The sequence below is a fragment of the Roseateles sp. DB2 genome (assembly GCF_051857535.1).
In the GTDB taxonomy this organism is placed as follows: Bacteria; Pseudomonadota; Gammaproteobacteria; order Burkholderiales; family Burkholderiaceae_C; genus Roseateles_B.
In genome coordinates this window covers 56,721-170,772 of the sequence record NZ_JBPZGY010000002.1, presented here as the reverse complement: position 1 = coordinate 170,772, position 114,052 = coordinate 56,721, and the positions used below count along the sequence as shown (strand labels likewise).

The window sequence follows — 114,052 nt, the reverse complement described above, 5'->3', positions numbered from 1 at the left end:
TGCCGCGCTCGCTGCGCCGCAGCTGTCCACCGCTGCGCGCCACGGTCACCCATTCGTCCAGCGGGACCAGGGCGGTGGACTCCAGCTCGGTGCGCACCGACGGCTGGCCAGGGGCGGCTTCGTTAGGGGTCAGGTCTTGCGTGCGGAGGGTCACGCGCACAGCCTCGCGACCGCCAGGCCAGTGAGGCTCCAGGCTGAAGCCGCGCACCTGCTCGACATAGCCCTGGCGAAGCTGGGCCCGCCCGGCCTCACGGGAGGGCGCCTGGCCCGCCCCGCCTGCTGCCAGGGGCACACTGACATCCAGCCACTGCAGGGGCGTGAGCTCCCCCAGTTGCACCGAGGCGCGAAAACCGTTGAGCACCGTCAGCCGCTGCAGCAGCTGCCCCTGAGCGGCCTGCTGCTCGGTACTCAGCACGATGGCCCCGCGCGGTGACACCGCCCCACCCGTGCCCACCACCACAGCGCCGTCGCGCAGGCCGGCAATGGCCGCCTGGCTGACACGGCTGTCCACCCAGCGCAGCTCCACCCACAGGTTGACGCGGGGCTCGGCCGCGCGAACCGGCAGCGCCAGGGCGCCGGCAAGGTTCAGCAGACAACGTCGGGACAGCTTCATGGCCCCAGCATACGCCGCCGGGGCCGGCGGCCAAGTGCCGATCAGGCGGCCGCGGCAGGCTTGTTTCGCGCCCAGGGCCGCAGCGGCCACAGCAGGTTCAGGGCCAGGCCGCTGAGCACCAGGGCCGCCGCCGTGAGCTTCCAGGCAGGCAGGGGCTCATGCAGGTACCAGGCCGCCGTGCTCATGCCAAACACCGGCACCAGCAGGGCCATCGGCACGATCTGCGAGGCGGCATGGCGCGACAACAGCCAGCTCCAGAGGCCGTAGCCAAAGAGGGTGTTGGCAAAGGCCTGCCAGGCCACCGCGGCCCAGGCGCCCCAGCCGGCCTGGCTGAGCCCCTCGCCAATGCGGGCCGGGCCCTCGAAGACCAGGGACATCAGCAGCAGCGGCGGCGCAGCGAAGACGCTGCTCCAGACCACATAAGCCAGCATGTTCACCCGGCCTGCCTTCTTGCCGACGATGTTGCCGCTGGCCCAGCTGAAGGCCGCCAGCAGGACCATACCCAGGCCCAGCACCGTGGTGCTGCCATCGGTGTGGCTGGCGATGACCGCCAGACCACAGGCGGCCAGCCCGAGGGCCAGCCACTGGAACCCGCGCACCGGCTCGTGGGTGATGCGCATGGCCAGCAGCAGCGTGAAGAAGACCTGGGTCTGTATCACCAGGGAGGCCAGGCCCGGCGAGATCTGCGAGCCCATGGCCAGGTAGAGCAGGCCGAACTGCCCCACACCCACCAGGGCGCCATAGGCAGCCAGGTTGCGCCAGGACACGTCAGGCCGCGGCAGGAAGAAGATGGCCGGGACCACCGCCATGGAGAAGCGCAAGGCGGCGAACAGCAGCGGCGGGAAGGCATTGAGCCCCAGCCGTATCACCACGAAGTTGCTGCCCCAGATGGCCACCACGGCCAGGGCCAGCAGGAAATGCCGCAGGGGAAGGCTGCCTGGACTGCTCAAGATGCGCCTCGCGAGATCAGGTGGCTGGAGGCGGCAGCCTAGCAGGCCCTGACCGCCGGCTGCGCGCAGAGGGATCGAGCATCGCACGCGAGGTGCGCAGGGGTGCCAGCTGCGGGTTCATCCGGCGGGGCAGCACTCAGCTGGCGCGCTGCTCCAGCACGAAGTTGGCACCGTCATACTGGCCCAGGTGCTCCACCAGATAGGGCAGGCATTCCTGCAGCTCGTCATGCAGGGTGAAGGGCGGATTGGCCACGAACATGCCGCTGCCCAGCATGCCGAAGCCACGCTCGACCGGCTGAGCGACCGTCAGGCGCACATGCAGCCAACCCTTTTTGGCGGCAGCATCGGCCGCGGCCTTGAGGCGCGTGGCCAGCTGCGCCGACTCCAGCGTCTGCAGCTGCGGGTACCAGATCATGTAGACGCCATCGGCAAAGCGCTGCAGGCCTTCGCGCAGAGCGGTCAGCACCTTGCCGTAGTCCGTCTTGATCTCGTAGGGCGGATCCATCAACACCGCGCCGCGCCGCGAGGGCGGCGGCAGCTCGCCTTTGAGCGAGGCAAAGCCGTCCGTGTCGGCAACCTGGGTGTTGGGCCGCGTCTCGAGGTAGCTGGCCAGGATGCGGTGGTCGGTGGGGTGCAGCTCGTAGACGCGCAGGCGGTCGGCTTCGCGCATCAGCAGATTGGCGATGGCCGGAGAGCCCGGGTACTGGCGCAGCTGCCCGTCAGGATTGAAGTCCTTGACCAGCTTCACATAGGCCGCCAGCGCTTCGGGCAGGTCCTTGCGGTCCCAGAGCCGGGCGATGCCGCTGCCGTACTCGGCGTTCTTCTGGGCGTAGCGGCCCTCGACGGAATAGCCGCCGGCACCAGCGTGGGTGTCGACCAGGGTGTAGGGCTTGTCTTTTTCGCCCAGATAGCTCAGCACACGGGCGAGCACCAGATGTTTGAGAACGTCGGCATGGTTGCCGGCATGGAAAGCGTGTCGGTAGGCGAGCATGTGCGCACTGTAGCAAGCGGCCTGCGCAGCACCTAGCGACGGCGGCTAGCACAGGGACGCCGGACGTGCAGGGCGCCGCGCCATGCCCGGGCGCGCGAGGCACTGTCGCGGGGGTGGCAGGCCGTCTGGCGGCTTCTTGGCTACGCTTGGCGTCTTTGCGCTGTCCCCGCGGCCGACCGCCGCCACAAGACCATCATGCCCAATCTCTTCGACCCCCTTCGCGTCGGCGACATCGACCTCGCCAACCGCATCGTCATGGCCCCGCTCACCCGCAGCCGCTCCGTGGGCTTGAAGCCCGGCCCGCTGGCCGTCGAGTACTACCGCCAACGCGCCAGCGCCGGCCTCCTCATCACCGAGGGCGCCCAGGTCTGCCCCGAGGGCCAGGGCTACCTGGACACTCCGGGCATCCACAGCCCCGAGCAGGTCGAGGCCTGGCGAAAGGTCACCGACGCCGTGCATGCAGAGGGCGGCCGGATCGCCATCCAGCTGTGGCATGTGGGCCGGATCTCGCATGCCGACTTCCAGCCCGGCGGCGGCGCGCCCGTGTCGTCCACGGCCCGGCCCATCCAGGCCAAGACCTTCACCGCCCGCGGCCTGGAACCCGTCACGCCGGCCCGCGCCCTGCGAACCGACGAGATCCCCGGCGTCGTCGGCCAGTTTGCCCACGCCGCCCGTTGCGCCATGGAGGCCGGCTTCGACGCCGTGGAAGTGCATGGCGCCAACGGCTATCTGATCGACCAGTTCCTGCGCGACAGCATCAATGACCGGACCGATGCCTACGGCGGCTCGATCGAGAACCGCGCCCGCTTCCTCATCGAGATCATGACCGCCGTGAGCCAGGCGATAGGGTCCGGCCGCACCGGCCTGCGCCTGAGCCCTGTCACGCCCGTGAACGATGCTGGCCAGGACAGCCAGGCCCAGGCCCTCTTCAACCATGCCGTCGAGCAACTGGCACCGCTGAACCTGGCCTTCCTGCACGTGATCGAGGGCATGACGGGCGGCGCCCGTGACATCGCTCCCTTCGATTTCGAGGCCCTGCACCAGCGCTTCAAGGGTGCCTGGATGGTCAACAACGGTTACAGCCGCGAGATGGCCATGAAGGCGGTCGCCGAGGGACAGGCCGACCTGGTCGCCTTCGGCCGGGACTTCATCAGCAATCCGGACCTGGTGCGCCGCCTGCGCCTGAACGCTGAGCTGGCCAAGCCCGACCGCAGCACCTTCTATGGCGGCGGGGCGAAGGGCTATACCGACTACCCGGCGCTGGCCTGAGTGCCAGCCGGGGCGTCGGGCGGGACGCGGCTCAGCCGCGCCGCATCATGGCCTGGAACAGCTCGGCGATATTGACCTCGCGCGGGCCTGGCAGCAGCTCGAAGGCCTCGCCAGCCTGCAGGCTGCCAGGCTTGAGCACCCCCAGGTAGAAGCCGCACCAGCCGCTCTGGCTCATCAGCCGGGCGGCCTGCTTGAAGCCCATCACCGCGTTGAACTTGAAGCAGGGCTGACGCGGCTCGCTCACGGCCAACTCGCAGTCCGCGAAGCGCAGCACGTCACCCACCCAGACGTCCTTTTCCAGCAGGCCCTGCAGCGTGAGGTTCTCGCCCAGCGCGCCAGGAGCCAGGGCCTCACTCCAGCCCGCGACCCCCGCCTGTGCCCTCACCGTCTGCCAGAAGGCATAGTGCTCCTGCGGATAGGCATAGATGGCCTTGCTGAGGCCGCCATGCACGCTGAGGTCGCCCTGCTCGTCCCCGTCCAGGCCCAGCGACGCCACCGTCACCCGGCCCTCGCGTGGCGCCTTGCGGATGCCGCTGGCGTGAGACCGCCCATCAATCAGCAGAGCTTGGACGCGGCCGGTGTTGAGCGAATGGACATGCATGTCGGGCGAGGAGGTCGTGACGGTTGCCGCACTGTAAAGCCTGGATCTTGCACCCATCCGCTGCCGGGCGTCAGGACACATCCCCATGCAAACCAGATCCAGACCAGCACAAGAAGCCCCTGACAAATGTCGTCCGGACGATGCTGCGCGCCCCCGCAATGCCGGAAGCTGCGGTATCTATTCCCGAAACGCATAGATGCCGCAAGCGGGGGAGTTACGGCGTGATTACATTGCGGTGACAATCGATCCCCCACCCTGCCGCAACCCGGCGCTTGGGATCCCGCCGGGCTGAACATGAGGCTCGGCAAGTGCCTGACATCGAGATGCAGACCGGCGATCCGGCTGTCTTCCAGAGCGGCATTGGGCCAGGCCCGGCCCCCGCATCCCCACGCTTCCCAGCCTGGGGCCGCCGCCCGAGCCTGACCCAATTCTGCTTTTCAACATTGAAGGACTTGCCATGAACCAACCCATGATGGAAGGGCTGCGCCTGAACGTGCCCGCCTATGTCAAGCACCAGCGCCTGATCGCCTGGGTGGCGGAGATCGCCGCCCTGACCCAGGCCAAGGACGTGTACTGGTGCGACGGCAGCCAGGAAGAGTACGAGCGCCTCTGCCAGCAGCTGGTCGACGCCGGCACCTTCAAGAAACTCAATCCCGCCAAGCGCCCCAACAGCTTCCTGGCCTGCAGCGACCCCAGCGACGTCGCCCGCGTGGAAGACCGCACCTTCATCTGCTCGCAGAACAAGGAAGACGCCGGCCCCACCAACAACTGGATGGCCCCGGCCGAGATGCGTGTGCTGCTGCAGACCGGCGAGCAGGCGCTGTTCAAGGGCGCCATGAAGGGCCGCACGCTGTACGTGGTGCCCTTCAGCATGGGCCCCATCGGCTCCCCCATCGCCCACATCGGCGTGGAGCTCTCCGACAGCCCCTACGTGGCCGTGAACATGCGCATCATGACTCGCATGGGCAAGGCCGTGCTGGACGTGCTGGGCGACAACGGCCCCTTCGTGCCCTGCGTGCACACCGTGGGCGCGCCGCTGGAAGCCGGCCAGGCTGACGTCAAGTGGCCCTGCAACAAGACCAAGTACATCGTCCACTACCCCGAGACCCGCGAGATCTGGTCCTACGGTTCGGGCTACGGCGGCAATGCCCTGCTGGGCAAGAAGTGCTTCGCGCTGCGCATCGCCTCGACCATGGGCCGCGACCAGGGCTGGCTGGCCGAGCACATGCTGATCCTGGGCCTGACCTCCCCCGAGGGCAAGAAGTACCACTTCGCCGCCGCCTTCCCCAGCGCCTGCGGCAAGACCAACTTCTCCATGCTGATCCCGCCCAAGGCCCTCGATGGCTGGAAGGTGACGACCGTCGGTGACGACATCGCCTGGATCAAGCCCGGAGCCGATGGCCGCCTCTACGCCATCAACCCGGAAGCCGGCTACTTCGGCGTGGCCCCCGGCACCAACACGCTGACCAACTACAACTGCATGGCCAGCCTGAACCGGGACGTCATCTTCACCAACGTCGCGCTGACCGATGATGGCGACGTCTGGTGGGAGTCCATGACCGACACCCCGCCCGCCCACCTGATCGACTGGCAGGGCAAGGACTGGACGCCCGAGATCGCCAAGGAGACCGGCGCCAAGGCCGCCCACCCGAACGCCCGCTTCACCGTGGCTGCGACCAACAACCCGGCCCTGGACCCCGACTGGAACAATCCCGCCGGCGTGCCCATCGACGGCTTCATCTTCGGTGGCCGCCGCTCGACCACCGTGCCCCTGGTGACCGAGGCCCGCGACTGGGTGGAAGGCGTCTACATGGCCGCCACCATGGGTTCCGAGACCACCGCGGCGGCCGCCGGCCAGCAGGGTGTGGTGCGCCGCGACCCCTTCGCCATGCTGCCCTTCATGGGCTACAACATGGCCGACTACTTCCAGCACTGGCTGGACCTGGGCAAGAAGCTGGCCGACGGCGGCGCCACCCTGCCCAAGATCTTCTGCGTCAACTGGTTCCGCAAGGGTGCCGACGGCAAGTTCGTCTGGCCCGGCTATGGCGAGAACATGCGCGTGCTGAAGTGGATGCTGGACCGTGTAACCGGCAGCCAGTCCGGTGAGGAGCACGTCTTCGGCGTCACCCCGCGCTACGAGGATCTGAACTGGGACGGTCTGAACTTCACCAAGGAACAGTTCGAGGTCGCCACTCGCATCGACAAGGCCGACTGGGCCGCCGAGCTGAAGCTGCACGAAGAGCTCTTCACTCAGCTGGCCTACCACCTGCCCGCTGAACTGCCGGCTACCAAGGCCAGGATCGAACAGCGCCTGGCCGCCGAGTAAGCCGGTCTGCCTCCGCTCGCAAAGCCCGCCTCGTGCGGGCTTTTTCGTGCCTGAGCCGCATCGGTGGTCTGCCGGCGATCTCTCAGCAGCGAATGAGCCTGCTGCAGACGAAAAAAAACCTGCCGGCTTCATCAGCGGGCAGGCTACAGAGCAAGACGGCACGAAGGCCGTTGCAGGAGACTCAGTCCTTGCGGGCGTGGGCGGCGCGCAGTTCGGCAGCAAAGCTGGGCATGCTGTCTTCGTACTGGGCAGCCAGGGCCAGCAGTTCGCGCTCTTCGCGAGCCTTCTTGGCGGCAGCCAACTGGGCCTGGACCTTGGCGATCAGGCTCAGCCACAGGCGGGCGCCGATGGCAGCGAAGGAGCCCCCATGACGAACGGTGCGATGCAGGGGCAGACCGAAGGTTTGGGTGGCGACGCTCATGATTTCACTTCCTTGTGGGTGTTGCGGGCACCAGGGTGTGGTGCGATGGGGTGAATTCTGGGGTAAACCCTAGACATTCTCCAAATGAATTGTTTGCATTTGCTCTATAAACATCATTCATATGAGTTTCCGCAACCTGGACCTCAACCTGCTGCGCGTGTTTGACGCCGTCATGGCCGAGCGCAACCTCACCCGGGCCGCCGAGCGCCTGGCCATGACACAGCCGGCGGTGAGCCATGCGCTGAAGCGACTGCGGGAGTCGCTGGGCGAGGAGCTTTTCGTCCGCCAAGCCTTCGGCATGAAGCCGACTTCACGCGCCGAGGGCTTGTGGCCTGAGGTACGGCAGGCCCTGGACAGGCTGCGCGCCGTGCTGGATCCGCGCGAGTACGAGCCCGCCACCGAGGACGCTACCTTCCAGATCGCCATGGCCGACGCCACCGCCGCCCTGGTACTGCCTCCGCTGGTGGCTGACCTGGAGGCCCAGCAGGCCCGCGCCCGCGTCCATGTGCTGCCGCTGACCACGCGCGACCCGCGCAGCCTGCTGGAGCAGGGCGAGGCCGACTTCGCCTTGGGCTATTTCCCGCAGGCCGTCGCCGCCCTGCAGAGTCAGGGTCAGTTGGCCGCCATCCGCCAGCACCGCCTGTACGAGAGCCAGTACGTCTGCGTGATGCGACGCGACCACCCGCTGGCGCAGGCCCCGCTGGACCTGGAAACCTACTGCGCCGCCCACCACCTGCTGGTGAGTTTTTCCGGCCGCCCGCATGGCTTCGTCGACGAGTCCCTGGCAGCCGTCGGGCGCAGCCGGCGCATCGTGCTCACGGTCAACCAGTTCTTCACGGCCGGGCGCGTGGTGGCCCAGTCCGACCTGCTGACGGTGCTGCCCGCCCGCTTCGTCAGCGCCACGGGCTACAAGAGCGAGCTGATCGAGCGGCCCCTGCCCTTTGCCCTCGCGCCGGTGCATGTGGACATGCTCTGGCACATGCGCAATGAGGACCGTCCGCCCCAGCGCTGGCTCAGGGAGCGCCTGCTGCTGGCCGCAGCGCTGGCAGCCGCCTGAGCTTTCGGCGTCGACGATCAGCGACAATCGCCGGATGAGCAAGATCGCCGACCTGAACGACGCCGAGTTCGCCGAACTCGATGAACTGCTGGCCACCACGCCCGCGCCCCTGCAAGCCCTGGATGCCTCCATGCTGGACGGCTACCTCTGCGGCGTGCTGGTCCAGCCCCGCCTGATCGAGGTCGAGGAATGGCTGCCGCCCATCTTCGACTACGACGGAGGCGAGCTGCCTGCAGACACCGACCCGACCTGGCTGGCGCGCATCCAGGAGCTGGTGCTGCGCCGCCATGGCGCCCTGAACCGCAGCCTGGCCGAGCACGGCTGGTTCGACCCGGTCGTGCTGGACCTGGATGCCGAGGCCGCCGCCGCCGCTGAATCCGGCGAGCAGCCCGAAGCCGACGCAGCCGACGACGAGCAGCTCTCGCCCATCACCCGCACCCTGCTGCCCTGGGTCGCCGGCTTCCAGCATGCCGCCCTGTGCTTCCCCGAGCTGAGCGAACTGGACGACGAAGGCGTGATGAACGCCATGGCGCGCCTGTACCGCCACCTGCCGGCCGAGTCGGCGGAGGAGAAGGAAATCGTCGCCACCCTGGACCGGGAGCACCCGCTCAAGGACATCGACGACGCCATCGAGGACCTGGTGGTCAATGTGGCCGATCTCTACGACCTCACCACGGACCTGCGCTACAAGGTCGAGGCCGTGCGCCGCGACACGCCCAAGGTGGGACGCAACGATCCCTGCCCCTGCGGCTCGGGTCGCAAATACAAGCAGTGCCACGGCGCCAACTGAGCACCGAAAGCCGGCTCCGCCGCCGGCCGCCTTTGCTGTCATGAAACTGCAGATCCTCTCGGACCTTCACATGGAGACCGAGGCCTTCGACCCCCAACCGGCGTCCGGCGCCGAGCTGTTGGTCCTGGCCGGCGACGTCGACAGCAGTTGGCGCGGCCTGTCGGCCTTTGCGGGCTGGCCGGTGCCCGTGCTCTTCGTGCCAGGCAACCATGAGTACGACCAGCGCGAGATCCGCGACACCGGCCCGGCCCTGCGCCGCGAATGCGAACGCCTGGGCCTGCGCATGCTGGACGACGAGGTCTTCGTGCTGGACGACGCTGCAGGTCGCCGCATCCGCTTCCTGGGCTCCACGCGATGGAGCGACTTCGACGTCTTCGGCAGCGCCCAGCGCGAACGCGCCATGCGCGCCGCAGGCTATTTCCAGCGGGTCATGGCGGCCCGCCTGGACGGCCAGGCCTTCGACGCCGATGCCGTGCGCCGCCTGGGCCTGGAGAACCGCGCCTGGCTGGAGCGGACACTGCCCGTGACCGGCGGAGAGGCAATGGATGCAACCGTGGTCATCACCCACTTCGCCCCCAGCCTCAAGAGCGCTGATCCGCGCTACGGAAAGCAGCCCGGCACGGCCAGCTTCTGCAATGACGACGAGGCGCTGATGCCCGGTGTGCAACTTTGGATCCACGGACACCTGCATTGCCGCCACGACTACCGCGTGAGCCACGCCCTGGGCCAGACCCGCGTGATCTGCAATGCACGTGGGCATGGCCGCAAGGGCGAGGCGGCGGACTACGACCCGCTGCGCTGCGTCGAGGTCTGACCGCCCATGCCGCAAGCCGCGGCGCTTGAGATGTGTCAATCCGCGACCCCTGGTCTGTGCCAGACTGCGGCCTGTACCCCCATCCACATGACGCCTACGCAGGCGGGGAGATATGGCATGAAGATCCTGGTCGCCGTTGACGGCAGTTCCTTTACCAAGCGCATGCTGGCCTACCTGGTCGCGCACGATGAATGGCTGGGCAATGCCCACCAGTACACCGTGCTGCATGCCGTGCCAGCTGTGCCGCCGCGCGCTGCCGCCGTGCTGGACAAGGCTGTGCTCAAGTCCTACTACGACGATGAGGCCGAGAAAGTACTCAAGACCGTCCGCACCTTCTTCGACAAGCAGAAAGTGCGCGCCGAGTTCGTCAGCAAGGTCGGCCCGGCCGCGGAGGTCATCAGCGCTGCCGCCAACAAGGGCAAGTACGACCTGCTGCTGATGGGTTCCCACGGCCACGGCACCCTGGGCAACCTTGTGCTGGGATCGGTGGCCACCAAAGTCATGAGCCAGACCGAGGTGCCGGTCCTGCTGGTGCGCTGAGGGGCTTGGGACTGCAGCGCATGCCGGCTCCAGGCCGGCCCCACCTGACACTGGCGAGACTCACGCGACCGACACCAAGGCCTTCATCAAGGCCTGCATCAACGGAAGGCTTGGCCGAGGGCCGGCGCGGGTCCGGCTGGACGCTAGGCGCGGCGATGCAACCAAGCCAGTGGCGACTCCCCGCCATTCACCGCTGTGCTCTGGGATGACTCCAGCGTCTGGTAGTCGCTGGTGCGCCGAAATGAATCAGCCTCGTCTTCGAGGGTGACCTCGAGACCAAAGGCCGTGCCCATGTCCGCCGGGTCCTGGGCCGGGCGATTGCTGGGCTGACGGCGGAAGAATCGCAGTGCGGCGGCAGGGGCAAATCGCATGGTGGACCTCGTCTGGCAGCTGAGCGCAAAAGGCCGGAAGGCCCGATTCCATCGCACATTGCGCTGGATCACGCAGGGTTCCAGTGTGCGCGTCCCAGCGCCCGCAGATATCCCTAAATTGGGTGGAAAACGACAGGCAGTTGGCAAAAACTCACGCGCTTGCAAAGTGATGCAAACGCATGTCTTTGCGGCCATGGCCATCCGTGCAATCCCGGTGGGGCGTGCCGGGCTTTTCCATGAATGCCCGCACCCATCAGGCTTTGAGCCGCGGGCGGCACGGCGCACGCGTCCTCTGCGCACTGACGCTGCTGACGCAACGCTGGCACAGCCTCGCCCCTTGGGACCGCATGCCACCAGGCCCCCCCTGACCCAGGGATAGGCGGGGGGCCATCAGCCTGCGGGCTTAGGCCGTGGCCCGAGGTGCTGCACGCCGCCGCCCTTGCCGCAGTACCACCCCTCCTGGCTGCACGGAGCGCCTAGGCTGCGGCGCGGCGTCTGGCCGGCGATGCCTTGAGCGCGCCCTTGGCCCCCGCACTGAGCGCAAGGCCCACCTGGTCCAGCAAGGCCACCCGGCCAGGGGCCGGAGCGGCCTCGCTGACCAGCTTCCATTGGTGCCAGTAAAGGGTCAGGTCGACGCTCACTTCAGGCCGGAGCTGCTGCAACTGTCGTTTGCGCACCAGCTCCCGCACCTGCAACTCCGGCACCACCGCAATGCCCCAGCCCATGCAGGCCGCGCGCACGATGGCGTCACTGGAGGGCACATAGCGCTCCTTGAGCCGCGGATGCCGCACCCCGAAGGCCTGGCTGATCCACTGGACCTGGTTGTCGTCCTTGCGGTTGAAAACGAGGAAGGGCAACTGGGAGAAATTCGCCTCATTGAGCCCGCCAGGCAGCTGCCGGGCGACGAAATCCGGGCTTGCCACCGCCACATAGGACATCACCCCCAGCGGCTGGACCACACATCCCCGCAAGGCCTGCTTGACGGTGCTGACGCAGCCCAGCACCTCGCCCTGGCGCAGCCAGTCATGGGTGAAGTCCTGGTCGTCAACGATCAGCTCCAGGCCGAAGCCCTCGCGCAGGCCTTGCTGCACCAGGCCATCCAGGGCCGGCAGCACCCAGGTCGCCAGACTGTCGGCATTGACGGCAATGGGCAGGCGCTCATGCGGCGTCACCTGACTTCCGAGCTCGCGGGCGACGTCGGTGCGCAAGGCCTGGAGCTGGCGCGCGAAGCGCAGCAGCACCTTGCCCGGCTCGGTCAGCCGCAAAGGCCGGGAGCGCACCACCAGCAGTTGGCCGACTTGCGCCTCCAGGCTGCGCAGGCGTTGGGATACAGCGCTCTGGGTCACGCTCAGGCGCTGGGCGGCACGCTCGAAGCTGCGCTCGTCCGCCAGGGCGGCGAGGCAGTCCAATCCGGCGGAATCCAGGTCTTTCATAAGTGCAATTAATGTAGCGCGAGAAATATGAATGGCGCTTCTTGATCTCCGTCAGGCTGCCGACAATGCGCCAGCCGTGTCGGGCCTCACGCCCGCGCCGGTTTCCAGCCCTCTTCCCCCTTCAATTCGGTCGCACAAGCGTCGATCATTCGGGAATCCCGCCAAAGGGCTTCCCACGCAGGAGCAGTACAGATGAAAGTCGTCGTTCTGGGTGCAGGCATCATCGGCGTCGCCACCGCCTGGTATCTGCTGGAGGAGGGCCATGAGGTGGTGGTGGTCGACCGGCAGGACGACGCGTCCATGGAGACCAGCTTCGCCAACGGCGCCCAGATCTCCGTGAGCTTCTGCGAACCCTGGGCCAATGCCGGCGCCCCTTTCAAGGTCGCCAAGTGGCTGCTGCGCGATGATTCGCCTCTGCTGTTCCGCCCGCGCCTGGAAGTCGCCCAGTGGCGCTGGGGCCTGAGCTTCCTGACCCAGTGCACCAATGCCGCCTTCGAGCGCAATGTGGAACAGCTGGTGCGCCTGGGTCGCTACAGCCATGAGTCGCTGAAGTCCCTGGTCGCGCAGACGGGCATCGAGTACGAACGCCTGGAACGCGGCATCCTGCACTTCTTCTCCAGCCAGGCCGACTTCGATGCCGGCGCCGCCGCTGCCGAGGTGATGCGGACCCATGGCGTGGACCGTCGCGTGTTGAGCCGGGACGAGGTGCTCAAGGTCGAGCCCGCCCTGCGAGCCTTCGGCAACAACATCTTCGGCGGGACCTTCACGCCCAGCGACGAATCGGGCGACGCCCGTGTCTTCACCCAGAAGCTGGCCCAGGCCTGCGAGGCTCGTGGCGCCACCTTCCTGTATGGCCATGACATCCTGGCCCTGCAGCGCGAAGGCCACTCCATCAGCGGCGTGCAGATCGCGAATGTGCGCAGCGGCCAGAAGACCGTGCTCAAGGGCGACGCCTTCGTGGCCGCCATGGCCTCCTACACGCCGCAACTGCTCAAGCCGCTGGGCGAATTCCTCAACATCTATCCCGCCAAGGGCTACTCGGCCACCCTGCGCCTGAAGAAGCCCGAGCAGGCCAGCGTGGTCAGCCTGCTGGATGACACGCGCAAGATCGCCATCTCGCGGCTGGGCGACTACGTGCGCATCGCGGGTACGGCCGAGCTGGTCGGCATGGACACCAGCCTGGACACGCCCACCTCGCGCGTTCGCTGTGACGCCCTGGTCAAGCGCTACGAGGAGCTCTTCCCCGGCGTGGCCGACCTCGGCGAGCGCAACTACTGGACCGGCCTGCGGCCCAGCACCCCGACCAACATCCCCTACATCGGCCGATCAAAGAAGGCCTCCAATCTGTGGCTCAACGCTGGCCATGGCACGCTGGGCTGGACCCATGGCGCCGGCTCGGGCCGTGCGGTTGCCGAGCTGCTGAGCGGCAAGCGCCCTGCCCTGGACGGCTTCGGCTTCTACGGCGACGCCCTGCCGGCCGCCCCCGTGCGGCGTATGGCCACCGCCTGAGCGATGGCGCCGGCCTGGCCGCCGGCACAGCGCCGCCGCAGCGGCATGACTACAATCCGCGCCCCTCTTCTGCATTTCTGGGCGCTGCTGTCATGTCTGCTTCCCCCTGCGCCACCGGCTTTTGCGCCGTCGACTTCGGCACCTCCAACTCCGCCATCGCCGTCCCCGGGCCGGCGGGCGACATGCGACTGGTGGAACTCGAGCCCGGACGGCTCACCATGCCCACAGCCGTCTTCTACTTCGCCGAGGGTCGCCACGATGCCGACGGCCCGCCTCGCGCTTTCGGCCGGGCCGCGCTGGCCGCCTATGTGGAAGGGTCGGACGGGCGGCTGATGCGCTCCATGAAGAGCATCCTGGGTTCGCCCCTGATCGACCAGACCACGGACGTCGGGGGCGGTCGCGGTGTGAAGTACTTCGACATGCTGGCCGGTTACCTGAAGCGCCTCAAGCGCCAGGCCGAGCTCACCGCCGGCCACGCCATCGACCGCGTGGTGCTGGGCCGCCCGGTGTTCTTCGTCGACGGCGAGCCTGCGCGGGATGCTGCCGCCCAGGCCTCGCTGGAAGCTGCCGCCCGTGCCGTGGGTTTCACCGACATTCACTTCCAGTTCGAGCCCATCGCCGCGGCCTTCGACTACGAACGCCAGGCGCCCGCCGAGCAATTGGTCCTGGTGGCCGACATCGGCGGTGGCACCTCGGACTTCTCCGTGGTACGGGTCGGCCCCGAGCGCATGGCGCGCCTGGACCGTCGCGAGGACATCCTGGCCAACCACGGCGTCCACATCGCCGGCACCGACTTCGACCGCCACGTGGAACTGGCCGCCATCCTGCCGGAATTCGGCTATCGCAGCATGGGGCCGGCCAAGCCGGGCCAGACGCCTCGAGAGGTGCCCAGCGGCGTCTATTTCGACCTGGCCACCTGGCACCTGATCAACACCGTCTACAGCCCGCAGCGGGTGGCCGAGCTGCGCAGCATGCGAAGCTTCTACGGCGACACCCGCCACCACGACCGTCTCATGACCGTGCTGGAGGACCGCCTGGGCCACGAGCTGGCAGGGCGCGCGGAGGACGCCAAGATCGCCGTCGCAGCGGGCGGGGAGGTCGCGGTGGACCTGGGCCTGATCGAGTCCGGCCTGGCCGTCGGCTTCAGCGCCGAGGGCGCACAGCAGGCCCTGGGCCGGGACATCGAGCGCATCGCCGAGGCCGGCCGCGAGACGGTGGCCCTGGCGGGCCTGACGCTGGAGCAGATCGACGCGCTCTACTTCACCGGCGGCTCCACCGGCCTCCTGCCTCTGGCCGAGCGCATCACCGCCGACTACCCCCGCGCCCGGCGCATCCAGGGCGACGCCTTCGCGTCGGTGGCCAGTGGCCTGGGACTGCATGCCGCACGCCTGTTCAAGGCCCAGACCTGACCCCATGTCGGCCGGCGGTCGTCCCTGCTAGATTCCAGGGCTTTGCTGCCTCAGGCGCCCATGCAGACTGCCTTCCTACGTGATCTGGCCCCGTCCTGTCCCGACGAGATCGAGCGGGTCGCCGAAGGCATGCGCCAGACCCTGATTGAGGTAGAGGGCGAGGCCCGCGGCGCCGCGATGTACACCCAGGACTGGCTGCGCGCCCGGATACGCTGGCATCTGGACCCGGCGCAGACACAGGCTCGTGTCGTGCTGGCCGTGGGAGCGCAGGGGCAGATCCTGGGCCACACCATCTTCCGGATCGAAAGGCCCGACGAAACGCGCATCGGGCTCATCTCCACCACCTACATCTGGCCGGCATATCGCCGTGCAGGGCTGGCAAGCCGCCTGCTGGCCTGCGCCGAAGACTGGTTCCGCGAGCAGCGGCTCACGCGTTGCTGCACCTGGACCTCCGCCACCAACCGGCCGCTGATCGCACTGTATGGCCGCCATGGCTACCAGCAGACCGACCAGGGCCCCAACGACCTGACCGACACGCTGATGATCCAGCTGTCCAAGCCTCTCCTCCCCACGGACTCATCGACGCCATGACGCCTGAACACCGCCCTTCACTGGCTCCCCTGTACCTGGCCCCGTGCCTGACCCTCGGCCTGGCTATCGGCGCACTGCTTCCCCTGCCGGCCAACGCTGACGAGGCCTCGGGCACCGCAACGGCCAGCGCGGTGACCCGCTACCAGCAGCCCAGCCAGGCCATGCGAGCCGTGCTGGACGCGCCGGGACTGCCCGCCCACAGCCTCTCGCCCGACCAGAAGACTCTGGCCGTGCTGCGCAGCCAGCGCTACCGCCAGGTGGCCGACCTCGCACGGCCAGCGCTCAGGCTGGCCGGCATGCGTATCGACCCCGCGGCCCATGCGCCCCTGCTCAGCGTGCCCGCTCTGGAGTCCCTGGTCCTGCGTCCGCTGGAGGGAGGGGTCGAACGCGCCGTGCCCCTGCCGCCCGGCGGCGGCTTTCATCACCTGCGCTGGTCCCCCGACAGCCGGCACTTCCTGCTGAACCGCCGGACATCCGGCGGCGTGGAGCTGTGGCTGGGCCAGACCGCCACCGGGCAACTGAAGCAACTGCCAGGCCTGAAGCTCAACACCGTGCTGGAGCAGGATGTCGCCTGGCAGGGCCCGGACACGCTGCTGGTGCTGGCGGTGCCGCCCAAGCTGGGCCCGGCGCCGCGCTTCGAGGCCCCGGACGGCCCCACGGTGCAGGAGTCCCTGGGCCGGCAATCGCCCGAGCGCACGCTGCAGGACCTGCTGCGCAACGCTCAGGATGAGCTGGTGTTTGCCCACTACGCCCGCTCGCAGTTGACGCGGGTGAATCTCAGGACTGGTCAGCTGCAGGCCCTGGGCGAAGCCGGGCTGTTCGCTGCCATCCAGGCCGTGGGCACGCAGGGTCAGGTCTTGACCGAGCGCCTGCGCCAGCCCTTCAGCTACCAGGTCACCTGGCAGGACTTCGGCCGCGACGTCGAATTGCGTGATGCCGAGGGCCGCGTGCTGCGCGCACTGGCGCCGGTTTCGCTGAAGAAAGACGTGCCGGTGGACGGCGTGATCACCGGCCCGCGCCACTACACCAGCTCCCCTGGTACCGATGCCGCGCTGTACTGGACCGAGGCCCTGGACGGCGGCGATCCGCGCCGAAAGGCCGAACACCGGGATCGCCTGATGCGCCTGGCCGCGCCCTACACAGGCGAGCCGCAGGAGCTGCATCGCAGCGTGGGCCGGGTGTCGATGCTGGAGTTCCTCGAGGGTGGCAGACAGGCCTTGGTGGCCGATGTGGACCGCGAGCGCCAGTGGCTGCGCCTGAACCTGCTGGACCTCGGCGCCACGCCACCCCAGGCACGCCTGCTCAGCGAGCGCTCGCTGCGAGACCGCTACAAGGACATCGGCCAGCCCCTGCGCCGCGTGCAGGCCAATGGCCGTCAGGCCCTGCGCGTTGACGAGGGTGCGATGTGGCTGGTCGGTGCAGGCGCCAGCCCCGAGGGCGAGCGCCCCTTCCTGGACCGCATCCATCTGGCTGACGGCCGGCTGCAGCGGCTCTACCGCGCCGGTGGCAGCCATTACGAGCGGCCGATGGCAGTGCTGGACGCCAAGGCCGAGCGCGTGCTGTTCAGCCGTGAAAGCGCCACCGAAGTCCCGCAACTGGTGCTGCGCAGCGGTCCGGAGCTTGCGCAGATGCAGGCCATCACGCGCTACACCGATCCGGCCCCTCAACTGCGCGACATCCAGCGCGAGCTGGTGAAGTTCAAGCGTGCCGATGGCGTGGAGCTCTCCTTCTGGCTCTACAAGCCGCCCGGCTACCAGGCCGGCGAGCGGCGCCCGGCCTTTGTCTGGGCCTACCCGCTGGAATTCACGGATGCCTCCGTGGCGGGCCAGGTCAGCGGATCCGGCAATCGCTTCACCAGCTTCGGCGGAAGCAGCCCCCTGATGCTGCTCCTGGACGGCTACGTGGTACTGATGGACGCCACCATGCCCGTGGTGGGCGATCCCAAGACCGTCAACGACAGTTTCATCGCCCAGATCACCAGCAATGCGCAGGCCATCATCGACAAGGCCGCTGAGCTGGGCGTGAGTTCACGCTCGCACATGGTGGTGGGCGGCCACAGTTATGGCGCCTTCATGACCGCCAACCTGCTGGCACACACCGACCTCTTCAAGGCCGGCATTGCCCGCAGCGGGGCCTACAACCGCTCGTTGACGCCCTTCGGATTCCAGAGCGAGCAGCGCACCTACTGGGAGGCGCAGGACGTCTACCAGAAGCTCTCGCCCTTCAACTACGCCGACAAGCTCAAGGAACCGCTGCTGCTGATCCATGGCGACAGCGACGACAACCCCGGTACCTTCCCCATCCAGAGCCAACGCCTGTACCAGGCCCTCTCCGGCACGGGCGGCCACGTGCGCTTCGTGTCCCTGCCCCACGAGGGCCATGGCTACACTGCGCGCGAGTCCATCGGCCACACGCTTTGGGAAATGAGCCAGTGGATGAAGCGCCAGGTGGGCGAGGGCAAGGCGCTGGACTGAGCCCGGGCGTGCCGCTCAGTGGCGACGCGGCGGGCCCCCGCGACCACCGGGGCCGGGTCGGCGCGGCGCGGACGGGCGCCCCGCAGGCTGGGTGCTCTTGAGCGGGCGCGTCACGTCGGCCAGCAGCAGGCTGGCCCGCACGAGGCATTCCACGGCCTCGGCCACGTCAACGGGCGGCTCCAGGGATTCGATTTCCTCGATCAACTCGTCGGCGTCTTCCAGGTCATCCGGGTCGAGGTGCATGTAGAGCTGTGCGAGCGGCTCCAGCAGCTCGGAGGCCTCTTCCTCCATCAGCGCCGGGAAATGCTCCGAGGCCAGGGCGAAGCCGGCCACCCAGGCGTAGACGACCTCGGCGGGCTCGGCATCCTCGTCCAGTTCGAAGACCCAGGGATCGAACCACTGGCGTTCCGAGATGGCCGCATTGAGCTCGCGATGACGCCGCCGCACCAGGGCGAAGAGCGCCTCGCCATCGAAGCTGCGAGGAGGCTGGCGGCCATCCGCATCGAGCACAAAGGGCGCCCAGTCGGCAAAGGGCACCGGCCGGGGTTGCAGCAGCACGCCCACGAGGTAGCCGTCCAGCATGCTGATGTCCAGCGGCTCCAGCGGCGCGGGCACGGCGTCCAGCAGATCCTGCAGACGTTCCATGTCCTGCTCGGACAGCGGCTCATCGGGCCGGGCGCGGGCAGCGACGGCGGGACGCTTGACGGCTCCCTCCGGACTTGCCGGAGCCGCCCGTGCAGGGGCGCCTGGCTTGCGCCCCGCCTGGGCAGCTGAAGCGGAGGGCCCGCCTGCGCCCGCCGGGCGTCGCGGCCTCGGGCTGCCCGTGGCGGCGGGGTGGGAGGCAGAAGGCTTGCGCGGCTTGGAGGTACTCATCCGTTCATTATCCGGCGCATGTCAGCCCGCGAGGACTTTGCCCCCTGCGCCCACAGAAGCTCCCCCGGACACCGCACAATCGCAGCGCCGCTGCTGCGGCTGCCTACCTTCATCCACCCACTTCATCACGACCTGCACCATTCCATGAGCGCCACTGCCCAGCCCGCACGCCATTTCCTGTTCCTGACGGCCAGCACCCGCGTCGCCGGCGTCACCGGCAATACCGAGATCCTGGCCCGCGCCGCCGCCGCACATCTGCCCGCCGGGGCCGAGCAGCAATGGCTGCGACTGGCCGACCACGTACTGCCGCCCTTCGTCGACCACCGCCATGACATCGGCAGCTATCCCATGCCGGAAGGCGCCGGTCGCATCCTGCTGGACGCAACGCTGAAAGCCACAGACCTGGTGCTGGTCGCGCCGGTCTACTGGTACAGCCTGCCGGCCAATGTAAAGCTCTACCTGGACCACTTCAGCGCCTGGATGCGCGTGCCCGGCCTGGATTTCAAGGCCCGCATGGCCGGCCGCCGCCTGTGGCTGGTCACCACCAGCGGCGACCGCGCCAAGGCCCAGCCCATGATGGACAGCACGCGTCTGTGCGCCGAATTCCTGGGCATGCAGTGGATGGGCGCCCTGTGGGGCCTGGGTGGTGCCCCTGAGTCCATCCGCGCCGACGAAGCGGCGCTGGCGCAGGCCAAGCGCTGGTTTGAGGGGGTTTGAAACATCTACTTGCCAATAAAGGGGCTCATCCCACTAAGTAGGGATAGCGAGCCCTCAGGGCCAACCCTAGAGTTGCACCCATGCCGGCCCCAGGGCCAGCACGGATCCCAACGACGTCCTTACCCAAGGACTTATCCGCCCGAGCACGCAAGTGCTTGGGCGTTTTTTTTGCCCCCTCCGAGGCGTGCAACTCATTCGAAGCCAGGGAGAAGACGCTGCCGCAGATGCTCGACCAGCAGGCGCACCGGCTGTGCCGTGTGGCCGCTCCAGGGGTGGATGGCATAGATGGCATCGCCAAAGAAGTCCACGGGCCGCCAGGCTGGCAGCACCGGCTCCAACTGGCCCTGGCGCAGGGCGTCGCGGGCGCTGAAGTCCGGCAACAAGGCCAGCCCCAGGCCGGCCAGAGCGGCTTCGCGCAGCACCTCGCTGTTGCCGGCACGCAGGGGGCCCTGGACTGGCACGCGCACCCGCTCCACGGCCTCCCCCTTTCCTCGGGCGAAGAACCACTGCGCCGCCCCGGGCCGCAGATAGGGCAGGCAGGCATGGGCAGCCAGCTCTGCAGGATGCTGGGGCCGCCCGGCACGCGCCAGGTAGGCCGGACTGCCCACCAGCAACGCTTGCGAGGCGCAGAGCTTGAAAGCCACATGCGTATCCGGCGGCCGGCTGGTGTGGCGGATGGCGAGATCGAAGCCCTCCTGAGCGAGGGCGGCCAGGCGATCGGACAGGTCCAGCTCGATCCGGATCTCCGGATAGCGTTCGAAGAAGGACGGCAAGGCCGGCGCGATGTGCTGGCGGCCCAGGGCCATGGGTGCGGTGACCCGCAGCAGGCCGCGCGGCGTGCCGGCGGCCTCGCGGGCCTCACTGAGGCTGCGACTGAGCAGTTGCAGGCCGGGTTCGGCCTGCTCGACCAGGCGGCGGCCTGCCTCGCTGAGCCGCACCGAGCGCGTGCTGCGCTGGACCAGTTGCTGCCCCAGCTGCCGCTCCAGCTCAGCGATCCGCTGGCTCACCGCGGCCTTGGACAGGCCCAGGCGCTGGGCCGCCTGCGTGAAGCTGCCCAGCCGGGCCACGGCCACCAGGGCCTGGAGCTGCACCCACTGCTGCTCCTCGCGAACCGGGGCGCGGGCTGCGGGAGACGTGCGGGAGGAGTTCGTCATGGTGTGCCGGAAGGTGAAACGCTACAGCCCCTCGTGCGAGGCCTGATTGTTCATATTACTGAACAATGAAGTCAGTCCATTGGCCTAGGCAGTCAGGGGACCGCTCCCTAGACTGGCTGCATCCCTGCCGGTCCCTCGCCGGCTTCCCCATCGCCCTGGAGGCAAGCCTCATGAACCCCCCCGCCTACACCGACGCCCGCGAGCTGGGCCACTTCATCAACGGCCAGCGCGTGGCCGCCCGCGGCGACCGCCGACAGCCGGTCTACAACCCCGCCACCGGCGCCATTGCCCGGCAGCTGCAGCTGGGCACGGCCGAGGACGTGCAGACCGCGGTGGCCGCCGCGCAGGCCGCCTTTCCTGCCTGGGCCGATACGCCCCCGCTGCGCCGGGCCCGGGTGATGTTCAAGTTCCTGGATCTGCTGCACCGCCATCACGACACCCTGGCCGCCATGATCACCGCCGAGCACGGCAAGGTCTTCAGCGACGCACAGGGCGAGGTGGCCCGCGGCATCGACGTCGTCGAGTTCGCCTGCGGCATCCCGCAATTGCTCAAGGGCGACTACACCGAACAGGTCTCCAACGGCATAGACAACTGGACACTGCGCCAGCCCCTGGGCGTGGTCGCCGGCATCACGCCATTCAATTTCCCGTTCATGGTGCCCATGTGGATGGCCCCTGTCGCCCTGGCCTGCGGCAATGCCTTCATCCTCAAGCCCAGCGAGCGGGATCCCTCGCCCAGCCTGTTCGTGGGTGAACTGCTGAAGGAAGCCGGCCTGCCGGACGGACTCTTCAACGTGGTCCAGGGCGACAAGACGGTGGTGGATGCCCTGCTGCATCACCCGGACGTCAAGGCGCTGAGCTTCGTCGGCTCCACGCCCATCGCCCAGTACATCTACCAGACCGGCGCTTCGCAGGGCAAGCGCGTGCAGGCCCTGGGCGGCGCCAAAAACCACATGGTGGTGATGCCCGACGCCGACATCGACCAAGCCGTGGACGCCCTGGTGGGCGCGGCCTACGGCTCGGCGGGTGAACGCTGCATGGCCATCTCGGTGGCGGTGCTGGTGGGTGAGGCCGCCGACCGCCTCATGCCCCGCCTGGCCGAGCGCGCGCGCAGCCTGGTCATCCGCAATGGCATGGACCCGGCCGCAGAAATGGGCCCCATCGTGACCCGCGAGGCCCGCGAACGCATCGAGAACTACATCGCCCAGGGTGTCGCAGAGGGCGCTCAGCTGGTGGTGGACGGCCGCGGTCACCAAGTGGCCGGCCATGAAGGCGGCTTCTTTACCGGAGGCACCCTGTTCGACCATGTCACGCCCAGCATGCGCATCTACCGCGAGGAGATCTTCGGCCCCGTGCTGGCATGCGTGCGGGTGCCCGATTTCGCCACAGCCGTGGACCTGATCAATGCGCACGAGTTCGGCAACGGCGTCGCCTGCTTCACCAGTGACGGCAACGCGGCCCGGGAATTCGCGCGCCGCATCCAGGTGGGCATGGTGGGCATCAACGTCCCCATCCCGGTCCCCATGGCCTGGCATGGCTTCGGCGGCTGGAAGAAGAGCCTGTTCGGCGACATGCATGCCTACGGCGAGGAGGGCGTGCGCTTCTACACCAAGCAGAAGAGCGTCATGCAACGCTGGCCCGCCAGCACGCCCAAGGGTGCTGAATTCATGATGCCCACGCATCGCTGACACCTGCCGTCTCCTTGTGTCGGGCTGTCACGTGGGTGACAGAGCAGGGCAAGCATCTGCCGGCGGCACCGTAAACGTGATGTCAGCACGCGGGCATGGCGCCGGTTTCGGCTACGCTAGCCGGCTTCGCTTCATTGCTGTTGAAGCCGACGCCGAGATGCCCATCGCCCTCACCGACCGCCTGACCCAGTGCCTCAACGAGGCGCGCGACGCCCAGCACGAGGCCACGCTGGAGCTGGGCCTTGCACGCGCAGCCGAGGCCTGGTCCCACGCCCGACAGCTGGGCTTCCTGAGCGAGCAAATCGAGGCCGGGCGCCTGCGCGTGTACTTCCATTACCGGCGCGGCGAGCTGCAGGAAATGCTCGAGCTCTCGCAAGAGGTGCAGACACTCATGCGGCCTCTGGGGGCCTGCGCCCAGCTGTGCGAGCTGCTGCGCTGGACCAGCCTGGCCGCATCCGAGCTGGGCGATTTCGAGACCGGCCTCAATTGCGCCAACGAAGGCCATGAGCTGGCATGCGAACTGGGCGACAAGCGCGTGCTCGCCGCCGCGCTCAATGCCCTGGGAGCCTGCTTTGAACGCATGGGCGATCCCTGGCAGGCCGAGCGTCTGATGAACGAGGCGGCCGCACTGGTGCGGGACGAGGCCACGGCCTACGAACGCGTCATCACCCTCAACAACCTCTGCACCACGGCCCTGGGCGAGTACCACCTGATGCGCGACAGCGGCCATGAGAAGGCCTGCCTCGAAGCCCTGCAGCGCGCCCTGCATTACGGTCGCGAGGTGCGCCCCCATGCCCGGCAGCTGGGTGAGCTCTACGCCCTGGCCCTGACCGACAGCAATCTCGGCGAAGTCCTGCTGCTGATGGGCGAGTTGGGCGAGGCCGAGCCTTATCTGCGGGCAGCCCTCGCGCAGGCTCAGGCCCGGCAGTTCGATGCCCTGGCTGGCCGCGTGCATTGCAATCTGGCCGAGCTGGCCCTGGCGCAGGACGACCTCGGCCGAGCCTGGACCCATGTGCTGGCCGTGCAGGACGAGACCACCGTACTGTTCAACAGCTACCAGGCCCTTCGCCTGCACCGCGTGGCCTACCGTTGCGCCAAGGCGGAAGGCAATCTGGATGAAGCCCTGCATCACCTGGAGGCCTTCCAGCGCCTGGAGCGCAGACGCAGCGTGGCCCAGTTGATGGCACAGTCCCGCTTCTTCGTCAGCCGTCTCGAGGCCGAACAGGCCCGGGCTGCGGCCGATCAGGCGCACCGCAAGGTCGATGCCCTGACCGCCCGCACCCAGGAGCTGGAGGCCCATGTGCAGCGCGACCCCCTGACAGGCCTGGGCAACCGCCGCTTCCTGGAGGCGCGCATGCCGTCCCTGATCCAGGACTGCGAGCAGCAGCAGCGCCCGCTGACCCTGGCTCTGATCGACGCCGACCACTTCAAGCAGATCAACGACCAGCACGGTCACGCCGTCGGCGACGCCGTGCTGCAGCAGCTGGCCCAGTTGCTGCGCGAGAACACGCGCGGCAGCGACCTGCTGCTGCGCTACGGCGGCGAGGAGTTCCTGGCCGTGCTGCCGGACACCGTGGCAGATCGGGCCTTCGAGGTCTGCGAGCGGCTGCGCCAGAGCGTGGAAGCCCACGACTGGCAAGACCTGTCCCCTGGACTGATGGTGACGTTGAGCATTGGCCTGGCCAGCGCCCCACCCTACTCCACCGACCTGCTCATCAGCCGTGCCGACGCCGCCATGTACCGCGCCAAGCATCTGGGCCGCAACCGCGTCGCCTTGGCCTGATCGCCAGACCGGGCCGGCACCTCATTCGCGCGACTGCACCAGGTTGCGCCCCTGCTGCTTGGCTTGGTAGAGGCCTTGGTCGGCCCGCAGCAGCACGGCGTCGGGGCCTGCATCCCCCGGCATGACCTCGGCAATGCCGAAGCTGGCGGTCAGCCGGTGTTGGTCCAGGCCCCACAGCAGGGGCTGGGCTTCGAGATTGGCACGCATGCGCTCCGCCACCAGCGCCGCGCCGGCAAGGCCGGTGTCGCAGAGCAGGGCCAGAAACTCCTCGCCGCCCCAGCGGCCCAGGGCATCGGCATCGCGGACGCAGGGCTTGAGTGCTGCGACCAGGCCCTTGAGTGCCTGGTCCCCAGCACCATGGCCCAGGGAATCGTTGAGCGCCTTGAAATGATCCATGTCCAGCAGCACCAGGGCGTAGGGCTCGCCGCGTCGCCAGCGTGCATGGGCCTGCTCGAGGGCCCGCCCCATGGCGCGGCGGTTCAGCACATCGGTCAGGGGATCGAACATCGTCAGCTTGCGGATGCGCAGGATGAGCTGCACCAGCACCAGAAAGGCCACCACCGAGTTGACCACCATGCCCAGCACCAGGCCCGCCCACAGCCAGACCACGTTGAATCCGCTGCCGGCGCGAAGGTCCGGCGTGTTGCCGGGCCACAGCAGGGGTTCGACGGCACGGGCCGCCAGCAACAGAGCCAGCGTCCCCAGGGGCAGGCTCAGGGCCAGCGCGAAGGATGGGCGGGTGCGGCTGCGGACCAGACGGTAGGCCTGCCAGGTGGCCAGTCCCAGCAGAGGCGCCTGGAGGCAGTACAGCACCGGCGCGTGCCAGCCCATGGGCCATCCCATTGCGAAGCCCGGCATCAGCAGCAAGGCCAGCACGCCAAGGGCCAGCGACGGCCACCAGAGGGGGCGCTCGTCTCCCAGCCAGGCCGGCACCAGGCTCAGCAAGACGAAGGAGGCCGTGCCCGCGAGGTCGGCCGCGTAAACGGTCAGCCAGGGCCGTTCCAGCTCGCCGCGCAGGCCGCTGAGCAGCAGGGCGGCCGCGAGCAGCACATTGGCCGCCGCCATGCCCTTGGATGCCCGGGTCTGCAGCTTCAGGCCAAAGGCAAAGACCAGCCACAGCAGACTGGCGATCAGCAGAACCAGGACTGTGGCGGCCAGCAGGGTCTGCGCGCTGACGCTCAGCATGACGCGCCCTCCGCTGCCGGTGCCAGGCAGACACGGTTGCGGCCCTGAGCCTTGGCCTGGTACATGGCCCGATCCGCGGCTTCCACCAACGCATCACCAAGCCGACCAGGCGCTGACAACGCCAGGCCCAGGCTGGCGGTCAGCGGCCAATGGCGGCCCTGCCAACTCCAGACGCTGGAGGCCAGCGCAGCGCGCAGGCGCTCGGCCAGGGCCTGAGCGCCCGCCAGAGGGGTGTCCGGCAACAGCAGCGCGAACTCCTCGCCGCCGTAGCGTGCGGCGCAGTCCTGCTCGCGCAGCGAGGCCTGCAGCAGGCGCGCCACATGGCGCAGGGCGGCATCCCCCGCGGCGTGCCCCAGTTCATCATTGATGCGCTTGAAATGGTCCAGGTCCACCATCAACAGGGCATGGCTGCGGCCGCGCTGGGCGCGCACCTGCTGCCTGGCCAACTGCTCACTGAGTTCACGGCGGTTCCACAGCCCGGTCAGCGGGTCGTGCCGGGTCAGAGACTCGATGCGCTGGATCAGCCGGCTCAGCACCAGGGCGATCAGGCCAGCAGAGATGGACATGGCCAGCACCAGCCAGCCAGCCGCCAGCCCCGCATGCCGCCGCGGATCCTCCAGCAGCCAGCCACCGCCCAGCTCCGGCTGTGTCAGCGCGATGCTGCGCAGCATCAGGAAGCAGCTCATCACCGCGTAGGGAGCCACCAGACCCACGCGCAGCCAGGCGGCCAGGCCCAAGCTGCCTAGCAGCAGATCTCGCCCCGCCAGCAGGCACAGCCCGCCCATGCTCATCAGGGTCAGGCCCGTGGCCATGTCGGCCGGCAGCCCGGACAGCCGGGCGAGATCGGCGAACAAGCCCAAGGCCAGCAGTCCCAGCAGGTCCAGACGCTGCTGACGCAGGCGCAGCAACTGGCGCAGCCCCAGGCTCAGCAGGCCCAGGGCGATGAGGGTGCAGATGCCTGCCAGCGCCTGAAAGGGCCCGGGGCCGGCCAGCAGCGGCGGCAGCATGACGGCCTGCGCACCGGCCAGCATCACGCAGGCCTGGCGGGCGATCCGGAAGGGAAAGGCCAGCAGCATCCAGACGCCCACCGCCAGCGCGCCGAACAGGGCGTTGACCAGGAGCAGGGTGTTGGAGTCCAGTTCGATCATGCGTTGCAGGGCAGGCCGGGGACGAACGCAGGTCCAGTCCGCCCATCTTCCCAGAGATTGGCCCCGCTGATCCTATCCGTTTGAACCCACAATCAGCGCCATGCGCAGAACCATCCTGATCACCGGCGCCAGCCGTGGCATCGGCGCCGCAACGGCACGCCGATGTGCCCAGGCCGGCCATGACGTGGCCCTCAACTACCACCGGGATGGTCCCGCCGTCGCGCGCGTGGCCGAGCAGGTCCGCGCCCTGGGCGGTCAGGCCCTGGTGCTGCAGGCCGACGTGGCCGACCCGGCCCAGGTCCTGGCCATGTTCCAGCGCCTGGATCAGGCAGCCGGTCCGCTGTGGGGCCTGGTCAACAACGCCGGCGTGGTAGCCCCCAAGGCTAGGCTGGACGAGATGGAGCCCGAGCGCTGGCAGCGCGTCTTTGCCGTCAACGTGATGGGCAGCCTGCTGTGCGCCCGCGAGGCGGTGCGGCGCATGAGCCGCTCGCATGGCGGCGCTGGCGGCGCCATCGTCAACCTGTCTTCCCGCGCAGCGCTGCTGGGTTCACCGGGGCTCTATGTGGACTATGCCGCGAGCAAGGCGGCCATCGAGGCCTTCACCGTGGGCCTGGCCCGCGAGGTGGCGGCCGAAGGCGTGCGCGTCAACGGCGTGCGGCCCGGCATCATCGACACCGAGATCCACGCCGACAGCGGCATGAGCGAGGAACTGGCCATCGCTGCAAACGGCATCCCCATGCAGCGCCTGGGCCGCGCAGAGGAGGTGGCGGAAGCCATCGTCTGGCTGCTGTCAGAGGCCGCCAGCTACACCACGGGCACGATGCTGGACGTCACCGGCGGCCGCTGAAGCCCGCCACGCACGCCTTCAGCCTAGCCGGAAGGAACCCACGATGCCCGCCAGCGCCTGCGCCTGCTGGGCCAGGCTGGCCGCGGCCGCCGTGGATTCCTCGACCATGGCCGCGTTCTGCTGCGTGTTGTGATCCAACTGGGTGATGGCGAGATTGACCTGGGCGATGCCGGCACTCTGCTCACGCGTCGCGGTGGAGATGTTGCCCAGCATGGCGGTCACCTGCTGCACCTGATCGACCAGCTCGCTCATGGTTCGCCCTGCCTCGGCCGCCACGATGGCACCACTTTCGACCTGGGCGACGCTGTCCCCGATCAGGGTCTTGATCTCACGGGCCGCCTGCGCGCTGCGCTGGGCCAGGGTCCGCACCTCGCCGGCCACCACAGCAAAGCCGCGCCCCTGCTCGCCGGCCCGTGCCGCCTCCACCGCTGCGTTCAATGCCAGGATGTTGGTCTGAAAGGCGATGCCGTCAATGACGCCGATGATGTCGGCAATCTTCTTGGAACTGCTGTTGATCTGGTCCATGGTGCTGACCACGCGCCCCACGGCCTCCCCGCTGCGCTCTGCAGTGCCCGATGCTTCATGGGCCAGCGCATTGGCCTGCTCGGCGGAGGCGGCGTTGTTCTTCACCGCGGCGGCCATCTCGTCCATCGAAGCGGCCGTTTGCTCCAGGGCCGAGGCCTGCACCTCGGTGCGGGCGCTGAGGTCGTGGCTGGCCTGCGAGATCTCGCCGGAGGCGTCAGAGACCGTCCCGGCGCTGTGGTGGATCTGCTGCACCGTCTCGACAAGGCCGCGCTGCATCTCGCGCATGGCCTGCAGCAGCTGACCGATTTCGTTACGTTCCTGGAGGTCGGAGCGCTGGCTGAGGTCACGCTCGCGGATGGCGCCGGCCAAGCGCAAGGCCTCACCCAAGGGCCGCATGATGGCCGCCACGGTGCGCCATGCCATCACCAATGCGGCCGCCAGGGCCACGGCGAAGATCAGCAGCACGATCAGCACCGAGTGCCGGTAGGTCGCCTGGCTCTGCTGGTATTCCTGCTCGGCCACCTTGAGCTGCTCGTCCACCAGTTCCGACACAGCCCCGGTGAAGGGATCGATGGCGGGATACATCTCCTTGGTGGCGAAAGCCTCCAGCGCCTCGCGGTCCTGTTTGCCCAGCAAGCCACGCAGCTTCGCCGCCGCAAGCTCGGCTGCCCCCTTGAGGGGCTTGGCCTTGGCCAGCAGCACGGCCTCGTTGCCCTCGATCAGCGTGGCGTTGTAGTCGCCCCAGTACTTGGCGATGTCGCGCTCGGCCTCGTCCAGCAGGCGCAGGGCGACGGCCATCTCGACGGTGCCGGCGCGGACCTTGTGCGTGGTGTCCACGATGTTGACCGCGTAGGCATCGGAGACCACCTTGAGCTGCTTGAGCGGCACGACACGGTCCTGATAGACGGTACGCATGCTGTCGTTGACGCGCCCGAGCGCGTAGAGGCTCCAGACACCACTGATGCCCAGCAGGACGATCAGCAGGGCAGAGAACAGGATCAGTCGACCTTTGATGCTGCTGAACTGCATGACAACGCTCCGCGTGCAGTGGACCTGTACCAGCGAATGTAGCCGCAGGATCAGCGCCAGGCCAAGACTTGTCCTGGCCAGAAGGCGTCAGCGTCGCTCCACGATCACAGGCGTCAGCGCCAGGGCCTGGCGCATGCGCTCGGCGGCAGAGCGGGCGTCCTCTCGATTGGCGTAGGGCCCGGCCTGCAGGCGGTGGATCTGGGCCTCCTTGAAGATGGCCAGCAGGGGAGCCATCCAATCCAGCTCCTGGCTCAGCTTCTGACGGAAGGCCTCGGCGCCGTCCATGCGGCTGAAGGCCCCCAACTGGACCCAAAAGCCCTTGCTGGCAGCCTTGGGCGCCGCCCCGCCTTCGGCAATGGGCGGGCTGGCGGCCTCGGTCTGCGCTCGCCCGCTCACGGGAGGGGTCAGGTCTTGCGGCAAGGTGCTGCCCGCCAGGTCGCGCCCCCCAGCGGGCACGGCCGCAGCAGGCACGACCGCGGCAGGCACGGGCGCAAGCGGCGGATCCCTAGGAACGCTGGAGCGCCCCTCGGCGGCCTGAGCCAGGCGCTTGCCCTCGTCACGGCGTTGCCACGCGCCGGTGCGGATGTCCTCGTAGGTGATGCGTTGCACCTCCACAGGGCTGACGCCGCGCAGGATGTCCAGCTTCAGGGCGGCGGTATAGCTGAGGTCCACGACGCGGCCAGGATGGAAAGGGCCGCGGTCGTTGATGCGCACGATGACCTCCCGCCCGTTGGCCGGATTGCGCACCCGGGCGTAGCTCGGGATGGGCATGGTGGCGTGCGCCGCCGTCATCGCGTACATGTTGTAGAGCTCGCCGCTGGACGTGGGGCGCCCGTGGAACTTGCGGCCGTACCAGGAGGCCAGGCCGCGCTCGGTGAGCGGGGCGTCCTCTGTCATGGGCTCGTAGCGCTGGCCCAGGGCTTCGTATGGCTTGTTGGGCCCGCCCTTGCGTATGGCTTCCAGGCGCGGTTCCGCATCAGGTACCTGCATCAGGTTGGGCGGCACCTGGGCCTCGGCGCCGTCGCGATCGGAGGCGGGTGGCCTCATGGGCGGGCTGCTCGTCGAGGGCAAGGGGGCGCGGCTGGCGCAGCCGCCCAGAATGGCCAGGGTGGCCAGCAGCACGGGCCTGGCGCCGCGGCGAAGGGCGGGAAGTGCAGGGAGCATTCTTGACATGGCGCAACCCTAAACGATGCCGCGGGCGCCGCCAAGGCTTTCGCCGACCCGCGCCGCGCCCTTGTATGCTGCGGGCTTCATCGCAGAGGCCTTGCTTCATGAACAGTGCCTACATCTTCACCCCTCCGGAGCAGCCCAGCGCTGCGGTACGTGGCACCGATCGGCGCTATGCCGTCTCGCGCATCTTCTGCGTGGGCCGCAACTACGCCGCACATGCCCGCGAGATGGGCGGCGACCCCAGCCGCGAACCGCCCTTCTACTTCACCAAGCCCGCCTCGGCCCTGGTGCCCAGCGGCGCCACCGTGCCCTACCCCCCCGGCACCCATGACTATCACTACGAGATGGAACTGGTGATCGCCCTCGGCGCGCCGGTGTTCCGGGTGAGCCCCGAGGTCGCGCGCGCGGCCATCTGGGGCTTTGCGCCCGGCCTGGACATGACCCGCCGTGACCTGCAGGCCGAAGCCAAGAAGGCCGGCCGGCCCTGGGACGTGGCCAAGGGCTTCGAGCAATCCGCCGTGCTTGGCGAGCTGGTGCGCACGGCCGAGTGCGGGGCCATGGACAGCGGCGCCATCACGCTCTCGGTCAATGACGTGCAGAAGCAGCGCGGTGACCTCGCCGACATGATCTGGGACGTGGCCGAGATCGTCGCCAACCTCTCTCAGCTCTATCACCTGAAGCCGGGCGACCTCATCTATACCGGCACGCCCGACGGCGTGGGTCCCGTACTGCCAGGTGACCGCCTGCTGGGAGAGATCGCCGGCCTCGGCCCCATCGCCCTGACAATCGGCCCCGCCGAATGACGACGGGCGCTGCCACGCCCTGCCAGCCTCCCCTGCACTGCCATGTTTGACCACGACGAAACCCTGCAAGAAGCGCGTGAGCGCAATATCCGCGATGCCCTGTTCGAGGACATCGGCCGCTGCGACTGGACGGCCCGGCTGGTGCCGGCCGGGCGCCGTGTCAAGGCCCATGTGCGGGTCCGGGAAGACGCCGTGCTGTGCGGCCGCGACTGGTTCGAGGGTGTGTTCAAGACCCTGGACCCTGACAGCCGCATCGACTGGTGCTACGAGGAAGGCGCGCGCATGCAGGCCGACACCCTGGTGTGCCACATCGTGGCGGACGGCCGCGCCTTGCTCAGCGCCGAGCGCCCAGCCCTGAACTTCCTTCAGCTGCTCTCTGCCACGGCCACGCTGACCCGCCAGCACGTGGACGCCATCGCCGGTGCCAGCCCCCATGCCCGCGGCTGTGCGGTGCTGGACACCCGCAAGACCGTGCCGGGCCTGCGCCTGGCGCAGAAGTACGCGGTGCGGGTCGGCGGCGGGGCCAACCAGCGCCTGGCCCTCTACCACGGCATCCTGATCAAGGAGAACCACATCGCAGCCGCGGGTGGCGTGGACGCGGCGCTGCGAGCCGCCCAGGCCCTGCAGGCCGGCGTGGACATCCAGATTGAGGTCGAGTCCATCGCCGAGCTGCGCGAGGCCCTGGACGCCGGCGCCACCAGCGTGCTGCTGGACAACTTCAGCGAGGCCATGATGCGCGAGGCCGTGGCGCTGAACGCCGGGCGCGCCCTGCTGGAGGTCTCCGGCGGCGTGGCCCTGGATCAGCTGCGCTGGATCGCGGCAACGGGCGTGGACCGCATCTCCATCGGCCGCCTGACCAAAGACGTAAAAGCCGTGGACTATTCCATGCGTGTCGAGGGCCCCGTCGATACCCAGGCCTGACAAACCGGGGCCTGCGTACACTCCCGGGGCTGAACCGCCGGGCCCAGGAGCCTCGGCACCGAGGGAGTGACATGGATCCACGTTTCAAACCCAGGCCAAAACTGTGGCCCGCCGGACTGCTGGTCCGGGTGCAGGCCTTCTGCATCGACGCGCTGCTGCTGGTCCTGCTGGGAGCCCCCATCCTGTGGGTGAGCCAGCACCGCCTGGTCAGCCGGCTGGACGACCTCAGCCCGAGCGGCCTCTTCGTCAACTGGCTGATGCCGGCGCTGTACTTTGTCGGCTTCTGGACCTGGCAGGGCGCCAGCTTCGGCATGTTGTTCAGCGGCATCCGGGTGGTCGATTTCTATTCCGGCGAGACCCCCACGCTGAAGCAGACCCTGTTGCGCTGGGGCGGCGCCATCGTCTCCCTGCTGCCTCTGGGCCTGGGCCTGTGGTGGTCGGCCGTCGACGCCAGGGGCCAGAGCTGGCATGACCGCCTGGCCGGCACCCAGGTGGTCTGGCGGCGTGCACGCGCGCAGGGCGAGCCGGAGGAACTGGGCTATCTGCTGCGGCACTGGCGCGGCGAGCATGGCCTGGCGCAGAGCTTCTGGGTCAACAACGTGCTGCTGGCCACGCCGCTGGCCATGGTGATCACGGGGCTGATGAGCTGGATAGGCGCCAAGGGTGAGCACCTCCAGGCCAGCGCCATCGCCGTGATGATCGGCTGGCCCCTGATGCTGGCCATGGATACCTGGTGCATCGTGGGTGCCTGGCGCTCCGCAGGCAATTACCTGCACCACGGGGGATCGGCCCTGTGGGGCATTGGCGCCCGCCTGCTGATGGGCCTGGGGATGCTGCAGGTCGCCGCCTCACTGCTGGTGGGCTTCCTGCCCCAGGTGGGCGAGTACTGGCAGATGGCGCGCGGCATCGATCCCATCGGCCGTACCGAGTTCCACCTGGCCGAGGACGGCAGCAGCGTGCGCATGGAAGGTCCCATCGGCATGGGCGACGCCACGCGCCTGGACGCACTGATGAAAGCCCAACCCCGGCTGCAGCGCTTCGAACTGCAGTCCCCCGGAGGCCGGCTGCATGAGGCCGAGCGCATGGCCGAGATGATCGCGGGCCGCTCAGGCGCCAGCGCCTGGGTGGTCGAGCACTGCGAGAGCGCCTGCACCATTCTCTTCCTGGCCGCGCCCTCTCGGCAGCTGATGCCGGAGGCTCGCCTGGGCTTCCATCGCGCGTCCACCGGCACCTACAACCCGGTCTTCGACGAGCTGGCCAACCAGGAACTGGAGAAGACCTACCGCAAGCTCAACCTGCCGGACTACTTCATCACGCGCACCCTGAAGACGCCCTCACGCAGCATGTGGTACCCCAGCATGGACGAGCTGATCAGCCACGCGCTGATCCCCGAGCCGCCCAAGACCCTGGACATCTTCCTGCCGCCAGGCGCCGACAGCCCGCTGAAGGCCTATGTGGAGGCCCTGCGAGCCAACCCGGCCTGGTATGCGCTGGAGGGCCGCTTCAGCGGCAGCATCGATCTGGCTGCCCAGCGCATGCAGGCGGCCCGCCAGGCTCGCCTGCCCGACGATGCGGTGCAGGCTGCGGGCTTCATGGTGGCCGCCGAGCAGATGGGCGCCCTGGTCCATGAGTTGCAGCCCGTGCTGCGCCACCAGCTCGTCCGCCAGGTCGAAGCGCAGCTGAGGGCCGCCAAGGCCAAGAGCCCTGAGGCCTGCCAGGGACTGCTGGGCGGGCAGCTCATCCTGCGCCGCCTGCTGCCCCTGGAGCTGCATGTCAGTGACAGCCACTGGATGCAGGAGGCCGCAAATTCGCCCAGAGGCCGGCGCAGTTCGCCCGTCCCCACGCCTGTCGAGCTGGAGGTCGTGCGCCGCCGCCTGGGACCGCTGGCGCCGGGCATGCTGGCCCACTGGTGGGGAGCCCAGCCCGGCGTGCCGGCCGCACCGCGCTGCGATCAGGTGCTGCAGATCCTGGACCAGCTGGGGCGCCTGCCGGTGCAGCAGCGGGAGCTGGCAGAGCGACTGATGTTCCAGCGCCCCGCCTGAGCGGATCTGCAGGGGCCGGCGGCGCCGGCATCCTGGCCATGGCGCGCCTCACGCGGCACGGCTAGACTGGCCACCAGCCTTGCGCGTCACCGCTGCCGTGCGCCGCGCGCCTGGCCCGCTTTGCCAGGGAGAGCCGCATGCATTCGCTTTTGCAAGGGGACCCGCTGAACATCGCCATCGGCAGGTGCCGCCAGGCACGGTGGCCGTGCTGGCCGGGGAGCACCTGAGATGCAGGCCTCCGCCCCACAGGCCGGCGCGGGGGCGCTCTCCTTGAGCGACGCCGCCCTGGACCAGCTCTTCGCCAGTGACTTGCCCGTGGGCCTGGCGGTGCTCGATGGCGAGCTGCGCTATCGCCGCATCAACCACATGCTGTCCGCCTTCAACGGCGTGCCGCCGGAGCAGGCGCTGGGTCGCAGCGTGAGCGAGGTTCTGCCCGAGGCATGGCCGCAGCTGGAGCCCCTGTTGCGCCGCGTGCTGGAGGCCGGTGAGCCTTTGCTGGGCTTCGAGGTGTTGCTGGAAGTCCCGAGCCGCCCCGGCGAGCTTTCGCAATGGGAAGCCAGCTACCTGCCCATCCCCGACGGGGCTGGCAACGTGCAGGGCGTGCTCGTGCAGGCCGTCAACATGAGCCTCCAGCAGGATGCCGAGCGGCAGCTGCGTACCAGCGCAGCGCGGCTGCGGCGAGTGCTGGACAGCCTGTTCGCCTTCGTCGGCGTGCTGGACGTCAACGGCATCGTGCTCGAAGCCAACCGTGCGCCGCTGGAGGCGGCCGGCATCAGCTTCGAGGAGGTCCACGGCCGCCCCTTCTGGGAGGCCTACTGGTGGAGCTACGACCCCGCGATGCAGCACTGGCTGCGCGAGGCAGTGCGCATCGCCGCCCAGGGTCAGGTCGTGCGCCAGGACGTGGTGGTGCGCGTGCGGGACGATGCGCGGATCACCATCGATTTCATGCTGGCGCCCATGCTGGACGATGAGGGACGGGTGCAGCACCTCGTGCCCTCGGGCATCGACGTCTCCGACCGTGTGGCCGGGGAGCGTGCGCTGCGCGCGAGCGAGGCCCGCTTTCGCAGCGTCTTCGAGGCCGCCCCCGACGGCATGACCCTGGTCGACGAGCAGGGGCGCATGCTGCTGGCCAATCGCGCCATGGGCCGGCTGTTTGGCAGCGAGGCCGGCGAGCTGCTGGGCAGCCGCATCGACCGCCTGGTTCCCGCCGCCGACCGTCCGGCCCATGCCGATCACATCCGCTCCTACTTCGCCGACGCCCAGCCCCGCCTCATGGGCAAGCGCAAGCGCCTGCAGGGCCTGCGCGCCGACGGCAGCCTCTTCAACATCGAGGTGGGACTGAACCCCATCCCGGGCAGCGAGCCGCCTGAGGTGCTGGCCACTGTGGTCGACATCGACGACCGTCTGGCCGCCCAGGCACAGCTGGAGCGCGCCCTGAAGGAAAAGACTGCCCTGCTGAACGAGGTGCACCACCGCGTGAAGAACAATCTGCAGATCGTCTCCAGCCTGCTGCGCCTGCAGTCGCGTCATGTGGACGAGCCAGTGCGGGCCGTGCTGCGAGAGAGCCAGAGCCGGGTGAAGGCCATGGCCCTCACCCACCAGCTGCTGTATGAGCGCAGCGACTTCTCCGCGCTGGAACTGGGCCCCTACCTGCATCGCCTGGCCGCGCTGCTGCGCGAAGCCTATATGGAGCCCGGCAAAGACATCGCCATGCAGCTGGACCTGCCGGGCGAAGGGCTCAGCATCAGCCTGCAGGCGGCCGTGCCTTGTGGCCTCATCGTCAACGAGCTGGTCACCAATGCGCTCAAGCATGCCTTCACGCAGCGCAGCCAGGGCCTGATCCGCGTCCGGGCTGCGCGCGATGCGCAGGGCTGGTTCGAGATCGAAGTCGCCGACGACGGCCTCGGCATGAAGGCCCTGCCCGACCATGACCAATGCGCGACCCTGGGCTACCAGCTCATCCCCCTCCTGGCCGACCAGCTGGAAGCGCGCCTGGCCCTGGTGGAGGGCCCCGGGACCTGCATACGCATTCAGTTCAGACAACCAGGGAGCGCGGCATGAGCCCTGCCACAGAACACACCGACGTGCGCATCCAGATCGTCGAGGACGAGCGCATCGTGGCACTGGACCTCAAGCAGGACCTGGAAGCGATGGGCTACCGCGTCTGCGGGGTCGCGGCCTCGGAGAGCCATGCGCTGGAACTGGCCCGGCGCGAACCGCCGGATCTGGTGCTCATGGACATCAACCTGGGTGCCGGCGGCGACGGCACGCGGGCTGCCAAGCGCCTGATGGACGAGTACCGGGTGCCCGTGGTCTACCTGACCGCCTACGCGGAACCCGAAACCCTCAAGCGTGCCGGCCTGACCGCGCCCTACGGCTATCTGCTCAAGCCCTTCGAGCTGCGCGAGCTCAACGCCACCATCCACATGGCCCTGGCGCGGCGCAGGGTCGAGCGCCAGGCCGAACGCGCCGAGCAGCGCTACCGGCTCGCCCTGGATGCCGGCCAGTTGGGCGTGCTGGAGTTCGGCGCCAGTGGCAACGAGCTCGAGCTCCATGGCCACGCCACACCGCTGTTCGAGCGGGGACCGCCGCCCAGCCTGACACGCGAGGGCTTCATGGCGCGGCTGGATGCCGTGTCCCAGGCCCGGCTGGGCAGCCTGCGCTCGCAACCCGGACAGGACCTGCATGCCCTGGCTCGCTGGCAGCTGGGACCGGAGCACCAGCTCTGGCTGGAGATCCATGCCCGACATTTCGTGGAGGAGGCCCGCATCATCGGGGTGTTCCGTGACGTCAGCAGCCAGGTGGACTCCGAGGCGCAGCTGAGGCAGGCCGCGGTGGTGTTCGAGTCGGCAGCCGACGCCATCGTGATCCTGGACGTGGAGGGCCGGCTGCGTGCGGTGAACCCGGCCTTCTGCAAGCTGACCGGCTGGCAGGCCAGCGAGGTGCTGGGGGCGCGCCTGACGGACATCCTCCATGCCCAGCGCCAGACCGACCTGCTCCTGCACGCCCCCCACCAGCAGGCCGAAGCCCGGCATGGCGAGGTGCTGTGCAAGCGCCGCGACGGCAGCCAGTTCCCGGCCTGGGAGCACGTGGCGCCGGTGTTCGGCACCGACGGCCGCCTGAGCCACCAGGTGCTGAGCTTCACCGACATCTCCGCCTTGCGCCGCGCCGAGACGCAGATCCAGCACCTGGCCTTCCATGATGCCCTGACCGGCCTGGGCAATCGCCATCGCATGGACTTCTGCCTCAAGCAGTTCATCGCGGCCAGCGATGCCAAGGCGGAAGGCGGAGGCTTCGCCCTGTGCTTCCTGGATCTGGACGGCTTCAAGACCATCAACGACACCCTGGGCCACCATCGCGGCGACGAGCTGCTGGTCACCGTCGCGCAGCGCCTGTGCGCCTGCCTGCGGCGCTCGGACATCGCCATCCGGCTGGGTGGCGACGAATTCGTCATCCTGCTGAATCAGCTGACGCAGCGGGAGGCCCTGCTCACCCTGGCCGACAAGCTGCTCACGGCGGTCCGCGAGCCCGTCCTGCTGGACGGTACCGAGCCGGTCTCGGTATCAGCCAGCCTTGGCCTGGCGCTGTTCCCGGAGCACGCCAGCACGGCCGACGAGCTGGTCAAGGCCGCGGACACCGCGATGTACGCCGCCAAGTCCGCCGGCCGCAACCGCTGCGAGATCTACGACAGCCAGTTGGCCGCGCGCGCCGTCGAGCGCCTGCAGATCGAGCAGGGCCTGCGCCGCGCCCGCGTCGGCGAACAGCTGCAGCTGCACTGGCAGCCCATCGTCGAGATGGCCAGCGGCCGGGTGATAGGCGCCGAGGCCTTGCTGCGCTGGCAGCATCCGGAGTACGGCCCCATCAGCCCAGAGCGCTTCATCCCCATTGCCGAGGAGAGCGGGCTGATCGAGGACATCGGCCGCGCGGTGCTGCAGGAAGCCTGCCGCCAGGGCCGGGCCTGGCTGGATGCCGGCCTGCGGCTGGAGCGCGTCGCCGTCAACGTCTCGGCGCGCCAGCTGCAGCGCGAGGGCTTTGCGGACGGCGTTCGCCAAGCGCTGCTGCAGCAAGCCTTCCCTGCCGAGCGCCTTGAGCTGGAGCTGACCGAGAGCGCCCTGCAGACAGTGGACAGCGGTCAACGCCTGCTGGGCGAGCTACGCCGCCTGGGCGTGAGGCTGGCCATCGACGACTTCGGCACCGGCTTTTCCTCGCTGTCCATGCTGAAGTACTTTCCGCTGGACCGCCTCAAGATCGATCGCAGCTTCGTGCGCGACCTGGAGACGGACCCCAACGACCAGGCCATCACGCGCGCCATCGTCGCCCTGGCCCGGGCCCTGGGCTTGGCGCTGACAGCCGAGGGCGTGGAGACCGAGGCGCAGCGCCAGGCGCTGCAGGCGCTGGGGGTGGAGGAAGCCCAGGGCTGGCTGTTCTGCAAGGCGGTGCCGGCCCATGAGTTCGCCTTGCGGCAGGTGCAGGCCGAGCTGGCACGACATCTGCACTGAGCAGCGCCCCGTGTTAACCCGCAGAACTGCCGCCCCCTGGGCCGGCGCAAGCCAGCCTTGGATCGGCCCGAGGGCCGCTCTGCTCTGTGCAAAACACCTCGTTGCCGCGAATTAGGCAGCTCGGTCCATCGCTTCTGCGCGCTTTCCCTCAGACGCCCTGCGGCCGGCTTGCATAGCATGCGAGTGCGCTGACGGGAGTGTCGTTCTCCGCCCAAGGGGACGGCGATGCAGAAGCGATTCATAGAACGTCGAAGGGATTCCATGTTGAACACCAAGCCTGCCCGCCCGGCCCGCTCATTCACGGCCGCCCTGCTGGGTCTGGCCCTGGCTGCCCCCGGGCTGCTCCAGGCCCAGAGTCTCAGCATCGGGGCCATCCTGCCGGAGTCATGGCCCAGCGCCAGCCAGGCTGAGGACATGCGCGACGGCATGACCCTGGCCCTCAAGACCACCTCGCTGCAGCCCGCGCCACGACTCGTCGTCAAGGACAGCGGCTGCGACGCCAAGAAGGCGCAGGCAGCGGCGCAGTCCTTCGTCGGGGCCAAGGTGGACCTGGTCATTGGTGGCTTCTGCGTGCTGGGCGAGGTGCCCTCTACGCTCAAGTCGGCCAATGTGCCCATGGTGTCGGCCAACGCCGAACGGTTGAAGAGCCATGACGGCCTGCTGCAGCTGGGCCGCGTGGGCGCTGGCGTGGCCGAAGACATCGCTGCCAAGCTGCGCTCCCAGACCGGACTGCGCGTCACCGCCGCCAGCGCCTGCTGGATCGACTTCGAGACGCCGGTCTCTGACAAGTACGATGCGGGCCTGTGCCCGGCCCTGAGCGTAGACAAGGCCCGCTGGGGCGAAGTGGCCGCTGCTTTTGAGGCGGCATTCCGCAAGCCCTTCAGCGTGTCGGCGGCCCGGGGCCACGCCGCGATGGAGGTGGCGCTGGCCTACCTCAAGCGCCAGCGCAACGCCTCGCGCGCGGCAGCGGCCAGCGAGGCGCTGGGGCAGCGCACGGTGCTCGGCCAACCCCTGGCCAAGGACAGCATCGTCCCGGAGGACGCACTGCAGCTGAGTTTTGCCAGCCGCCAAGTCAAGGCCGGCAGCCGTGACGCCCAGGTCATGGACCAATTGGTCAAGGCCAAGAGCTGTGACTGCAAGGCCGGCCCCGACTGCGGCAAGGGCTCGCCCTGGGCCGGCATGCCGTTCACGGTCGTACCTCCCGGCAGCAAGCCCACGGCCTGTCCGCAGATGCTGGCCAGCCGCTGAACGTCGCCAGCGCCCTCGCTGCCGCCTCCTTCCCCGCGGCGGCGGCTTCAATCCGGACGCCTTGCCTGGGCCTGCAGCAGCGGTTCCGGAGCGCTGCGAGGAACGACGCTGGCGTGATCACCGGTGCCACGCAGACAGGCCAGCGGCCAGCCGCGCGTACTGGGCCGGCTAGGTGGGGGCTGCGGCCGACTGAAGCGGTGCCGGCTGCCGATGCGGCGTCTCGCCGACGCCCCGGGATGCCGGATGCGGACGCTGATGAGGATTCGGCTGCAGGCGTGCCGGCCGGGCCATGGGAGGCCGCGATGAGCTCGCCTCCGGTGGCTGCAAGCCGACCGCAGCCGCCCGGCGATCACTGACCAGCCACCAGGACCCGGCCAGCAGGGCTGCCAGCGACACCAGCGCCAGCATGGGCCACCCCCAGAGGCGGCCGGATGATTGCGTATCAAACATGGCGGGACTCCAGACTTGAGGAAGTCGAGCATGGCAAGCCGTTTGCCCGGCCGCACCCCCAACTTTTGTGATGCCAGCGCCTCATGCTCACAGATCCCGGTGACGAAAACTGGAGTACCTGGCCTGCCGGGGCCCCAAGCTGCCAAGGCTGGCAGGCTTCTCTGTGGTGCCGGCACAGCAGCGAGGCTGCGTGGGCTCAGTCGCGGGCGCCCCGCACCTGGCGCCGCACCAGGGCCGTTGCGAGGCCGGTCAGCGCTGCGATCAGGGCCAGCATGATCCAGAAACCCTGGGCGTGGTCTGCCAGCGGAATGCCGCCCACATTCATGCCCAGCAGGCCGGAGACCAGATTGATGGGCAAGGCCAGCACCGTGACCACGGTCAGGGTGAAGAGGCTGCGGTTGTTCTCCTCGGCCTGTCGAGCCGTCGTCTCGTCCTGCATCAGCTTGATGCGCTCCTGGAGTGCCGCAGCGTCACGCAGCACCAGGGCGAACTCTTCGCTGGCGCGCTGCAGCTGGGCCTGGTCCTCGCCCGTGGCCCAGGCTGGCGGATGCGCAAGGGTGCGGGCCAGGGCACTGGGCTCGGGCGCCAGCAGGCGCTGCAGCCGCACCAGCACCCGGCGCAGGTGCGCCACCTCACCGGCATGGCGACCGTGGTGGCCCTTGAGCAGCTCGTCCTCGATGTCGTCGATGCGATCGGCCGTGCGGCGGACGATCACCTGCAACTCGTCCGCCTGGTCCTGCAGCAGGTGGTCCAGCAGGGCCAGCGGCGAGCGCAGGCCTTCGCCGCGCTTGACAGCCATGCGCAGCCTGTCCACCGAGCGCAGGGGCTGGCGGCGTGCCGTCAGTACACAGCCGGGCCGCACATGCACCCACAGCGTGGCGATGTCGTCAGGGTCGAAGCTGAAGTCGAAGGTGACGTCGTTGACCACGGCGAACAGCGTCTCGCCCATGCGCTCGATGCGGGTGGCGCGCGAGCCCTGCTGCATGGCCGCCAGCAGGTCCTCGTCCAGCACGCCTGCCCGACGCAGCGTCTCCAGGGCGCCGGCATGGCTGAGGTTCACATGCAGCCAGACAAAGCCCGGCGGCGCCCGCTTCAGTGCTTCCGGGGTAGGCACCTGGAGCAGTGCGCTGGCCTGGCCCTGGGCATCGAAGCGATAGGCGCAGATCAGGCCCTGCTCGCTGGCGCCGTAGGAGGGCGGCAATGCAGGGGCAGGTGCGTGCGACGGGTTCTCGTTCGGCATGGTGGGCGCTCGGCGGACCGGCCAGCCTAGCGCCATGCCGTGTCCGGACCATGACAGGCCGGGCGCATGGCCATCCCCGACATCCTTGCCGACAGCAGCACAGCACATCCCCTCGCCAGCGCAGGCCCGCCGCCCACGGGAGCCGCCGCCTCGGGCTTGAAGTCGTGCCAGGGCGAAGGCCCGCTTGCCGGCTCGCGGGCCAGCCTCATCCCAGCCAAGCCCGCGCCGCCCATTGGTACAGCGGAATGCCCAGCAGCAGGTTGAACGGAAAGGTCACGCCCAGCGACAAGCCGATGTAGACCGCCGGCCGCGCCTCCGGCACCGCGTGGCGCAGCACGGCCGGCACGGCGATGTAGGAAGCGCTGGCGGCCAGCACCGCCAGCAGCGTGGCATCCGAGATGGGCAGGTCCGCCAGACGGGCCAGCAGCAGCGCCAGGGCCGCATGCAGCAGCGGAGCGCCCAGGGCATAGGCGAACAGCGAGGCCGGCAGCGTGCGCAAGCCGGGCAGCTGACGTGCAGTGAGCAGGCCCATGTCGAGCAGGAAGAAGGCCAGCAGGCCCTTGAAGATCTCGCCGGTAAAGGGCTTCATGGCCGTGGCGCCGACAGGGCCGGTGATCCAGCCAATGGCCAGGGCGCCGAGCAGCAGCAGCGTGCCACCTTCTGTCAGCGCCTCACGCCAGTGGCCGCCGCCGACGCTGGCGGCCACCGGGGCGCTACCGCCCAGGGCCAGCGCGTCCCCGCCGACAGGCACGGCCGCGCCGACGCCGGCCGCCGCACGGGCCCGCTGGCTCAGCATCAGCGCCAGGATGATGGCAGGCGATTCCATCAATGCCATGGCCGCGGCCATGTGGCCACCGGCCGGAGCCCCCTGCACTTCAAGCAGGTGGTTCGCGGTAACGAAGGTGACGGCGCTGACGCTGCCATAGGTGGCCGCCACGGCCAGGGCGTCGTAGGGTGGCAGCCAGCGGCGCAGCAGCGGCAGGTCCAGCAGCGGCACCAGCACGGCCAGCAGCACCGCACAGCCGAGGCCGGTGACGACGACGGTGTTCAGGCCCGTCTGGTGCAGGGCAAAGCCACCCTTCAGCCCGAGGGCCATCAGCAGGTACAGCGAGAGGAAGCGCGACAGCGGCGCGGGTACCTCGAGGTTGGAGCGCAGCACCCCGGCCAGCAGGCCGAGGACGAAGAACAGAAGGGCGGGATCAAGCAGGGCATTCATGAGGCCCGGATGCTAGAGAACTGACGCAATCATGGAAAATCAATTGTTCTGATGCCTTCCATCGGGTTTTATCGATGCATGCCACCTTCCGCCAGCTCAAGCTGCTGCTCGCCCTGGCCGAGACCGGTTCAATCACCGGGGCGGCGCGGGCCTGCCACGTGACCCAGCCCACGGTTTCCATGCAGCTCAAGGAGCTGTCAGAGGCGGCGGGACTGCCGCTGTACGAGCAGTTCGGCAAGCGCCTCCAGCTCACAGAGGCCGGCGAGGCAGTCCTGGCCACCGCCCGCGCCCTGCAGTCCGAATGGGAGGCCCTGGAGCAGCGTCTGGCCGGCCTGCGCGGCCTGCAGCACGGGCGCCTGCGCATCGCCCTGGCCAGCACGGCCAAGTACTTCGTGCCCCGCATGCTGGGCACCTTCTGCGCCCAGCACCCCCAGGTAGACATCGCCCTGCAGGTGCTCAACCGCGACGGCGTGCTGCAGCGCATGCGGGCCCACCAGGATGATCTCTACATCCTCTCCATCCCGCCGCGGGGCCTGCCCCACGAGCGCGCCCATCTGCTGGACAACCCACTGGTTCCCATCGCGCCGCTGGCGCACCCGCTCGCCGGGCGCGCGCGCGTGCGGCCGCAGCGACTGCAGGACGAGCCCTTCATCCTGCGCGAGGCCGGTTCCGGCACGCGGCTTGCGGGTGACGCCCATTTCGAGCGACTGAGCCTGAGCCCGCGCGTAAGGCTGGAACTGGGCAGCAACGAGGCTGTGAAGCAGTCGGTGGCGGCGGGCATGGGACTGGGACTGGTGTCCCGCCATGCCCTGGCGGCCGATCCAGCCAGCGAGGGATTGGCCGTGCTGCGCGTGGACCATTTCCCGGTGCGCTCAGCCTGGTCGGTGATGTGGCTGCCGGGCCAGCGACTGAGTCCGCTGGCGCAGGCCTTTCTGCATCATCTGCAGGGCCTCGCGGGCAGGTGGGAAGTCCACTCCTGAGGCCGTGCCGCCCGGGCAATGCCCAAGCCCGTGCAGGGGCAAAGCCTGGCGTCTAGCATCCGCGCCAGTGACTGAAGGAGGTCCTCATGCATTCGCTGTTCCGCGCCCTGCTGATCCTGCCGGCCCTGTGCGTTGCCGGCCTGGCCGTGGCGGCAGAGGCCCCGCTGCCCACCGTGCCGCAGGTGGACCTGGCCCGCTACGCCGGTCGCTGGTACGAGATCGCGCTGCTGCCCAACCGCTTCCAGCGCCAGTGCGTGTCAGACACGCAGGCCAGCTACCGCCAGGACGGCGATCGCATCGAGGTACTCAACCGCTGCCGGATGGCCGACGGCCGCATCGATGACATCCGCGGCCATGCCAAGGTGGTGCCGGACGCCGGCAACGCCAAGCTGCGCGTCACCTTCTTCTGGCCCTTCTACGGCGACTACTGGATCCTCGCGCTGGACGAGGACTACACGGAGGTGCTCGTGGGCGCTCCGAACCGCCGCTATGCATGGATCCTCGCGCGCGATCCGCAGCTGCCCGATGCGCGCATCGAAGCCCTGCTGGCGCGTGCAGCCGCACTGGGCTTCGACCGCAGCGCCTTCCAGCGCACGCCGCAGCCCGCCGCTGCCGAGCGCCCCTGAGCAGCGTGGAAAGCCCCGGACATTCCGCCGCACACGCGGGATGCCGCCCTTGACCCTTGACGCGCGTCCCGGTTGCTTGCCTGGGCCAAAACAGGGAGCGGCCGGCGGAGCAGTCCTGCCACTCGAGGACGGCGAGAACATCGAGCGGAGCCTGCGCAACCGTGCTGACCTGTCCGCCTGGCAGCGCCAGCGCCTGGCCCGAGGCCCCGGTCCCTCCAGGCCGGCTCAGGGCTTCAGATGCCCCAGCGGCACGCCGCCGCCTGCCTTGACCTCGCCCAGAGAGAAGCTGGTGTGCACGTCCTTGACGTTGGGCAGATTGAGCAGGGTGTCAATGGTGAAGCGGCTGAAGGCATCGAGGTCGGTGGCCAGCACCTGCAGCTCGAAGGTGCCCGCGCCGGAGATGTAGTGGCAGGAGATCACCTCGGGCAGTTGCCGGATCGCCTCCTCCAGCACCTTGGTGGCCGAGGCATTGTTGCGGTCGGCATCCAGCCGCACAAAGGCCAGAACCCCCAGTCCCAGGCGGCGGCGATCCAGCTCGGCCCGATAGCCAATGATGTAGCCCTGCTCCTCCAGCCACTTGACCCGGCGCCAGGTGGGCGCCGTGGAGAGCCCGATGCGGCTGGCCAGCTCGGCGTTGGACAGCCGGGCGTCCCGCTGAAGCTCGGCCAGGATGGCCACATGCCAGCGATCCAGGCGCTCCCCCTGTGGGTCCTCGAACTCCTGGGCAGGCAGGCGACCCCGGGTGGCGAGAGAGGCATTGGTCTTGGTCATGGCGCAGTGGGCTGGCGAGGGAGAGCCCATCCTACTGGAGGCCGCAGCCTCAGAGGGCCGCCGTGCTGTCCGGCACGCCGCCACCGACCTGACGCGCCAGCTCCAGCACCTGCCCCTCGCGCACCTGCACCACGCGCTGCGCACCGGCGATGGTCTCGGGCCGGTGCGCGATCACCAGGCGCGTCAGCTTCATCTGCGCCAGCGCGGCGGTGACGGCCCGCTCGTTGGCGATGTCCAGGTGGCTGGTTGCCTCATCCAGCGCCAATACACGGGGCTGCTTGTACAGGGCGCGCGCCAGCAGCAGGCGCTGCTTCTGCCCGCCGGACAGGCCGGAGCCGAGGTCACCCACCAGGGTCTGGTAGCCCATGGGCATGCGGCGGATGTCCTCGTGCAGCTGAGCCTGGGCCGCGCAGTGCTGGATGCGCTCCATGTCCGGGTGGGTGTCGAAGAAGCTGATGTTGTCGGCCAGGCTGCCGGTGAGCAGGGCGTCCTCCTGCATCACCGTGCCGATCTGGCGGCGGAAGTTGCGCACGCCCAGGTGCCGTACCGGTACGCCGCCGTAGAGGACCTCACCCTCGGTGGGCGGCAGCAGGCCCAGCAGGATCTTCAGCAGCGTGGTCTTTCCTGCGCCGCTGGGCCCGGTGACGGCCACGTTCTCGCCGGACTCGATCTTGAAGCTGGCGCCCTTGAGGATCCAGGGCTCGCCCTCGGCATAGCGGAAGGACACATTCCGCAGCTCCAGCGAAGGCGTGAGGTGGTCCAGCTCGCTGTGCGGCACCTCGTCCTGCTCGGGCGCTTCCAGGACGATGTCGGCCAGGCGCTCGCCGTGCAGCGAGAGCATCTTGAGCTCCACGCCGTAGTCGATCAGCTTGCCCACGCGGCTGGTGAACTGCGACTTGTAGCTGACGAAGGCGAAGAGCATGCCCACCGTCAGCGAGACAGCGTGGCTCTGCTGCCCCTGCAGGATGGTGCGCGCGCCCAGCCACAGCACGGCCAGGTTCTCCAGGCCGAAGATGAGCGTGTTGGCCGTCTGGAAGGCCATGCTCATCTTGGCTGTGCGCACGTCGCGGTTCTGCACGTCGACGATCAGGTTCTGCCAGCGCGCTCGGCGCTCGTCTTCGCGGCCGTAGAGTTTCAGGGGCGTGATGGCGCGCAAGGTCTCCAGGAAGTGGGTGTTCTCCTTGGCGGCGATGACCAGGCGCTCGGCAGAGGCGTCGCGGAAGGGACGGTAGGCCAGCCAGCGCAGCGCGCCATAGGCCGCCACCGCGCTCAGCACGATGGCCGTCAGCGGCACGGAATAGAGCAGCATCATGGCCAGCGCGATGAGGGCCATCAGCCCGTCCAGCACGGCTTCGATGGCGGCGGTGGTCAGGCTGCGCTGGATGGCGTTGACGGCGCCGAAGCGGGAGGTGATGTCGCCCAGGTGGCGCTTCTCGAAGAAGGCCGTGGGCAGGCGGATCAGATGGGCAAAGACATTGGACTGCCACTGCAGTGCCAGGGTCTGGCTCAGCAGGATCACCATCCATGTACGGCCCATGGACAGGGCGGTCTGGATCAGCAGCAGCAGGCCGAAACCCAGGATCAGCACCCCCAGCAGCTCAAAGTCCCCGCTGCTGAGCACCTCGTCCACCACCAGTTGGTTGAAGAGCGGCGCGACGATGGCGAAGGCCTCCAGCACCAAGGCCACCGCCAGGATCTGCAGCAGGGAGCGCTTGAGGCCGCTGACCTTGCCCGTCAGCGAGCCCAGCGACAGGCGCGGCGCCTGCTGCTGGGGCTTGAAGTCGGCATTGGGCGTCAGCTCCAGGGCCACGCCGGTGAAGTGGGTGGACATCTCTGACAGGCTCAGGCGCCGCTCGCCAATCGCCGGATCCAGCACCACGCAAGACCTGGCCCCGACCTTCTTCAGCACCACGAAGTGGTTGAGGTCCCAATGCAGGATGCAGGGCAGGGTCAGTTGCCCCAGATGTTCCATCTCCAGCTTCAGGGGGCGGGCGGCGAAACCCAGGGCGCCGGCATGGCTGATGAGGCTGGCCAGCTTGGCGCCCTTGAGCGAGATGGGGAAGCGTCGGCGCAGGTCGCCCAGGTCTTGGCCCAGGCCATGGTGGCTGGCGACCATGGCCAGGCAGGCCAGACCGCATTCGGCGGCTTCGGATTGCAGGAAGAGTTTCATCGCGAGGCCCCGGCTTTCTGCGGCGCGGGACTGCTGTCATCAGGTGTGTTGACGATGGGCGCCAGGCCCGAGACGGCCAGGATGGGCTCCAGCACCCATTCCCAGACCTTCTGGCGCTGCTGCAGCACGTCGGCGTCCAGGCTCATGCCCGGCTTGAGCGGCAGGCTGGCGCCATAGGCCTGCACGTCCTGGCGCTCCAGGGCCACGCGGATGCGGTACAGCGGCTCGCTCGCCTGCGCGGCGGCCTGCAGGGACTGGCCCTGGCCCGCGGGCAGTTCCTGGGCCGACAGCGGCGCCTGGCTCACGGCCACAACGCGTCCGAGGGCCATGCCGAACTTCTGGTAGGGGTAGGCGGCGTAGCGCAACCAGACCTGCTGGCCCGGCTGCACGAAGCCGCTGGTGCGGCTGGGCGCGAAGAGCTGGGCCTCGAGGTCCTGATCGGCGCTGCCGGCGGCGGATTGCGGCACCAGGTTCAGCAAGGCCTGCCCCTCCAGCACCGACTGCCCCGGATGCAGGGACAGCGTGGCCACCCGGCCCGCCTGCGGCGCCTGCACCAGCACCGCGCCGCGGGCCTCGTTCTCATTGGCCTCCTGCGAGAGGCTGGCGAGATTGCGGTCGACCAGGGCCAAGGCGGAGCGCAGGCTGGTTTCGTTCGCGGCGAGGTCGGCGCGCACGGCCTGGGCATCGCGCTGCAGGGCCTGCAGCGTGCGCTCTGCGCTGCGCTCGCGCATCTGCAGGTCCAGCAGCTCTTCCTGCTTCTGCTGAACCTGGGCCGCTGAGACATAGCCGCTGCGCGCCAGCTCGTTGAAGCGGTCCAGGCTCTTCTGCGCCAGTTGGGCGCGCTGATGGCTGGACTCCAGCTCGCCCTGGGCCTGGCGCTCCTCGGACTGCAGGCTGCGCAGGCGGTCGTTCAGCGCGTCGGTGCGCTGGCGGGCCTGCTGCTGCTGGAGCAGGCGTTCGGTGTCCAGGCTTTGGCGGCGCTGGGCCAGGGCCTGGGCATTGAGCAGGGCCACGTCACCCTGGGCCAGGCGGCGCTCGGTGCGGATCTTGAGCAGGGGCTGCCCGGCCTGTACCTCCTCGCCCTCCTTCACCAGCAGCTCGGCCACAGCGCCGGACTGCGGCGCGGTGATGCCGATCAGGCCGCCCGTGGGCAGCAGCACACCGGAGACACGCGCCTTGCGGCTGATCTCGCCCAGCAAGGCGAAGGCCAGCAGCCCGGCCAGAAGAAGCAGGGCAATGCCCGTCAGCCAGGCAAAGCTGGGCGGGCGGCCGATGCGGATGGTGCCCAGCCATTGGGTGGACTGGGCTTGCATCACTTCAGGTCTGAACAGGGTCTCCCTCATCCGACTCACACTACTCTTCTACGATGTCCATCATGGAATGCGACTGAGGTCATCCATCGTGCGCAGCTCCATTGGCTGACGACGGACTGCTCGCGACGGGAAGGTGCAGGTGCACCGAGCACGGCAATTTCAGCGCTCGGCCGGGTAGCTTACTCCCAGCTCACCCAGCGCCCACTCCAATGCCGAAAGAAATGCCGCGCCCGGCCTGGAAGCAAACCCATCTGCGCCAAAGCTATGCCCAACATCCTTCAGCACGGTGATTGAGCCATCCTTCGAATCCGCCCAGGCGCTGAGCTGATGACGCGGACTCAATGCAATATCGTGCACACCATAGACCAGAGCGGCGCGCCCCTTGAGGCGAAGGAGTTGCCGGACGGGCGCGTCTGTCCCGGCAAACACATCAGCCAGGTATCGGGCGTCCAGCATCAGCGCCCCCTCCGGTGCCTGAACCTGGATGGGCCCGGAGGCCGCCTGCGTCTGGGCCAGCTCACGATCAAAACGCTCACTCGGCACGCTCTCAAGTGCCGGCAATCCCCCGCCTTGGCAGAGTGAAGTCGTCCAGCCTGCAGCGTCATCCGGAAAGAATCGCCGCAGACGCTCGCTCAGTTGGACCGCGGCGCCCGACGAGCAATCCACCCCCGATCCCGCACCAACGATCGCGCGGGCCTCCTCAAGCAAGGCGCCCTGCTTCTGCCTGCGCCAGGCCTCACGAGGCGATGTCAGCAGGGGGGACAAACCTATCCATGACACCTTGCCCAACTGATCGGCCGACTGCGTCCCCAGCCAGCGGGACAAGGGACGCGTCGCCCCTGAAAACGTCACAAAGACCAGCGGAGCGTTCGGCGCCAGCGTTTGCGCCGTTCGAACTTGTTCTTGCAGCAGGGACAGCCAGTCCGCCGGACGAAGGCCTTGGGTTACTTCGGCGTCAAAGCAGTTGCTTGCCTGCTCAGCAGCGCAATGGCTGGCACATCGAAAGCCGAAGGGCCGCGCAAACACAATGGCAAACCCGTTGGATAGAAGCGTGTCCCGGACTGAGCCGTAGATCCCCGGGTCCTCCAGCGATGACGTCCGCATCCACTCATCGCCTGGGAGGTCGTACACAAGGATGGCCACTGCGCGAACGGTGCCCGGCGACCTGATGATATGGACATCCACCTGCCCAACAGCCGGCAGGCCCGCCAGCGCCGTCAGGCACGCGAGCATCAAACGACTGAACACCTCAGACCCATTCCCCGCAGACGGTCACTGTGGCTGGCCTTGAATGAAGCCCTTCAAAAACGTCGACCATCCTCTGATCAACACAAAAACAAATATCACCTCTTGAGAGGAGCCAAAGCACGATTGCCCCGTCCTAATGATCTGCCGCCTTGAGCATGGAAACCGTCGCCCCCTGTGAGCGAAGCAGTTCAATAACCCCCGGGGCCTCGCCATCTTGATACTGGAGCGTAGGCAGGTGAGCTGCACCCATCAACACCACGATCCGCCGGCGCTCTTGCATAGCCTTGAGAATATTGGCCGCCATTGGCGGGTTGCGCCCCTTGATGCGGACATAGTTGCTCGCCGCACACTTCCCGCAAGGAAGGCCCAATTTCTCGGCTTCCTCCAGCAGTTCCTCCGCCATATCGAATGTAGCTGCCGAGCACAGGGGCACTTTATCAATACAGGCAAGCGACGCCTCAAAAGATAACTTCGGCACCTCGCTTTTGATCTCTGCCAAGTCCAGCTCGATGAGCCGAATCTTTCGATCCGCCTGCCGTATCGCCTCGATCACAGCCTCGTCACGAATTCCTTGTGGCGCACTGCAGAAGGCCCGCCAACGGTCATCGAAGGACTCCAGTCCCAAGATCAACGACGCGCTGTTTACAGCCCGAAGCACCGACTCATAGACAGTGGTCCGGTCCAGCAGCTTGCCTGCGCTGGATCGTTGCCTTTGCACATCCAGCTTTGCGAGAAGCACCTGGACAGGCAGGGACATTGCAACGAAATTGAATTGCCCCGTCCGCCCGTCCGCCGCAGCAAGGGCTGCCCAACGGCGGAGCAGTTCGGCATCCGGCTCCTGCTCCGCACGAGCAGGAAGCAAGGCCTTGTCGTCAGGACAGAAGCCCCCAGTGGGGGCCACCAGCGCTGGGGCGACCACGCTTTCGACTTGAACGGCCGCAACATTTCTGATCGCCGGGATTACAGTCTCGAAAAAGTAGTCATCAAGCTCAAAGGGAAGACTCTCGTGAGTTTCTGGAATTATTATTGCCTTTGCCCCCTGGAATTCCACAACCCAAGCACGATTTCTCACCCCTCCAGCACCGGCATGAGCAAGCATGCTGCTCAATAATGAAAACAGAAGGATTAGAATATTTTTCATTTCAAAGCAAAAAGGGAGGAACCCCTCCCTTTTTCATTCTGCATTACTTAGGACGCGTCTTGTTTCCCTTGCCCAAATCGGCAGCACTGGAAATTTCCACCACCGTGCAATTGAACGACTCAGTCTGGTAGCTCATGCCAGCCGATCCACCACCGCCACGGCTTTTGTTCCAGTTCAGGATGTCCAAGGCAACTTGCACGTTGAACGTCGTCCTCGAGTCACATATCACGGCAACCTTCGAACCATCCGCAAACTGGCAAACCTGAACACCATTATTGGCCGTAAGACAGGCCCCTGCGGGATCAGTTCCACCGGCAATACAGCCAATTTCATCAATATCAAGCACTCTCACTATCTACTCCCATTTGTCCGCATAATTCACCGACGGACCCTACGGCGATTGGCCAGAAACAGCCAATTCCTGGGCAGCCTCCCTCAAGAGCATTGAATCTGAGGCATCGCCCCTTTTTTCAGAACAAAGCCAGCGGCCGCTCAACTTGCAACACAGACAAAGGCCCGGCCAAATGGCCGGGCCTTTGCACCTTCTCCCCGAGCAGTGCCTTGATTGCACCGCGCGATCCTCGTTGCTTTCTCTTCAGCCTGTGCGGCGCCTCTGTGTCGAGGCGTCCGCCGTTGTTCGAGTTGCGGCAGGTTATCCCAGTTTTTCGGGACAAACACCTGACAGATCTATCAGGTGTCGAAAGTCAGTCCCACGCCTATCGAGCCTGAACGCCCCTGCGGGCGAGCCGGCCCACCCCCGCGCAGCCCGGCCCTGGGCTACGGGTTTTTCCCGTCAAAGCACTTCCGCGATCAAATCATTTCTTTATGCAAGACATTCAAGCGAGGTCAATGCCGAGCAAGCTGGCAAGTGCGCAAACATAGAAAAGACACAGGCACCCTCTTTCCCTACACTCCTTCCCCGGCCCATACTGCAGCCACCCCCGGAAGGTCCGGCGGCCACAAGCCGCATGCGCAAGCGCCTCCTGATGCGAGGTGCTGCTGGATCTGGTCCGCCCCCTCATCGGCACCCCCTCTCGGAGTACCCCTCGCATGAATGCACCGCTGCCCGAACACATCCTGCGCGCGCTGGAAAAGGTCACCCTGGACGACAAGTACGCGCTCGACCGCGGTCGCGCCTTCATGAGCGGGGTCCAGGCCCTGGTGCGGCTGCCCATGTTGCAGCGCACGCGGGATGCGATGAATGGCCTGAACACGGCCGGCTTCGTCTCGGGCTACCGCGGCTCGCCGCTGGGCGGCTACGACCAGGCCCTGATGGCCGCCAAGAAGCATCTGGCCAAGCAGAACATCGTGTTCCAGCCGGGCGTGAACGAGGAACTGGGCGCCACCGCCGTGTGGGGCACGCAGCAGTTGGACCTGTTCAAGGAAAAGGCCAAGTTCGACGGCGTCTTCGGCCTCTGGTACGGCAAGGGCCCAGGCGTGGACCGCTGCATCGACGTCTTCAAGCACGCCAACATGGCCGGCACCTCCAAGCACGGCGGCGTGATCGCCATCGCGGGGGATGACCACATCTCCAAGAGTTCGACCGCCGCCCACCAGAGCGACCACGTCTTCAAGGCTGCGGGCTTCCCGGTCTTCTTCCCGTCCAGCGTGCAGGACATCCTGGACATGGGCCTGCATGCCATCGCCATGAGCCGCTTCTCTGGCTTGTGGTCCGGCATGAAGACCATCCAGGAGATCGTGGAGTCGGGCGCCAGCGTCAGCGTGGACCCGGACCGCGTCAACATCATCACGCCGGACGACTTCCCCATGCCCGCCGGTGGCCTGCACATCCGCTGGCCGGATCCGCCCCTGGACCAGGAAGCGCGGATGATGGACCACAAGTGGTACGCCGCCCTGGCCTATGTGCGCGCCAACAAGCTCAACTACAACGTCATCGCCACGCCCAACGACCGCCTGGGTCTGATCGCCTCGGGCAAGGCCTGGAACGACACCCGCCAGGCGCTGCACGACCTGGGCCTGGATGACGACACCTGCCGCCGGCTCGGCATCCGCCTGCACAAAGTCAACGTGGTGTGGCCGCTGGAGGCCAATATCACCCGCGACTTCGCGACCGGCCTGCAGGAAATCCTCGTGATCGAGGAGAAGCGCCAGGTCATCGAGTACCAGATCAAGGAACAGCTCTACAACTGGCGCTCCGACGTGCGTCCGCACGTGCTGGGCAAGTTCGACGACGACGGTCAGTCCGGTGGCGAGTGGGGCCTGCCCAACCCCAGCGGCAACTGGCTGCTGCGCCCGCAGGCCGACCTGACCCCGGCCATCATCGCCCGGGCCATCGCCAAGCGGCTCAAGAAGCTGGGCGTGGACGCCGACATCGCCGCCCGCCTGGACGCCCGCGTGGCCATCATCGACGCCAAGGAAAGCGCGCTCAAGGCCGAGGAGAAGGCCGCTGGCGGCGCCGACCGCACGCCCTGGTTCTGCTCCGGCTGCCCGCACAACACCTCCACCCGTGTGCCCGAAGGCTCACGCGCCGTGGGCGGCATCGGCTGCCACTACATGGTCACCTGGATGCCAGGCCGCAACACGGCCACATTCACGCAGATGGGCGGCGAAGGCGTGCCCTGGACCGGCCAGCAGTGGTTCACCAACGAGAAGCACATCTTCTCCAACCTGGGTGACGGCACCTACTTCCACTCGGGCATCCTGGCCATCCGCCAGTCCATCGCCTCGGGCGTGAACATCACCTACAAGATCCTCTACAACGACGCCGTCGCCATGACCGGTGGCCAGCAGGTGGGTGAGCGCGCTGAAGGCCACACGGTGCTGCAGATCATGCAGAGCCTGATCTCCGAAGGCGTGAAGAAGCTGGTCATCGTCACGGACGAGCCGGAGAAGTACAACGGCGTGGCCCTGCTGGCCGGTGTCACCGTGCACCACCGCGACGAGCTGGACCGCATCCAGCGCGAGTTCCGCGAGATCCCCGGCACCACGGCCATCATCTACGACCAGACCTGCGCCACCGAGAAGCGCCGCCGCCGCAAGCGCGGCAAGCTGGTCGACCCGGCCAAGCGCACGGTGATCAACGAGCTGGTGTGCGAGGGCTGCGGCGACTGCTCCATCCAGTCCAACTGCCTGTCCATCGAGCCCCTGGAGACAGACTTCGGCCGCAAGCGCCAGATCAACCAGAACACCTGCAACAAGGACTTCAGCTGCGTAAAGGGCTTCTGCCCCAGCTTCGTCACCGTCGAGGGCGGCGAGCTGAAGAAGCCCAAGAAGGACAAGCGCGTGTCCCCGTTTGATGCCAAGCTGGGTGCCCTGCCAGAGCCGAGCATTCCTAACGCCCAAGAGGCTTGGGGCATCGTGGTGGCCGGCGTGGGCGGCACGGGCGTGATCACCATCGGACAGCTGCTGGGCATGGCCGCCCACCTGGAGGGCAAGGGCGTCATCACGCAGGACGCGGCCGGCCTCGCCCAAAAGGGCGGCGCGACCTGGAGCCACATCCAGATCGCCAACAAGGCCGAGGACATCCACTGCACCAAGGTCGGCACGGCCGAGGCGCAGCTGGTGATTGCCTGCGACTCCATCGTGGCCGCCAACAAGACCACGCTTGCCGTGATGCGCGAGGGCCGCACCTTCGTCGCACTGAACACGCATGGCTCTCCCACCGCGACTTTGGTGAACAACGCCGACTGGTCCTTCCCCGGCGCTTCCTGCGAGGCGGCCGTGGCCAAGGCCGTGGGTGCCGAGCACTTCCGCGCCTTTGACGCCGAAGACGTGGCCGTGAAGCTGCTGGGTGACTCGCTCTACACCAACCCGCTGATGCTGGGCTATGCCTGGCAGCAGGGTCGCATCCCGCTGTCCTATGCGGCTCTGATGCGAGCCATCGAGCTCAACGGCGTGCAGATCGACAACAACAAGGCCGCCTTCGAATGGGGCCGCCGCTGCGCGCACGACCTGGCTTCCGTGCAATCGCTGTTCGCCGCTCAGCAGGTCATCAATGTCGTCAAGCGCGACAGCCTGGACGAGATGATCACCAAGCGCGTGGCCTTCCTGACGGACTACCAGAACGCCGCCTACGCCGCGCAGTACCAGGCTTTCGTCGACAAGGTCCGCACCGCCGAAAAGCCGCTGAACAGCACGCGCCTGAGCGAAGCGGTGGCCCGCTACCTGTTCAAGCTGATGGCCTACAAGGACGAGTACGAGGTCGCCCGCCTGCACAGCGACAAGAAGTTCGTCGAGAAGATCGCCTCGCAGTTCGAGGGCGACTACAAGATCGTCCACCACCTGGCCCCGCCGCTGCTGGCCAAGAGGAATGAGAAGGGCGAGCTGGTCAAGCAGCAGATGGGCGGCTGGATCCGCCCGGCCTTCAGCGTGCTGGCCAAGTTCAAGGGCCTGCGCGGCACGGCGCTGGACATCTTCGGCTACACAGCCGAGCGCAAGATGGAACGCCAGCTGATCCAGGACTACCGCGCCAGCATCGAGCAGGTTCTGTCCAAGGGGCTGACGGCCGAGCGCCTGGCCCTGGCCTCCGACATCGCGCGCATCCCTGAGGAGATCCGTGGCTATGGCCATGTGAAGGAGCGCCACGTGCATGCAGCCCGCGCCAAGTGGGATGGCCTGATGAAGCAATGGCAGGCGGCCTGAACGCCGCCTGAGCGCCGCCTGAGGATGGCCACCTGATCCCTGCGGCCATAAAAAAGCCCGCAAGCCGTAAGGCCTGCGGGCTTTGTTCATGGCGCCAGGATCAGCGGCGCTGCGGGTTCATCGCGGCAGGTGGAAGGCGTTGCTGCGCACCGGGGAGCGCTTCAGAGACAGGGCCACATCCCCCTGGCGCGGCTTGGCGCTGGCCGGGCGCATGCCCGAGACCTGGGCGGGGCAGCTGCCGCTGATGCGGTGCTGCAGGGCCGCCGCCAGCATGGCCTCGCCGGGGCTGGACAGCTCGTGGGCCAGATCGTCGCTCACCACGCAGCCGGGCACGCCCGTGGCTCCCTGCCCCGCGGGGACGAAACCGTCTGCGTAGTCGCCAAAGCCCTTGTGGTTGACACCACCGAACTCGATGGGGAAATAGGAGTTGCCGCAGTTGTCCTTGGCGGTGAAGCCATAGGGCTTGCCGCAGGTCTTGCCGCCGATCAGCACGACCTCCACGTCTGCGCCACGCAGGCCGTTGATGAAGGCCTCGCTGGCCGAGCAGGTGCCGCGCTGCGCGAGCACGTACACGCGTTTGAGATTGAGCGCGGGCAGGGGGCGCTCGGAGGTGCAGCGGTAGTTGGCGTCCAGCAGGCAGGAGGTTTCGTAGAAGGGCGTGGCGCGGCCATCGGAGGCCTGGCGCAGGCTGTTGTAGCGGCTGCGCTCGAAATCCTTGCCGCGGGTCTGCTGCGAACCGGCCACCATATAGGCCAGTTGCGAGGCCATGTAGAGCAGGCCGCCACCGTTGTAGCGCAGGTCCACCACCAGGTCCGAGATGCCGGCCTGCTGGAAGCGGGTCATGGCCTCGATCAGCTGGATCTCGCCCTTGGCAATATGCGTGTTGAAGATGAGGTGGCCGACCTTGCGGCCGTCGGCACCGGTCAGCACCTCGTCCAGGGTCACGGGCTGGTTTTCCACCTCGGCGCTGAGCAGGCTCACCTGCACGGTCTGGCCGCTGGCGCGGCTGAAGCTGAAGTCAAAGCGCTTGTTCAGCTGGTCCGGGCTCATCATGTCGTTGAGCACCTCGATGTCAGCGCGCTCATTGCTGTCGGCGGACACGCCATTCACGGTGACCAGGGTGTCACCCCGCTTGAGGCCGGCACGCTCGGCCGGGCTGCCGGGCATCACGTAGGCGACGCGGACGCCGCGCGGCGGCGTGGGCGATGCCATGGTCCACTCGATGCCGAAGCCGGCATCCACACCTGCCTGGGTCATCTGCACCCACTTGGCCGTGGGGATCATGAAGCTGAAGCGGTCCTGGCGTGCGCCGCTGGCCGTCAGCGCAGGGCTGCGCAGGGCGTCAAAATAGGCCGCCAGCGAACCCTGCACATCTGCCGTGTTGCTGAACTTCGGGTCGTTCGCATTGACGCCGGGGACGGCCTCACGCCACAGATAGGCCTCGTCGAAATAGGAGCGCATCCAGCGCTTCTCCACGCTCAGGCTGCCATTGCGGCTGCCCGGCGCTGCCAGCGCGTTCTCGGGCGCACACTGCTGCGCGTAGCTGGCACTGGGTTGGAGCGGGCCGCTGTCAGCCGGCGTGGCGGGACCGTTGTCGGACGGCCCGGGGCCGAACACGGAGGTGCCCGAGTGGGCGCTTCCACCGCCACCGCCGCAGCCGTTCAGAAACAGGCAGGTGGCCAAGACAGCGACCGGCGCCGTCCACTTCAATCTTGCGTTCATCCATCCTCCGGGTGCGGACGCTCTGGGGCGACCGGCACTTGGTTTACGTCGTCAGCGGCGCGGATCGCCGGACAAAAGCCGGCATTTGACACTGCGGCCAGCTCGGGTTGCCATTCTTTCGGGCGGCAATCGCACAGCAGAATGACAGGGCCGCGACCGCGACCGCTTGCTAGACTGCCGCGGCCGCAGCGTCGCGCTGCCCTTCTCCGATGGCTGGCCAGACAGGGCGCGGCCCAGCATCAGGGCCCCCTGGCCGCCATCGCTTCGCCTTGCACAACCAATGAGCGGTGCCCGCACCGCTGGGAGGATTCCATGAACAAAAACTTCTGGCGGCGCATGGCCGCCGCATGTCTGCTGGGCATGCCGCTGGCCCTGCTGGGCCCTCAGGCCCTGGCCGATGAGCAGCCCACCGAAGCTCCCGCCCAGGTCTTCGCCGAGGCCAGGCAAGCTGCCGCCACAGGCCCCAGCGACGTGAGCCTGGCCAATCAGGCCGTGCTGCACCTGCCCGCCGGCAAGGTATTCATCCCCCAGCCCCATGCCGCCAAGCTGATGCGGGCCATGGGCAATCCCGGTGATTACAGCGACCTGCTGGGCCTGGTCTTCCCCGAAAGCGGTCAGGAGAACTGGTTCGCCGTGTTGCGCTTCGAAGGCGCCGGCTACATCAAGGACGACGATGCCAAGGACTGGAATGCCGACGAGCTGCTGAAGTCCTACCGCGAGGGGACCGAGGCCAGCAACAAGGAGCGCGCCAAGTTGGGCGTGCCTGAGCTGGAAATCGTGGGCTGGGCCGAGAAGCCGGCCTATGCCGCCGACGGCCACCGCCTGGTCTGGGCCATGAGTTCGCGCAGCAAGGGCGCGGCGGCAGACGAGGAACAAGGCGTCAACTACAACACCTATGCCCTGGGACGAGAAGGCTACCTCAGCCTGAATCTGGTCACCGACCTCAAGGACCTGGGCCTGCACAAGGAAGAGGCCAAGGCGCTGCTCGGTGCGATGGAGTTCAATGACGGCAAGCGCTATGCCGACTTCAACAGCAGCACCGACAGGGTCGCCGAGTACGGCCTGGCCGCGCTGGTGCTGGGCGTGGGCGCCAAGAAGCTGGGCTTCTTTGCCGTCCTCTTCGCCTTCCTGGCCAAGTTCGCCAAGCTGGCCCTCATTGCCGTCCTGGGCCTTGGCGGGGTCCTACTCAAGTTCTTCAAGCGCAAGCCCAAGGAGCAAGCCGCAGTCGTGGAAACCCACCAGGACACCCTGCCCATGGCGCGCCCCGAAGGGAGCAAGGCGGCCGAATGATCAAGCTGCTCCTGCTGCTGTTCTCCGGCCTGAAGCTGGGCAAGCTGCTGCTCTCCGGTGGCAGCATGCTGCTGGCCCTGGGTGTCTACGCCATGCTCTACGGCTGGCGCTATGCCGCAGGCTTCATCGCCCTGCTCTTCGTGCATGAGATGGGCCACTACCTGGCGGCCCGCCACAAGGGGCTGAACGTGGGCCTGCCCACCTTCATCCCCTTCGTGGGCGCCTGGATCGAGCTCAAGGACCTGCCGCACGATGCCCAGACCGAGGCCTTCGTCGGCCTGGGCGGCCCCCTGCTGGGCACGGTAGGCGCCACGCTGTGCTATCTGCTGGCGCGCAGCTGGGGGGCTGACTGGCTGCTGGCCGTGGCCTACAGCGGCTTCTTCCTCAATCTCTTCAACTTGATCCCGCTCTCGCCCTTCGACGGCGGGCGCATCACGGCCGTGCTCTCGCCGCGCATCTGGCTGCTGGGCGTGCCGGTGCTGGTGGGCCTCTTCCTGTGGCGCCCCAGCCCCCTGCTGATCCTGGTGGCGGTGCTGGCCTGGCCCCAGCTCTGGAAGGCCTGGAAGTACCGCAGCGACAGCCCCGAGGGCCAGAGCTACTACGCCGTGCCCGCTGCGGTGAAATGGGAATACGGGACCTACTACATCGCCCTCGCCGCCTTCCTGGCCCTCATGAGCCACGACGTGCACGAGATGCTGCAGCGCCCCGCCGGCCTGCCCTGAGCACCTCTGACTTTCATCATCATGCCCCGGCGGGTGCACACTCGCCGCGATTGAAAACACCCACTGCCACCATGACACGCACACTCCATCCCCTGAGCCTCGCCCTCGGCCTGGCCTTTGCCTTTGGCGCCCAGGCGCATTCGCTCAAGCCCGTCCACAGCGTCGAGGGCATCAGCGAGTACCGCCTGCCCAACGGCATGCAGGTGCTGCTGGCGCCTGACGCCTCCAAGCCCACCACCACGGTCAACGTGACCTACCGCGTCGGATCCAAGCACGAGAACTACGGCGAGACCGGCATGGCCCACCTGCTGGAGCACCTGATCTTCAAGGGCAGCCCCAAGCACCAGGATCCCTGGGCCGAGTTCACCAAGCGCGGCCTGGCCGCCAATGGCTCGACCTGGTTCGACCGCACCAACTACTTCGCCGCCTTCGCCGCCAACGAGGACAACCTGAAGTGGTACCTCAGCTGGCAGGCCGATGCCATGGTGAACAGCTACATCGCCCGCCGCCACCTGGACACCGAGATGACCGTGGTGCGCAACGAGATGGAGATGGGCGAGAACGACCCGGGCGGCGTCACCACCCAGCGCACCCTGGCCTCCATGTATCAGTGGCACAACTACGGCAAGGACACCATCGGCGCCCGCGCCGACGTCGAGAACGTGGACATCGGCCGCCTGCAGGCCTTCTACAGGACCTACTACCAGCCCGACAACGCCACCCTCATCGTGGCGGGCAAGTTCAACACTGACAAGGTGCTGGACTGGGTCGAGCAGAGCTTCGGCAAGCTGCCCAAGCCGAAGCGCCAGCTGACCAAGCTCTACACCATCGACCCCGTGCAGGACGGCGAGCGCGCCGTTACCGTGCGCCGCCAGGGCGGCACGCCCATGAGCCTGGCCGCCTACCACGTGACCCCCGGTGCGCATCCGGACCAGGCCGCCATCGAGGTGCTCAACCTCATCCTCACCGAGGCCCCCGGCGGGCGCCTGCACAAGCGCCTCGTGGAAGAAACCAAGCTGGCCGCCAGCGTGGGCAACTTCGGCCTGGCCCTGGCCGACCCGGGCTTCACGATGATGATCGCCGAGCTGGCGCCCAAGGCCTCGCAGGAGGAACTCAACCGCGAGCTGCTGGCCGTGACCGAAGGCTTTGCCGAGCGCCCGGTGACCGAAGAGGAACTCAAGCGCGCCCAGACCCGCTGGCTCAACCGCTGGGAGAAGCTCTTCACCAGCCCCGAGCAAGTGGGCATTACCTTGTCGGAGACCATCGCGCAGGGTGACTGGCGCCTGTTCTTCCTGCTGCGCGACCGCATCAAGGCCCTGACCGTGGCCGATGTGCAGCGCGTGGCCACCGAGCGCTTCCTGCCGGCCAACCGCACGCTGTCGCAGTACATCCCGACCGAAAAGCCGGCGCGCGCACCAGCCCCGGCCTTCGTGGACGTGGCCACCGAACTCAAGGCCTTCAAGCCGCAAGCCGCAGCCGGCGTGGTCGCTGCCTTCGATGCAAGCCCCGCCAACCTGGACCGCTCGACCCAGCGCAGCCAGCTGCCCAACGGGCTGAAGCTCGCCCTGCTGCCCAAGCCCACCCGCGGCGAGGCGGTGCGCGGCATGCTGGCCCTGCAGATGGGTGACGCCAAGAGCCTGTTCGGCCAGCAAAGCGTGGCCGACCTGACCGCCGCCATGCTCAAGATGGGCACGAGCAGCAAGACTCGCGAGCAACTGCGCGACGCCCTGGACGCCGCCAAGATCGAGCTGCAGATCAACAGCCCCTCCGCCGACCGCGTGGTACTGAGCTGGAGCACCAAGAAGGAATTCGCCGCCCAGGCCCTCAAGCTCATCGGCGAGATCCTCAAGCACCCGCGCCTCGAAGCTGCTGCCCTGGAAGAGCTGCGCGCCCAGGCGCTGACCGGCATCCAGGCGCAGAAGGACAACCCCGAAGGCATCGCGCAGAAGGCCGTGGGCGTGGCCATGAACACCGAGCCCCGCGGTGACGTGCGCCATGTGCGCAGCTTCGAGGAGGAAGAGTCCGACGTGAAGGCGGTGACGCTGGAACAGGTCAAGGCCTTCCATGCGGCGTTCTACGGCGCCAAGCAGGCGCAACTGGCCCTGGTCGGTGACTTCGATGCCGCCGTCGTCAAGGACACGGCCACCAGCGAGCTGGGCAGTTGGAAGGCACAGGCCGCCTACAGCCGCATCCCTCGCCTGCACGTGGACAAGCCCGGCCAGGTGCAGCTGCTGCGCACGCCGGACAAGCAGAACGCCATGATGCTGGGCATCCAGTCCCTGCCCCTGGACGACAGCACGCCGGACCTGGCCGCCCTGCAGCTGGCCAACCACATCCTGGGCGGGGGCGGCAGCTCGCGCCTGTGGACGCGCATCCGCGAGAAGGAAGGTCTGTCCTACGGCACCGCCACGGGCGTCAACCTGGGCGCCGAGGACCCCTCGGGCGTCTGGTTCGTCTACGCCATCTTCGCGCCGCAGAACCGCGAGAAGGTCGAGGCTGCCTTCCGCGAGGAAGTGGCCCGCGCCCTGAAGGAAGGCTTCAGCGCCAAGGAGCTGGACGAAGCCAAGCAGGCCCTGCTGAACCAGCGCCGCCTGAGCCTGGCCCAGGACGGCGCGGTGGCCGGCATGCTCAGCAGCCAGCAGCGTCTGAACCGCAGCTTCGAGCGCGAGCAGAAGCTGAACGAGGCGCTGCAGAAGCAGACCCTGGACCAAGTCAATGCTGCCTTGCGCAAGCACTTCAAGCTTGACGCCTTCCAGCTGGTCTTCGCTGGCGATTTCAAGTGACGCCGCAGCGCCGGCCAGCGCCTGTGCAGGTCGGCGCCCAGCCGCTGCCCTGAAGCCGCGGCGATGAGGCAGGCCCGCCCTCGCGATGACGCGCAAAGTCTCGCGCAGACGGCGGGCCCTTTTCCTGCCCCGTCGATGACCGCAACACCGCTCGCCCGCCGGTGCCTGGCCCTGCCCGCACTGTGCCTGAGCCTCCTGCTCTGGAGTCCCTTCGCCATGGCTCAAGCCCCGCAGACGCCCGAAGCCGCCGCGCCGCAGCGCTGCAGCGGCACCTTCAAGGTCAGCATCCAGCCCCCGCAGACGATGGCCAGCCCCGAGGGCGGCCCGGCCCAGGCCCGCCGCGCCCTGGAGAAGCAGTTCGAAGGAGGCCTGCAGGGCCAGTCCCGCGGCGAGATGCTGGCCGCCGGCCAGCCCCAGCAGGGCGAGGCGGCCTACGTGGCGCTGGAGTCCTTCCAAGGCACGCTGCAGGGCCGGACCGGCGGCTTCGCGCTGGCTCACCTGGGCCTGATGCATGCCGGGCGGCAGGACCTTCGCATCGCCATCGTCCCCGGTTCAGGCACCGGCGCCCTGCAAGGCATCACCGGCGAGTTGACGCTGCGCATCGAGGCCGGCGTGCATCACTACGAGCTGGCCTACACACTGCCGGCCGCGGCTGGCGCGGCATCCCAATAGGGCCGCTCGGGATCGAAGCGGCCGGCCAGGAAGTCCAGGAAGCTGCGCAGGATCAGCGGCTGATAGCGCCGGCTGGTGTAGACCGCGTGGATGCCCAGGCATTGCGGCTCCCAGTCTGCCAGCACCCGGCGCAGCCGCCCCTCGCGCAAGGCCTGGCCCGCCAGGTAGGTGGGCAGTTGGGCGATCCCGGCGCCGGCCAGCGCGGCCTGCAGCAGCACGGCGGTCTCATTGGCGCGCAGCCGCACCCGCGGCAAGGCTTCGGCCGACTGCACGGACTCATCGGACGCCGTGCGGCTCAGACGCCAGGCATCGCGCCCGAAGCGGCTGTGAAGCAGGCCATCATGCAGGGCCAGGTCCTCCACCGCGCCGGGCTCGCCCTGCCGGGCCAGGTAGGCCGGCGCGGCGCACAGCACCGAGCGGCACCAGCTGAGCCGACGCGCCACCAGGGTCGGGTCCAGCTCATTGCTGATGCGCAGGGCCAGGTCGATGCGATCCTCCACCAGGTTCAGCGTGTGCTCCTGGGCCAGCAGTTCGATCTGGGCCTGCGGATGGGCTTGCATGAAGTCCGCCACCGCGCCGGCCAGATGGTGCTGGGCGAAGGAGGTGGATGCCGTGATGCGCAGCCGGCCACGCACCTGCAGCACATGCTGGCCCGCGACCTCGCGCGCCTCCTCGGCCAGGTCCACCAGTTGGCGGCAGCGCGCCAGGGCCTCTTGTCCAGCCTCCGTGAGGCTCAGGCGCCGGGTGCTTCGCTGCAGCAGCCGCGCTCCCAGCCATCGCTCCGCCGCCTCCAGGTGGCGGCTGGCCATGGCGCGGGACATGTCCAGCGCAGCGGCGGCGGCGGTCAGGCTGCCGCGCTCGGCGGTTTCCACAAAGACCTGCAGCGCCGTCAATCTGTCCATCATTCGCTCAATTCATGCAACAAACATTTGATTGAGACACTGTTTATCAAATAGGGAGCAAAAAATAAAGTCCTGTTCATCACAACCCCAGCACTGAAAGGCCTCCGATGAACCGCTCCGCCCTGCGCTTTCCCCGCCCCCTCCAAGGCCTGCTCCGGCCCCTGCTGCTGGCCACCAGCCTGGCCATGCCCGCCTTCGCCGCCGAGGTGCCTGCGACCGGCCCAGCTCCGCTGGAGCTGCAGGTCATCAACCAGGGTGCGGGCAGCTTCCACGTCAACGCCGTGCTGGTGAAAGGCGCGAAGGAGGCCATCCTGCTGGATGCCGGCTTCACCCGTGCCGACGCCCTGCGCGTAGCGGCCGCCGTGCTGGACAGCGGCAAGACGCTGCGCACCATCTACGTCAGCGCCGCCGACCCTGACTACTACTTCGGCCTGGAAGTCCTGCGCCAGGAATTCCCGCAGGCGCGCATCGTGGCCGCCGCGCCCACGTTGAAGAAGATCCAGGCCTTGCTGCCCACCAAGCTGCAGGTCTGGGGCCCGCGTCTGGGCGCCAATGCCCCGCGCCAGCCGGTGCTGCCCGAGCCGCTGGACGACACCACGCTGCAGCTGGAAGGGCGCACGCTGGAAGTCCGCGGCCTGGACGATGCCCTGCCGCACCGCAGCTATGTGTGGATCCCGTCCCTCCGAGCCATCGTGGGCGGTGTGAACGTCTTCGGCCAGCTCCACGCCTGGACGGCAGACACGCAGACCGCGCAGGAGCGCGGGGCCTGGGTCGCCAAGCTGGAGGCCATGGCCGCGCTCAAGCCCGCCATCGTGGTGCCGGGCCACATGCTGCCGGGCACGCCGCAGGACAGCAGCGCCCTGGCCGCCACCCGCGACTACCTGCTGCACTTCGAGCAGGCGCTGCCCCGGGCCACCGACGCCGCTGCGCTGATCGGCACCATGAAGCGGGCCTACCCCCAGGCCGGCCTGGACATCGCCCTGGAGATCGGCGCCAAGGTGAACAAGGGGGAGATGAAGTGGTGAGGGCCTGGGGCCGTTGACGCCAGAGTCCGGGATTGACGGTGATGAGCGCCAGGGGCAGCATGGCCCCGCCGCAGCGCTTCGGCGCACAGGAGGACGGCCATGAGCACGCTCAGTTCCGCATCGCCCCCCCAGGCCCGCTGGCGCGATCCCAAGCGCTGGTGGTGGCTGATGTCCCCCGCCTTCCCGGCCCTGGTCTGGCTCAACGTGCTGCGCTATCTGGCCACGGGCGACGAGTTCTGGCTGTGGATCAGCACCCTGGTCGTCTATGCCGGCATCCCGCTGCTGGACACCCTGCTGGGCCAGGACCGCAGCAACACACCCGAGGACCAGCGGGCCCGCATCGAGGCCGATCCCTGGTACCGCGTGCTGATCGTGCTCTTCGTGCCCCTGCAGTACGGGCTCACCGTACAGGGTGCCTGGGTGGCCGCCACGCAGCCGCTGAGCCTGTGGGGCTGGCTGGGCCTGGTGCTCAGCGTGGGCGGCATCAATGGCGTGGGCATCAACACCGCCCATGAACTGGGCCACAAGCGGCCGCGCTGGGAGCGCTGGCTGTCCCGGGTGACGCTGGCGCCGGTGGCCTACGGGCATTTCTACGTGGAGCACAACCGCGGCCACCACCTGCGCGTGGCCACACCGGAGGACCCGGCCAGCAGCCGCATGGGCGAGAGCTTCTGGGCCTTCCTGCCGCGCACCGTGCTGGGCAGCCTGCGCTCGGCCTGGAACATCGAATCCGAGCGCCTGGCCCGGTTGGGCCTGCCCGCGCTGCACTGGCGCAACCAGTGCCTGCAGGCCTGGTCCATGACTTTGGTGCTCCATGGCGCCCTGGCGCTGTGGCTGGGCGCGCCGGTGCTCCTCTTCCTGGTGGCCCAGGCAGCCTACGGCATCAGCCTGCTGGAGGTCGTCAACTACATCGAGCACTACGGCCTGCTGCGACCGCGCGATGCGCAGGGCCGGCTCGCGCCCTGCGACCCCACACACTCGTGGAACTCGGACCATCGCGTGTCCAATGTCTTCCTCTACCAGCTGCAGCGCCACAGCGACCACCACGCCCACCCCGGCCGCCGCTACCAGGTGCTGCGTCATTTCGACGAAAGCCCGCAACTGCCCTCGGGCTATGCCGGCATGCTGTTGCTGGCCTACGTGCCGCCGCTGTGGTTCCGGGTGATGGACCCGCGGGTGGTCGCGCACTACGGCGGCGACGTGCAGCGGGCCAATCTGCAGCCCTCGCGCCGGCAGCATCTGCTGGCGCGCTGGGGTGCCCCCGCCGCCCGCTGAAGCGCCCCTGCCCGGAAGGGGCCGGCAGCCCACCCTATCATCGACAGCTTCGGAACCCCGGGGCGGACGCGCCCCTTCCCTGGCATGTCCGCTGACCGCCCTGCGCCAAGCCCCGCCCTCTTGCGCCGCCTGCTGCGCGCCCGGGATCGCATGGACGCTGCCTCCGAGGAGGCCTGGCCCGTGCAGCGCCTGGCCGATCTCTGCGGGCTCACCGAGGCCTACTTCGCCCGCGCCTTCAAGTCCGCCTTCGGCCTGCCGCCCCACCGCTACCTGCTGAGCCGCCGCATCGAGCGGGCCTGCGCCCTGCTGCGCGACACCGAGCTGAGCATCACCGAGATCGCCTTGCGGACCGGATGGGACAGCCTGGGCACCTTCGGCCGCACCTTCCGCGACATCACCGGCAGCCACCCCGCCGCCGTGCGCGAGCAGCTGCGCCGCGAGACACCCGTCCAGGCCTTGGCCGGCATGCCCCTGTGCCACCTGATGGCCGCCCACCGCCCCGACCTGCGCAGCGCAGTTTCGGAGAAGCGCCGCCAGGCCGCAGCTGCTACAACAGCGACCTCGGACACACACAGCGACAAGGAGCTGACATGAATGCAGGCATCGACGTGATGGGCGTCTACGTCCACGACCAGGACGAGGCCCTGGCCTTCTACGTGGAGCGGCTGGGCTTCAAGGTGCACACCGACGTGCGCAACGGCCCCTTCCGCTGGCTGACGGTGCAGCATCCCGAGCAGCCGGAGCTGCAACTGGGCCTCTTCAAGCCCGGCCCGCCCATGCAAGACCCGGCCACGGCCGAGGCCCTGCAGGCCCTGGTGGCCAAGGGCGCCATGCCGCCCCTGGTGATGCGGGTGAGGGACTGCCACGCCAGCTGCGCGGCCTTTCGCGCCGCTGGTGTCGAAATCACCCAGGCGCCGGTGGAGCGCTTCGGCAGCGTGGACGCCGGCTTCCGCGACCCATCCGGCAACGGCTGGAAGCTGATCCAGATCCGCGCCTGATGACCCGGCCCCTTCCAGGAGATCCGACCATGCCCAGCCCCAAGTCCAAGCCCGCGGGCCCCTCTGCCTCCGCCTTGATCGACGAGCGCATTGAGACGCTGGGGGACTGGCGTGGCGCACTGCTGGCACGGCTGCGCGCCCTGATCCTCGATGCCCGGGCCGGCATCGAGGAAGACTGGAAATGGAGTGGCCCCTGCTGGACGCATGCCGGCCTGATCTGCACCGGTGAGACCTACCAGCGTCACGTGAAGCTGACTTTCGCCCATGGCGCCGCCCTGCCCGACCCGAGCGGCCTGTTCAACAGCAGCCTGGACGGCCGCGTGCGCCGAGCCATCGACTTCAGCCAGGAAGCCCAGGTCGACGGACCGGCGCTGCAGGCCCTGGTCCGTGCGGCGGGCGCCTACAACGCAGGCAATACCTGACCCCGCATCCAGTGGGATCCCGTCTTGAAATGCGGGCCACGGCACCCAGCTGGGGGGCATGTTCCAGTTTCTGCACCCGCGTCCCGTCGTGGACCGCCGCCCGGTCGCCGAGCACAGCATCCAGGTCCGCGCCGTGCCGCTGCCGGCCCTGGTGCCGCTTGTCCCTGCGCAGGCCTGCCCCTTGGGCGCGCCGCGAGACCTCAGTCCGCCAGCAGCGCCCAGCGTTCGTGGTCCCGCCAGCGGCCGTTGATCTTGAGGTAGCGGGGCGAAAAGCCTTCCTGGCGAAAGCCGCAGCGCCGGGCCAGGGCCAGGGAAGCCGTGTTGCCGGGCTGGATATTGGCCTCGACGCGATGCAGCTTGAGCACCTGGAAGGCGTGCCGGCAGACGGCCTGCAGGCCCTCGCCCATCAGGCCCTGGCCGGCGTTCGGCGCGAATGCGTAGTAGCCCAGGTAGGCGCTGCGCAGGGCGCCCATCACGATGTGGCTGAGGTTGATCACGCCGACCAGGCTGTCGTCGTCTCGCCGCAGAACCAGGAAGGGCTGCTGGCCCGGCTGGCGCATGCGGTCCAGCCAGGCCAGGTAGGCCACCGCATCCGCGGGCGGCGAGACCCAGCGCCCATGCAGGCGCCGGCTGGCGGCCACTGCGGCCAGGAAGGCGGGGCTGTCAGAAGCCTCGGGCGGTCGGATGTAGATGCGGGCGGGCGGCATGGGCAAAGGCAGGTTCGCTGAGCCGGCATTGTGGCCTGCACCAGAGCCCCCTCGCCGATCACACGGACCGAAACAACCCTGAGCAGGCCAGGGCGGACACGCCGCCCGCCGGGGCACACTCCGCTAGGCTTGCCGCTGACGCCAATCCGGCTTCACCCGCCCTTCTTCATCTTCCCTGCAGGAGCACCCGCATGACGCCCAAGAACACCCTCTGCCTCTGGTACGACGGCACGGCCCTGGAAGCGGCCGAGTTCTATGCCCGTACCTTCCCCGACAGCCAGGTTGGCCCCATCTGCCGCGCACCGGCCGATTTCCCCAGCGGCAAGGCCGGCAGCGTGCTGACCGTGCAGTTCAGCGTCATGGGCATCCCCTGCCTTGGCCTCAACGGCGGCCCGGGCTTCCCGCCGACCCAGGCCTTCTCCTTCCAGGTTGCCACCGAGGACCAGGCCGAGACCGACCGTCTCTGGGACGCCATCCTTTCCAGCGGCGGACGGGCCAGCGCCTGCGGCTGGTGCCAGGACCGCTGGGGCGTGCACTGGCAGATCACCCCGCGAGTGCTCAGCGAGGGCATCTCGGACCCCGACCCGGCCGTGGCCCGACGGGTCTTCGAGGCCATGATGGGCATGGTCAAGATCGACATCGCCGCCATCGAGGCGGCCCGGCGCGGCTGAGGGCGGCCGCATGGACAGCGTCCACGGCGGCTGCCTGTGTGGCCGCGTGCGCCTCGTCGCCATCGGCACGCCGCGCAGGGTAGGCCTGTGCCACTGCATGGACTGCCGCAAGCACCACGGCGCTCTCTTCCACGCCTCGGCCATCTTTGCGGAGACGGCCGTTCAGGCCAGCGGTCAGACGCATCACTACGCCGGCCGCCATTTCTGCCCGCATTGCGGCTCCTCGGTCTTCTCGCGATCGGGGGATGAAGTCGAGGTGCACCTCGGCGCGCTGGATGCCCCGGACCAGTTCCGCCCCAGCTACGAGCTGTGGACCGTGCGGCGTGAGGCCTGGCTGCCGCCCTTCGAACTCGCCGAACACTACGCCGACGACCGCCCGCCAGCTGCCACGCCCCCCGACGTCCCTCCCGCGGATTAGGGCATCGCCCCGCCAGCGTGGCACCCCGGTACACCGCCGTTGCCCCTGCCCCAGGGAAGCGGACCGGGTGCCGCCGCGGCGCAGGCGAGCGAGGATGAGCTGCCCGAGGGACTCGATGAAGGCTGTCAGCAGCGCCCTGCCCTGCACGAGCAGTTGGCCATGGTGGACATCTTCAGGGTCGTCTACCGCGAGCAGCTCAAGGCCACGCCCGCCCCAGCGCAGGCGCCCGCTGTCTGCGGCACGGGGCGTGGGGACTGATCGGTGCGCTGGGGCGGGAGGTCCGCGGAACCGTCAGGCGCTGGCGGCGCTGCGGATCAGCGGATCAGCGGCAGGATGCGTTCACGCAGCAGGCGGTACTGCGCATCCACCATGATCTGGTTGGGGTCGTGGCCGACCTGCGGCAGCAGCACCAGCGCCTTCTGCGGCGCCTTCAGGCTGTCGACGTAGTCTTGCGTCACGTTCGGTGTGGTGAGCAGGTCCTCGGCCCCCTGCACGAAGAACAGCGGCACCTGGAACTCGGTGCCGAGCCGGGGCAGGTCGATCTGCGAGGCCATGCCGTCGCCCTTGAGCCCCACGAACTGCAGGAAGGAGTAGTCCTCGCCCGCCTCGTAATCCGCCCGGGCCTGTGGCGTGGCGTAGAGCGCGGGCGGCTGCCACCAGGCCCTGGGCGCGGGCACTGTGCGCTGGGCTTCGTAGCGGCGGATCACGCGGCGCACCTTGCCGAAGCTGCGCGGGTCCGTCCAGGGCGGCGCGCCCACGGACTGCAGCACCGCCAGCGCCGCCTGGTCCTGGGCCGCCTGGACCCGTGCCAGCAGTTGGACATAGCTCTGCGACTCGTTCCGCCGGATCTCGACCTCCTGCGAGGACCCCAGGTAGGCATGGAACAGCCCGGGATGCGCGTGCACCAGGTGGATGCCCAGGACCGAGCCCCAGGAGCTGCCCCACAGGATGACTTTCTTCTGGCCAAAGCGCCGCGCCAGGTAGGCGGCCAGCTCGGCCCCGTCGCTGACCAGCTGCGGGATGGTCAGGGGCTCGTCCTCGCCAGGCCTGCTGCGGCCATAGCTCATGCCGGATCCGCGCTGGTCCCATTGCACCAGGGTGAAGTCCCGGGCCCAGGCGCCGAACATGGCATCGGCATACGGGCTCAGGGGATTGCCGGGGCCGCCGTGGATGAACAGCACGAGGGGATTGCCGCAGCGATCGCCCTTGACGGTGACCCACTGCTCGACGCCGCCCAGCTTCACAAAGCCCTGCTCATCGACGCGCTGCTCCGGCGAGGCACAGGCCGGCGTGACCGGCGGGATGTCCGTGGCCGCGGCGCCCCAGGCGGGCAGCAGGGAAATCGCCAGGAGAGCGATGGAGCGCTTGAACATGCGGGGCCTTGTCGTGGGGGTGGCCAAGCGTAGCGGCAGCTGGTCGCAGGTGCCAGTCGCCATGCCCGCTCGGGTGATGCGCGGACCAGAAAAGGAGCGGCGCAGCCCGCTGCGACAAGCGGAACAGGTCTGGCGTCGCAGGGTCAGCCAGGCAAGGTCTGCCAGCTCACGAAGCAGGGGCCGCCCTGGGCCCGGTCAAAGCCCAGCTCCACCCGCCCTGCCCGCAACCGCAGCACCGCAAATCCGTCCCCCGGATGGTCCGCCCAGTCTGTGACGAGGCAGCGAAGCGGGGGGCCGTCCTGCCCTGCTGGCGCGCCCCCCTGAGGCATCAGCGCAAAGCTGTCCGGCACCTGGAAGGCCTCGGCCTCGGTGACGGAGAAGGGCCAGGGCGCATGCAGGGCGGAGCTGTGGACGCTCAGCAGGCGGACTCGGGGCTGGTCCTCTCGAAGGCCGCCCTGCCCGTCATCCACGCCCACCCAGGCGGTGGCGTAGCCGCTGCGGTGCTCATCGCCGGAGAGGAAGACCACGTCCTGCGCACCATGCGCCCACAGCGCTCGCAGCAGATCGTGCTGACTGGCGGGGAAGCCGTCCCAGGCGTCGCTGGCGGCCGCGGCGCCGGGGTACTCGGCCACGCTGCGCCGACGCGGCAGCAGCAGGGATCCGCTGAGCAGCACACGCGGGCGATCGTCCTGCTGCGCCAGCCAGGCCTGCAGCGCCTGCCACTGTTCATCACCCAGGATGCGTGCCGCGAGCAGGCGGGACAGCGGGCGCGGCTGGCGCTCCGTCCGGGCATCGGCGATGAAAAAGCGCACGCCGCGCCAGTCGAAGCGATGCCAGAAGCGCTGGTGCAGGCCCTCGCGTTCGCCCGGCTCCCAGCGGGCGGCCCAGGCAGCGGCGCAGGCAGGGGCGATCCAGGGGCCGCCGTCCACATCGCCCTTGTCGCTCAGCACGGGGCCCCAGTTGTCCTCGATCTCATGGTCGTCCGGCGCATGAACGATGCGCTGCAGCGTGGGCGGCAGATGGCGGATGAGTCCGGCCTTGAAATGCTGGTAGGCGCGGGTATAGCGCTCCACGGAGTTGTGGGCATCGGCCAGGCCACCGCTGGCGTCGGCATAGATCTCGTCGCCGGCGATCAGCAGCAGCGAACAGGCCCGGCCCTCGGGTGTGTGCCGCGTGAAGTCGACCATGCGCGCCAGGGAGGCATCCACCGGGCCGGCGCGGCGCGGGTCGCTTTCGGCGCCCTGGCGTGCATCCAACAGGCCCGGCGGGTACTGGCAGGCAGCGAGGATGAGGCTCAGGCCCTCCTCGCGCGGGGCGGTTTCGTCGGGTTCGGGCCGGGGCACGAAGGCATGGCGCAGCTCGAGGGGATCCATGGCCAAGGCTGCCTGCAGGGCCGCTTCCAGCTCGTCCTCGGCCGAGGACGAACGCCGCGCGGACGCGATCCACTGGCCGCGCAGGTCCGCGTACAGCAGCAGGCACAGCAGGCCGGTGCCGGGCTGGGCAGGCACCTCGGCCAGGGGCAGGCGGCACCGCAGGGCGTCGCCGGGATGGGATTGGCCCGCCAGCTCGAACTCGCGCAGGCGCACCTGCTCGCGCAGGGGGCGCCCGGGCTGCAGCGGCTCGTAAGCCGTCGGCGTCTCGCGCACGGGCAGCCAGGCCCATTGACGGGGCCAGCCCAGCTCGGGCCGCAGTGCCGTCAGCAGGGCCAGCTCATCGCCCTCCTGGCGCCGCTCCACGCGATGCAGGGGCGGCCAGGCGCAGCGGGGCTCGACGGGTGGCAGGGCGGGTGCCGTGGACCTCTTGCGCTGGCTCATGGGATCTCCCGTCGCAGGAATTCGATGATGTGGCGAAAGACCTTGTGCTCGATGTCGTGTCCGATCAGGCAGTCCTGGTGGCCGTGGCCGGCAATGATGCGGAACTCGTGCCGCCCCGGCGCCCCCTGGGCATAGAGGTCGTGCAGCAGCTCGCCGCTCTCGGCCTCGCACAGGCCGTTGAGCTCACCGTGCACCGACAGCACAGGAAACTTCGCCAGTTGCGCAAAGGCCTTGCGCAGGTCGTCCAGGTAGAGGCTGGCGCCGCGCCAGTCCGTCAGCTCCCTGCTGCGCGAGAAGTGGATGGCCTGGGCCACGGTATCCATGTTCAGCGGGCCGAAGTGATCGTCGATGAAGTCAAAGACCGGCGGCGCCACGTTGGCGATGGCGAAGTCCCGGCCGTAGAGCAGATCCATGCGATGGCGAGTACGGGTCCAGGGCGTGCGGCGCAGGCTGGGAAAGGGCGGATTCTCGAGGTCGAACTCCTCGTCCGGATAGGGCAGGCTGGCCAGCAGGCGGTCGATCAGCTCGTCCATCAAGCCAGGCTGCTCGGGGCGGAAGCTGAAGTCCTGCATGGGCAGGTAGGGCCGCAGGTGCTGCATCAGCAGTGCCCGTGCCGCATTGGTGGGCGAGAACACCATGCGCGGCGTGACCTGGGAAATGACCAGGCGGCGTATCCAGTGCCCGTCCATCAATGCCTGGCGCAACGGGAAGTAGTGCTCTTCTGGCTGACGCTGCGGCTGCAGCAGGGCCATGTGCAGCATCACCGAGCCCATGCAGTGGGCCAGCACGTCGATCTGCTCAAAGCCGGTGGCACGTCGCACGGCATCGATGGCCACCGGAATGTCATTGAGCGCGCACTCCTCGAAGGTCCAGGGCAGGCGGGCCGTGGGCATGCCCGCACTGGTGCGCATGTCCAGGATCCACACGTCCCAGCCGGCCTCGTGCATGAGCTTGGCCGGGCCGGGCTGCACCGAGTGATGGGCGAAGGTGGTGCCGCTGGCGCTGTAGCCGTGGATCATCAGCAGGGGACGGCCGCCATCGCGGCGGTAGCGGGTGAGGCGGATGGTCACCGGGCCGCTGGCCTCGTTGGCCTCGCGGGCCGGGCCGCGCGAGCGGCCGGCATCCTCGCGGCGGCCCACGGCGATCTCCTGGATCTCAGGCAGGGGCAGCCCCGGCACGGCGCCGGGCAGGCGCTGGATCTCACGCGGCGGCGCGGCATCGGGCTTGCGAAAGGTCCAGGCATGCACGCCCATCAGCAGGCGGCTGAGGTAGGCCAGCAGGCTGCCCACGTCGCGCAGCGCGCTGCTCAGGTCCTCGGCCTGCACCAGGCGCAGCAGGGGCTGGCGCTGGCGGGCCAGCTCGTAGAGATCCAGTTCCAGCACCGCGACGCCCTTGCCGTCGGCCGCGCGGAAGGGCCCCTGTTCCAGCCGCGCCTGGGTCAGCTGCTTCCAGGGATTGCCGCGCCGGGTGTAGCTGATGTGCTTTTGCAGCACCAGGGTCTGACCCGGCAAGGAGCGCGCCCAGTCCGGCACATCGGGCAGCCCGGCCGGGATGCGCAGCTCATAGCGCATCAGCCGCTCCTGGCCGCCATGGCTGGCCAGGGCCAGCGCGTTGGCCCAGCGCTCGCGCAGCGCCTCCCAGGCGCCCTGCGGACGAGGCCGGGGCGCCGCGCCCTGTGCCAGGCGCTCCTGCAGAGCCTGTGCGGCGTCACGCCAGCCGCGGTTGCGCCACCAAGCCCAGAGCCCGCGCCACAGTCGCTGTCGGTAGCTGCTGGGCGCACGATGGAAGACCCGCAGGCTCACCGCCTCCAGCGGGGCGATCCAGCACGCCGCGGCGTCGGGGTGCTCGGCATGTTTCCAGAGCTTGTGGCCTGCGTCGGGTCCCTGAGCGCTGACGGCCATGCGCTGCGAAGGCAGGGCCGGATCGCGCCGGGTGTCGAAGAGGCGCAGCCGACAGGCGGAGGTGCCGCGGAGCAAGCGGCCCGGCCCGGGCTCGATCAGGGTCTGAACCGTCGTAGGCTCGAACTCGAAGCTCAGCTCCAGCTGCTTGATCTCCCCCCCCAGGGCACCTGGTACACGCACCAGGCCCACCAACTGCTCGCGCAGCTCCAGCAGGGTCGGCCGGTCCGGTGGCGGCGGGCCGCGTCGCTCACGATAGACCGGGCGGCACAGCCAGAAAGGGTCTTGCGAGGCGCTCGCCCCGCCCGGCCGCAGGTCCCAGCGCCGGCATAGCTCCGACAGCGCGCGCAGCACCAGGGCAGTGATGCTCAGGGCCGGATTGATGCCCAGGGCTTCGGGCACGATGGCGCCATCCAGCACCGCCAGGCCCTGGTGGACCCGATCGGCGGGATCAAGGGCATCACCCTCCCCGTGCAACGGACGCAAGACCTGACCCCATTCGTTCACCACGCCGTCCTCGATGCGATCGGCCATCGCGCAGCCTCCCAGCGGATGCACCGTCAGCATGGGCCCCTTGCGGTCCTCGATCAGGAAGCTCATGGCCTCGGGCAGGATCTCCCACAGGGGATTGGCCAGCAGGCGCTGCCCGCGGGCCTCCAGGTGCTGGCGCAGCCAGCGATGGCGGGACTGCACCTGCGGGTCGCTGGGCAGCCCGGGCCAGTGGATCTGCAGGCTGCCAGGGTCGGCCTCCTCCTTGCCGTGCTGCAGCACCATGCGCCCCTGCGCGGCGTCCAGGCCCATGATGGCCAAGGCCAGTGTTCGGGCACTGGCGGCGCGGGTGATGGCGTAGGGGTCAGGAAAATCGAAGGAGGCCGCATGCCTGCTGCGATCCGGCCGGGACAGGCCGTCCAGGGTCTCACCCAGGGCAAAGATCTGCTCAAAGGCCCAGCGCAAAGGCCCCGGAATGGCCAGGTCCTGCACCACGCAGCTCAGCAGGGGCGTCTGGCCCGCGCCCAGGGGCGGGCGCTCGGGATCGGGATCACGCAGTTGGCGCGCGTCCAGCATGGCCGTAATGGTGGGACCTGCCTGGCGGGCTGCCGGATCCTGGGCCTCGTCGGCCAGGGCATTGAGCACCGGCGCGTCGCGCACGGCGGCCAGCACGTCGCCGTTGGCACTGACCCCCTCGCTCAGCCGGTCTGACAAGCTCAGCCCGCGCCGCCGCGAACGCAGCAGGATCTCTGTGGAGCCCAGGCTGCCGGCAGCCAACACCACCTGCCGGGCTCGCAGCACAAAGGGCTGGGCCTCCTGGCGCGCCTGGTTCTCATCCGTGGGCAGCACAGCCACCTGCCAGCCGCTGTTGGCGCCCGTGCGCGCATCCAGTCCCTGCGGCAGCAGATGCAGCACCGTCGCGCCGGTCAGCATCTCCACGCCGCGACGCCGGGCCATCCACAACAGATTGGTGTCCAGCGACTCCTTGGCCCCGTGGTTGCAGCCGGTGGCGCAGTCGCCGCAGGCCACGCAGCGCTCCAGCGGCAGGCCGGCTGCCGAGTGCGGCTGCGAGCGCAGCGCCACGGTGATGGGCACCTCGCGCGCAGGCAGCTCCGGTGTCGCGAGGCTGCGCAGGTAATCCGCCCGGCGAGGCGTGTGCGTGGCGAGGCCGGCGATGGTGTTGGGCTCGCCCCGGCGGCCCTCTGGCGTAGCCTGTTCGGCGCCCAGCATCTGCGCCGCCCGTGCATACCAGGCTGCCATGCTGCCTGGGTCCCGGCGAAGCCGGGCGGGCCAGCGCGGGCCGCGGAAGACGCTGTCCTCGGCTTCGAGCATCACGCCGGCATTGATCAGCGAACCGCCTCCCAGGCCATTGGCCAGCACCACGCAGAGGTCGGGCCCCACACGAAAGTCGAAGAGCGCCTCGCGATAGCCGCTGACCTGTCCGCGCCCCCCAGCGCCAGACAGTGCGAAGCGCACATGCCCCGGCAGCTCTGCCATGCGGGCGGGGAAGCGGCCGGGCAGGTACTCCAGCCCGCGCTCCAGCAAGAGGATCTTCAGCGGACCGCCGTCCGGGCCAGTGCAACGGGACAGCTGCTCTGCTGCCGCAGCCGCGCCGTAGCCGCTTCCGACAATGAGGATGTCGGCGTCATAGCCGCCTGCCGCAGGACCGTCTCCCCCGCGGGGATGCGCCAGCAGCCAGTCGCTCAGCGGGCGAGAGAGCCAGTGATGGCGACGTTTGGCCTCATGCCGGGGTTCCTCGTACATCTGCAGCCTCCCTGGCCGACCTTGGAGCATGCGCTGCGCCGGCCAGGACCCGCTGCATGGCGGTCAAGAGCTGGTCGGCGCGCACGGGTTTGTGCAGGAGGTCCAGGCCGGCGGCCTGCGCGTCCCGCAGTCGTTGCGGTGCCGTGTCGCCGCTGATCAGCAGCGCGGGCAGGTCCGGGACCAGATTGCGAAGCGAGCGCACGGCGGCGAGGCCGTCGTCGCTGCCACGCAGGCGATAGTCGATCAGCAGCAGGTCCGGCGACTGCTGCATGCACATCAGCACGGCCTCGCGAATGGTGCCGGCGCAGCGGGCCTGGCAACCCAGCTCGACCAGCAGGGTGCACATGGCCTGGCGCACGAGTTCCTCGTCGTCCACCACCAGCACCTTGAGCCCGCGCAGGGAGCGGCCATCGCTGGATTCGTCCTGCTGGCTGTCCAGGCCCTCCTCGGCAGCCTCGATGCCGAGGGTGAAGCAAGACCCGACCCCCGGCGTGGACTCCAGCTTCAGATGCAGGTCCAGCAGGTCCACCAGACGGCTGACGATGGACAGGCCCAGGCCCAAGCCCTTGGCGCGGTCACGTTCCTTGTTGCCGATCTGGTAGAACTCGTCGAAGACCTTCTGCTGCTCCTGTTCGGCAATGCCGCAGCCGGTATCTCGCACCGACACCTGCCACAGCTCGCCACGGCGCTCCGCCACGATGCTGATCTGGCCCGCCTGTGTGTACTTGATCGCGTTGTCGATCAGGTTGCGCACGATGCGCTCCAGCAGCATGGCATCGGTCTCCACATAGGCATTCATGGGACAGATGAGGGTCAGCTCCAGGCGCTTGCGCTGGGCGCTGGGCAGGAACTCCTGCTGAAGCCGCCCCAGCCAATGGCCCAGGTTGAAGACCTTGGCATGCACGGGAACGACCTCGGCATCGAGCTTGGAGATGTCCAGCAACGCGTCCATCTGGCCGGAGAGCGCATCGATGGCCAGATTCATGTTGCGCACCACGCCCAGGCTGTCGTCGTCCAGCTTGCGGCGAAGCAGGGCGGAGCCGAACAGGGTCAGGGTATGCATGGGCTGGCGCAGGTCATGGCTGGCCGAGGCAAGGAAGCGCGTCTTGGCCTGCATGGCCTGCTCGGTCTGCTTGAGCGCGGCGCGCAGCTGCTGGTTGCTCTTGACCTGCTGCTGGCGGATCAGCACGGACTCGCAGAAGACGCGGTAGTTGTCCCGGGCCAGATTGCGCAGCATGAAGCCGAAGAGCAGGATCAGCCCGCCCATCACGGCGTCCTGCCAGACCGTGGCATGTGCACCGGCACCGCCTGTCAGCCAGGCCAGGCCGTTGGCCAGGGTCACCGGGGCTGAGAAGGCCATGAACACGGGCAGGTGCCCGGCCGTGCTGGCGACAGCGCCAGCACACAGGCCCAGCAGCATGATGGTCTGCACCATGCGCTCGTAGTCGCTGAGGTTGGCGGAGAAGACCAGCACCACCGAGAACACCAACCCATTGAGCAGGCTCAGCATCACGGCCCAACGCATGCGCTGCGAGACAGGGTAGTTCTCCAACTGGGGAAGCCGCCCCAGCACATGGCGCCGCAGCAGCAACGTGCCCAGCACGGCCATCATCCACAGCACGGGCCATGGCGAGCGTCCAGGCAAGGCGGCCATCAGGCTCATGAAGAAGGCGCTGAGCCCCACGGGATAGGGCATGCGCCGGCTCTGTTGCGCGAGCAGGCGCAGCAGCTCCACGTTGATGAGTACCTGCGGGTCCTCGCGCGTCTCGTCACGGGGTGCAGCGCGCCAGCCCACCCAGATTGCCAAGCGCTCGCGCAGGCTCATGCGGTGCACTCCCGGTGGATACCGCGGCGGGCAGTGCCGGTGCCCGAGCCTTCGAAGCCACTCCTCAGCGGGGCAGCCGGCAAACACAAGGACATGAGGCAAACAGACATGAGGCGGACCTGGGCGCGACACGCGCTGACCGAAGTGCGCTGACTATACCGCCGGGTACCTTGCCCGGACTTCAGACCGACGCCGGATTTGCTCGCCCCCAAATGACTATGCCGGCCACCGCCACCCCAACGGGCTTTGGTGAGCCGGCATAGCACTCCTCCCCTCGATCAACACGCTGAGGTCCAGGCAGCGCGTGATCCGAGATGCAGTATCTGGGTCCGCAGGGCGCGGACCTATCCCCCTCAAGTAGGAATCCGCGCCTTCAAGCGATTGCAAGACGCGGCGGCGTGCGCATCTCGCGCATGAGGTCGCTCAGTAGGTCCAGGTAGTAGGCCAGCGGCGGCGTGCGCTTGCCGGGCTGGCGCGCGAGGTCGTCCCAGCGACGCAGTTGCAAGGCTTCACGGGCATGCGGCTGGGCGAGAAAGAGCAGGCGCTCTTCGGCATTCATGCGCCCGCCCTGGCGCTCAAGGCTCAGGCGCGAGGACAGGCTCAGCCCCGCTTCGTAGCTCGGCTCGGTAGACACGAGGTAGCGCTTGGCCTGCACATGCAGGCGGATGGGTTCCAGCACGCCGGGGCCGAAGCCCTGGGCCAGCAAAGGCAGGGCGGCAGTTTCGTGGGACTCGATGCGCAGCGGCGCCTGAGCGTCGGCGTCGATCAGCTGGCCCAGGTCATGCAGCAGGGAGGCCGCCACCAGCTCATGGTCGGCATGAGCCCATTCGGCCAACTGCGCGCACTGCAAGGCATGGGCCAGCACCGGCACGCCTTGCGGTGCATCGTTTTCATAGGTGGCCCGGCCACGGCGCAGGAACAGGGCCTCGATGCGGGCTATCAGGTCCATCAGGGCACTCCAGAAGAAGTCAGGAGCCTGCCAGTCTGCGGGCGTCGCGTGACAGGCCCATGACCTCCGGCAGGGCAGGAGCGCCCTTCATTCAAATGCACTGAACCTTGACCTCAAGCAAGCTGAAACAGGCTGAACCTGCTGACCGCGACACTCCCGTCCACACACCGAGGAAACGCCATGAACCTGCCCACCCGGACGCCCCGCTACACCGCCACCGCCATGGTCCTGCACTGGCTGCTGGCCGCTGCCATCGTGGGCGCTTTCGGCATGGGGCTGTACATGTCTGACCTGCCGCTGTCGCCAACGCGGCTCAAGCTCTTCAACTGGCACAAGTGGGCGGGCGTGACCATCCTTGCCCTGTCGGCCCTGCGCCTGCTGTGGCGCCTGGGCCATCGCCCGCCGGCCGACCTGCCCATGCCTGCCTGGCAGGCGCGCGCAGCCCATGCGGTGCATGGGCTGCTGTACCTGGCCTTCTTCGCTGTTCCGCTGAGCGGCTGGGCCTACAGCTCGGCGGCCGGCTTCCCCATCGTGTGGTTCGGCGTACTGCCGCTGCCGGACTTCGTGCCGGTGGACAAGGCCCTCGCTCACCAGCTGAAGGAGCTGCACGAGTTGCTGGCCTGGGGCCTGGCCCTGCTGGTCCTGGCTCATGTGGCCGCGGCCCTGAAGCATCACCTGATCGACAAGGACGGCCTGCTGCTGCGCATGATGCCGGCCCGCCGCTGAAGCCCTCGAACGCATTCCCGTGGAGAACCCTCGCATGAAGAACCCCGTCACCGCCGTCCTGCTGCTGAGCCTGGGCCTGCTTTGCGCCCCGGCGCTGGCCCAGAAGGCCAAGCCCGCACCCACGCCCACCACGCCTCCCGTGGCCCAGGCCGCCGCGCCGGCCTTGATTGCCGCCCAGAGCGAGCTCAGCTTCGTCAGCAAGCAGATGGGCGTGCCGGTGGATGGCAAGTTCAATCGCTTTGAAGCCCAGCTGGGCTTCGACCCCAGAAAGGCCGAGGCCGGCAAGGTGCAGTTCAGCATCGACCTCGCCAGCGTCACCCTGGGCGACCCGATGCTGGACGCCGAGCTGGCCAAACCCGCCTGGTTCGACAGCAAGAAGCTGGGCCAGGCCAGCTTCACCAGCAGCGCCATCAAGCCCCTGGGCGGCAAACGCTTCGAGGTGGCCGGCAAGCTGAGCCTCAAGGGCCTGCAAAAGGACATCACCGTGCCCATCGCCCTGGCGCAGGACAAGGGCCTGACCACGGCCACCGGCAGCTTCGTGCTCAAGCGCCTGGACTTCAAGATCGGCGACGGTGAATGGAGCGATACCTCCATGGTCGCCAACGAAGTGACCGTCAAGCTCAAGCTTGTGTTCTCCGGCGTGGCCCCGCTCTGAGGCCCGCCCCGATTCCCTTCCCTTCCCAACTCACAGGAACCCCATGAAGAAGACCCTGATTGCTTCCGCCCTGCTGGCTGCCAGCGTGATGGCCCAGGCCGAAACCGCCAAGTACCAGATCGAGCCGACCCACACCTTCGTGACCTACGAGATCCAGCATTTCGGCACCTCGACCAACCGCGGCCGCTTCGACAAGAAGGAAGGCAGCGTGGAGATCGACCGTGCCGCCAAGACCGGCAAGGTGCAGATCACCTTCGACATCGCCTCGGTCAACACCGGCGTGGACGGCATGAACAAGCACCTGCAGGGCGAGGACTTCTTCAACAGCGCCAAGTGGCCTCAAGCGAAGTTCGCGGGCGACAAGTTCAGCTTCGACGGCGACAAGGTCACGGCCGTGGCCGGCCAGTTGACGCTGAAGGACAAGACCGCCCCCGTCACCCTGACGGCCAAGCACTTCAACTGCTACCAGAACCCCATGCTCAAGCGTGAGGTCTGCGGCGGCGACTTCGAGGCCACCATCGACCGCACCCAATGGGGCATCGACTACGGCCTGGCCTGGGGCTTCCCCAAGGAGGTCAAGCTGATCATCCAGGTCGAGGCCGTGCGCCAGTAAGCACAGGACCTCGCGGAGCCGTCCCAAGCCCGGCGCCCCCCGGGGACCGACCAGGCACGCCCGCATCCAGCGGAGCGCGCCTGGTCGAGGGGCCGATCACGTCAGCCCAGGCGGAACTGCGCGATCTGGCCGGCGAGCTGGCCCGCCTGCTCACGCAGCGCGGCGGCGGCGGCGCGGGACTGGTCGACCAACACGGCGTTCTGCTGGGTCAGACGGTCCACGCTCTGCACGGCAAGGGTCAGTTCGCCGATGTCCCGGCGCTGGTGCGAGGACTTGCCCTCGATCTGCGCGACCACACCGCACACATCGCGCGCACTGGCCAGCATCTGCTGCATCATGCCGCCGGCACCGCGCGCCAGTTCAGCGCCCTGCCCCATGCGCTCGACGGAATTGCGGGTGAGCTGCTGGATCTCGGCCGCTGCGCTGGAGCAGCGCTGAGCCAGCGCCCGCACTTCGGCGGCGACCACGGAGAAGCCCCGGCCCTGCTCGCCAGCCCGGGCCGCCTCCACCGCCGCGTTGAGGGCCAGCAGATTGGTCTGGAAGGCGATGCCTCCGATCAACTCGCTGATGCTGCCTATCTGCCCAGAGACCTGGTGCAAGGCCTGCATATTGCGGACCACCTCCTGCACGGCGGCATCACCACGGACCGCCACGTCGCTCGCAGCGCGAGCCACCTGTGTCGCCTGCTCCGCCAGGCCGGCCGTGCCACTGACGGCTTCGGACAACGTCTCCATCGAGGCGCTGGTCTGCTGCAGGCTGGACGACGCCTGCTCGGTGCGCGCACCCAGATCCTCATTGCCCTGCGCGATGTCGCTCGCCGCCTCCTGGATGCGTGTCGCCACCTGCCCCATGCCCTGCACCATCAGCTGCAGGCGCTGGCGCATGGCCTCGATGCCAGCCAGCAGACGGGCCAGTTCCAGGGGGCGATCCTGGGGAACGCGCACGGAGAGGTCGCCCTGGGCGATGCGCTGGGCCACGTGCACGGCCTCGCGAAGGCCTTGCAGCACGCTGCGCAGGGTCCAGACCATCAACGCGACGGCAGCGCCCAGCAGCAGCAGCGTCAGCCCCAGCTGTTGCCAGCGGGCCTCGCGCCGCTGCGCCTCCTGACGCTGTAGCGTGGCCTGCACCTGGGCCAGCAGCTGCTGGCTGAGCGCAAGCTGCTGCCCCCGGGCAGCTTCCAGCTGGCTCACCAGTTGATCCAGAGGGAAAGAAGGGTCGGCCGCCGCCTGCTGCAGGGTGGCCAGCAGGGCCTGCCGCTGCTGACGCAGGGCCTGAGCCAGGGCGCTGCCCTGGGGCAGGCGCAGCAGCAGCGCCTCCATGGCCTCGCCATGCACGGCATAGCGCGTCTGGGCGGCCGCCATGGCCGCCACGTCGTCGACCAGGGCCGCCCGGCTGAGATCGCGCAGTTGGCTCAGGGCCTCGACGGCGCGCGGCGCCTCCTGCAGGGCGGCCAGGCTGCCGAAATGCACGGCCGCGTCGGCTTCCTGCCAAAGGCCCGACTGCAGGTGCAGCCGGTCCACCTCGCGCTGCAAGGCCTGCAGCCAGTGGTCAAAAGCCTGCAGCCGCGCCTGGGGCGTGGCTGCGGCTGCCGCGGGCCCCTGCTCCCCCCACTGCCGGGCCAGTACCTCGGCAGCCGGGGCCAGCTCGCCCAGGCCGGGCGCAGCGGCCAGCTCGGCCTGCTGGCGCTGCAGGGCCTCCAACACCCGGGCGCCCATGCCCTGGCCGGTGCCGGCCTCCGGCAGCAAGGCCGCCTGCCTTTGCTGCTGTGCCAGCTCCATGACCGTCCACCAGCCCTTGTTCAGCCGCAGCGCCAGGGACTGCCGCTCGGCGCGCGCCAGCGCATCGGCCGCCTCCCGCCCGCCCTGCACCAGAGGCAGGGCGCCCATCGCCAGACACAGCAGGGCCGCCATCAGCAGCCGGGTCCTCAGGCTTTGCCAGTACTTCATTGCATCCATCCGTCCGAAGGGGACCGCTCTTGCGGCGGCCCGTGCCAGCAAGGTAGGCAGGGGCTGTGATGACTCGATGACGGCCCCGGGGCAGGGGGCGCCGGGCGTGACCTGTGTCACGAAGCGTGTGCTCCCCCCGTCCGGACGTCTGCGCCAGGCCGCCGCGCCCATCCCGGCGGCGTGCAGATGGGGCCCTGGTCCATGCAGCCTGTCGCCTGCGCCTGGGGAGGCGGGTGCGGCTTGCGTACAGTCCGTCTCAACAGCAAAAGCAGGTCCAGCCCATGAACGCCCCCCCCCCCCCACCTGGTACGAGCACTGGCAGCGCTTCGCCAAGGCCAGCGTGCGCGCCTTCCATGTCTACGCCAGTTGGCTGGTGAGCATCAGCTGGCGGCGTTTCATCCTGCTGTCCGTCCTGCTGATCATCGGCGCCAACGTCCTCAGCAACATGCCGCCCTTCACCTGGCGCATCACCGAGCAGTACGAGGGTGCTCCCCCCGTCAAGAGCGTGCCCAGGACCAAGCCTGCGCCCAAGGCGCCCCCTGCTCCCAAGGCCAGTCACAAGGATGCGGACACGCTGGAGGAGTCCGCCCGCAAGATCGCGGAGAAGCTGGGCAAGGGCCAGGACGGCGTGCACCTGGACGTGGCCATCGACAAGCACGGCATCCGCATCGAGCAGCGTCCCAAGCCGGCCGCCAGCGCCGCCGCTCCGGCCAGCAGGGCCGTGGAGGAAGGCGTGCACATCAATCTTCCCAACCTGGTGGTGCGGGTGCCCGTGGACAAGGCCGACAAGCAGGACAAGCCCGCCCGGATCGAGATCAGCGAGGAGGAACTGCGCAGCAAGGTCGAGGAAGCGCTGAAGGAATCCCGCGACGAGGCCCAGCAGCAGCTGGAGGAGGCCCGCGCCGCCCGCGATGAGGCCGAGGCCGCGCGCCGACAGGTCCAGGAGGAACTGGACAAGGCGCAGGCGGACCTGGAGAAGGTCCAGGAGGAAGCCAGCGCCGGCTGGCACTCCCGCGTGCGAGTGATCCATTGGGGCGAGTTCCTGATCGACTTCTCGGTGCTCTTCGTGCTGGCTTCGGCCTTGATCAAGGCCACCTACAAGGGCCGCATGCAGGCGGAGGTCAAGGCCGCCCAGGCCACCGAGACCGCAGAGGCCGAATCGCTCAAGCGCCAGGTCGTCGAGGCCCGCATGGCTGCCATGCAGGCTCAGGTGGAGCCGCACTTCCTTTTCAACACCCTGGCCTCCATCGACCACCTGATCGAGACCGACCCGCCCCGCGCCTCCCAGATGCAGCGCAACCTCATCGCCCTGCTGCGCGCCTCCATGCCCACCATGCGCGAGGCCAATGCCGCCGGCGTGCGGGACCTGGGCCGCGAGCTGGCGGTGATCCGGCCCTACCTTGAGATCCTCAAGGTGCGCATGGAAGACCGCCTGCAAACAGAGATCGACGTGCCCGACGGCCTGCTCTCCGCCGAATTCCCGCCCATGATGATCCAGAGCCTGGTGGAGAACGCCATCAAGCACGGACTGGAACCCAAGGCGGAGGGCGGCAGCCTCAAGGTCCGCGCCGAGGTGCTGCACGGCAAGCTGGCCATCACTGTGGCCGACACCGGCCTGGGCTTCGGCCGCGCCGCCACCGCCGGCACTGGCGTGGGCCTGGCCAACATCCGCGAACGACTCTCCCTGCTGTACGGCGGCCGCGCCAGCGTGACCATTGCCGCCAACCAGCCTTCCGGCACTGTAGTGACCATCACCGTGCCTTACCGCAGCCGCACTGACGAACAAGGAGCTTCCGCATGAGAACCCTCTTCAAGGCCTTCTTCATCCTCGCCCTGGGCGTGGTGCTGCTGAGCGTCATCGGCGGCTTCAGCGTGGCGCACCATGTCTTCTCGGAGCCTGGCGTGCACATCGTCGTCAACGGCGACGAATGGAGCGACCCGGACGTGGGCGACTTCCTCGGCGCCCTGATCGGCCTGGGCGTCATGGGGCTGGTGCTCTTCATCGTGCTGCCTCTGGTCCTGCTCTTCGCGGTGGGCCTGCCCCTGCTGATCGTGGGGGGCGTGATCGGCTTCCTGGTGCTGGTCTTCTGCGGCGTTGGCGCGGTCGTGTTCTCGCCAGCCCTGCTGGTGATCCTGGTGCTGTGGCTGCTGCTGCGCCGCCCCAAGGCCCGGGTGACGGCTCCGGCGCCGCGTCCCTGACGCGTGATCCGTGTCAGCGCCCCGTGTCCACCCCCGGGTCAACCCGTAGCCCCGCCCGCCGCGCCGCGCGCTTAGCATCCCGCCCATGAACGACACCACTCATGACAGCGCCGACGGCCGCATCCGCGCCGTGCTGGCCGACGACGAACGCCTGATGCGGGAGCAGCTGCGCAGCCGGCTGATGGAGGTCTGGCCCGAGCTGGACATCGTGGCCGAGGCCAAGAACGGGCTGGAGGCGGTGGAGCTGTGCCGCGAGCACCGCCCGGACCTGGTCTTCCTGGACATCCGCATGCCTGGCCTGACCGGCGTGGATGCCGCCCGGCAGATCGTCCAGCTCCCTGACGACGACAGCTGGCTGGTGCCGGAGATCGTCTTCATCACCGCCTACGACCAGTACGCCGTCGAGGCCTTCGAGCAGGGCGTGGCCGACTACGTGCTCAAGCCTGCAGAGCGCGATCGCCTGGCCATCACCGTGGCGCGGGTCAAGAAGCGCCTGGCCCAGCGCGACGAGGCCGACGGCGACGACGCCCCGGCATCCACCGAGCCACCCGCCGGCCAGCCCATGCAGCAGCTGCTGCACAAGCTCTCGGCCCAGCTCAACCCGGGCGGCGCGCCCAAGTACCTGCAGTGGATCCAGGCCACCGTGGGCCAGACCATACAGATGATCCCGGTCGAGGACGTGCTCTTCTTCATCTCCGACGAGAAGTACACCCGCGTGCAGACCGCCAGCATCGAGGCCCTGATCCGCAAGCCCATCAAGGAGCTGGTGGACGAACTGGACCCGCAGCTGTTCTGGCAGATCCACCGCTCGACCCTGGTCAATGTGAAGGCCATCGCCGGCATCAGCCGGGACTTCCGCGGCCGTCAGCTGGTGGCCATCAAGGGCCTCACCGAGAAGCTCGAGGTGAGCCGCAGCTACACCCACCTCTTCAAGGGCATGTGATCAGCCCTGGGCCTCGCCCGGCGCGGCCGCCGGGCGCAGGCTGGCCACGAAGCAGCACTGCGCCAGCCAGTAGGTGCTGAGGATCAGCAGCGTGGCGTGGGGCAGCTGGCCAGCGAAGGCGAACTTGTTGATCGCGATCATCGCGTCCGAGAACAGGAACAGCGTGCCGCCCCAGGCCGCGCGCCGAGCCAGGGCCTCGTCAGGCCCGCCCATGCTGCTGCGCCACCAGGCCCAGGCCTGGGAAGCCATGCTGGCCAGGCAGCCCACATAGACCAGCACGGGAATCCGCAGATCGCCCGGAATGCCCGGCCACAGCCGGTGCAGCACCGCGCCAGCCACCAGCGCATAGAGCAGGAAAGGCCACCAGGGCCGGCCGAAGCGCGAGCGCTGGCAGTAGCCCACGATGTAGCAGAGGTGGGCCACCAGAAAGCTCACCAGGCCCGGCAGGAAGCCGGCCTCGGGCCACAGCAGGGCCACGTCGCCTCCCAGGGAGAACAGCAGGCCCCAGCGCAGCCAGCGCGCCGCCTGCGGGCTGTCCGCGCCGCGGGGCCAGGCCCACAGCAGGATGAGGATGGTGGTGAGCGGCTTGGCCGCGAAGCCCAGTTCCGGGCTCAGCCCCAGCCCGCCCAGCGAGGCGATGGCAATGCAGGCGGACACCAGGATGAGCAGGGGCAGCAGAAAGGGAGATCGCATGGCCGGCATTCTGGCCGCGCGCCGAGCCTGCGGGCGCCGGGGTTAGCCCGCAAGCGCCTCGGGGAAGGGGCTGCCCAGCACATTGTCGCTCTGGAGACAAGTCTCTAATCCGCCGTGAATCGTCGGCGGCGAGCGACAGCCCCGGCATTTTCCCTCGCTGAGTTGCAACAAAGCCTTCGCAGAATCGGTCTCCCATGTGATCCCGGACAGCGCCCCGTCGCTCTCCGGCACAAACGACAAGAGGAGACCTCCATGCACCGCATCCCGCAGGCTGGCGCGCGCACGCACGCCGACCGCTCTCAACGCTCCGCCCCCCGCCTGGGCCTGCTCGCATTGGCCGGCCTGGCCCTGTGCGCCGGCCAGGCTCTGGCTTCCGGCTACCGCTTCGGCACCCAGAGCGCCGCCGCCGAGGGCACGGCCAACTCCAACGGCGCCGAGGCCGCCGACGCCAGCACGATCTTCACCAACCCCGCCGGCCTGACCCGCCTCGGCAAGGGCTGGCATGTCAGCGGCGTGCTGGACTATGTGGACCCCAAGGTGAAGTTCACCGACGCCGGTTCCTACATCAGCCTGCCCGGCTCGGGCTTCCAGCCCAAGGCCACCTCGGTGGCCGGTGACGTGGTCGAACCGACCAAGGCCACCTTCGTGCCGCACCTCTACGGCGCCTACAAGGCCTCGGACGAGCTGGCCTACGGCCTGGGCATCTTCGTGCCCTCCGGCGCCAAGCTGGACTACCGCCCGGACTGGGGCGGCCGCTACAACGTCAACTTCGTGGAGCTGAAGTCCCTGGCCTTCAACCCCAACGTGGCCTGGAAGCCGGCCAAGCAGTTCTCGGTGTCCGCCGGTCTGACGCTGGAGTACATGCACGGTGACATCAAGCGTGCCGTGCCCTATGGCAACGCCTACGCCGCCGGCCTGCTGGCCGCCGCCCAGCAGGCCGCCGCCGCTGGTGCTGCAGGCATCGCGGTACAGCTGCAGCAGCAGGCCGCCCAGGTCTATGCCAACCCGGTGTTCGACGGCGGTGTGCACGTCAAGGGACATGACTGGGGTCTGGGCATGAACCTGGCCCTGCTGTGGGACCTGGACGAGCAGACCCGCGTGGGCGTGGCCTGGCGCTCAGGCATCCGGCACAAGCTCAAGGGCAGCGCCGACTGGACCCAGCCGGCCACCCTGCCCGCCAACGTGCTGGCCGCCGCCACCGGCGCACCTTATGACGGCAAGGGCAAGCTGGACCACAACGACTCCGGCGCCAGCCTGGAGGTGAAGACACCGGACTCCCTGTCCTTCCACATCTTCCACCAGCTGAACAAGCGCTGGGCCCTGATGGCCGACGCCACCTGGCACCGCCAGTCCGCGCTGGAAGAGCTGCGCATCAAGTTCGACAGCACCACGCCGCCGTCCATCACGCCCGAGCACTGGAAGAACGTCTGGCGTGCCTCCTTCGGCGCCCAGTACCAGTTCAATGAACAGCTGACCCTGCGCGCTGGCGCCGCCCGTGACAAATCGCCGGTGCAGGGCCAGTACCGTGGTGCCGCCCTGCCTGACTCCGACCGCGATTGGCTGGCCTTCGGCCTGAACTGGAAGTTCAACGCGCAGACCAGCGTCGACCTGGCCCTGGGCTACGTCAAGCTGAAGGACGCCCCCATGTCCATCACCGACGACGGTGAAGGCGAGAAGCCCTGCAACTGCAGCAACGCCACCGTACGCGGCAACTACCAGACCAAGGCCACCACCCTGGGCCTGCAGCTGAACCACAGCTTCTGAGCCCCGGCCCTCATCCGGACAAGACCTGACCCCGCGGGAGCCCTGGCGCTCCCGCCCTCATCCTGAATGGAGTCCCTCATGGACCGTCGCAATTTCCTGCGCCGATCGGTCGTGCAGACCGGCGCCCTGATCACCGCCTCCTCCGCCCTGGGCGGCCTCGCCGGCTGCATGGGCGGTGGCGACAACGGCAGCACCGTGCTGCCCCTGCCCCCCACCTTCCCAGGCAGCAACACCCCGCTGCCCGAGACCGCCTCCGCCAGCGGTGCCTACAAGTTCCCGCAGAGCGTGGCTTCGGGCGACCCCCGCAGCGACGGCGTGCTGCTGTGGGCCCGCGTGGTGCCGGCCGGCGCCGATGACATCACGCCGAGCAGCGTCGATGCCAACTTCAAGGTCCGCCTGCGCATCACCGCGGCCGACAACAGCGCCCTGCTGGGCAGCAACACCGCCCTGGCCGGCAGCCTTGACGCTGACCTGGAAGTGCCCGTCTACGCCTTCTACGACAACACCCTGCGCCACCGCATCAGCGGCCTGAAGCCGGCGACCACCTACTTCTACCAATTCCAGGCCGGCGACAGCCGCTCCAAGGTGGGCCGCTTCAAGACCGCCCCCGCGACCGATGCCGACATCGACAGCCTCAAGTTCGCCTTCACCACCTGCCAGGACTGGAGCGTGAACCACTGGGCCGGCATGGTCGAACTGGCCAAGGAGCCGGTGGACTTCATCGTGCACCTGGGCGACTACATCTACGAAGCCGTGGGTGCAGACTACCAAGCCGGTGCCGTCGAGCCCGCCCACACCGCACTGCTGCTGCCCAATGGCTCCGACCTGCCGGGCAAGGGCAAGTACGCCACCACCCTGGCCGACTACCGCTACCTCTACAAGCGCTACCGCAGCGACCCGCGCCTGCAGGCCGTGCACGAGCGCTTCGCCTTCGTGCCCATCTGGGACGACCACGAGTTCTCCGACGACTGCTGGCAGGACCGCGAGACCTACGACAACGGCACGTTCAACGCCGCCACCTCGGTGGGCGACAACACCGCCCAGACCTCGCGCCGCCGCTCGGCCAGCCAGGCCTGGTTCGAGTTCATGCCGGCCGACGTCAGCTTCACGCTGGACCCCGGCTACGGCATCAGCAACATCCGCATCTACCGCGAGCTCAAGTTCGGCAAGCTGATGCACCTGGTGATGACGGACCAGCGCCTTTACCGCGCCGACCACCTCATCCCCGAGGCCGCCCCCAGCCCGCTGACCGGCCAGGCCATCGGCTCCATCGGCGCCCGCTACATGGTGCCCGAGACCACGCTGAACGCCGTCGAGGCCGCCAAGCTGGCCGCCGGCAAGCAACTGCCCGACCCGCTGGGCCTGGTGAGCGTGCTGGGCGCCGCGCAGCGCCAGTGGTTCCTGCAGACCCTGACGGCTTCGACCTCGCAGTGGAAGATCTGGGGCAACGAGACCTCGCTGCTGAAGATGAGCGTGGATGGCGCAGCCCTGCCCACCGCCCCCGCAGCCTTCAAGCAGCGCTTCATCCTGAACGCCGACCAGTGGGACGGCTACAACGCCGAACGCCAGGCGCTGATGAAGCACATCGTGGACAACAAGATCGGCAATGTGGTGGCCGTCACCGGCGACATCCACGCCTTCTACGCCGGCCAGGTGATGGTCGACTACAAGGCCGCGACGCCGGTGCCCGCCATGGTGGACCTGGTCACCGCCGGCATGTCCTCCAACAGCTTCTTCAGCTACTTCCTGGGCGCCGCCAGCCAGCCGGGCTTCAGCGACCTCAAGCCCCTGGTGGCCACCAGCGAGGCCGAGGCCGAGGGCATCGCCATCAAGATGCTGTCCGTGGCCATCGCGCAGGCGGCCGGCGTCACCGACCTCAGCAACACGGCCGCCATCCAGGCTGCGGTGATGGGGGCCGTCGGTGCCGGCAAGATCCCGGCAGCGGCCGTGCAGCCGACGCCGGGCCTGTCCACGGCCATCATCAACACCTTCGACGAGACGCTGACCGGCGGCATGGGCGGCGTGATCGCCAACACCATCGCCATGCTGGCCGCGACCAGCCGCTCAGCAGCGGCGATGACGCTGTACGGCCTGATCCAGCAGAAGCTGGCCGCGGCGCTGGGCATCCCGCCCGCCGCCGTGCCCTCCAGCGAGATCGTCAAGCGCCTGAACCCGCTGGCCAACGCCACGACCGGCGCTGCCCCCGCCCTCAACAACCCCTGGATCAAGCATGCGGACACGGATGCCCAGGGCTATGCGGTGGTGAGCCTGTCCAAGACCGAGCTGGTCTGCCAGTTCAAGAAGGTCAAGCGCCTCGTCGGCGGCGCCGCCCCCACGGACGCCATCGCCAGCGTCAAGACCGTGCGCGTGCCCAGCGGCAGCGCCACGCTGACCGTGAGCTGAGTCCCCGCGACCCGCTCATGCAAGGGGCTGCCTTCGGGCAGCCCTTTTTCATGGCGGCGCGGGTACGCAAGCCGCAAGGCAAGACCTGACCCCGTCAGGCGCTCAGTAGGTGCTCAGTAGGCGCTGCGCTGCACGAAGGGTCGCGCCTGCAGCATCACCAGCCGCCCTTCGCCGTCGATGGCCCATTCGATGTCCTGCTCCGCGCCGCCCAGCTCGCGGCGGATGGCCAGGGCCAGGCGCGAGAGTGCCAGCACCTGCGCGTCCTGCAGGACGGCGGCCGAGGCCACGGCCACCTCCTTCAGGCCACCGGACTCGTCCAGGCGCAGCTCGGTGCTTTCCGCCGAGCTGGACAGCCGCTCGATCGCACCGCTGCGCTCGTCGTAGAGCGCCTGCTCGGCGATGCGCTTGCCCTCCACCACCTTGATGCCGATGCCGCGCTTGGCGGAGACATAGACCACGCCACTGCGCGTGGCATCGAAGGGATCGCGGGTGATCATCACGCCGGACATGCGCGAGTCCACGGCCTTCTGCACCAGGACCGCCATCTGCACCTGCTCATGGCGCAGGCCCGCCTGCCGCCGCGCCTCGAAGGCCTCGGCATTCCAGACCGAGGCCCAGACGGTCTTGACCGCGCGGGCCAGTTCGGCGCGCACATTGGGCACCGTGCTGTAGAGCCCGGCGCCACTGAAGTTGGCCAGGTCTTCAGAGTTGGAGGAGCTGCGCACGAAGACGCCGGCGCGGTCCAGCTGTTGCGCCCACTGCTGCTCCCATCGGGCCTCCAGGCCTGCGGGCAGGGGCATGGCGAGCAGGTCCTCGCGCAGGCTGGCCAGCACGGCACGGCGCTGGCCGGGGCTGCCCTCGAAGCCGCCTTCCGCGAGGGCGGCGGCCACGCGCGCCTTCACCGCCGGCTGGGCCATGAAGGCCGCATAGGCGCCGTAGGGAATGCAGAAGCCGTCCGGCACCGGCGCCGTGCCCGGCAGGCGGCCCTGCGACTGCAGCCAGTGCAGCTCGCCCAGACGCGCGGCCTTGCCGCCACAGGCGCTCATGTCCTTGAGCCGCATCTGCGCCAGGGGCAGGGGCTGCTGGCGGCGCAGGTCCGGCGCACTGAGCAGCCGGGCCTTGGCCTGGCGCGCCACCGGGCGCCAGCCGGCCGGAGCCTCGGTGCGAGGCTCGATCACATGGCTCCCGCGTCGCACGTCCAGCCACACCATCTGCCCGTCCAGGCCCTGCAGCTGGGTCCATGCATCTTTCAGGTACAGGTTGGGAATGCCCCAGCCCTTGGCCAGCAGATTGACGTGCGAAAGTGCCGTCGAAGGCGAGGCCAGGATCACGCCGGCCACCGGCGGCAGCGCCAGCGGGGCCTCGCGCAGCACGACGATGTCCTGCGGCGCCAGGTCGTCGACCTGCTCGATGTCCTCCACCAGGCGCAGGCGGCCGAAGGCACGCCCCGGGTTGTAGGCCAGCGCGCTGCGGCCGGCGATGAGCTGGGCCTGCGTCACCGCCTCGATGCCGGCCTCCTGCGCCACCTGCTCGTGCTGGGCGGCATTGGCCTTGAAGCGCAGGGGCGCGAAGCTCATGTCGCGAGCCAGCACCGCCTGCGCCGTGCGCAGCAGCTCGGGCGTCTGGCGGTCGCCCTCCCAGAATTCGTAGACAAAGCCCTTGAGCTGCGGCTGCCAGCTCACCATGCCCAGGATGAAGCGCCGCTGCGGCTGCTGGTAAAGCCGCGTGCGCACGCCGGGCTCCCAGCTGGTCACCAGATGGCGGGCCTTGAGGAAGTCCTCGTGCAGGGCATAGCGGCGCGTGTTGACGAAGTAGGCCTTGCCCTGCGCCGCCTGCCGGTCGATCACGAACAGCACATGCGGCTGCGCCTCTGGCGTGCCGGGGTCATAGACACGGGCCATGCGGTCGAAGCTGGCGCGGTCGGGCAGTTGCTCCAGGAAGGGCGCGGGGTCGGGCGCCAACGCCAGCTGAGGCCGACCGATGCGCTGGGCGACGAGGGCGGAGGGCTTGGATTCGGTCTGGGCGTGGGCGGCGCCCATGGCGGCCATGGCAGCGGCCAGAGGCAGGATGGCAAGACAAAGTCGAAACGACATGAGGCAGGAAGTTGCTGTGCTTGGAAGCAGTGCGGGCCGGCGAACGATCCACACCATGTTTACTTTGTGCACCCTCTAAATTAAAGAAAACGCATTTCCTTTAACTTACGAACAGGCTGAGGTAGCGATCAAAGACATAGACGCGCCCCTTCTGGCGCCCCGTGTTCTCGCGCAGGAGGCCCAGACGCTCGAATTCGCGGATCAAGACGTTGGCCGTTGGGGTGCTGATGCCCAGCTCCGCCACCAGCTGCCCGGCCGTGACCACAGGCTTGCGGTAGAGCAGGTGCAGCGCCTCGCGGGCGGTCGCACTTCGCTTGCCCAGGCTCATCACCTGCTGCTCGACTTCAGTGCGCAACTGCAGGACCGCCCGGAACACATCCCGTCCCTTGCGTGCGGTCTCGGCCACGCCGCTCAGGAAGAATCGCATCCAGTGGATGAGGTCATGGCTGGTCCGCACCCGCATCAGGGCGTCGTAGTAGCTGGCCCGGTTGCGCTCGAAGAAGTCTGAGAGGTACAGCGAGGGCTTGGCCAGGATGCCGCAGCTCACGAGGTACAGCGGAATCATCAGCCGCCCGATCCGCCCGTTGCCGTCCAGGAACGGGTGGATAGTCTCGAACTGGTAGTGCGCCAGCGCGATCCGCACCAGGTGCGGCACGGCCACCGCCTCGTTGTGAAGGAACTTCTCCAAATCGCCCATCAGCTCGGCCACGCCTTCATGATGTGGAGGGATGAAGGCGGCGTCCTGGAGGCTGGAGCCGCCGATCCAGTTCTGGCTGCTGCGGAACTCGCCCGGCTGCTTGTGCTCGCCGCGCACACCCTGCATCAGCGTGGCGTGCGTCTGCTTGAGCAGGCGATTGGACAGCGGCAGCTCGGCCAGTGCGGCGACGGCCGTGTTCACTGCGTCGATGTAGTTGTGCACCTCACGCCAGTCATCGCGCTTCTCGGGCAGCACCTGCTCCTCGGGCAGCAGGGCCTCGTCCATCTCGGTCTGCGTGCCCTCGATGCGGCTGGAGGTCTGCGCCTCCTTGACCACATGCATCTGGATGAAAAGATCGACGTCGGGAACGATCAGCGAAAAGGCGTTGAGCTCCCCCAGCGCCCGGTTCGCCTGCTCCAGCAGCACAGCGATGTGCGGGTCCTCCCACTGCCATTCACCGTTGATGGGCGTGGGTTCGAAGCTCTTGTACTGGTAGCGCGGCATCCATTGGCCGGCAACAAAGGTCTCGAATCTCATGCGGGGCGCGCTCCTGCCGCAGGGCGGGGGGATCATGCGATGCCAGCAGGCCGAACTGCAGCCGCGCTTGGGGGTGGCAGCATTGTCTGCGCAAAGCGAAGGCGCCGGCAGCACCGGCAGGGCGCGGCACCCCTCGCATGACGGGCAGCAGCCCCCTCACCGCTCGTTCTGCTTCGCCGCCGCCGCCGCTGCGGCCGCCTTCGCCGCCAGTTCCTCCCGCATGCGCTTGAGCTTCTCGCGCGGGTCTTCCTTGATGCCGGACTCGTGCAGGCGCATCTCGGCGATGAAGCGGCTGGGGATGCCCATCACCATCTCGCGGGCCTTCTTGCGCCGGCGCAGGGTGCTCACCGCCAGCGTGGTGCGGGCGCGGGTGATGCCCACGTACATGAGGCGGCGCTCTTCCTCCAGGCGCTGGGCGGTCATCTCCTCGTCGTCGGCCTTGAAGGGCAGCAGGCCCTCGTTGACGCCGGCCAGGAAGACATGCGGCCATTCCAGGCCCTTGGAGGCATGCAGGGTGGTCAGCACGACCTGGTCCTGCTCCTCGCCGCGCTCGGACAGCGAGAGGATCACGCTGATGGTCTGCGCCACCTGCAGCACGGTCTGCTTGGGTTCCTCGAAGGTGGTGCCGCCGTCCTGTGCCAGTTGGCCGCCGCAGCGCTTGGCCACCCAGTCCACGAAATCCAGGACGTTGTTCCAGCGGGCCGCCGCGGCTTTCTCGTTCTCGTCGTTGTCGTAGAGGTGCTGCTCGTAGCCGATGTCCTTGAGCCACTCCAGCATCAGCGTCTTGGCGTCCTCGGCGCCCTCGGTGTGGCGGGCGCGGTATTCCAGGTCGTTGAGGTAGCGGCCGAACTCGTGCAGGGAACCGATGGCCTTCTTGTTGAGCACGGTGGACAGCGAGTCCGAGAACAGGGCCTCGTACATGCTGATCTTCCACTTGCCGGCGAACTGGCTCAGCGCGCCGAGCGTGGTGTGGCCGATGCCGCGCTTGGGCGTGGTGACGGCGCGCAGGAAGGCAGGGTCGTCGTCCTGGTTGACCAAGAGGCGCAGCCAGGCGCAGAGGTCCTTGATCTCGCTCTTGTCGAAGAAGCTCTGGCCGCCGCTGACCTTGTAGGGGATCTCGGCCCGGCGCAGAGCCTGCTCGAAGATGCGCGCCTGGTGGTTGGCGCGGTAGAGGATGGCGAAGTCGGCGAACTTGACCTTGGCCCCGAGGCTGGCGCGGATGGCCTGGATGCGGGCCACGGCGCGCTCGGCCTCGTGCTCCTCGCCATCGGCCTCGACCAGGGCGATGGGCTCGCCGTCGCCGTACTCGCTCCACAGCTTCTTCTGGAAGAGCTTGGGATTGGTCTCGATGACGTTGTTGGCCGCGCGCAGGATGGCGCCTGTGGAGCGGTAGTTCTGCTCCAGGGGGATGATCTTGAGATTGGGGTAGTCGACGGGCAGGCGCTTGAGGTTCTCGATGGTGGCGCCGCGCCAGCCGTAGATGCTCTGGTCGTCGTCGCCCACGGCGGTGAACATGCCGCGCTCACCCACGATGGCCTTGAGCAGCTCGTACTGCACGGAGTTGGTGTCCTGGTATTCGTCCACCAGCACGTAGCGCAGGGTGTCCTGCCACTTGCCACGGGCCTCGGCGTCCTCGGTGAGCAGCTTCAGGGGCAGGCTGATGAGGTCATCGAAATCCACCGCCTGGTAGGCCGCCAGTCGCTCCTGGTAGCGGCCCATCACGACGGCGGCCACGCGCTCCTGCTCGTCCTTGGCGGCCTTGAGCGCCATCTCGGCGTTCAGGCCCATGTTCTTCCACAGCGAGATGGTCCACTGCCATTGCTTGGCCATATTGGCGTCGGTGGTGCCGCCGGCATCGCGCAGCACGCCCAGGACGTCGTCGCTGTCCAGGATGGAGAACTGTTCCTTCAGGCCCACCCGCGTGCCCTCCTCGCGCAGCAGGCGCACGCCCAGGGAGTGGAAGGTGGAGATGGCCAGATCCTTCGCTGCCCGCGCGCCCACCAGGCCCTTGGCCCGCTCACGCATTTCCTGGGCGGCCTTGTTTGTGAAGGTGATGGCGGCGATGTTCTTGGCCTGGTAGCCGGCCTGCAGCAGGCGGGCGATCTTGGTGGTGATCACGCGGGTCTTGCCCGAGCCCGCGCCAGCCACGACCAGGCAGGGCCCGTGCAGGTGGTGCACGGCTTCGAGCTGGGCGGGATTCAGGGTGGAGGTGGGATCGACGGACATGGCAGCAGGAGGCAGGTCCGGCGCCCTCGGCACCGGGCCGCGCATCATACAAGCCGGCCCTGACAGGCTCATCCCCCGTCATGACCATGGCTGACAGCCGCCACGGCCCTCCCTATGATCAGCCCACCAGAACAGGGAAGGATCCTCATGAAGGGATGCTGGCGGGTGTGGGTGACGGGCCTGTGCCTCGCGGGGGCGGCGTCGAGCTGCTCGGCGCAGGATATCCTGGCCGTGGGCACCAGCTTTCCCCGCCTGTTCATGCCCTTGGCCGGGAACCCGCCGGAAGGCCTGGCAGTGGACCTGCTTCAGGCCGTCGCCCAGCAGCGCGGCTGGCAGATCCGCTTCGAGCACTATCCCTGGTCGCGAGCCCAGGCCATGGTCGAGCACGGGCAGGCGCAGGTCCTCATCGGCCCCTACCGCACGCCCGAGCGTGAGCAGCGTTTCACCTTCGCGCCCTCGGCCTTCTACGAGGATCGCCTGGTGTTCTACGGCGGCCCCGCGGCGCGCACGATCTGGCAGGGTGACTACCGCGCCCTGGCCGGTCTGGAAATCGCCCAGGTGGCTGGCTGGGCCTATGGCGAAGCCTTTGAGCAAGCCCGCCCCCTGCTGCGCCTGACCACCGTGCGCGATGTGGAGACCGGCCTGCGCATGCTGCGCACCGGCCGCGTCACCCTGCTGGCCACGAACGAGCGCAACACGCAGCCGGTGCTCGCCAGCCTGGGCCTGCCGCTGCTTGGGCCGGTAGACGGGCCCGCCATCGGGCAGTTGCGCGGGCATTTCGCCTGCTCCCGACAGCCGCCAGGGCCGGCCCTGTGCGAAGCGCTGGAACAATCCCTGCAGCTGCTGCGGCGCAGCGGCGAGTGGCCCCGGCTCAACCAGAAATGGGGGGTTGGGCTGCCTGAGCCCGAAGGTGCCCGCAGCGCACTCGGCCGAGCGCCGGGCAAGGCCTTCATCCCTTGAACAGTGGCGACGTGCGCACCCCAGAACCGGGCCCAGCCCGGCCATGGTCTCAGTTGCGGAGGTGGCTCACCGCCCACAGCGCCAGGCCCAACACGCCCAGCGCCCCCGCCAAGATGCTCGGCAGCAGCCACTGACGCCAGGGCGGCCGCGGCGGCGTCTTCTTGCGGCTGGGCTTGATGCGCGGCATGGACAGCGTGGGCGTGGGCGGCAACGGCGCGGGCACCTCGCCGGCCAACCAGGCACGGACGTCGTCCGCCAGGGCCTTGGCCGAGGTGTAGCGCTCCATCATGTTCGAGGCGGTGGACTTGCTCAGCATGGCGTCCAGGGCCTGGCGTTCGCCCAGGCTCAGGCTGACCCAGGCGGCCAGCGAATGCACCGGGGCCCCCAGGTGGCCGACGATGAGGCTGTCACTGCCCGGCAGCCGGCCATTGACCAGCAGGCACATGAGCATGCCTACCGCATAGGCCTCGCTGGCCAGGTGGGGAGGCTGACCATCCAGCTGCTCTGGGGCCAGCAGGGGGATGGCGGCCGAGCTGTAGCCGAAATCGCCCGGGCCCTCGACGGCCATCATCGGTGCCAGGCCCTGGCCCATCAGGCGCAGGCGCTGCTGGGGCGAGAGCCACAAGGTGCCGGGGTCCAGCTCGCGCAGGACCTGACCGTGTTCGTGCAACACCTCCAGGAGGTCACAGAGATCGCAGATGAGTTCCAGACGCTTGCGCAGCGGCAGCTCGGCGGCCGCGGGAAGCAGGGGCGTGCCCTCCATCCAGCGCAGCACCACATAGGGCAGGCCGTCGGCGGTAAGGCCGCTGTCCTGGGGCAGGGAGATGTCCAGGTGCTGCAGGCTCTGCAAGCCCGGCTGCTCCTCGGCGAAGCGCAGCAGCACCAGCGCGGCATCGGCAGACTGCTCATAGACCAGCACGGCCACCTGCTGCTCCGGTGCCATGGAGTGCTCGCCCCGGTACCAGTGGCCAGAGGCGCAAACCTGGATGTCCTCGACGATGCGCCAGACGCCCAGGCGCTCGCCCACCGGCAGCACATGCAGGGGTGAGTCGAGATCGGGGGGCGCGGTGGCCGGCCCTTCGGGCAGCGGAGCGTTCATACGGATTGCAGGCGTAAATGTAAGCGCCGACGCCGGTTCGCGCCCCCCCCCTTTTCAGCTGGATACAAGCCCGTATTGCGATACTCGCGCCTCATGCAAGCCGTCATCGCCGTCACCGTGCCCTTTTTCGCCCTGGTGCTTTGCGGCTATCTGGCCGCACGCCAGGGGCTGCTGGCGGAAAGCGCCATCCCGGGTCTCAACACCTTCGTGCTCTTCTTCGCCCTGCCCTGCATGCTGTTCCGCTTCGGCGCGAGCACCCCGCTGCTGGAGCTGCTGAGCCCTGCCGTGCTGGTGGTGTATCTGGCCTCGGCTCTGCTCATCGTGGGCGTGACCCTGTTCCTGACGCTGGACGACGTCACCCACCTCAAGGATGCCTCCTTCGGCGCCCTGGTCGCTGCCTTCCCCAACACCGGCTTCATGGGCGTGCCGCTGCTGGTGGCGCTGATGGGGCAGGCTGCTGCTGCGCCGGTGATCTGCACCATCCTGGCCGACCTCATCGTCACCAGCTCCCTGTGCATCGCCCTGGCCCGGGCGCACGATGCCGGCGGCAGCCACTGGCGCGTGGCCCTGGGGCAGGCGCTCAAGGGGGCGCTGTCCAATCCCCTGCCCTGGGCCATCGCGCTGGGCGCGCTGAGCTCGGTCAGCGGCTACGCCTTGCCGCCCATGCTCATGACCGTGGTCAGGATGCTGGGCGACGCCGCCTCGCCGGTGGCCCTGTTCACCATCGGCGCGGTGTTGTGGCGCGCCGGCCAGCATGCCCACACCCGGACGCCGCCGGAACGCTACCTGCCCGTCGCCCTCATCAAGCTTTTCGGCCATCCGACCCTGGTGCTGCTGCTGGGCGCCACCGCGGTCAGGATGGGCCTGGACCTCAGCCCCTTCCAGCTGCACGTGCTGGTGCTGGCCGCGGCCCTGCCCAGCGCCAGCAACGTCTCCCTGCTGGCCGAGCGCTACGGGGCGGACAACGGCCGCATCGCCCGCATCATCATGGCCTCCACCGTGATCGCCTTCTTCAGCTTCAGCGGCCTGGCCACCTGGCTGGTGCCGCAGCCATGAGCGTGACCATGGGAACGTCCGTGGGCACGGTCGTCAGCCGCCTGCGCTATCGTGCGCGGCATCCGATCCCGCGCCGGCCTCCGGGCCCCGCCGCCATGCGCCTACTTGCCACCGTCCTGCCCAGCCTGCTGATTGCCTGCACCCTGCTTCCCGCGAACGCTTCGGCGGCCGGCTACCAGCAGCCCTCGGCCGCCGTGCGCGAGCTGCTGGACACCGCCCCCCTGCCGCGCCTGCTGCCCTCGCCAGACCGCCAGCAGCTGGCCCTGATCGAGACGCGCCGCTTCTCCACCATCGAGGATCTGCAGCGCCCCACCCTGCACCTGGCCGGCACCCGATTCGATGCCGGCAGCGGTGTTGCGCCAGGCCTGCCCGCCATCCAGCGCCTGCGCCTGCGCGCCCTGCTGCAGCCGGATGCACCGGAGCGCGTGGTCGAGCTGCCTGCGGGCGGCCTGTGGCATGACTTCACCTGGGCGCCGGATGGCCAGCGCTTCCTGATCGAACGCCGCATGGAGCGCGCCAACGAGCTGTGGGTGGGCGACACCGCCAGCGCCACCGTGCGCCCCATCCAGGGCCTGCGGCTCAACGAGGTACTGGCCCAGGGCGAGAAGGCCTGGCTCAACCCGCGCGAGCTGGTCGTGCTGAGCGTCCCCGACCACCGCGGCCCGCCGCCGCGCCTGCCGCCACAGCCCGTCAGCGAGGAAAGCCGCGGCCTGGCTTCGCCCGAGCGCACCCATCCGGACCTGCTGCGCAGCCCACAGGACGAGGCCCTCTTCGAGCACCACGCCCGCTCGGTGCTGACCTGGGTGGACCTCGCCAGCGGTGCCAGCCGCGACCTGGGCCCCGCCCAGCTCTACAGCAGCGTCAGCAGCGTGGGCGAGGGCCAGTACCTGCTGACCGAGCGCATCAGCCGCCCCTTCAGCTACCGCCTGCCCTGGGATGATTTCCCGACCATCGTCGAGGTGCGCCAGCGCGACGGCAAGCTGGTCCGTGAGCTGGCGCGCATGCCCCTCAAGAGCGGCGTAACCATCGACGGCGTGCTGCCCGGGCCGCGCGTGTTCTACGCCTCGCCGACCCGGGACGCGGCCGTCTACTGGATCGAGGCCCTGGACGGCGGCAACCCGGCGCAGCGCGTGGCCTTCCGCGACCGCCTCATGCGCCTGGACCCACCCTTCACCGGCGAGGCCCTGGAGGTGCAGCGCATGCCGCACCGCTTCTCGCGCCTGCAGTTCCTGGACGACGGCCAGAACGCCCTGCTGACCGAGGTCGACCGCCAGCGTGCCTGGCAGCGCAGCTACCTGCTGCCGCTCAAGGGCACGCAGAGCAAGCCCCTGTTCGAGTTCAGCCAGCGCGAGCGCTTCCGCCACCCCGGCAGCCCCCTGATGCGCATGCTGCCCAACGGCCATCTGGTCGTGCAGACCCTCAATGGCGACCTCCTGCTGAGCGGCCCCGGCGCCAGTCCCAGGGGCGACCGCCCCTTCCTGGACCGTTTCTCGCTGCGGGACCTCAGCGCGCAGCGCCTGTTCCAGTCCCCCGAGGGCAGTTACGAGACGCCCCTGGCCGTGCTGGATGGCGGCCGGCAATTGCTGCTGAACCGCGAGAGCGCCGGCGAGCCGCCCAACCTCGCTTTGCGCGAACTGGCCTCCGGCAACAGCCTGCAGCCCCTGACGCGCCTGAAGGACAACACGCCGCAGCTGCGCAGGATCCGCCGCGAGTTCGTCAGCTTCAAGCGCGCCGACGGCGTGGACATGTCCTTCTGGATGTACCTGCCGCCCGACTACAAGGAAGGCGAACGCCGCCCCACCCTGGTCTGGGCCTATCCGCTGGAGTACAGCGACGCCTCCATTGCCAGCCAGGTCAGCGGTGCCAGCAACCGCTTCCTGAGCTTCAACGGCATCAGCCCCCTGGCCTTGCTGCTGGACGGCTTCGTGGTGCTCTACGACGCCCACATGCCCATCGTGGGCGACCTCAAGACGGTCAACGACGGCTTCATCGAGCAGATCACCATGAACGCCCGCGCCATCATCGACAAGGCCGATGACTTGGGCGTGTCCGACCCGAAGCGCATGGCCGTGGGCGGCCACAGCTACGGCGCCTTCATGGCCGTCAACCTGCTGGCCCACACCGACCTCTTCAAGGCCGGCATCGCCCGCAGCGGGGCCTACAACCGCACGCTGACACCCTTCGGCTTCCAGAGCGAGCGCCGCTCCATCTGGGACGCCAGGGAGGTCTACCTCAACCTCTCGCCCCTGCTCTACGCACCGCAGATCAAGGAGCCCCTGCTGCTGCTTCACGGCGAGCAGGACGGCAATGCGGGCACGCCGCCGCTGCAGAGCGAGCGGCTTTACCACGCCCTGTCCGGCCTGGGCGGCACGGTGCGCCTCACGATGCTGCCGCTGGAGTCCCACGGCTATGGCGCACGCGAGTCCGCCGGCCATGTGCAGTGGGAGATGAGCCGCTGGCTCAAGACCTGGCTGGGCGACCCGCGCGACAGCCGGGAGCCGCGCGAGGGTCGGGCCTCGGCGCCGCGCTGAGAGCACGGCAGGCGGGCCTCAGATCGCCAGCGGGTCGACGTCGATGGCCCAGCGCAGCACGCCGCGGTGCTCGCGCTTGAGGGCCTGCAGCTGGGGCAGCCAGTGCCACAGCAGACGCTGCAGGACCGAGCGCTGGCCGCATTCGATGAGCATCTGGAAGCGCTCCACATCGGCCACGCGGGCCACGCTCATGGGCACCGGCGGGTAGATCAGGGCTTGCTGCGCATCGGGCAGCGCCTGGGCCAGCGCGGCCGCCGCATCGAGGAAGGCTTGCGCGCCCTCGGCCGTGCGCGCCTCGGCCCGCATCAGCGCCAGGTGCGAGAAGGGCGGCAGCGCGGCGGACTCGCGCTCGGCGAGCTGGCTGGCCGCAAAAAACTCGTAGTCATGCCGCTGCAGGGCCAGGTAGAGGGCGTGCTGCGGGTGCCAGGTCTGCACCCACATCTCGCTGCGCGCAGCCACCTCGGCGTCACGCCCCGCGCGGCCGGCGGCCTGCATCAGCAGCGCGAAGAGCCGCTCGGGTGCGCGGAAATCGCTGGAAAAGAGCGCGCCGTCCGGGTTCACCGCGGCCACCAGCGTGATGCGGCGGAAGTCGTGACCCTTGGTGATCATCTGCGTGCCGACGAGGATGTCCACCTCGCCCGCATGCACGGCGCCGAGCTGCTCTTCCAGCTGACCCTTGTGCCTGGTGGAATCCGCATCGATGCGTGCCACGCGCGCGCCGGGCAGGCTTTCAGCCAGCTGCTCCTCCAGGCGCTCGGTGCCTCGGCCCAGGGGCGCGATGTCCAGGTTGCCGCAGGTCGGGCAGGCCAAGGGGACGCGCTCGGCAAAGCCACAGTGATGGCAGCGCAGGCTGCGGTCGCCTTTGTGAAAGACGCGCCAGGCGCTGCAATGCGGGCAGTCGCTCTTCCAGTTGCACTCGCCGCAATGCAGCACGGGGGCGTAGCCGCGGCGGTTGAGAAAGACCAGGCTCTGCTCGCCGCGCGCGAGGCGCTGGCGCAGAGCCTCCAGCAGCGGCGCGGTCAGGGCGGTGGTCACGCCCTTGGTGCGGGCCAGGGTGTTCATGTCGAAGATGCGCACCCGCGGCATGGCGCCACCGCCGATGCGCTGGGGCATCACCAGGCGCTGGTAGCGGCCGGTGTTGGCGTGCTGCCAGCTCTCCAGCGAGGGTGTCGCCGAGCCCAGGATCACCGGCACCTTTTCCAGCCGTGCGCGGTAGACCGCCAGGTCGCGGGCCGAGTAGCGGGCGCCGTCCTGCTGCTTGTAGCTGGGGTCGTGCTCCTCGTCGACGGCGATCAGGCCCAGGCGCGGCAGCGAGGCGAAGACCGCCAGCCGCGTCCCCAGGATCAGCTCCGCCTGCCCCAGATGGGCGGCCAGCCAGTTCTGCAGGCGCTGAGCAGGCGTGAGGCCGCTGTGCAGGGACACGATGCGCCGCCCGGCGAAACGCTCGGCGAAACGGGCTTCCAGTTGCGGCGTCAGGTTGATCTCCGGCACCAGCACCAGCACCTGCCGCCCCTGGGCCAGGGCCTGCTCAGCGGCGCGCAGGTAGACCTCGGTCTTGCCACTGCCGGTCACGCCGTAGAGCAGGACGGGCGTGGGCGCGGCCGCCTCGGGAGGCGCCTGCAGCATGCTGTCCAACTGCGCCAGCGCGGCCTGCTGCGCCTCGCTGAGCACGGGCATCAGCGGCGGCGCCGTGGGCGCCGGCGGCGCAGGCAGCTTGGCCAGCTTCTTGAGCTTGGCCTGCAACTGCTTGGCCGTGACCTCGCGCAGCTGCGGTGGCAGCACCGACAGCGCCAGTTCGCCAATGGCGCGCTGGTAGTACTGCGCGGCAAACTCGACCAGGCGGCGCCAGGAGGCCGAGAGCGGCGGCAAGGCGTCCAGCACCTCGCCCACCTCGCGCAGCGCCTCGTCAGGCAAGATCTGGCCCCCGGGAGTCAGGTCTTGCCTCTGGGGCTCGTCCCAGACCAGGCCCAGCAGTTCCCGCTTGCCCAGGGGCACCTGCAGCAGGGTGCCCGGTGGCCAGGCCTGCGGGGCGCGGTAGCTCAGCGGCTCGCTGAGGCCGCTGTGCTGCGGCGCATCCACGGCCACCAGGAGGCGGTGTAGCGCCAAGGGCCCGTCAGCCGTGCTCAAGGTACGCCTCCAGCGGCCGTGCGGCCGCCCAGGCGAGGGCCGGGCCCAGGCCCCGTACATCCCGTCGCACTTGCCACCGTTTCTGCATGTCTGCCCTCGAAATCTTCGCTAACTGCTTGATTCGTCCTGGCTCTTCGCACCTGCCGCCACCAGCCTGTGGATAACTTTGTGCAAAAGAAGCGGCGCGTGCGGCTCCCACTGGCTGTTGACGCGGCCTGCTGCGTCGCGTCATTCCCGCCAGATTCGCGCTGCGAACTGTTTCCCGCCAATAAAATCAAGCACTTACACGACAATCGTGGAAACCCCGAGATGCGCCGCAGCAATTGCCACAAGCTGAAACGCATCTCCTCTTTTTGGGGATAAGTGTCTACTTACTGTGCAGAGTTCACGGCGCTCAGTGTTGCCATTCACCTGCAGGGGACAGCCGACGTTCCGGCATTGCGCCGGCCTTGGACCGGGCGGCTCAGCCCGCCGCAACCCACCCTTCTTGCGCAGCGCTGCGCGTTCAGGCCTGGCGCAGGCGGCGCGAGTGCTGATGGACTTCATCGACCAGATGCAACACATGCTCCGGCGGGGTGAACTGGCTGATGCCGTGGCCGAGGTTGAAGACGTGCCCGCCCCAGCCGCCATCAGGCCGCTGCGGACGGCCAAAGCTGTCCAGCACACGGCGCACCTGGGCACGGATGGCCTCAGGCGGCGCGAACAGCACGTTGGGATCCAGATTGCCTTGCAGGGCGACGCGGTCCTGCACCTGGGCGCGAGCCTTGGCCAGATTGGCCGTCCAGTCCAGGCCGACCACGTCGGCACCGGCTTCGGCGATCTCGTCCAGCCACAGGGCGCCGCCTTTGGTGAAGAGGATTCGCGGGATGCGTTGGCCCTCGTGTTCGGTCTTGACCTGGGCCAGCACCCGGCGCGAATAGGCCAGGCTGAATTCCTGGAACATGCCGTCCGCCAGAACGCCGCCCCAGGAGTCAAAGACCATCACGGCCTGCGCGCCCGCTTCGATCTGGGTGTTGAGGTACTGGGCTACGGCATCGGCATTGACCTGCAGGATGCGGTGCATCAGGTCCGGGCGGCTGTACATCAGCGCCTTGACCTGGCAGTAGTCGTCCGAGCCACCGCCTTCGACCATGTAACAGGCCAGGGTCCAGGGGCTGCCCGAGAAGCCGATCAGGGGCACGCGGCCGTTGAGCGCCTTGCGGATGGAGCTGACGGCGTCGAAGACGTAGCGCAGCTTGTCCATGTCTGGCACGGCCAGCGCGGCCACGGCGGCCTCATCACGCACGACCTTGGCGAACTTGGGGCCCTCGCCCTGCTGGAAGGACAGGCCCAGGCCCATGGCATCGGGCACGGTGAGGATGTCGCTGAAGAGGATGGCGGCATCCAGGGGATAGCGCTCCAGGGGCTGCAGCGTGACCTCGGTAGCGTAGTCCGTGTTGGTGGCCAGGCCCATGAAGCTGCCGGCCTGGGCGCGGGTGTCGCGGTACTCGGGCAGGTAGCGGCCAGCCTGGCGCATCAGCCAGACGGGCGTGTAGTCGGTGGGCTGGCGCAAGCAGGCGCGCAGGAAGGTGTCGTTTTGCAGGGGAGCGCTCATGGGCGGGCATTATCGGCGGCTTGAGCCAGGTCATGCCGGGGCTGGATCAAGAAGACGCGAGCCGGTGTGCTCTCAGCCCAGGCGCAGGCTCTGCATACCGCTCCAGACCTCGCCCGGCTGCAGCGCCACCGGCCGCTCGATGGCGGCGGCTTCGATGCACAGGAACTGCTGGTAGCCCTCGGCCGGCATGTCGGCCAGCTGCGCGCACTTGGCGGCGCCCGGGTTCCAGACCACGGTGTCCTCAAAGCCCTGCTGCTGGAGGTCCAGGGCGCGCCGTTGCGGACCAGATTCGTCGATCAGCTGCAGCGGCGTCTTCACCTGGTAGTAGATCCGGTCCAGGTCCTCGCAGCCGGGGCTGCCGGGCAGGACCAGGTCGCTGCGCTGCAACTGCTCGGCGTTCTTCACCTGGTCCCAGTAGTGCAGGCCGGCCAGGCCGCGCAGGCTGGTGGCGTCCAGGGCGCCGGTGCGCAGATAGGTGTGCAGGGCGGCGGTGAAGTCGAAGGCGGTGTCGCCGGTGTTCTCGACGGCCAGCTCGATGTCCAGGCTCTGGTCACTGACTCGCACCGACAGCTCGGCCGAGAAGGCATGCGGCCAGACCATGCGCGTGGCGGCGTCGTCGGTGAGCTGCAGCACGGCGAGGGCGTCATCGGCGCCCTGCTCGGCCTGCAGCAACTGCCAGGGCTTGGTGCGGGCGAAGCCATGGCGCATCAGCGGGCCGCGCGCGCTGAACTGCGGAAAGATCAGCGGCACGCCACCGCGGATGGCCTGGCCTGTGGCGAAGGCGCTGCGGGGCGAGAGGTACAGCTGCTCCTCCCCACCCGCGGGGATCCAGGAAGTCAGGTGCGCGCCATGCAGCAGCAGGACCGCGCGGGCGCCATCGGGCGCGACGAGTTCCAGGGCTTCGAGGCCGTGGTGGCGGGTCAGGGCGATGGGCGTTGGCATGGCGGAAACCTGTGGATGGCGTGGGACGCTGCGGAGCGCCGGAGCGCTTCAGCTGAAATCGGCTGAAATCGGGCGAGGGAAAAGACAACGCCCGCCGGACTTGCGTCGGCGGGCGCCGGTAGAGAACCGCCGTTCAGCAACCCGCAGGCTCGCTGAAGGCGGCGGGCCTCACTTCTTGCGGAACTTGCGCAGGGCGGCGATCTGGGCGGCCATGGCTGCGAATTCGCCTTGTGCCTTGGCGAAGTCGATGTCGCTCTTGGCGTTCTTCATCGCTTCCTCGGCCAGCTTCTTGGCCTCGGTGGCCTTGGCTTCGTCCAGGTCCTTGCCGCGGATGGCGGTGTCAGCCAGCACGGTCACGCGGTTCGGCTGCACTTCCAGAATGCCACCGGCCACGAACACGAACTCTTCCTGGCCGTTGTCAGCACGCTGGATGCGCACCGCGCCGGGCTTGATGCGGGTGATCAGCGGCGTGTGCTGCGGCAGGATGCCCAGCTCACCACCTTCACCCGGCAACGCGACGAACTTGGCCTCGCCCGAGAAGATGCTCTCCTCGGCGGACACCACGTCAACATGAATGGTTGCCATGTTCAATCTTTCTAGCGTTGAAGTTGAAGTAAGTCTGCTTCCCGGTCTTCATCACGAGTAAGAAGCTGCAGGAAGCGAGCAGACGGCGCGCTGGCTAGGCGCCACGCACAGCCAGACTGCGAGTCCGGCGAGCACGGCAACGACGCCAGCGCGTCGTATGCGAAGTCTTACTGCAGCTTCTTCGCTTTTTCGAAGGCTTCGTCGATGGTCCCGACCATGTAGAACGCCTGCTCCGGCAGGTGATCGCACTCGCCAGCCACAATCATCTTGAAGCCGCGGATGGTTTCCTTCAGGGGCACGTACTTGCCGGGCGAGCCGGTGAACACTTCGGCCACGTGGAAGGGCTGCGACAGGAAACGCTGGATCTTGCGAGCGCGGGCCACGGCCAGCTTGTCTTCGGGAGACAGCTCGTCCATGCCCAGGATCGCGATGATGTCGCGCAGTTCCTTGTAGCGCTGCAGCACTTGCTGGACGGCGCGGGTGGTCGTGTAGTGCTCTTCGCCGACCACGTTCGGGTCCACTTGACGCGAGGTCGAGTCCAGCGGATCCACGGCGGGGTAGATACCCAGGGCGGCGATGTCACGCGACAGCACGACGGTGGCGTCCAAGTGGGCGAAGGTCGTGGCGGGGGACGGGTCGGTCAAGTCATCGGCAGGCACGTACACGGCCTGGATGGAGGTGATCGAACCGACCTTGGTCGAGGTGATGCGCTCCTGCAGACGGCCCATTTCCTCGGCCAGCGTCGGCTGGTAGCCCACGGCGGAAGGCATGCGGCCCAGCAGTGCGGACACTTCGGTACCGGCCAGGGTGTAGCGGTAGATGTTGTCCACGAAGAACAGCACGTCACGGCCTTCGTCACGGAAGGACTCGGCGATGGTCAGGCCGGTCAGGGCCACGCGCAGACGGTTGCCCGGGGGCTCGTTCATCTGGCCGTAGACCATGGACACCTTGGACTCGCCCAGGTTCTCCAGGTTCACGACGCCCGAATCGGCCATCTCGTGATAGAAGTCGTTGCCCTCACGGGTACGCTCGCCCACACCAGCGAACACCGACAGGCCCGAGTGAGCCTTGGCGATGTTGTTGATGAGCTCCATCATGTTCACGGTCTTGCCCACGCCGGCGCCACCGAACAGACCCACCTTGCCGCCCTTGGCGAACGGGCAGATCAGGTCGATCACCTTGATGCCGGTTTCCAGCAGGTCCTGCGAGGGGCTCAGCTCGTCGTACGAGGGAGCGGCACGGTGGATCGAAGCGGTCAGCTCCGAGGACACCTCACCACGCTCGTCGATGGGGTTGCCCAGCACGTCCATGATGCGACCCAGGGTGGCCTTGCCCACCGGCACCTTGATGGTGTCGCCGGTGTTGTAGACCTCGGTGCCGCGGCGCAGGCCGTCGGACGAACCCAGGGCGATGGTACGCACCACGCCGTCGCCCAGCTGCTGCTGAACTTCCAGCGTCAGGGCGGAACCTTCCATCTTCAAGGCGTCGTACACCTTGGGCATCTGGTCACGCGGGAATTCCACGTCCACCACGGCGCCGATGCACTGAACGATCTTGCCCACTGATTGAGTGTTAGCCATTTTTTCGTTCCTTCAATTCCAAAACTTTTGCTGCTGCGTCTGCTGCGATCAGCCCACGGCGGCGGCGCCGCTGACGATCTCGCTCAGCTCCTTCGTGATCGCGGCCTGGCGGGTCTTGTTGTAGACCAGCTTCAGCTCACCGATCAGGGTGCCTGCGTTGTCAGTGGCGGCCTTCATGGCCACCATGCGCGCCGATTGCTCGGACGCCATGTTCTCGGCGACGGCCTGGTAGACCAGGGCCTCGGTGTAGCGCACCAGCAGCTCGTCGATGACGGTGGCGGCGTCGGGCTCGTAGAGGTAGTCCCAGCTGTGCGAGGCCTGGTCCGTCTGCATGTCCTCAGCCGACAGGGGCAGCAGTTGCTGCACCACCGGCTCCTGCTTCATCGTGTTGATGAAGCGGGTGTAGCAGAGGTAGACGGCGGACAGCTCGCCGACGGCGTACTTGTCCAGCAGCACCTTGACGGGGCCGATCAGCTTCTCGACGTGCGGCTGGTCGCCCAGCTGCGTGGCATGGGCCACGACCTTGGCGCCGATGCGGTTCATGAAGCCCAGGCCCTTGTTGCCGATGGCAACGACCTCGGCCTTCTGACCCGCGGACTCGATGTCCTTCAGCTTGGTGGTGACCGCACGCAACAGATTGGTGTTCAAGCCGCCGCACAGACCCTTGTCCGTCGTGACCACCACGAAACCGGCCGACTTCGCCTGGTCATTCCTGACCATGAAGGCGTGCTGGTACTCGGGGTTGGCCTTGGACAGATTGGCAGCGATGTTGCCGATCTTGTCGCTGTAGGGACGGGCCGCACGCATCCGGTCCTGCGCCTTGCGCATCTTGGATGCCGCGACCATCTCCATGGCCTTGGTGATCTTCTTGGTGTTCTCGACCGACTTGATCTTGCCGCGAATTTCCTTGCCTGCTGCCATGATTTCTCCTGTTAGGGCCGGGTGCTCACCGAGGTTCGCACCCGGTCATGGTTGCTTAGGCGAAGGACTTCTTGAACGTCGTGATGGCGGCGTTCAGCTCGGCTTCTGCGTCCTTGTCCATGGCCTTGTCGGCTTCCAGCTTGGCCAGCAGAGCGGCGTGGCTGGTCTTCAGGAACTGGTGCAGACCGTGTTCGAAGGCCAGGACCTTCTTCACTTCCAGGCTGTCCATGAAGCCCTTGTTCACCGCGTACAGCGTGGCAGCCATCAGGCTGATGCTCAGCGGCGAGTACTGGGCCTGCTTCAGCAGCTCGGTCACGCGGGCGCCGCGGTCCAGCTGCTTGCGGGTCGCTTCGTCCAGGTCGGAGGCGAACTGCGCGAAGGCAGCCAGCTCACGGTACTGGGCCAGGTCGGTACGGATACCGCCGGACAGCGACTTGATCAGCTTGGTCTGGGCAGCACCACCCACGCGCGACACCGAGATACCGGCGTTGATGGCGGGGCGGATACCTGCGTTGAACAGGTTGGTTTCCAGGAAGATCTGACCGTCGGTGATCGAGATCACGTTGGTCGGAACGAAGGCGGACACGTCACCGGCCTGGGTTTCGATGATGGGGAGAGCGGTCAGCGAACCGGTCTTGCCCTTCACTTCACCCTTGGTGAACGCTTCCACGTAGTCGGCGTTCACGCGAGCGGCGCGTTCCAGCAGACGGCTGTGGAGATAGAACACGTCGCCGGGGAACGCTTCGCGGCCCGGGGGGCGGCGCAGCAGCAGCGACACTTGGCGGTAGGCCACGGCCTGCTTGGACAGATCGTCGTAAACGATCAGGGCGTCCTGGCCACGGTCACGGAAGTACTCGCCCATCGTGCAGCCGGAGTAGGCCGACACGTACTGCATGGCAGCGGATTCAGACGCCGAGGCAGCCACGACGATGGTGTATTCCATCGCGCCAGCCTGTTCCAGAGCACGCACCACGTTCTTGATCGACGAAGCCTTCTGGCCGATCGCGACGTAGACGCAGGTCATGTTCTGACCCTTCTGGTTGATGATGGCGTCGATGGCCACGGCGGTCTTGCCGGTCTGGCGGTCGCCGATGATCAGCTCGCGCTGGCCACGGCCGACGGGCACCATCGAGTCAATGGACTTCAGGCCGGTCTGCACCGGCTGGTCCACGGACTTGCGGGCGATCACGCCGGGAGCGACCTTCTCGATCACGTCCGTCATCTTGGCGTTGATCGGGCCCTTGCCGTCGATGGGCTGGCCCAGGGCGTTCACCACGCGGCCGATCAGCTCGGGGCCGACGGGCACTTCCAGGATGCGGCCCGTGCACTTCACGGTGTCGCCTTCGGAGATGTGCTCGTAGCCACCCAGGATCACGGCGCCGACGGAGTCGCGCTCGAGGTTCAGGGCCAGGCCGACGGAGGGTTGGCCGCTGGCGTCAGCCGGGAACTCCAGCATTTCGCCTTGCATCACGTCGGACAGGCCGTGGATGCGCACGATGCCGTCGGACACGGACACCACGGTGCCCTGGTTACGGACGTCCGTCGTGCTGCCCAGGCCCTCGATGCGGCTCTTGATCAGTTCGGAAATTTCAGCAGGATTCAGTTGCATTGCTTGCTCCCATCTGGTCGGGCGTCTGTTGCCAGAGCGCGGGTGACACAGGGATGAATCGGATAAGGTGTCTTCGCGCTGGTGCTTAAGCGGTGAGCGCCACTTTCATGCGGTCCAGGCGGGCCTTGACGGAGGTGTCGAGCACCTCATCGCCAACCACCACCCGGATACCGCCGATGAGAGCGGGCTCCAGCTGAACATGGGCTTCGAGCTTGCGACCGAAGCGCTTTTCCAGCGTCGCGACCACGTCCGCCAACTGGGCCGGCTCGATCGGATAGGCACTGAAGATCTGCGCATCGGCGACGCCGGCAGCTGCATTGGCAAGCGCGTGGAACTGCTCCACGACTGCCGGCAGGGCCGAGAGGCGGCCGTTGTCGATCACCGCGCGCAGGAAGTTCTGCAGCTCCGGTGCCAGGGTCTGCTTGGCGGCGGCCGTCATGATGACGAACACCTGCTCGGCGGTGACCTTGGGGTTGTCGGCGAACGAGCGCAGGTCAGCATCCTGTGCGACCAGGGCCAGCGCATCAAGCGCCTGACCCCAGGCCTTCACATCGTGCTTCTTCGCGACCTGATAGAGCGCCTCAGCGTAGGGGCGTGCAATGGTGGCGAGCTCAGCCATGATTACAGCTCCGTCTTCAGACGGCCCAGCAATTCGGCGTGCACGCTGGCATTGACCTCGCGCTGCAGAATTTGCTCGGCGCCCTTCACGGCCAGCACGGCGACCTGCTCGCGCAGGGCCTCGCGGGCACGGGTGGCCTGCTGCTCGGCTTCCGCCTTGGCAGCGGCCACGATCTTGGCGCCTTCTTCTTCAGCACGCTTCTTGGCCTCGTCCACGATGGCAGCGGCGCGCTTTTCAGCGTCAGCCAGCAGCTTGGTGGTCTCGTTGCGCGCAATGGCCCGTTGCTCATCGGCCGCCTTGTTGGCGGTGGCCAGCTCAGCCTTGGCCTTGTCGGCGGCAGCCAGACCCTCGCGGATCTTGCCTGCACGCTCGTCCAGGGCCTTGGTGATCGGCGGCCAGATGAAGCGCATCGTGACGAACACGAGCACTGCGAACGGGATCCACTGAATGAAAAGGCTTGCGTTGATATTCACGGCACGATCCTTTCAGTCGTGAAAGGTTTCGAGCGGATTAGCGCAGGACGAAGGGGTTTGCGAAGGCGAACAGCAGAGCGATAGCGACGCCGATCAGGAAGGCAGCGTCGATCAGGCCGGCCAGAATGAACATCTTGGTTTGCAGTTCGTTCATCAGCTCGGGCTGGCGAGCGGAGGACTCCAGGAACTTGCCACCCATCAGCGCGATGCCGATGGAAGCGCCGATAGCGCCCAGACCAACGATGATGCCGCAAGCCAGTGCCACGAGGCCGAGGATGTTTTCCATTTTGTGCTCCTGAAGAGGTTAGAAAAGAAAGAAAGGAAACGAGAAAGAAAGAGGTGCCCGACTGAAGGTCTTCAATCAGTGCGCGTCATGGGCCTGGCCGATGTAGATCAGCGTCAGCATCATGAAGATGAAGGCCTGCAGCACGATCACGAGGATGTGGAACAGGGTCCAGACGGTGCCGGCAATGACATGGCCGATGGCCAGGCCGATGCCCGTGCCCGTCAGCGCCCAGCCGCCACCCATCAGGGCGATCAGCATGAACACGAGTTCGCCGGCGAACATGTTCCCGAACAGACGCATGCCGTGGGACACGGTCTTGGCCAGGAACTCGATCATCTGCATGGCGAAGTTGAAGGGCCACAGCGCGGGGTGAGCGCCAAAGGGTGCGGAGATCAGCTCGTGCCCCCAGCCGCCCAGGCCCTTGATCTTGATGTTGTAGAACAGGCAGAGCATGAGCACGAAGGTGGACATGCTCAGCGTGGTCGACAGGTCGGCCGTGGGCACGACGCGCATGTAGGCGTGGTGCGGGTCATGGCCGGTGGAGGCGACGTACTCACCCCACATCCAGGGCAGCATGTCGACCGGCAGCATGTCCATGGCATTCATGAAGAAGATCCACACGAACACGGTCAGGGCGACGGGGCCCACGAGCTTGCGGCTCTTCTCGTTGTGGATCACGCCCTTGGCCTGGTTGTCCACCATCTCGACCAGGATCTCGACGGCAGCCTGGAAGCGGCCCGGCACGCCGGAGGTCGCCTTGCGGGCAGCACGCCACAGGAAAAAGACGGCCAGGAAGCCCAGCACGACGGAATAGATCAGCGAGTCCAGGTTGAAGACGCTGAAATCGACGATGCCTTGCTGCTTCTGGTCCACCAGAGCAAAGTTCTTCTGCCAGTGCTGCAAGTGGT

At 68.4% G+C, this 114,052-nt stretch carries 91 protein-coding genes and 1 pseudogene (2 of these 92 only partly in view); 46 read left to right on the top strand and 46 right to left on the bottom strand.

The genetic code is table 11. The annotated features are described in order from the left end of the window. From ACS5PK_RS03175 to ACS5PK_RS03165, 3 genes are all read right to left on the bottom strand, one after another. Positions 1-613: the 5' portion of a hypothetical protein gene (locus tag ACS5PK_RS03175; RefSeq protein ID WP_439438830.1), read on the bottom strand. 71 nt of this gene lie to the left of the window's left edge; only the first 613 of its 684 coding nucleotides appear in the window; the start codon lies at positions 611-613; its stop codon lies beyond the left edge, outside the window. A 41-nt stretch (positions 614-654) separates the two neighbouring features. Next, positions 655-1,563, bottom strand: coding sequence for an EamA family transporter (locus ACS5PK_RS03170; RefSeq protein WP_439438829.1), 909 nt, complete (start codon positions 1,561-1,563; stop codon positions 655-657). 136 nt (positions 1,564-1,699) lie between these two features. After that, positions 1,700-2,554, bottom strand: coding sequence for a 23S rRNA (adenine(2030)-N(6))-methyltransferase RlmJ (locus ACS5PK_RS03165; protein ID WP_439438828.1), 855 nt, complete (start codon positions 2,552-2,554; stop codon positions 1,700-1,702). Positions 2,555-2,749: 195 nt separating this feature from the next. Between ACS5PK_RS03165 and ACS5PK_RS03160 the strand changes: the two genes are divergently transcribed. Next, positions 2,750-3,823 (top strand): alkene reductase, encoded by a 1,074-nt coding sequence (locus ACS5PK_RS03160; RefSeq protein ID WP_439438827.1) that lies wholly within the window; start codon positions 2,750-2,752, stop codon positions 3,821-3,823. A 31-nt stretch (positions 3,824-3,854) separates the two neighbouring features. Here the strand turns inward: ACS5PK_RS03160 and ACS5PK_RS03155 are convergent, their stop codons facing one another. Beyond that, positions 3,855-4,424: an MOSC domain-containing protein gene (locus ACS5PK_RS03155; RefSeq protein ID WP_439438826.1), complete on the bottom strand. Its 570-nt coding sequence runs from the start codon at positions 4,422-4,424 to the stop codon at positions 3,855-3,857. A gap of 457 nt (positions 4,425-4,881) precedes the next feature. Between ACS5PK_RS03155 and ACS5PK_RS03150 the strand changes: the two genes are divergently transcribed. Then, entirely contained in the window at positions 4,882-6,750 is a 1,869-nt protein-coding gene (locus ACS5PK_RS03150; RefSeq protein WP_439438825.1) for a phosphoenolpyruvate carboxykinase (GTP), read from the top strand. Positions 6,751-6,931: 181 nt separating this feature from the next. Here the strand turns inward: ACS5PK_RS03150 and ACS5PK_RS03145 are convergent, their stop codons facing one another. Then, the gene (locus ACS5PK_RS03145) at positions 6,932-7,171 is read right to left on the bottom strand and encodes a hypothetical protein (RefSeq protein ID WP_439438824.1); all 240 of its coding nucleotides are present in this window, start codon (positions 7,169-7,171) and stop codon (positions 6,932-6,934) included. A 121-nt stretch (positions 7,172-7,292) separates the two neighbouring features. Here ACS5PK_RS03145 and ACS5PK_RS03140 point away from each other — a divergent pair, with 121 nt between their 5' ends. The 4 genes from ACS5PK_RS03140 to ACS5PK_RS03125 all read left to right on the top strand — a co-directional run bounded on the left by ACS5PK_RS03140 (position 7,293) and on the right by ACS5PK_RS03125 (position 10,372). Further along, a complete protein-coding gene (locus ACS5PK_RS03140) occupies positions 7,293-8,228 on the top strand; it encodes a LysR family transcriptional regulator (protein ID WP_439438823.1) in 936 nt (311 codons plus the stop codon). Positions 8,229-8,262: 34 nt separating this feature from the next. Further along, entirely contained in the window at positions 8,263-9,018 is a 756-nt protein-coding gene (locus ACS5PK_RS03135) for a UPF0149 family protein (RefSeq protein WP_439438822.1), read from the top strand. Positions 9,019-9,058: 40 nt separating this feature from the next. Then, positions 9,059-9,832, top strand: a complete 774-nt coding sequence (locus tag ACS5PK_RS03130; RefSeq protein ID WP_439438821.1) for a metallophosphoesterase — start codon at positions 9,059-9,061, stop codon at positions 9,830-9,832. 117 nt (positions 9,833-9,949) lie between these two features. Next, positions 9,950-10,372 carry a universal stress protein gene (locus tag ACS5PK_RS03125; RefSeq protein WP_439438820.1) on the top strand — a complete coding sequence of 141 codons (423 nt, stop codon included), beginning with the start codon at positions 9,950-9,952 and terminating at the stop codon, positions 10,370-10,372. 143 nt (positions 10,373-10,515) lie between these two features. Here ACS5PK_RS03125 and ACS5PK_RS03120 read toward each other — a convergent pair whose 3' ends face one another. Together ACS5PK_RS03120 and ACS5PK_RS03115 are read right to left on the bottom strand one after the other, a co-directional pair. Then, entirely contained in the window at positions 10,516-10,743 is a 228-nt protein-coding gene (locus ACS5PK_RS03120; protein ID WP_439438819.1) for a hypothetical protein, read from the bottom strand. 476 nt (positions 10,744-11,219) lie between these two features. Further along, a complete protein-coding gene (locus ACS5PK_RS03115; protein ID WP_439438818.1) occupies positions 11,220-12,176 on the bottom strand; it encodes a LysR family transcriptional regulator ArgP in 957 nt (318 codons plus the stop codon). A gap of 192 nt (positions 12,177-12,368) precedes the next feature. Here ACS5PK_RS03115 and ACS5PK_RS03110 point away from each other — a divergent pair, with 192 nt between their 5' ends. From ACS5PK_RS03110 to ACS5PK_RS03095, 4 genes are all read left to right on the top strand, one after another. Further along, a complete protein-coding gene (locus ACS5PK_RS03110) occupies positions 12,369-13,685 on the top strand; it encodes a D-amino acid dehydrogenase (protein WP_439438817.1) in 1,317 nt (438 codons plus the stop codon). Positions 13,686-13,777: 92 nt separating this feature from the next. After that, positions 13,778-15,094, top strand: a complete 1,317-nt coding sequence (locus tag ACS5PK_RS03105; protein WP_439438816.1) for an Hsp70 family protein — start codon at positions 13,778-13,780, stop codon at positions 15,092-15,094. 60 nt (positions 15,095-15,154) lie between these two features. Then, positions 15,155-15,685 carry a GNAT family N-acetyltransferase gene (locus ACS5PK_RS03100; RefSeq protein WP_439438815.1) on the top strand — a complete coding sequence of 177 codons (531 nt, stop codon included), beginning with the start codon at positions 15,155-15,157 and terminating at the stop codon, positions 15,683-15,685. Continuing rightward, positions 15,682-18,159, top strand: a complete 2,478-nt coding sequence (locus tag ACS5PK_RS03095; protein ID WP_439438814.1) for a prolyl oligopeptidase family serine peptidase — start codon at positions 15,682-15,684, stop codon at positions 18,157-18,159. The genes ACS5PK_RS03100 and ACS5PK_RS03095 overlap by 4 nt, the downstream gene beginning before the upstream one ends. Before the next feature lie 15 nt (positions 18,160-18,174). Here the strand turns inward: ACS5PK_RS03095 and ACS5PK_RS03090 are convergent, their stop codons facing one another. Then, positions 18,175-18,804, bottom strand: a complete 630-nt coding sequence (locus tag ACS5PK_RS03090; RefSeq protein ID WP_439438813.1) for a YecA family protein — start codon at positions 18,802-18,804, stop codon at positions 18,175-18,177. 372 nt (positions 18,805-19,176) lie between these two features. Here ACS5PK_RS03090 and ACS5PK_RS03085 point away from each other — a divergent pair, with 372 nt between their 5' ends. Continuing rightward, positions 19,177-19,749 carry a flavodoxin family protein gene (locus tag ACS5PK_RS03085; RefSeq protein ID WP_439438812.1) on the top strand — a complete coding sequence of 191 codons (573 nt, stop codon included), beginning with the start codon at positions 19,177-19,179 and terminating at the stop codon, positions 19,747-19,749. Between the two features lie 191 nt (positions 19,750-19,940). On the opposite strand, the gene ACS5PK_RS03080 is transcribed toward ACS5PK_RS03085, so the two are convergent. Then, positions 19,941-20,903, bottom strand: a complete 963-nt coding sequence (locus ACS5PK_RS03080) for a LysR family transcriptional regulator (RefSeq protein ID WP_439438811.1) — start codon at positions 20,901-20,903, stop codon at positions 19,941-19,943. A gap of 170 nt (positions 20,904-21,073) precedes the next feature. On the opposite strand from ACS5PK_RS03080, the gene ACS5PK_RS03075 reads away from it, so the two are divergent. Both ACS5PK_RS03075 and ACS5PK_RS03070 read left to right on the top strand, forming a co-directional pair. Continuing rightward, positions 21,074-22,591: a CoA-acylating methylmalonate-semialdehyde dehydrogenase gene (locus ACS5PK_RS03075; protein ID WP_439438810.1), complete on the top strand. Its 1,518-nt coding sequence runs from the start codon at positions 21,074-21,076 to the stop codon at positions 22,589-22,591. Positions 22,592-22,748: 157 nt separating this feature from the next. Then, the gene (locus ACS5PK_RS03070) at positions 22,749-24,374 is read left to right on the top strand and encodes a diguanylate cyclase (protein WP_439438809.1); all 1,626 of its coding nucleotides are present in this window, start codon (positions 22,749-22,751) and stop codon (positions 24,372-24,374) included. Between the two features lie 21 nt (positions 24,375-24,395). Here the strand turns inward: ACS5PK_RS03070 and ACS5PK_RS03065 are convergent, their stop codons facing one another. Further along, entirely contained in the window at positions 24,396-25,559 is a 1,164-nt protein-coding gene (locus ACS5PK_RS03065) for a GGDEF domain-containing protein (protein WP_439438808.1), read from the bottom strand. Further along, entirely contained in the window at positions 25,553-26,707 is a 1,155-nt protein-coding gene (locus ACS5PK_RS03060) for a diguanylate cyclase (RefSeq protein ID WP_439438807.1), read from the bottom strand. The genes ACS5PK_RS03065 and ACS5PK_RS03060 overlap by 7 nt, the downstream gene beginning before the upstream one ends. Positions 26,708-26,807: 100 nt before the next feature. Between ACS5PK_RS03060 and ACS5PK_RS03055 the strand changes: the two genes are divergently transcribed. After that, on the top strand, positions 26,808-27,554 hold the full coding sequence (locus ACS5PK_RS03055; RefSeq protein ID WP_439438806.1) for an SDR family oxidoreductase: 747 nt from the start codon (positions 26,808-26,810) through the stop codon (positions 27,552-27,554). A gap of 18 nt (positions 27,555-27,572) precedes the next feature. Here the strand turns inward: ACS5PK_RS03055 and ACS5PK_RS03050 are convergent, their stop codons facing one another. Next, the gene (locus tag ACS5PK_RS03050) at positions 27,573-29,108 is read right to left on the bottom strand and encodes a methyl-accepting chemotaxis protein (RefSeq protein ID WP_439438805.1); all 1,536 of its coding nucleotides are present in this window, start codon (positions 29,106-29,108) and stop codon (positions 27,573-27,575) included. Between the two features lie 87 nt (positions 29,109-29,195). Then, a complete protein-coding gene (locus tag ACS5PK_RS03045; protein WP_439438804.1) occupies positions 29,196-30,281 on the bottom strand; it encodes a septal ring lytic transglycosylase RlpA family protein in 1,086 nt (361 codons plus the stop codon). Between the two features lie 98 nt (positions 30,282-30,379). Here ACS5PK_RS03045 and ACS5PK_RS03040 point away from each other — a divergent pair, with 98 nt between their 5' ends. The 6 genes from ACS5PK_RS03040 (at position 30,380) to ACS5PK_RS03015 (ending at position 39,791) form a co-directional block, all read left to right on the top strand. Further along, a complete protein-coding gene (locus ACS5PK_RS03040; RefSeq protein WP_439438803.1) occupies positions 30,380-31,081 on the top strand; it encodes a fumarylacetoacetate hydrolase family protein in 702 nt (233 codons plus the stop codon). Between the two features lie 42 nt (positions 31,082-31,123). Further along, positions 31,124-32,002: a carboxylating nicotinate-nucleotide diphosphorylase gene (gene nadC / locus ACS5PK_RS03035; protein WP_439438802.1), complete on the top strand. Its 879-nt coding sequence runs from the start codon at positions 31,124-31,126 to the stop codon at positions 32,000-32,002. 71 nt (positions 32,003-32,073) lie between these two features. Beyond that, on the top strand, positions 32,074-34,044 hold the full coding sequence (locus ACS5PK_RS03030) for an RDD family protein (protein ID WP_439438801.1): 1,971 nt from the start codon (positions 32,074-32,076) through the stop codon (positions 34,042-34,044). Positions 34,045-34,272: 228 nt separating this feature from the next. Beyond that, positions 34,273-36,105: a PAS domain S-box protein gene (locus tag ACS5PK_RS03025; protein WP_439438800.1), complete on the top strand. Its 1,833-nt coding sequence runs from the start codon at positions 34,273-34,275 to the stop codon at positions 36,103-36,105. After that, complete coding sequence (locus ACS5PK_RS03020) at positions 36,102-38,543, top strand: two-component system response regulator (RefSeq protein ID WP_439438799.1); 2,442 nt, start codon at positions 36,102-36,104, stop codon at positions 38,541-38,543. The genes ACS5PK_RS03025 and ACS5PK_RS03020 overlap by 4 nt, the downstream gene beginning before the upstream one ends. A 261-nt stretch (positions 38,544-38,804) precedes the next feature. Further along, positions 38,805-39,791 (top strand): hypothetical protein, encoded by a 987-nt coding sequence (locus tag ACS5PK_RS03015; RefSeq protein ID WP_439438798.1) that lies wholly within the window; start codon positions 38,805-38,807, stop codon positions 39,789-39,791. A gap of 646 nt (positions 39,792-40,437) precedes the next feature. Here the strand turns inward: ACS5PK_RS03015 and ACS5PK_RS03010 are convergent. Together ACS5PK_RS03010 and ACS5PK_RS03005 are read right to left on the bottom strand one after the other, a co-directional pair. Then, positions 40,438-41,481, bottom strand: a complete 1,044-nt coding sequence (locus tag ACS5PK_RS03010; RefSeq protein WP_439438797.1) for a transporter — start codon at positions 41,479-41,481, stop codon at positions 40,438-40,440. A 205-nt stretch (positions 41,482-41,686) separates the two neighbouring features. Beyond that, positions 41,687-42,697, bottom strand: a complete 1,011-nt coding sequence (locus ACS5PK_RS03005; protein WP_439438796.1) for a sodium-dependent bicarbonate transport family permease — start codon at positions 42,695-42,697, stop codon at positions 41,687-41,689. Positions 42,698-42,771: 74 nt separating this feature from the next. On the opposite strand from ACS5PK_RS03005, the gene ACS5PK_RS03000 reads away from it, so the two are divergent. Beyond that, entirely contained in the window at positions 42,772-43,677 is a 906-nt protein-coding gene (locus tag ACS5PK_RS03000; RefSeq protein ID WP_439438795.1) for a LysR family transcriptional regulator, read from the top strand. Between the two features lie 86 nt (positions 43,678-43,763). Continuing rightward, positions 43,764-44,303 (top strand): lipocalin family protein, encoded by a 540-nt coding sequence (locus ACS5PK_RS02995; RefSeq protein ID WP_439438794.1) that lies wholly within the window; start codon positions 43,764-43,766, stop codon positions 44,301-44,303. A gap of 225 nt (positions 44,304-44,528) precedes the next feature. Here the strand turns inward: ACS5PK_RS02995 and ACS5PK_RS02990 are convergent, their stop codons facing one another. From ACS5PK_RS02990 to ACS5PK_RS02965, 6 genes and pseudogenes are all read right to left on the bottom strand, one after another. Next, positions 44,529-45,074 (bottom strand): Lrp/AsnC family transcriptional regulator, encoded by a 546-nt coding sequence (locus tag ACS5PK_RS02990; protein WP_439439159.1) that lies wholly within the window; start codon positions 45,072-45,074, stop codon positions 44,529-44,531. Beyond that, a pseudogene (locus ACS5PK_RS02985) lies at positions 45,075-47,244 on the bottom strand (peptidase domain-containing ABC transporter); the annotation flags it as partial. Then, on the bottom strand, positions 47,241-48,557 hold the full coding sequence (locus ACS5PK_RS02980; protein WP_439438793.1) for an HlyD family secretion protein: 1,317 nt from the start codon (positions 48,555-48,557) through the stop codon (positions 47,241-47,243). The pseudogene ACS5PK_RS02985 and the gene ACS5PK_RS02980, both read right to left, overlap by 4 nt. A 159-nt stretch (positions 48,558-48,716) precedes the next feature. Further along, positions 48,717-49,805, bottom strand: a complete 1,089-nt coding sequence (locus ACS5PK_RS02975; RefSeq protein ID WP_439438792.1) for a hypothetical protein — start codon at positions 49,803-49,805, stop codon at positions 48,717-48,719. Positions 49,806-49,938: 133 nt separating this feature from the next. Then, complete coding sequence (locus tag ACS5PK_RS02970; protein WP_439438791.1) at positions 49,939-50,946, bottom strand: TraB/GumN family protein; 1,008 nt, start codon at positions 50,944-50,946, stop codon at positions 49,939-49,941. Between the two features lie 43 nt (positions 50,947-50,989). Further along, positions 50,990-51,292 (bottom strand): hypothetical protein, encoded by a 303-nt coding sequence (locus ACS5PK_RS02965; RefSeq protein WP_439438790.1) that lies wholly within the window; start codon positions 51,290-51,292, stop codon positions 50,990-50,992. Between the two features lie 704 nt (positions 51,293-51,996). Between ACS5PK_RS02965 and ACS5PK_RS02960 the strand changes: the two genes are divergently transcribed. Continuing rightward, the gene (locus ACS5PK_RS02960; RefSeq protein WP_439438789.1) at positions 51,997-55,548 is read left to right on the top strand and encodes an indolepyruvate ferredoxin oxidoreductase family protein; all 3,552 of its coding nucleotides are present in this window, start codon (positions 51,997-51,999) and stop codon (positions 55,546-55,548) included. Positions 55,549-55,665: 117 nt separating this feature from the next. Here the strand turns inward: ACS5PK_RS02960 and ACS5PK_RS02955 are convergent, their stop codons facing one another. Further along, complete coding sequence (locus ACS5PK_RS02955; protein ID WP_439438788.1) at positions 55,666-57,270, bottom strand: S41 family peptidase; 1,605 nt, start codon at positions 57,268-57,270, stop codon at positions 55,666-55,668. A 312-nt stretch (positions 57,271-57,582) separates the two neighbouring features. Between ACS5PK_RS02955 and ACS5PK_RS02950 the strand changes: the two genes are divergently transcribed. The 4 genes from ACS5PK_RS02950 (at position 57,583) to ACS5PK_RS02935 (ending at position 62,737) form a co-directional block, all read left to right on the top strand. Next, positions 57,583-58,560 carry a DUF2167 domain-containing protein gene (locus ACS5PK_RS02950; protein WP_439438787.1) on the top strand — a complete coding sequence of 326 codons (978 nt, stop codon included), beginning with the start codon at positions 57,583-57,585 and terminating at the stop codon, positions 58,558-58,560. After that, positions 58,557-59,282 carry a site-2 protease family protein gene (locus ACS5PK_RS02945; protein WP_439438786.1) on the top strand — a complete coding sequence of 242 codons (726 nt, stop codon included), beginning with the start codon at positions 58,557-58,559 and terminating at the stop codon, positions 59,280-59,282. Before ACS5PK_RS02950 ends, ACS5PK_RS02945 begins: the two co-directional genes overlap by 4 nt. A 71-nt stretch (positions 59,283-59,353) precedes the next feature. Further along, positions 59,354-62,065, top strand: a complete 2,712-nt coding sequence (locus ACS5PK_RS02940) for a M16 family metallopeptidase (RefSeq protein ID WP_439438785.1) — start codon at positions 59,354-59,356, stop codon at positions 62,063-62,065. A 216-nt stretch (positions 62,066-62,281) separates the two neighbouring features. Further along, positions 62,282-62,737 carry a DUF3224 domain-containing protein gene (locus ACS5PK_RS02935; protein ID WP_439438784.1) on the top strand — a complete coding sequence of 152 codons (456 nt, stop codon included), beginning with the start codon at positions 62,282-62,284 and terminating at the stop codon, positions 62,735-62,737. On the opposite strand, the gene ACS5PK_RS02930 is transcribed toward ACS5PK_RS02935, so the two are convergent. After that, a complete protein-coding gene (locus ACS5PK_RS02930) occupies positions 62,698-63,639 on the bottom strand; it encodes a LysR family transcriptional regulator (RefSeq protein WP_439439158.1) in 942 nt (313 codons plus the stop codon). The two genes, ACS5PK_RS02935 and ACS5PK_RS02930, sit on opposite strands and share 40 nt — an antisense overlap. A gap of 149 nt (positions 63,640-63,788) precedes the next feature. Here ACS5PK_RS02930 and ACS5PK_RS02925 point away from each other — a divergent pair, with 149 nt between their 5' ends. The 5 genes from ACS5PK_RS02925 to ACS5PK_RS02905 all read left to right on the top strand — a co-directional run bounded on the left by ACS5PK_RS02925 (position 63,789) and on the right by ACS5PK_RS02905 (position 67,359). Continuing rightward, entirely contained in the window at positions 63,789-64,664 is an 876-nt protein-coding gene (locus ACS5PK_RS02925; protein ID WP_439439157.1) for an MBL fold metallo-hydrolase, read from the top strand. A gap of 99 nt (positions 64,665-64,763) precedes the next feature. Further along, a complete protein-coding gene (locus ACS5PK_RS02920; RefSeq protein ID WP_439438783.1) occupies positions 64,764-65,939 on the top strand; it encodes an alkane 1-monooxygenase in 1,176 nt (391 codons plus the stop codon). An 84-nt stretch (positions 65,940-66,023) separates the two neighbouring features. Continuing rightward, entirely contained in the window at positions 66,024-66,533 is a 510-nt protein-coding gene (locus tag ACS5PK_RS02915; protein ID WP_439438782.1) for a helix-turn-helix transcriptional regulator, read from the top strand. Beyond that, a complete protein-coding gene (locus ACS5PK_RS02910; RefSeq protein WP_439438781.1) occupies positions 66,530-66,937 on the top strand; it encodes a VOC family protein in 408 nt (135 codons plus the stop codon). Before ACS5PK_RS02915 ends, ACS5PK_RS02910 begins: the two co-directional genes overlap by 4 nt. A 29-nt stretch (positions 66,938-66,966) precedes the next feature. Beyond that, complete coding sequence (locus tag ACS5PK_RS02905) at positions 66,967-67,359, top strand: DUF1801 domain-containing protein (protein WP_439438780.1); 393 nt, start codon at positions 66,967-66,969, stop codon at positions 67,357-67,359. Between the two features lie 200 nt (positions 67,360-67,559). On the opposite strand, the gene ACS5PK_RS02900 is transcribed toward ACS5PK_RS02905, so the two are convergent. Then, entirely contained in the window at positions 67,560-68,066 is a 507-nt protein-coding gene (locus ACS5PK_RS02900; protein ID WP_439438779.1) for a GNAT family N-acetyltransferase, read from the bottom strand. Between the two features lie 191 nt (positions 68,067-68,257). Here ACS5PK_RS02900 and ACS5PK_RS02895 point away from each other — a divergent pair, with 191 nt between their 5' ends. The 3 genes from ACS5PK_RS02895 to ACS5PK_RS02885 are packed head-to-tail and all read left to right on the top strand — an operon-like array spanning position 68,258 to position 69,413. Next, positions 68,258-68,737, top strand: a complete 480-nt coding sequence (locus ACS5PK_RS02895) for a VOC family protein (RefSeq protein WP_439438778.1) — start codon at positions 68,258-68,260, stop codon at positions 68,735-68,737. Between the two features lie 10 nt (positions 68,738-68,747). Continuing rightward, a complete protein-coding gene (locus ACS5PK_RS02890) occupies positions 68,748-69,155 on the top strand; it encodes a GFA family protein (RefSeq protein WP_439438777.1) in 408 nt (135 codons plus the stop codon). 39 nt (positions 69,156-69,194) lie between these two features. Beyond that, entirely contained in the window at positions 69,195-69,413 is a 219-nt protein-coding gene (locus ACS5PK_RS02885) for a hypothetical protein (RefSeq protein WP_439438776.1), read from the top strand. A 56-nt stretch (positions 69,414-69,469) separates the two neighbouring features. Here ACS5PK_RS02885 and ACS5PK_RS02880 read toward each other — a convergent pair whose 3' ends face one another. The 5 genes from ACS5PK_RS02880 to ACS5PK_RS02860 all read right to left on the bottom strand — a co-directional run bounded on the left by ACS5PK_RS02880 (position 69,470) and on the right by ACS5PK_RS02860 (position 79,267). After that, positions 69,470-70,528 carry an alpha/beta hydrolase gene (locus ACS5PK_RS02880; protein ID WP_439438775.1) on the bottom strand — a complete coding sequence of 353 codons (1,059 nt, stop codon included), beginning with the start codon at positions 70,526-70,528 and terminating at the stop codon, positions 69,470-69,472. Between the two features lie 143 nt (positions 70,529-70,671). Then, positions 70,672-72,342 (bottom strand): alkaline phosphatase D family protein, encoded by a 1,671-nt coding sequence (locus ACS5PK_RS02875; protein WP_439438774.1) that lies wholly within the window; start codon positions 72,340-72,342, stop codon positions 70,672-70,674. Further along, complete coding sequence (locus tag ACS5PK_RS02870) at positions 72,339-76,493, bottom strand: alpha/beta fold hydrolase (RefSeq protein ID WP_439438773.1); 4,155 nt, start codon at positions 76,491-76,493, stop codon at positions 72,339-72,341. The genes ACS5PK_RS02875 and ACS5PK_RS02870 overlap by 4 nt, the downstream gene beginning before the upstream one ends. After that, entirely contained in the window at positions 76,471-78,318 is a 1,848-nt protein-coding gene (locus ACS5PK_RS02865) for an ATP-binding response regulator (protein WP_439438772.1), read from the bottom strand. The genes ACS5PK_RS02870 and ACS5PK_RS02865 overlap by 23 nt, the downstream gene beginning before the upstream one ends. A 373-nt stretch (positions 78,319-78,691) precedes the next feature. Continuing rightward, a complete protein-coding gene (locus ACS5PK_RS02860; RefSeq protein WP_439438771.1) occupies positions 78,692-79,267 on the bottom strand; it encodes an HD domain-containing protein in 576 nt (191 codons plus the stop codon). Positions 79,268-79,447: 180 nt separating this feature from the next. Between ACS5PK_RS02860 and ACS5PK_RS02855 the strand changes: the two genes are divergently transcribed. The 3 genes from ACS5PK_RS02855 to ACS5PK_RS02845 are packed head-to-tail and all read left to right on the top strand — an operon-like array spanning position 79,448 to position 81,261. Further along, complete coding sequence (locus ACS5PK_RS02855; RefSeq protein WP_439438770.1) at positions 79,448-79,993, top strand: cytochrome b; 546 nt, start codon at positions 79,448-79,450, stop codon at positions 79,991-79,993. 34 nt (positions 79,994-80,027) lie between these two features. Next, a complete protein-coding gene (locus tag ACS5PK_RS02850) occupies positions 80,028-80,648 on the top strand; it encodes a YceI family protein (RefSeq protein ID WP_439438769.1) in 621 nt (206 codons plus the stop codon). 43 nt (positions 80,649-80,691) lie between these two features. Next, complete coding sequence (locus tag ACS5PK_RS02845; RefSeq protein ID WP_439438768.1) at positions 80,692-81,261, top strand: YceI family protein; 570 nt, start codon at positions 80,692-80,694, stop codon at positions 81,259-81,261. A 101-nt stretch (positions 81,262-81,362) separates the two neighbouring features. Here the strand turns inward: ACS5PK_RS02845 and ACS5PK_RS02840 are convergent, their stop codons facing one another. After that, on the bottom strand, positions 81,363-83,207 hold the full coding sequence (locus tag ACS5PK_RS02840; protein WP_439438767.1) for a methyl-accepting chemotaxis protein: 1,845 nt from the start codon (positions 83,205-83,207) through the stop codon (positions 81,363-81,365). Positions 83,208-83,547: 340 nt separating this feature from the next. Here ACS5PK_RS02840 and ACS5PK_RS02835 point away from each other — a divergent pair, with 340 nt between their 5' ends. From ACS5PK_RS02835 to ACS5PK_RS02825, 3 genes are all read left to right on the top strand, one after another. Next, a complete protein-coding gene (locus tag ACS5PK_RS02835) occupies positions 83,548-85,008 on the top strand; it encodes a sensor histidine kinase (protein WP_439438766.1) in 1,461 nt (486 codons plus the stop codon). Continuing rightward, on the top strand, positions 85,005-85,406 hold the full coding sequence (locus ACS5PK_RS02830) for a hypothetical protein (protein ID WP_439438765.1): 402 nt from the start codon (positions 85,005-85,007) through the stop codon (positions 85,404-85,406). Before ACS5PK_RS02835 ends, ACS5PK_RS02830 begins: the two co-directional genes overlap by 4 nt. Positions 85,407-85,491: 85 nt before the next feature. Beyond that, entirely contained in the window at positions 85,492-86,349 is an 858-nt protein-coding gene (locus ACS5PK_RS02825; protein ID WP_439438764.1) for a LytR/AlgR family response regulator transcription factor, read from the top strand. Here ACS5PK_RS02825 and ACS5PK_RS02820 read toward each other — a convergent pair whose 3' ends face one another. Next, on the bottom strand, positions 86,350-87,042 hold the full coding sequence (locus ACS5PK_RS02820; protein ID WP_439438763.1) for a lysoplasmalogenase: 693 nt from the start codon (positions 87,040-87,042) through the stop codon (positions 86,350-86,352). Positions 87,043-87,294: 252 nt separating this feature from the next. On the opposite strand from ACS5PK_RS02820, the gene ACS5PK_RS02815 reads away from it, so the two are divergent. Both ACS5PK_RS02815 and ACS5PK_RS02810 read left to right on the top strand, forming a co-directional pair. Next, positions 87,295-88,806 carry an OmpP1/FadL family transporter gene (locus tag ACS5PK_RS02815; RefSeq protein ID WP_439438762.1) on the top strand — a complete coding sequence of 504 codons (1,512 nt, stop codon included), beginning with the start codon at positions 87,295-87,297 and terminating at the stop codon, positions 88,804-88,806. Positions 88,807-88,884: 78 nt separating this feature from the next. Then, positions 88,885-91,209 (top strand): alkaline phosphatase D family protein, encoded by a 2,325-nt coding sequence (locus ACS5PK_RS02810; RefSeq protein ID WP_439438761.1) that lies wholly within the window; start codon positions 88,885-88,887, stop codon positions 91,207-91,209. Between the two features lie 113 nt (positions 91,210-91,322). Here the strand turns inward: ACS5PK_RS02810 and ACS5PK_RS02805 are convergent, their stop codons facing one another. The 3 genes from ACS5PK_RS02805 to ACS5PK_RS02795 all read right to left on the bottom strand — a co-directional run bounded on the left by ACS5PK_RS02805 (position 91,323) and on the right by ACS5PK_RS02795 (position 96,762). After that, complete coding sequence (locus ACS5PK_RS02805) at positions 91,323-93,302, bottom strand: PEP/pyruvate-binding domain-containing protein (RefSeq protein WP_439438760.1); 1,980 nt, start codon at positions 93,300-93,302, stop codon at positions 91,323-91,325. Positions 93,303-93,402: 100 nt separating this feature from the next. After that, the gene (locus ACS5PK_RS02800) at positions 93,403-94,536 is read right to left on the bottom strand and encodes a Fic family protein (protein WP_439438759.1); all 1,134 of its coding nucleotides are present in this window, start codon (positions 94,534-94,536) and stop codon (positions 93,403-93,405) included. 156 nt (positions 94,537-94,692) lie between these two features. Further along, the gene (locus tag ACS5PK_RS02795) at positions 94,693-96,762 is read right to left on the bottom strand and encodes a UvrD-helicase domain-containing protein (RefSeq protein WP_439438758.1); all 2,070 of its coding nucleotides are present in this window, start codon (positions 96,760-96,762) and stop codon (positions 94,693-94,695) included. Between the two features lie 147 nt (positions 96,763-96,909). Between ACS5PK_RS02795 and ACS5PK_RS02790 the strand changes: the two genes are divergently transcribed. Next, a complete protein-coding gene (locus tag ACS5PK_RS02790; protein ID WP_439438757.1) occupies positions 96,910-97,722 on the top strand; it encodes a substrate-binding periplasmic protein in 813 nt (270 codons plus the stop codon). Positions 97,723-97,771: 49 nt separating this feature from the next. Here the strand turns inward: ACS5PK_RS02790 and ACS5PK_RS02785 are convergent, their stop codons facing one another. Then, positions 97,772-98,821 carry a hypothetical protein gene (locus ACS5PK_RS02785; RefSeq protein ID WP_439438756.1) on the bottom strand — a complete coding sequence of 350 codons (1,050 nt, stop codon included), beginning with the start codon at positions 98,819-98,821 and terminating at the stop codon, positions 97,772-97,774. Between the two features lie 93 nt (positions 98,822-98,914). Between ACS5PK_RS02785 and ACS5PK_RS02780 the strand changes: the two genes are divergently transcribed. Together ACS5PK_RS02780 and ACS5PK_RS02775 are read left to right on the top strand one after the other, a co-directional pair. Further along, the gene (locus ACS5PK_RS02780) at positions 98,915-99,877 is read left to right on the top strand and encodes an AEC family transporter (protein WP_439438755.1); all 963 of its coding nucleotides are present in this window, start codon (positions 98,915-98,917) and stop codon (positions 99,875-99,877) included. Between the two features lie 8 nt (positions 99,878-99,885). Beyond that, entirely contained in the window at positions 99,886-102,408 is a 2,523-nt protein-coding gene (locus ACS5PK_RS02775; protein ID WP_439438754.1) for an alpha/beta hydrolase family protein, read from the top strand. 18 nt (positions 102,409-102,426) lie between these two features. Here the strand turns inward: ACS5PK_RS02775 and ACS5PK_RS02770 are convergent, their stop codons facing one another. The 11 genes from ACS5PK_RS02770 to atpB form a co-directional block, all read right to left on the bottom strand. Further along, complete coding sequence (locus tag ACS5PK_RS02770; protein ID WP_439438753.1) at positions 102,427-104,595, bottom strand: primosomal protein N'; 2,169 nt, start codon at positions 104,593-104,595, stop codon at positions 102,427-102,429. Positions 104,596-105,040: 445 nt separating this feature from the next. Beyond that, complete coding sequence (hemE, locus tag ACS5PK_RS02765) at positions 105,041-106,129, bottom strand: uroporphyrinogen decarboxylase (protein ID WP_439438752.1); 1,089 nt, start codon at positions 106,127-106,129, stop codon at positions 105,041-105,043. A gap of 72 nt (positions 106,130-106,201) precedes the next feature. Further along, the gene (locus ACS5PK_RS02760) at positions 106,202-107,071 is read right to left on the bottom strand and encodes a D-hexose-6-phosphate mutarotase (protein WP_439438751.1); all 870 of its coding nucleotides are present in this window, start codon (positions 107,069-107,071) and stop codon (positions 106,202-106,204) included. Positions 107,072-107,239: 168 nt separating this feature from the next. After that, on the bottom strand, positions 107,240-107,656 hold the full coding sequence (locus ACS5PK_RS02755) for a F0F1 ATP synthase subunit epsilon (RefSeq protein WP_347605046.1): 417 nt from the start codon (positions 107,654-107,656) through the stop codon (positions 107,240-107,242). Positions 107,657-107,823: 167 nt separating this feature from the next. Continuing rightward, the gene (atpD, locus tag ACS5PK_RS02750; RefSeq protein ID WP_439438750.1) at positions 107,824-109,236 is read right to left on the bottom strand and encodes a F0F1 ATP synthase subunit beta; all 1,413 of its coding nucleotides are present in this window, start codon (positions 109,234-109,236) and stop codon (positions 107,824-107,826) included. A gap of 48 nt (positions 109,237-109,284) precedes the next feature. Continuing rightward, on the bottom strand, positions 109,285-110,157 hold the full coding sequence (atpG, locus tag ACS5PK_RS02745) for a F0F1 ATP synthase subunit gamma (RefSeq protein ID WP_439438749.1): 873 nt from the start codon (positions 110,155-110,157) through the stop codon (positions 109,285-109,287). Positions 110,158-110,212: 55 nt separating this feature from the next. Then, on the bottom strand, positions 110,213-111,766 hold the full coding sequence (gene atpA, locus ACS5PK_RS02740) for a F0F1 ATP synthase subunit alpha (RefSeq protein ID WP_439438748.1): 1,554 nt from the start codon (positions 111,764-111,766) through the stop codon (positions 110,213-110,215). 85 nt (positions 111,767-111,851) lie between these two features. Next, positions 111,852-112,385 carry a F0F1 ATP synthase subunit delta gene (locus tag ACS5PK_RS02735; RefSeq protein ID WP_183105860.1) on the bottom strand — a complete coding sequence of 178 codons (534 nt, stop codon included), beginning with the start codon at positions 112,383-112,385 and terminating at the stop codon, positions 111,852-111,854. A 2-nt stretch (positions 112,386-112,387) separates the two neighbouring features. After that, entirely contained in the window at positions 112,388-112,858 is a 471-nt protein-coding gene (locus ACS5PK_RS02730) for a F0F1 ATP synthase subunit B (RefSeq protein ID WP_439438747.1), read from the bottom strand. Positions 112,859-112,895: 37 nt separating this feature from the next. Continuing rightward, positions 112,896-113,144 (bottom strand): F0F1 ATP synthase subunit C, encoded by a 249-nt coding sequence (gene atpE, locus ACS5PK_RS02725; protein WP_058933479.1) that lies wholly within the window; start codon positions 113,142-113,144, stop codon positions 112,896-112,898. Between the two features lie 75 nt (positions 113,145-113,219). Beyond that, positions 113,220-114,052: the 3' portion of a F0F1 ATP synthase subunit A gene (gene atpB, locus ACS5PK_RS02720; RefSeq protein ID WP_439438746.1), read on the bottom strand. The gene runs 46 nt beyond the window's last position; only the last 833 of its 879 coding nucleotides appear in the window; its start codon lies off the right edge, out of view; the stop codon is at positions 113,220-113,222.

What these genes read in the sequence shown, in the direction of transcription:
- ACS5PK_RS03010 (WP_439438797.1), bottom strand. Translation starts at nt 41,481, where the DNA reads ATGCCGAACGAGAACCCGTCGCACGCACCTGCCCCTGCATTGCCGCCC.
- ACS5PK_RS03115 (WP_439438818.1), bottom strand. Translation starts at nt 12,176, where the DNA reads ATGAAAGACCTGGATTCCGCCGGATTGGACTGCCTCGCCGCCCTGGCG.
- ACS5PK_RS02960 (WP_439438789.1), top strand. Translation starts at nt 51,997, where the DNA reads ATGAATGCACCGCTGCCCGAACACATCCTGCGCGCGCTGGAAAAGGTC.
- ACS5PK_RS02945 (WP_439438786.1), top strand. Translation starts at nt 58,557, where the DNA reads ATGATCAAGCTGCTCCTGCTGCTGTTCTCCGGCCTGAAGCTGGGCAAG.
- ACS5PK_RS03155 (WP_439438826.1), bottom strand. Translation starts at nt 4,424, where the DNA reads ATGCATGTCCATTCGCTCAACACCGGCCGCGTCCAAGCTCTGCTGATT.
- ACS5PK_RS02805 (WP_439438760.1), bottom strand. Translation starts at nt 93,302, where the DNA reads ATGTCGTTTCGACTTTGTCTTGCCATCCTGCCTCTGGCCGCTGCCATG.
- ACS5PK_RS02950 (WP_439438787.1), top strand. Translation starts at nt 57,583, where the DNA reads ATGAACAAAAACTTCTGGCGGCGCATGGCCGCCGCATGTCTGCTGGGC.
- ACS5PK_RS02930 (WP_439439158.1), bottom strand. Translation starts at nt 63,639, where the DNA reads ATGGACAGATTGACGGCGCTGCAGGTCTTTGTGGAAACCGCCGAGCGC.
- ACS5PK_RS02795 (WP_439438758.1), bottom strand. Translation starts at nt 96,762, where the DNA reads ATGTCCGTCGATCCCACCTCCACCCTGAATCCCGCCCAGCTCGAAGCC.
- ACS5PK_RS02895 (WP_439438778.1), top strand. Translation starts at nt 68,258, where the DNA reads ATGACGCCCAAGAACACCCTCTGCCTCTGGTACGACGGCACGGCCCTG.
- ACS5PK_RS02800 (WP_439438759.1), bottom strand. Translation starts at nt 94,536, where the DNA reads ATGAGATTCGAGACCTTTGTTGCCGGCCAATGGATGCCGCGCTACCAG.
- ACS5PK_RS03025 (WP_439438800.1), top strand. Translation starts at nt 34,273, where the DNA reads ATGCAGGCCTCCGCCCCACAGGCCGGCGCGGGGGCGCTCTCCTTGAGC.
- ACS5PK_RS03090 (WP_439438813.1), bottom strand. Translation starts at nt 18,804, where the DNA reads ATGGAACGTCTGCAGGATCTGCTGGACGCCGTGCCCGCGCCGCTGGAG.
- ACS5PK_RS02940 (WP_439438785.1), top strand. Translation starts at nt 59,354, where the DNA reads ATGACACGCACACTCCATCCCCTGAGCCTCGCCCTCGGCCTGGCCTTT.
- ACS5PK_RS02990 (WP_439439159.1), bottom strand. Translation starts at nt 45,074, where the DNA reads ATGACCAAGACCAATGCCTCTCTCGCCACCCGGGGTCGCCTGCCTGCC.
- atpE (WP_058933479.1), bottom strand. Translation starts at nt 113,144, where the DNA reads ATGGAAAACATCCTCGGCCTCGTGGCACTGGCTTGCGGCATCATCGTT.
- ACS5PK_RS03145 (WP_439438824.1), bottom strand. Translation starts at nt 7,171, where the DNA reads ATGAGCGTCGCCACCCAAACCTTCGGTCTGCCCCTGCATCGCACCGTT.
- ACS5PK_RS03110 (WP_439438817.1), top strand. Translation starts at nt 12,369, where the DNA reads ATGAAAGTCGTCGTTCTGGGTGCAGGCATCATCGGCGTCGCCACCGCC.
- ACS5PK_RS02815 (WP_439438762.1), top strand. Translation starts at nt 87,295, where the DNA reads ATGCACCGCATCCCGCAGGCTGGCGCGCGCACGCACGCCGACCGCTCT.
- ACS5PK_RS03050 (WP_439438805.1), bottom strand. Translation starts at nt 29,108, where the DNA reads ATGCAGTTCAGCAGCATCAAAGGTCGACTGATCCTGTTCTCTGCCCTG.
- ACS5PK_RS03125 (WP_439438820.1), top strand. Translation starts at nt 9,950, where the DNA reads ATGAAGATCCTGGTCGCCGTTGACGGCAGTTCCTTTACCAAGCGCATG.
- ACS5PK_RS02810 (WP_439438761.1), top strand. Translation starts at nt 88,885, where the DNA reads ATGGACCGTCGCAATTTCCTGCGCCGATCGGTCGTGCAGACCGGCGCC.
- atpG (WP_439438749.1), bottom strand. Translation starts at nt 110,157, where the DNA reads ATGGCAGCAGGCAAGGAAATTCGCGGCAAGATCAAGTCGGTCGAGAAC.
- ACS5PK_RS03040 (WP_439438803.1), top strand. Translation starts at nt 30,380, where the DNA reads ATGAACAGTGCCTACATCTTCACCCCTCCGGAGCAGCCCAGCGCTGCG.
- ACS5PK_RS03070 (WP_439438809.1), top strand. Translation starts at nt 22,749, where the DNA reads ATGCCCATCGCCCTCACCGACCGCCTGACCCAGTGCCTCAACGAGGCG.
- ACS5PK_RS02830 (WP_439438765.1), top strand. Translation starts at nt 85,005, where the DNA reads ATGAGAACCCTCTTCAAGGCCTTCTTCATCCTCGCCCTGGGCGTGGTG.
- ACS5PK_RS03105 (WP_439438816.1), top strand. Translation starts at nt 13,778, where the DNA reads ATGTCTGCTTCCCCCTGCGCCACCGGCTTTTGCGCCGTCGACTTCGGC.
- ACS5PK_RS03000 (WP_439438795.1), top strand. Translation starts at nt 42,772, where the DNA reads ATGCATGCCACCTTCCGCCAGCTCAAGCTGCTGCTCGCCCTGGCCGAG.
- ACS5PK_RS03130 (WP_439438821.1), top strand. Translation starts at nt 9,059, where the DNA reads ATGAAACTGCAGATCCTCTCGGACCTTCACATGGAGACCGAGGCCTTC.
- ACS5PK_RS03160 (WP_439438827.1), top strand. Translation starts at nt 2,750, where the DNA reads ATGCCCAATCTCTTCGACCCCCTTCGCGTCGGCGACATCGACCTCGCC.
- ACS5PK_RS02760 (WP_439438751.1), bottom strand. Translation starts at nt 107,071, where the DNA reads ATGCCAACGCCCATCGCCCTGACCCGCCACCACGGCCTCGAAGCCCTG.
- ACS5PK_RS02770 (WP_439438753.1), bottom strand. Translation starts at nt 104,595, where the DNA reads ATGTACGGGGCCTGGGCCCGGCCCTCGCCTGGGCGGCCGCACGGCCGC.
- ACS5PK_RS02820 (WP_439438763.1), bottom strand. Translation starts at nt 87,042, where the DNA reads ATGCGATCTCCCTTTCTGCTGCCCCTGCTCATCCTGGTGTCCGCCTGC.
- ACS5PK_RS03085 (WP_439438812.1), top strand. Translation starts at nt 19,177, where the DNA reads ATGAGCGCCACTGCCCAGCCCGCACGCCATTTCCTGTTCCTGACGGCC.
- ACS5PK_RS02780 (WP_439438755.1), top strand. Translation starts at nt 98,915, where the DNA reads ATGCAAGCCGTCATCGCCGTCACCGTGCCCTTTTTCGCCCTGGTGCTT.
- ACS5PK_RS02980 (WP_439438793.1), bottom strand. Translation starts at nt 48,557, where the DNA reads ATGCAAGCCCAGTCCACCCAATGGCTGGGCACCATCCGCATCGGCCGC.
- hemE (WP_439438752.1), bottom strand. Translation starts at nt 106,129, where the DNA reads ATGAGCGCTCCCCTGCAAAACGACACCTTCCTGCGCGCCTGCTTGCGC.
- ACS5PK_RS02890 (WP_439438777.1), top strand. Translation starts at nt 68,748, where the DNA reads ATGGACAGCGTCCACGGCGGCTGCCTGTGTGGCCGCGTGCGCCTCGTC.
- ACS5PK_RS02840 (WP_439438767.1), bottom strand. Translation starts at nt 83,207, where the DNA reads ATGAAGTACTGGCAAAGCCTGAGGACCCGGCTGCTGATGGCGGCCCTG.
- nadC (WP_439438802.1), top strand. Translation starts at nt 31,124, where the DNA reads ATGTTTGACCACGACGAAACCCTGCAAGAAGCGCGTGAGCGCAATATC.
- ACS5PK_RS02865 (WP_439438772.1), bottom strand. Translation starts at nt 78,318, where the DNA reads ATGAGCCTGCGCGAGCGCTTGGCAATCTGGGTGGGCTGGCGCGCTGCA.
- ACS5PK_RS02850 (WP_439438769.1), top strand. Translation starts at nt 80,028, where the DNA reads ATGAAGAACCCCGTCACCGCCGTCCTGCTGCTGAGCCTGGGCCTGCTT.
- ACS5PK_RS03065 (WP_439438808.1), bottom strand. Translation starts at nt 25,559, where the DNA reads ATGCTGAGCGTCAGCGCGCAGACCCTGCTGGCCGCCACAGTCCTGGTT.
- ACS5PK_RS03075 (WP_439438810.1), top strand. Translation starts at nt 21,074, where the DNA reads ATGAACCCCCCCGCCTACACCGACGCCCGCGAGCTGGGCCACTTCATC.
- ACS5PK_RS02920 (WP_439438783.1), top strand. Translation starts at nt 64,764, where the DNA reads ATGAGCACGCTCAGTTCCGCATCGCCCCCCCAGGCCCGCTGGCGCGAT.
- ACS5PK_RS02915 (WP_439438782.1), top strand. Translation starts at nt 66,024, where the DNA reads ATGTCCGCTGACCGCCCTGCGCCAAGCCCCGCCCTCTTGCGCCGCCTG.
- ACS5PK_RS02900 (WP_439438779.1), bottom strand. Translation starts at nt 68,066, where the DNA reads ATGCCGCCCGCCCGCATCTACATCCGACCGCCCGAGGCTTCTGACAGC.
- ACS5PK_RS02910 (WP_439438781.1), top strand. Translation starts at nt 66,530, where the DNA reads ATGAATGCAGGCATCGACGTGATGGGCGTCTACGTCCACGACCAGGAC.
- ACS5PK_RS02905 (WP_439438780.1), top strand. Translation starts at nt 66,967, where the DNA reads ATGCCCAGCCCCAAGTCCAAGCCCGCGGGCCCCTCTGCCTCCGCCTTG.
- ACS5PK_RS02775 (WP_439438754.1), top strand. Translation starts at nt 99,886, where the DNA reads ATGGGAACGTCCGTGGGCACGGTCGTCAGCCGCCTGCGCTATCGTGCG.
- ACS5PK_RS02790 (WP_439438757.1), top strand. Translation starts at nt 96,910, where the DNA reads ATGAAGGGATGCTGGCGGGTGTGGGTGACGGGCCTGTGCCTCGCGGGG.
- ACS5PK_RS02860 (WP_439438771.1), bottom strand. Translation starts at nt 79,267, where the DNA reads ATGGACCTGATAGCCCGCATCGAGGCCCTGTTCCTGCGCCGTGGCCGG.
- ACS5PK_RS03015 (WP_439438798.1), top strand. Translation starts at nt 38,805, where the DNA reads ATGTTGAACACCAAGCCTGCCCGCCCGGCCCGCTCATTCACGGCCGCC.
- ACS5PK_RS03120 (WP_439438819.1), bottom strand. Translation starts at nt 10,743, where the DNA reads ATGCGATTTGCCCCTGCCGCCGCACTGCGATTCTTCCGCCGTCAGCCC.
- ACS5PK_RS02735 (WP_183105860.1), bottom strand. Translation starts at nt 112,385, where the DNA reads ATGGCTGAGCTCGCCACCATTGCACGCCCCTACGCTGAGGCGCTCTAT.
- ACS5PK_RS02935 (WP_439438784.1), top strand. Translation starts at nt 62,282, where the DNA reads ATGGCTCAAGCCCCGCAGACGCCCGAAGCCGCCGCGCCGCAGCGCTGC.
- ACS5PK_RS03045 (WP_439438804.1), bottom strand. Translation starts at nt 30,281, where the DNA reads ATGTCAAGAATGCTCCCTGCACTTCCCGCCCTTCGCCGCGGCGCCAGG.
- ACS5PK_RS03005 (WP_439438796.1), bottom strand. Translation starts at nt 42,697, where the DNA reads ATGAATGCCCTGCTTGATCCCGCCCTTCTGTTCTTCGTCCTCGGCCTG.
- ACS5PK_RS03030 (WP_439438801.1), top strand. Translation starts at nt 32,074, where the DNA reads ATGGATCCACGTTTCAAACCCAGGCCAAAACTGTGGCCCGCCGGACTG.
- ACS5PK_RS03140 (WP_439438823.1), top strand. Translation starts at nt 7,293, where the DNA reads ATGAGTTTCCGCAACCTGGACCTCAACCTGCTGCGCGTGTTTGACGCC.
- ACS5PK_RS03100 (WP_439438815.1), top strand. Translation starts at nt 15,155, where the DNA reads ATGCAGACTGCCTTCCTACGTGATCTGGCCCCGTCCTGTCCCGACGAG.
- ACS5PK_RS03165 (WP_439438828.1), bottom strand. Translation starts at nt 2,554, where the DNA reads ATGCTCGCCTACCGACACGCTTTCCATGCCGGCAACCATGCCGACGTT.
- ACS5PK_RS03055 (WP_439438806.1), top strand. Translation starts at nt 26,808, where the DNA reads ATGCGCAGAACCATCCTGATCACCGGCGCCAGCCGTGGCATCGGCGCC.
- ACS5PK_RS03060 (WP_439438807.1), bottom strand. Translation starts at nt 26,707, where the DNA reads ATGATCGAACTGGACTCCAACACCCTGCTCCTGGTCAACGCCCTGTTC.
- ACS5PK_RS02825 (WP_439438764.1), top strand. Translation starts at nt 85,492, where the DNA reads ATGAACGACACCACTCATGACAGCGCCGACGGCCGCATCCGCGCCGTG.
- ACS5PK_RS02880 (WP_439438775.1), bottom strand. Translation starts at nt 70,528, where the DNA reads ATGTTCAAGCGCTCCATCGCTCTCCTGGCGATTTCCCTGCTGCCCGCC.
- atpD (WP_439438750.1), bottom strand. Translation starts at nt 109,236, where the DNA reads ATGGCTAACACTCAATCAGTGGGCAAGATCGTTCAGTGCATCGGCGCC.
- ACS5PK_RS02755 (WP_347605046.1), bottom strand. Translation starts at nt 107,656, where the DNA reads ATGGCAACCATTCATGTTGACGTGGTGTCCGCCGAGGAGAGCATCTTC.
- ACS5PK_RS03080 (WP_439438811.1), bottom strand. Translation starts at nt 20,903, where the DNA reads ATGACGAACTCCTCCCGCACGTCTCCCGCAGCCCGCGCCCCGGTTCGC.
- ACS5PK_RS03135 (WP_439438822.1), top strand. Translation starts at nt 8,263, where the DNA reads ATGAGCAAGATCGCCGACCTGAACGACGCCGAGTTCGCCGAACTCGAT.
- ACS5PK_RS02995 (WP_439438794.1), top strand. Translation starts at nt 43,764, where the DNA reads ATGCATTCGCTGTTCCGCGCCCTGCTGATCCTGCCGGCCCTGTGCGTT.
- ACS5PK_RS03150 (WP_439438825.1), top strand. Translation starts at nt 4,882, where the DNA reads ATGAACCAACCCATGATGGAAGGGCTGCGCCTGAACGTGCCCGCCTAT.
- ACS5PK_RS02875 (WP_439438774.1), bottom strand. Translation starts at nt 72,342, where the DNA reads ATGAGCCAGCGCAAGAGGTCCACGGCACCCGCCCTGCCACCCGTCGAG.
- ACS5PK_RS02785 (WP_439438756.1), bottom strand. Translation starts at nt 98,821, where the DNA reads ATGAACGCTCCGCTGCCCGAAGGGCCGGCCACCGCGCCCCCCGATCTC.
- ACS5PK_RS02970 (WP_439438791.1), bottom strand. Translation starts at nt 50,946, where the DNA reads ATGAAAAATATTCTAATCCTTCTGTTTTCATTATTGAGCAGCATGCTT.
- ACS5PK_RS02845 (WP_439438768.1), top strand. Translation starts at nt 80,692, where the DNA reads ATGAAGAAGACCCTGATTGCTTCCGCCCTGCTGGCTGCCAGCGTGATG.
- atpA (WP_439438748.1), bottom strand. Translation starts at nt 111,766, where the DNA reads ATGCAACTGAATCCTGCTGAAATTTCCGAACTGATCAAGAGCCGCATC.
- ACS5PK_RS03020 (WP_439438799.1), top strand. Translation starts at nt 36,102, where the DNA reads ATGAGCCCTGCCACAGAACACACCGACGTGCGCATCCAGATCGTCGAG.
- ACS5PK_RS02870 (WP_439438773.1), bottom strand. Translation starts at nt 76,493, where the DNA reads ATGTACGAGGAACCCCGGCATGAGGCCAAACGTCGCCATCACTGGCTC.
- ACS5PK_RS02855 (WP_439438770.1), top strand. Translation starts at nt 79,448, where the DNA reads ATGAACCTGCCCACCCGGACGCCCCGCTACACCGCCACCGCCATGGTC.
- ACS5PK_RS02955 (WP_439438788.1), bottom strand. Translation starts at nt 57,270, where the DNA reads ATGAACGCAAGATTGAAGTGGACGGCGCCGGTCGCTGTCTTGGCCACC.
- ACS5PK_RS03095 (WP_439438814.1), top strand. Translation starts at nt 15,682, where the DNA reads ATGACGCCTGAACACCGCCCTTCACTGGCTCCCCTGTACCTGGCCCCG.